Below are 112,414 nucleotides of genomic sequence, written 5' to 3' on the forward strand. Positions count from 1 at the left end.
TCCGAGCGTTCATCATTGCGCATTTCAAAATTGAAGGTGCCTCAATAGCTGACGTGGATGCGCTACTGGCCTCACTCTCGCTGCATCGCCTCCAGGCTTACCAAAATCTTAAGCTGCAAGATGTACATACACAGGTGCAGCATGCGACAGCGCAGTCAACTGTTGAGCCTGGGCAGCCCATTGAAAAGTTGACGAAGCCTCACGAAACTTTCAAGAATCGCCTTGATTGGAAAAAACAGATATTGACCGAGCAACAGCTTTCACAACTGGAAATCGTGGTCAAAACATCGGCGAATCTAAAAGAGAGATGCATGTATGAGCTGCTAGCTAAAGGCCTCCGAGCCCAAGAGGTTGTCACCGCGCAGGTAGGCTTCCCTATGAGCATTTACATGATGAAGGATAAGCATTCTAGGCTCCTTAATGTCCATTTGTCTCCAGCCCAGATCGACCTGTTCTATCAGTACTTTAAAGATGCGGGCCTCAAACGAGGAGACTATCTGTTCATCAAAACACTTGATGATCTGGGCTCAGGTATTAAGACACTTACTCGCATGTTTGAAGGGTGGATTCAGAGGGCAGGAATTGAAGGGAAGCACCGTGTGCGCGCCATGCGTCTGTCGGCAGTTTTGTTGTATAGCAGGTGAAGTGGCTGCATCAATCAGCGCGCCTTCTCTACTCAAGCTTCCTCCACATCCAAAAAACGCTTTTCCAAGTGAATCTCTATCGGCGCGGGGTGGCGTTCGCCACCTCGCCTCCTTGGCTCTTTGGCTCCCTCCCCTAGCATGAGTGAGTGGGTTCGGGTGATGAGAGCTGAGCTGCTGCGATCAGCCTACAACCCCGATGCGGTAGCTGACAGGCCAGTGATCTCACTGGGCGGGCGGGAAAATGTGCAGATCAATATTCCAGGAAAGAGGCAATCATTCAGTCCAGAGTGCTGCTTCCTCGTCAAAGAGTCGAACGCAGATTTAGGATTGGACAAAATTTCAGTCCCAGAAATACTCCTAAAAATAGTTCCTGTAGAACAACGAGTTAGATCGTGGCGGTGGAGTTGTGGGATGTCCTTGGGATCACTATGCACGACTCGGGCGACCCGCTGGCCTGGGCGGAAAAGGCTATTGCCCACTACCAGCGGCTTGGGATCGACCCGAAAAGCAAGACACTGATTTTTTCCGATGGGCTGGACTTTGCCAAGGCGCTGGGGCTGTATCGGGCGCTGCATGAGCGAGTCAATGTGAGCTTTGGTATCGGTACCCGGCTGACTTGCGATATCCCGGGGGTGGAGCCGATGAACATCGTGATCAAGATGACCGACTGCAATGGGGCGCCTGTAGCGAAAATTTCCGACAGCCCAGGCAAGACACAGTGCCGGGATGAGAATTTTGTGGCTTATTTGAAGCATGTTTTCAGGCTGGTGTGAGGGCGCCTGTGCTGGCCTATTCGCGGGTAAACCCGCTCCTACGGGGCCCGCTCCGCCCTATTAGAGCTGATCCGCGAAGAGGCCAGTACAGTCAACCTACCTCCTGCGTATCCACACACAACTCAAGAAACCGAGCCGCCGCCCGAGACGGCGTGGCCGCATGCGGCATCAGTATAGAAAATCGCCGCACCAATCTCGGCCCTAACGGCAACCGCTGCAGCGCCCCATCTTCATGACGAATGGACATCGCCGACACAAAGCCAACCCCCATCCCGGCCCGGACCGCCTCTTTTACCCCTTCAACGCCAGCGATCTCCAGCGCCACCCGCATTGCCACGCCATCGCGGGCAAACGCCCGCTCGACGATCTGCCGCACACCCGAGCCGCTTTCACGCAGTACCAAGGGGTAGGTGCCGAGCGCCGCCAGTGTCTGCTGGTCACTGCTTGCCAGGGGATGCCCGCGGGGCACAATCGCCACGATCTCGTCCTCGCGCCACGGCGTCACTTGCGTACCCAACGGCAACTCCTGCCCGGGCGGCCCCTCGATCAGGGCAATATCAACACTGTCCAGGGCGGCGACGATCTCCGCCGTGTTGCCATGCGAGGTGCTGACCAGCACATCCGGATGACGCCCGTGAAAATCGGCGATCAGGTAAGGCAGCAGGTAACTGGCGGGCGTGGTACTGGCGCCGATGCGCAAGGTGCCGCGCTCCAGCCCGCGCATGGCCTCGCGCAATGCTTGGGCCTGGCGGAAGGTTTCGCGCAGGCGCTCGGCATGCGCCAGCAACTGCTCACCGGCCGCTGTCAGCCGCACGCCGCGGCCGGCACGTTGGTAAAGGGGTTCGCCAAACGCCTCTTGCAAGAGCTTGAGCTGGCCGGACACCGCCGGCTGCGACAGGTGCAGGGCTTGAGCGGCATGGCTGATGTTGCCGTGCTCGGCAACCGTGGCAAATGTTATCAGCTGTTCTGGGGTCATGATTCAAAAATATCAGCTAAACGGATATTTGCCATCCTAAATTACGATTTTTTATAAGCTTATAACCAGATTAACGTAGGCCTTGTCGAAACACCTTTTCCGGAGGACTCACATGGCCACGGTTCCGTCCAACCCTGCCTTTGCCCCTACCCTCTCCACCCGAGGGCGGCTCAATGGCATACTTTTCGTCGCGCTGTTCGCGGTCGCAGTCACTCAACTGGCGGCCCTGCCCGATATTGCCAACCTGGGCATCAGCCCGCTGATCGTGGGTATCGTCGCAGGTACCTTGTATGGCAACGCGCTGCGTGACGGCGTACCGGCAAGCTGGGCGGCAGGCATCAATTTTTCCGCTCGCGGCCTGTTACGCATTGCTGTGGCATTTTTTGGCCTGCGCGTAAGCCTGCAGGAAATTGCCGAGGTCGGCTGGTCGGGGCTTATCGTGTCGGTGCTGGTCGTCACCAGTACCCTGCTGATCGGCCTGTGGTGTGGCATGAAAGTGTTCAAGCTCGACCGCGATACCGCCTTGCTCACCGCCGCCGGCAGCGCTATCTGCGGCGCTGCCGCCGTGCTGGCATTTGAATCGGCGCTGCGCAGCGCCCCCCATAAAAGCGCCATGGCAGTCGGAAGCGTGGTGCTGTTCGGTACCTTGTCGATGTTCCTTTACCCACTGGCGATCAATGCCGGCTGGCTGCATCTGGATACCATGGGCGCCGGGCTGTGGCTGGGCGGCACTGTCCACGAAGTGGCGCAGGTGGTAGGCGCGGCCAGCAATGTCAGCCCCGAAGCCACGCATGTCGCCACCATCGTCAAGATGACCCGGGTCATGCTGCTGGTGCCGGTACTGCTGGTGGTCGGCCTGTGGATCAGCCGTTCGCGCAAGGCTGGCCAGGCGCAGGGCAACGGGCGCATTGCCATGCCCTGGTTCGCTTTTGGCTTCCTGGCACTGGTACTGGTGAATTCGCTGCAAGTGCTGCCTGGCAGCGTGACCCAGGCCGTGAACAGCCTGGACACCTTTGCCTTGACCATGGCCATGACGGCGTTGGGCATGGAGACCCGCTTCAGCCAGATTCGCCAGGCCGGGCCACGGGCGCTGGCGACCGGCGCGATCCTCAACCTGTGGCTGGTTGGCGGGGGGCTGGCGATTACCCTGGGGGTGCAGAAGCTGTTGGGCTGATTCGAGACCGAGTCGGCTGCTTCGCGGGTAAACCCGCTCCTACAACAGGTCCGCACCGCCATCAAGGCTTGCGCTGTACCTGTATGGGAGCGGGTTTACTCGCGAAGCAGGCCGCCCGGTCTCAAGGTTTTTTACAGCCCCCCTCGTTGCCGTCCACATTTCTCGGTATGGTGGTGTCAAAGAAGGATGTTTTACCCGCACAGGAAAGACTTAGATGCCTCAACGCCATGTCATCAATGCATCCGTCAGCCCCAAAGGCAGCCTGGAGACGCTGTCACAACGTGAAGTGCAGCAACTGAGTGAAGTCGGTACCGGTAGCCTCTACACACTGTTCCGCCAGTGCGCCCTGGCAATCCTCAACACTGGCGCCCATGTCGACAATGCCAAGACTATCCTTGAGGCCTACAAAGACTTCGAGGTGCGTATCCACCAACAGGACCGCGGCGTGCGCCTGGAGCTGCTGAACGCCCCGGCCGACGCCTTCGTCGATGGTGAAATGATCGCCAGCACCCGTGAAATGCTGTTCAGCGCCTTGCGCGACATCGTCTACACCGAAAGCGAGCTGGCCAGCCAGCGCATCGACCTGGAAAGCTCCCAGGGCATCACCGACTACGTTTTCCACCTGCTGCGCAACGCGCGTACCTTGCGCCCGGGCGTGGAGCCGAAGATGGTGGTGTGTTGGGGCGGCCACTCGATCAGCACCGAGGAATACCAGTACACCAAGAAGGTCGGCCACGAACTGGGCCTGCGCAAGCTGGATGTCTGCACCGGCTGCGGCCCGGGCGTGATGAAAGGCCCGATGAAGGGCGCCACCATCGCCCACGCCAAGCAACGCATGCATGGCAGCCGCTACCTGGGCCTGACCGAGCCCGGCATCATCGCCGCCGAGGCGCCCAACCCGATCGTCAACGAACTGGTGATCCTGCCAGACATCGAGAAGCGCCTGGAGGCCTTCGTACGCGTCGGCCACGGCATCATCATCTTCCCGGGCGGTGCCGGCACGGCGGAGGAGTTCCTGTACCTGCTGGGCATCCTCATGCACCCGGACAACCACGACCTGCCGTTCCCGGTGGTGCTCACCGGCCCGCGCAGCGCCGAGCCTTATCTGCAACAGTTGCACGCTTTCGTCGGCGCCACGCTGGGTGAAGCGGCCCATCGCCTGTACGAAATCATCATTGATGACCCGGCGGAAGTCGCCCGGCACATGGTCGAAGGCCTCAAAGCGGTCAAGCAGTTCCGCCGCGAGCGCAACGATGCCTTCCACTTCAACTGGCTGCTGAAGATCGAGGAGAGCTTCCAGCGACCGTTCGACCCGACCCACCAGGCCATGGCCGACCTGGACTTGCGTCGTGAGCTGCCGCCCCATGAACTGGCGGCCAACCTGCGCCGGGCGTTTTCCGGGATTGTCGCAGGCAACGTCAAGGACAAAGGCATCCGCCTGATCGAGGAACACGGGCCGTATCAGATCCACGGTGACAGCGCCGTACTGGACCCGCTGGGCCGGCTGCTGCAGGCATTCGTCGACCAGCACCGGATGAAGCTGCCAGGCGGCGCGGAGTATGTACCGTGCTATCAGGTGGCAACCTGACTACGCTGTTTTGCTGATGACGGGCATGGATGCCCGTCAAACGCGGGTGCTGGGTGACGGGGAGCGTCTGTACGGACCACCCACATGGGTTACATGAAAGCTCACCCACCTGGGTGACTCGCTCACTGCCGGAGTTCAACCACCGCCCGCTCGAAAAACCGGATGCTGTCGCGCCCCCCACGTTTGGACTGGTACAACGCCACATCCCCCTGCTCGATCAACGCCGCCAGGCTCGCCGGCGGCTGATCGAACACGTTGACACCAATGCTCAAGGTAACCGCCTGGGGCGTAGGCACGGTCTTGTCGGCATACTGCTGGAACTGCTCACGCAGCCCACTACCCAGTTCCATGACCCGTTCACTGCTCGCGCCACTGAGCAGGATGACGAATTCATCCCCGCCCAACCGCGCCGCCAGCGAGCGCTCGGGCAACGCCGTACGAATCATCTCGCTCAAGGCAATCAGCAAACGGTCGCCGGCGATATGCCCGTGCAGGTCGTTGACCAGTTTGAAGTTGTCAATGTCGATCAACAGCAATGCCCCAGGTTGCGCCGGGCTCACGTCCTTGAAGAAATGCCCCGCCCGTACCTCCAGTGCACGCCGGTTGTACAGCGCAGTCAGCGGGTCACGGGCTGCCAGCCGGGCAATCCGCTCTTCACGCCGGTAACGTACGGTGCCGGTCATCGACAAGGCAATCAGCATGATCGCCATCGCGCCTTCCACCAGCGAAACCTGAATGATCAGCCCGCCAAAGGTCGCCAGGTCAATCAGCGTGCCTGGCGTGATCGCGATGGCCGCCTTGGCCACATAGAACAACCCATGGATCAGCAACACATAGCGCAGCTGCACGGCCCCGACACTCAGCGATTTGCCATGTGGCCGCAGCAGGAAACTGGCCTTGAGCGTCAGCGAGGCCACCAACAACGAGTTGACCATCAGCATCACCTTCGACCACTGCGGGCCCACGGGCAGCAGCAGCAAGGCGAACCAGACCAGCACAATCATCAACCACGCACGTGACAAACGTTCCTGGGTGAAGCGCAGCACGCCGATCAGGAAAAACACGTGGGCCACCACCAGCAAGCCATTGGCGAACCAGATTCCGATGAACAGAAAGCCGACCCCGCGCAACAATGCCAGGGTGCTACCAACCGTAATCGTGGCGAAACCCGCACTCCAGTACAGCAACGAGGGTTCGCGCACACTGCGCCATTCAATCGCCAGGTACAAGGCGGCCGCAGCGGCCAAAGCGACTGTAATAGTCAGCATCGTGGGTGGATCTAACGCCATATACACATTGGCCTGTCTGGTTAACGGGAAAAGGCCCGACTGTATGCGATCGTGATCACGTTCAGAGGGGCCTTGCACGGTTGCCTGCACATTGTAATCCAGCCCCTGACAAAGGGCCGTGGGCAGCAATATCATAATGACATCAATGCGCCGTGCGCACCACTCTGGCCCTGTCGCTGGCTTGCCGGCGACAGGGCCAGTACAGGCGATGTCAGAGCACCCGCTTGATCAACGGTTCCAACCGGCTATAGCGCAACCGACGCAGAAACTTGCGCACTTGCTTGGGATGTTCGGCCTTCTCCCCCAGCGCCTCTGCCGAACCGATTCTCGGCGCAAAGCGCCGTAGTTCGCTCAACTCCGCTTCCCGTGGCGCCAGCCATTGCCCCTGCGGGTCGTCGATCAGCAGGCCGTTCTCAAGGTCCAGGTTGAACCCGCGCGGGTTCAGGTTGTTGCCGGTCAGCAGCGAATAACGCTGGTCGATCCACACGCCCTTGGCATGGAAGGTATGCCCCGGATCGTTCCAGATGCGTATTTGCAGCTGGCCGCTGGCAATCGCGGCGTGGCGGCGGCGGGCGAAGGCGCGCAGGTTGTCCTCGTACAGATAGGGCAATGCACCACTGGCACTGAACGGTTCGCCAGGGGCGATGTAGAAGTCGTTGGCGGTGCGGTCACCAACAATCAGTTCCACCCCAACCCCCCGTGCCAGGGCATGGTCAAGTTCGCGCATCACGACCTGTGGCGGGTTGAAATACGGCGTACTGAGGATGATCTGCGTGCGCGCCACTGCCAGCAAGGCGCACAGTGCCCGATTCAGTGGATTGCCACGGCCCACACCCAGCAGCGGGATCACCTGCAAGCCCTGCCCCGTCATACTGGCAGGTACCTCGTAGGCCATGCGTCGCAGCCTTGCGCGCAAACGCCGAATGTCGCCGCGCAGGCTGCGGGTGGAAGGTGGCGCCGGCAGGTCGAGGCGCGGTGTGGCGGTGTGGTGCAGCAAACGCTGCACCAGGCCGACCATGGCATCAGCCAGTGCCGATGACTGGAACAGGTGGTAGCGATCCAGGCGATAGCGGTCGAAACGATGCAGGTAGACGTTGTTCAGACTGGCGCCGGTGTAGATCACGCAATCGTCGATGATGCTGCCTTTAAGGTGCAACACCCCGAACAGTTCGCGGGTCTGCACTGGCACGCCATGGATCGCGATGTCCAGCCCGCGCAACTGGCGCTGGGCCTGATACCAGGCGGCATTGCCCGGCTGACGCCCGGCCCCCAGCAGCCCGCGCCTGGCGCGGAACCAGTCGACCACGATGGTGATCTCCAGGTCTGGCCGCGCGGCCTTGGCCTGGTACAAGGCATCCAGCACTTCCTGGCCGGCCTCGTCCTCCTGCAAGTACAGCGCAACGATAACGATGCGCCGAGTCGCCGTACGGATGCGCTCGAACAGGCAGGCGCGGTAAGCCCTGGCATCGGGCAGCACCTGGATCGCTTCGGGGGCCATGGCATAGCCTGGCAAGCCCGCCAGCATGGTTTCGGGGTTCACTGACGCTCACCTTCTCTGTGCAATCACTACCGGCCCAGCCAGCCGGCGGGGCCATTCCTGGCCGCTGCATCCGGGGTGTATGATCGACCCGGCAACGACCCATAACAACAAGAACCACGCGAGGCTCTGCTTTCTCACTGCCCCTGCCCAACCAGGCCTCAGCTTGCACAGGAACAGCGCAATGGTCCACCCCGCTTCTGCAAACCTATCGCCGTCTAGTGTAAAGAATTGTTCGGCAAAGACCTTTGGCTTCCTGATTTTGCCCAATTTCACCACCATCGGCCTTGCGTCGGCGGTGGAGACCCTGCGCATGGCCAACCTGGCCGCGCGCAAGCCGCTGTATCGCAGTGTGCTGATCGCCGCAGACGACGCGCCGGTGGTGGCCAGCAACGGCATGCGCGTGCTGCCCGACTACAACATCGCCAACGCCCCCGCGCTGGATGCCTTGCTGGTGGTCGGCGCCAACCCGATCGACCGAAGCCGTAGCAACCGCCCATTGATCGACTGGTTGCGCCAACTGGCCCGCCAGCGCTTGCCGCTAGGCGGTATCTGCACCGGTAGCTACCTGCTGGCCAAGGCCGAATTGCTCAAGGGTTACCGCTGCACCATCCACTGGGAAGACCTGCCGACGTTGCAGGCGCACTTCCCCGGTATCGTGATCTCCAGCCAGCTGTTCGAACTGGACCGCGACCGTTACACCTGCTCAGGCGGCGTGGCGGCCATGGACATGATGCTGCAACTGGTGGCCCGGGACACGGGCGGCCAGGACATCGCGGCCAAGGCCGCCGAGCTGTTGCTGTGCGACCGCGTACGCGGTGAGCGTGAGCGCCAGCGTGTACCGCTGCGCACCCTGCTCGGCAGCGCCCAGCCCAAACTGAGCCAGGTGGTGGCGATCATGGAGGCCAATCTGGAGGAGCCGCTGGGGCTGGAGGAACTGGCCAGCCTCAACGACGTGACCGTGCGCCAATTGGAGCGGCTGTTCCACAAGTACCTGCAGCGCACGCCCAGCCAGTATTACCTGGAGCTGCGGCTGTCGCGGGCGCGGGAGTTACTGCTGCGCAGCGACGTGCAAGTGCGTGAGGTAGCGCTGGCCTGCGGCTTCAGTTCGCCTGCGCATTTTTCCAAGAGTTATAGCCGGTTCTTCGGGCTGTCGCCTTTAGGGGAGCGGCGCCAGGCCTCTCTCCATTGAATGGGGTCATGTATTGGCTTGGCTGGCCTCTTCGCGGGCAAGCCCCCTCCTACACGCACACCGGTGGTCCGCCACAGGCCGTTGTAGGAGCGGGCTTGCCCGCGAAGAGGCCAGTGCAGGTCAACTAATCTTCAAGGGCCGCGTGCGCCGTCTCCCGACACATCAGCATGGCCACCAGCGCCACCAGTGCTGCCGCCAGCAAGTATCCTGCCGGGGCCAGCTTGCTGCCCGTCGCCTGAATCAGCCAGGTGGCAATGAACGGCGCAGTCCCGCCAAACAGCGAATTGGCCACATTGAAGCTCAAGGCAAACCCGCTGAAGCGCACCCGGGTCGGAAAGATTTCGGCCAGCAGGCACGGCAAGGTCCCGTCGTTCATCGCCAGCATCGCGCCAAAAAGGATCTGGATGGCCAGAATCACCAGCAGCGGCTGGCCGTCCAGCAGGCGAAACAACGGCACGGTCAACCCCAGGAACAACAGCGAGGCCACCACCAGCATGGTCTTGCGACCAAACTGGTCGGACAGCCGCCCCATGAGGAAGATCAAGCCGATATAGGTGGCCAGCGACACCGTCGAAGCGATGAACGAATCCCGCTCGCTCATGCCCATTTCACTGGACAGGTAGGTCGGCATGTAACTGAGCAACAGGTAGAACGCAACCGCATTCAGGCAGGTGACACCCATGCCGATCGCCAGACTGCGCCGGTGCTGGCCCAGCAGCTCGCGCAGCGGCGTCGTGGCCATGCCGGCCTTGGTTTCCAGGCGCTGCTCCATCTCCAGGAACTTGGGCGTGTCCTGCAAGCTCATGCGGATATAGCGCCCTACCAGGCCGAACGGCGCCGCCAGCAGGAACGGCAGGCGCCAGCCCCATTCATGCAGGGCTTCACTGCTGAGCAGCTCATGCAGCACCGCAACGAACGCCGCACCGAACAACAACCCCGCCGCCGTGCTGGCCGGCACGATGCTGGTGTACAAGCCACGCCGCCCAGGCGGCGCGTACTCGGCCAGGAACGCAGCGGCTCCGGCGTACTCACCCGAGGCGGAAAACCCCTGTACCAGGCGGATCAGCAACAGCAAGGCCGGTGCCCACAGCCCGATCTGCGCATAGCCCGGTAACAAGCCGATGCAGAAGGTGGATACCGACATGATCAGGATCGACCACGAGAGCGCGTTTCGCCGACCGTGTCGATCGCCGAAATGGCCCCAGACGATGCCACCCAGCGGGCGCACCAGGAACGACAGGGCGAATACCGCGAAGGTGGCCAGCAAACCGGTGGTCTTGTCAGTTTGCGGGAAGAAGGTGGCGGCGATGATGGTGGCCAGATAGCCGTAGGCGGCGTAGTCGAACCACTCGACGAAGTTGCCCATGAAGCTGGCCCGGGCGGCCTTGCGCAGCGCCTGGCGTTCGGCGTTGTGTGCGGGGCCGGCGATGGCGGATGGGTCTAGGGTGGTGCTGGACATGACGGGTACCCTCTGGTTCTTTTAATTGGAGGCAGGGTCTGGTGGTCATACGGGGATCTTGTTGTTGTCTGGGCCGGCCTATTCGCGGGTGAACCCGCGCCTGCGAAAACGGTGAAATCCCCGCAGGAGCGGGCTTGCCCGCGAAGCAGCCGACGCCGATGCTTATTTGCGAATGATGTTGTGCTCCGGCCCATACGGGAACTTGGTGATGTTCTCGGCGCCGCTGTCGTTGACGATCAGGATGTCGTGCTCGCGATAACCGCCCGCCCCCGGTCGCCCTTCAGGCAGCATGATCATCGGCTCGATCGACACCACCATGCCCGGTTCCAGCACGGTATCGATGTCCTCGCGCAGCTCCAGCCCCGCCTCGCGGCCGTAGTAATGGCTGAGCGTGCCGAACGAATGGCCATACCCGAAGGTGCGGTACTGCAGCAGGTCGTGGCGCAGGAAGATCTCGTTCAGTTCGCGGGCGATATCGCTGCAGCGCATGCCCGGGCGCACCAGCTGCAGCCCGGCTTCGTGCACTTCGACGTTGGCCTGCCACAGGCGCAGGTACTCGTCCGGGCAGTGGTCAAGGAACAGGGTGCGCTCCAGCGCGGTGTAGTAGCCGGCGATCATGGGGAAACAGTTGAGGCTGAGGATTTCGCCCTTGCCCACACGGCGGCTGGTGACCGGGTTGTGTGCGCCATCGGTGTTTAGCCCGGACTGGAACCAGGTCCAGGTGTCCATCAGCTCGGCGTCCGGGAAGCGTTTGGCAATTTCGCGCACCATCGCCTGGGTGGCATGCAGTGCCACCTCGTACTCGGGCACCTGCTCACGCAGGGCCTCGACCACTGCCGCCCCGCCGATGTCGGCCACCTGTGCACCGTGACGGATAAGCGCCTGCTCCTCGGCCGACTTGATCATGCGCATGCGCATGCACGGCGCAGCGATGTCCACCAGCTCGGCCTTGGGGTAGCAGGCGGCGAGTTTGCCGTGGTTCTGCAGGTTCAGGTGGTCGTACTCCACGCCGATGCGCGAAGCCAGCGGCAATGCCTGCTGGATGGCGACGAAATAGTTGTCGCGCTGCCAGTCGGTGTAGACGATGTTGTCAGTGCCGACCGTGCGCCGCCAAGGTTGCCCACCGTCGATGTTGGCACTGATCGAGACCACCTTGTCCTGGGTGATCACCAGCGCATAGGGGCGGCCGAACGAGCAGTAGAGGAAATCGCTGTAGTAGTTGACGTTGTGGTACGAGGTGAAAATTGCCGCCTCGATGTCCTGCTCGGCCATATAGGCCCGCAGCCGGGCGTGGCGAGCAGCGTATTCCTGAGCGGAGAAGGTTGGTTGTACCTTGTCGCCATTGCGGATTTTCAGGGTCTTGGGCATTTGCATGGTCGGGGTTCCTTGTCGTTGTGAGCACGCTGTTCAGGCCGGCCGCCTGAGAAGCATTGCAACAGAACCGACGAGGACACTTTTGTATCTATCCGACCTGGAATTGGCGGGATGACCACTGGCCAAGGGGGCGCTGAGCGCGCCCCCCGCCAGGCAACGCTATTTCAAATCAAAGCGGTCAAGCTCCATGACCTTCTGCCAGGCGGCCACAAAGTCTCGGACAAACTTGTCACCGCCATCACTGCTGGCATACACCTCGCTCAACGCCCGCAACTGGGCATGCGAACCGAACACCAGATCTACCCGGCTACCGCTCCACTTCACCTGCCCGGTCTTGCGGTCGCGGCCTTCAAAGGTTTCGTTGTCCGCCGAGGTCGGTTTCCACTCCACGCTCATATCCAGCAAGTTGCGGAAGAAGTCGTTGCTCAGCGTCCCCGGCTTGTCGGTGAACACGCCGAGTTTGCTGCCACCATGGTTGGCACCGAGCACCCGCAGGCCACCGATCAGCACGGTCAGCTCCGGCGCGGTCAGGGTCAGCAACTGCGCCTTGTCCAGCAACAGTTTCTCGGCCTTGACGCTGTAGCGTGCCTTGGTGAAGTTGCGGAAGCCATCGGCCAGCGGTTCCAGCACGGCGAACGACTCGACGTCGGTCTGCTCCTGCGACGCATCGACTCGGCCCGGGCGGAACCCTACGCTGCCGCTGTAGCCCGCATCCTTGGCAGCTTTTTCGACTGCCGCGGTACCGGCCAGCACGATCAGGTCAGCCAGGGAAACCTTCTTGCCGCTGCTGTTGAACTCGCCCTGGATCTTCTCCAATGCCGCCAGCACCTTGTCCACGCCCTGGTTTGCAGCCCAGTCCTTCTGTGGCGCCAAGCGCAAACGTGCGCCGTTGGCACCACCGCGCTTGTCGGAGCCGCGGAAGGTCGACGCGGATGCCCAGGCGGTGGAGACCAGTTCGCCCACGCTCAAACCCGAGGCCAGGATCCTGGACTTAAGGGTCTCGATGTCTTGCTCGCTGATCGTGGATGGGTCAGCTTTGGGCAACGGGTCTTGCCACAGCAACTCTTCATTGGGCATTTCCGGGCCCAGATAGCGCGCCAGCGGGCCCATGTCGCGGTGGATCAGCTTGTACCATGCACGGGCAAAAGCATCCGCCAGCTGGTCAGGGTTTTCTTTGAAGTGGCGAGCGATTGGCTCGTAAATGGGGTCGAAACGCAATGCCAGGTCGGAGGTCAACATCGACGGTGCATGCCTTTTACCGGGATCATGTGCATCGGGCACCGTGCCTGCGCCTTTGCCGTCTTTCGGCCGCCACTGGTGCGCGCCGGCCGGGCTTTTGGTCAGCTCCCACTCAAAGTCGAACAGGTTATTCAGGTACTCGTTGCCCCACTGGGTCGGGGTGGAGGTCCAGGTCACTTCCAGGCCGCTGGTGATGGTATCCCCGCCTTTGCCGGAGCCAAACGTGTTGTGCCAGCCCAGGCCCTGCATCTCCAGGCCTGCCGCTTCCGGCTCGGGGCCGACGTTGTCGGCGGGGCCGGCACCATGGGTCTTGCCGAACGCGTGACCACCGGCGATCAAGGCCACGGTTTCTTCATCGTTCATGGCCATGCGGCCAAAGGTTTCACGGATGTCCTTGCCCGAGGCCACGGGGTCGGGATTACCTTCCGGGCCTTCCGGGTTCACGTAGATCAGGCCCATCTGCACGGCGGCCAGCGGGTTTTCCAGGTTACGCTCGGCCGACAGGTCGCGATTCTGCTCTTCACCATGCTTGGCCGGCTCGGCCACCAGGTCACCCTGCCCCGGCGGCTGCGCCTTGACCTGATCCTTGCCGTAACGGGTATCGCCGCCCAGCCAGACCTTTTCCGACCCCCAGTACACGTCTTCGTCCGGCTCCCACACGTCGGCACGCCCGCCGGAGAAGCCGAAGGTCTTGAAGCCCATGGACTCAAGGGCAACATTACCGGTGAGTACGATCAGGTCGGCCCAGGAAATCTTGTTGCCGTACTTCTGCTTGATCGGCCACAGCAGGCGCCGGGCCTTGTCCAGGCTGACGTTGTCCGGCCAGCTGTTGAGCGGGGCGAAGCGTTGCTGGCCAGAGCCCGCACCACCGCGGCCATCACCAATGCGGTAGGTGCCCGCGCTGTGCCAGGCCATGCGGATGAACAGCGGGCCGTAGTGGCCAAAGTCGGCCGGCCACCAATCCTGCGAGTCGGTCATCAGGGCAGTCAGGTCTTTCTTCAGGGCCTGGAAGTCGAGGCTCTTGAACGCCTTGGCATAGTCGAAGTCCGGGTCGGGGCTGGACTTGGAGGAATGCTGGTGAAGAATTCTCAGGTTGAGCTGGTCAGGCCACCAGTCACGGTTGGTGGTGCCGCCACCTGCGGTTTGATGGAACGGGCATTTCGATTCGTTCGACATCTGCGGGTACCTTTGGGTCGGTTATCCAGATTTCCGGTCTATGCCAGTGTTCTTTCAGCCGAGCGGGTGGGCTCGTACTACCCCTCATCAGGTGTACACGGGGCTTGCGAAGCTGTCACGGCGGGGGGACACGGTCTTGCACGCAGGTGCTGACGCGCTGCCCTGTCGCGGAATTCGCGGGGCCACGAGAAAGACTAGCCGAGCTTGGGCAGAGGTCTAATAGAGTGGCTGTTGGAGCCTGATAGGCTGGCTCTGTCAGGCGCAGGCCTGTATCGGCCTCATCGCGGTCAAGCCCGCGATGAGGCCGGCACATCCATACAAGGCACAAGGCCCCGCGCCATGCTTCAATACACAGCCATACCCTTTGCCCAGGACGCCGAGCCCTCATGAACCGCAACGACCTGCGCCGCGTCGACATGAACCTGCTGGTGCTGTTCGAAGCCCTGATGATCGAACGCAACCTGACCCGCGTGGGTGAAAAGCTGTTTATCACCCAATCCACCGTCAGCGCCGCCCTCGCCCGCCTGCGCGAGCTGTTCGACGACCCGCTGCTGATCCGCAGCGGCCGGGCCATGGAACCCACCCCACGGGCCATGCAGATCTTTGCTGAACTGGGCCCGGCCATGGACGTGATTTCCGCTGCCATCAGCCGCGCCCGCGAGTTCGACCCGGCCAACAGCTGCAACGTGTTCCGCCTGGGCCTTTCTGACGATGCCGAGTTCGGCCTGTTTCCGGCCCTGCTGCAGGCCCTGCGTGAAGAAGCCCCCGCCATCAGCGTGGTAGTGCGGCGGGCCAATTTCCTGCTGATGCCGGGCCTTCTGGCCAGCGGCGAGATCTCGGTAGGTGTGAGCTATACCACCGACCTGCCGGCCACCGCCAAACGCCGCAAGCTGCGCGACATAGGTGTACGGGTGCTGCGCGCCGACGACCGCCCGGGGCCTCTGACCCTCGACGAATACTGCGCCCGCCCGCATGTGATGGTGTCGTTTTCCGGTGACATGAGCGGCAACATCGACCTCGACCTGGCACGCATCGGGCGTTGCCGCAAGGTGGTGCTGGCGGTGCCGCAGTTCGGTAGCCTGCGCGCCCTGCTGCGCAACACCGAGCTGATCGCCACGGTACCGGACTATGCCGCTTGTGCCCTCGCCGACGACGGCAGCTTGCGCGCCGACCCGGCGCCGTTCGACATCACCGAGGCCGAGCTGTCGATGGTCTGGAGCGGCGCCCAGGACAACGACCCCGCCGAGCGCTGGCTGCGCGACCGCATCCTGCAGTTCATGGCCACGCAGTGATGCCCTCTTCGCAGCACAACGCTGCGCCTACCGGTCGCCCAGCCTGAAGCACGCGGCTGCTATTTGCCGCGCTGCATCCACGCTGCGCCAAGCCCACTGAGGCAGATCACCAAAATCCCCACCAGGCTCAGGGTATCCGGCACCTGGCTGTACACCACGAAGCCAAGCAACCCGGCAAAGACGATCTGGCAATAGCTGAACGGCGCCAGCAACGCCGGCGCTGCATGGCGGAAGGCCTGGGTCAACAGCAGGTGCGCAGTCATGCCGAAGCCGCCCAGTGCCAGCATCAACAGGGCATGGTCCCAGCGCGGCACCTCCCAGAAGAACGGCACCAGGGCACTCATTGCCAAGGTGTTGCACAAACCCGCATAGAAGTTGCTGGTGGTCGGGCTGTCATGCGCCGCCAGGATGCGCGTCAGCAACTGATAGAAGCAGAAGCCCAATGCCGAACCGAACGGATACAGAATGGCCGGGGTAAACATCGCCCCACCCGGGTGCACCACCACCAGCACGCCAATAAAGCCCATGACCACCGCCACCCACTGCCCCACTGTCACTCGCTCTTTGAGCAGCGGCGCCGACAGCGCGGTGACCAGCACCGGGGCAAGAAAGTTGACGGCCGTGGCCTCGGCCAGTGGCAGGTATTGCAAACCGGTCGTGAACAGCAGGCTGGTGCTCAGCAGGCTCAGGGCCCGCAAGGTCTGCAGTACCGGCCGACGTGTGCGCAATACATTGAGCCCAGACTTGGGCAGGAAGATACCGGCCATCAGCAGTGTGTGCACCACATAACGCGCCCATACCACCATGACTATCGGGTACAGGCCACCCAGGAATTTGGACAAGGCATCGTGGCTGGCAAACAGGAACGTCGCCACCACCACCAAAGCGATGCCACGCAGGGGTTGGTTGACGCCGGACAGCGGTGTGCTGGAACTCATGGCTCTCTCGATGACGGCGCGGCAACATGCCCCGCCCAAGGAAGACCGCGCAGGCATCGCCTGGCGGATGTAACAGCTGGGATTCTAGAAGAGATGCCGCAGCATAAGGAAGTTCATTTGCCGCTTGCCCCGGCCAAGTGCAATTTCTGTTCGGTGATCGACCACTTTTCACCTTGTAAGCATGGCCCGTGCACTGTCGATCGCCGACCATCGACCGACCCCTGCCCACCCTACAAGGAATTTACATGCAAAGGCTCAGCACACGCACCGGCCTGGACCTGCCCGCCATCGGCCTGGGCACCTGGCCAATGACCGGCAGTGAATGCACCCAGGCCGTGCGCCAGGCACTGGACGTGGGTTACCGGCATATCGACACTGCCACCGCCTACGAAAACGAAGCAGCCGTTGGCCAGGCGCTGCGCGACAGCGACGTGCCACGCGAGCAGATCCACCTGACCACGAAGGTCTGGTGGGACCGCCTGGAGCCCAACGCCATGCGTCAGTCGCTGGAAGACAGCCTGCGTGCGCTGGGTACCGAACAGGTCGACCTGTTCCACATCCACTGGCCAGGCAAAGACTGGGACCTGGCCCGCAGCATCGACACCTTGGTAGCCCTGCGTGACGAAGGCAAGGCGCGCCACATTGGCGTGGCCAACTTCCCGTTGGGGTTGCTGCGTCAGGTGGTGGAAACCCTGGACGCGCCGTTGTCGGCGATCCAGGTGGAATACCATGTTCTGCTCAGCCAGCAACCGCTACTCGACTTCGCTCGCAGCCATGACCTGTTGCTCACCGCCTACACCCCGCTGGCACGCGGCCAGGCAGCGGCGCAGCCGGTGATCCAGGCGATCGCCCGCAAGCATGGCGTGCTGCCCAGCCAGGTGGCGCTGAAATGGCTGCTGGACCAGGACGGCGTGACGGCGATCCCCAAAGCCAGCAGCCGCGAAAACCAGCTGGCCAACCTGGCCGCGTTGACCGTGCCGCTGGATGACGAAGACCGCGCAGCCATTGCCGGGCTGCCGAAAGACCAGCGCGTGGTCAGCCCGCCGTTTGCCCCGGACTGGAACAGCTGAGGCCGCCGCGCAAGTCATTGTTCTTGCGTGATGACCTGCTTCAACCGCTCGCTCGCCGGTGCCGGCCGCCCGTAAAAATAGCCCTGGAAGTGCGAACAGCCTTCCTCCGCGAGCCGGCGCATCTGCTCCTCCGACTCCACGCCTTCAGCCGTGATCTTGATCATCAGGCTGTTGGACAGCTCGGTAATGGCGCGAATGATCGACATGGCCTCGCGACTGTCGCACATGTCATGCACGAACGACTTGTCGATCTTGATCCGGTCGAACGGGAACGAACGCAGGTAGCCCAACGATGAGTAGCCGGTGCCAAAGTCATCCAGTGAAATGGACACGCCCAGGTCTTTCAGCGCGCGCAAGGTGCGCACGTTCTCCTCGCTGTTGCCCAGCAGTACCGACTCGGTAATTTCCAGCTCCAGCCGCTGCGGCGGCAGGCCCGAGTCGGCCAGCGCGAGGGCGACGGTATGCACCAGATCGCCGTTCTTGAACTGCACCGCCGACAGGTTGACCGACACCGTCTGCTCACTGTCCCAACTGGCCGCCTCCTGGCAGGCCAGGTTCAGCGCACGGTTGCCCAGCTCGTGGATCAACCCGGTTTCTTCAGCAATGGGGATGAAGTCCATCGGCATGACCATGCCACGGGTCGGGTGTTCCCAGCGCAGCAGCGCCTCATAACCGGTAACGCTGCTGGTCTGATGATCGACTACCGGCTGGTAGTGCAACTGCAACTGCCCCAGGTGCAGCGCTGTGCGCAGGTCGGTTTCCACCAGGCGGCGCTGGCGGGCGGCAACGTCCAGTTCGACATCGAAGCATTCATAACGATTACGGCCGTTACGCTTGGCCTGGTACAGCGCCATGTCAGCGTAGCCCAGCAGTTGCTCTGCCTGGTCATGGTCATCAGGCGCGATGGCGATGCCGATGCTCACCCCCACCGCGAACTGATGCCCTTCGATCCGGAACGGCGGGCTGATGGCCTTGATCAGGCGCTGCGCGGTATTGCACGCGGCATCCCGCCCCTCCAGGCCCGTCAGCACCACGGCAAACTCGTCGCCACCCAGGCGGGCCAAGGTGTCGTGCTCACGCAGTTCGCGGCGCAGACGCTTGCCCAACTCGCGTAGCAACTTGTCACCAAACGCATGGCCAAGGGAGTCGTTGATGTTCTTGAAGTTGTCCAGGTCCAGGCACAGGGCAGCCGTCAGCTTGGCGTTTTCGCTGCCGCGCAACAGGGCCTGGCGTAGCCGTTCGTGGAACAGCGTACGGTTGGGCAACCCGGTGAGCGCGTCATGGTGCGCCATGTGGTGGATCTGCGCATGGGCGGCCAGCTCTTCGGTGGCGTCTTCAGCCACGAACAACACGTAATCGGCCTGCCCTTCGCGGTTTTGACTAAGCAGGGTACGGCTACGCAGTGTGCGTGGGCCGCGGGCGGTGTCGACGCGGGTTTCGGCGGCGTGCCCCTTGGTGCTGCGGGCACCCCGCACGAATTGCTGCTCCAGATAGTCACCGGCAGCCGGCGCCAGGCATTCCCTGGGCAACTGGCCGATCATGCTGCGCTGCGGCCCGCCGAACAGGCGTTCGGCCTGCTGATTGGCCAACAGGATGCGCTGGCTTTCCAGGTCCTGGACGATGACGCTCGCGGGAATGTTGGCAATGACCGAATCGAGAAACTGCGAAAGCTTGGCCATTTCCTGGCTGTACTGCTCGGCCAGCTCTTTGGCCTGCAGCAGTTCGAGCTCCTGGCGGTGGCGTTCGGAAATGTCGCGGGTGACCTTGGCGAAACCCACCAGTTGCCCGGCATCGTCGTACACCGCTTCGATGACCACATGGGCGTGGAAGGCCGTGCCGTCCTTGCGCAGGCGTGCGCCCGTTTCTTCAAAGCGTCCGGTGCTGCGCGCCTGCTCCAGGTTGAATGCCGGCAACCCGGCTGCGCGCTCGGCATCGGTGTAGAACAACGAGTAGTGCTGGCCGACGATTTCCTCGGCACGGTACCCCTTGGCGCGCTGGGCGCCAGGGTTCCAGTTGGCGACGATACCTTCAGGGGTGAGCAGGTAGATGGCATAATCCACCACGCTCTGGATCAACAGCCGGTACATGATGTCGGGGTTTGCTGCGAGCGACATGAACTTTACCTGAACCTTCGAAGCGCATGAAAAGGGACCCCGGCAAGCGGCGGCCGGGTCTTGGAAAGCGATGGTGGCATTATGCCGCTCGCGAGCATTTTGTGAAGCACATCACAAAAATGGCGCTATCCCTTATCTGGACGAACGAAAGCACCCCGCTCTCAATGGCGGGTGCCGGTCACCAGGAAGTTGAGCAAGTCCGGCTCATCCCCCAGGGCGATAGCCTGCGCCGGCCGCGGCAGGCTCGCCAGCACGGCATTGCAGAAAGCCACGGCGGGCAGATCCTGTGCGTAGCAACGCAGCAGCCAGTCACCCTCGCCCCCCAGCAACTGCAACGCCACAGCTCGGCCGATGCCCTGGCGACGGTACTTCTTCAAGATGAACAGGTCGGCAAGCTCCTGCGCAACGATGCCAGGCAGCTCGCTGCGCTCGACCAGCACGAAGCCGGCGATGAAGCCGTCCACCAGCACCAGATACGCGCCCCAGCCGTCGTCCTGCCAGTAGCGTTGCAGGTGCTCCTCGTGGATGTAGAAACGGCCGTCCGCCTCGACGTCTTCCTGCTCCCAGTCGGAGGACTCGTAGCAATAGAACTGGTAGAGATTGCGGATCAGCGACGCCTGGTCGATGGTGGTTGGCAGCAGCGCGATGGGGAGCATGGTGTGGGGGCCTGAACAAAAAGACGATTCTAGATCACCCGCCCCTGGCGACAAAAAGCCCGAGGCCTCCCCGCACGGAAAGCCCCAGGCAAAATCACAGTGACATAACCTCGAACTCAGCCCTCCTGCAACGCCCGCGGCCGATGGCTTCGCGCCTCGGCGTCAGGCGACTTGGCACCCTGCAAGCGGAAGTCGAATGACAGCTCGGCAAAGCGCTCGCCTTGCACGCCGCGGTCGCGCGCCGCCGCCGCATCCTCGACAAAACGCAGTTCGCCGATCAGCCCGTCGCGGGTGGCATAGGCAAAGTCGTCCCACAGGTACTTGTCGCCAGCAAAGTTGATCTGCGTGGTCAGGTGGCGGTGCCCCGGTGCCGAGATGAAGAAGTGCACGTGCGCCGGGCGCTGGCCGTGGCGGCCGAGCAGGTCCAGGCATTCCTGGGTTGGGCCCTGCGGGTCGCAGCCATACCCGGACGGCACGATCGAGCGCGCGCGGTAGCGGCCCTCGGCATCGGTGATGATACGCCGACGCAGGTTGAACTCGGACTGGGTCGAATCGAAGTACGAATAGGTGCCCTGGGTATTGGCGTGCCACAGGTCGACGGTGGCACCGGCCAACGGCTTGCCGTCGGCATCGAACACCTGGCCCTGAAGGAACATCACCACGCCTGGGTCAGTGCCGTCGTCCATGCGCGCTTCGCCCTGGGCCAGCGGCGCCCCGGCAACGTACAACGGGCCTTCGATGGTGCGCGGGGTGCCGCCGCCAAGGCCGGCTTCGGCATCCTTGGCATCCTGCAGCAGGTCGAGGAAGTGCTCGATGCCCAGGCCGGCAGCCAGCAGGCCTGCCTCGTTACGGCCGCCCAGGCGGTTGAGGTAGTCGACGGCGTGCCAGAACTCGTCCTCGGTAATCTCCAGGTCTTCGATCAGGCGGGCGGTGTCTTGCAGCACGCGCAGAATGATCTGCTTGAAGCGCGGGTTTCCTTCGGCATGATCCAGGCCAGCTACCCGGTTGAAGAAGGCTTGAATGTCGGCAGTGTGGGAAATTTTCACGGTCATCGTGCTTACCTCGTATTGTTCTTGTCAGGCATACAGGTGCGAATCAGCGATCGTCGCTGTGAATAGACGAGGGATGCCGACACAGGCCGTCGACCTCGATATCCATGTACGGGAACAGCGGCAGCTGCATCAGCGTGTCATGCAATGCCTCGACGCTGGGCACATCGAACACGCTGTAGTTGGCGTAATGCCCGGCAATGCGCCACAGGTGACGCCAGATGCCTTCGCGCTGCAGGCGCTGGGCCAGTTCCTTTTCGTCGGCCTTGAGCTGGGCGGCCTTGGCCGGGTCCATGTCGACCGGCAGCTTCACGGTCATCTTCACGTGGAACAACATGGTTATCTCCTTGATTGCTGATCAGCGACGGGCGAAGCGCGCCAGGCGCTGTTCGTCCAACGTCAGGCCCAGGCCTGGGGTGTGGGGGATGTGCAGCTGGAAGTCGCGGTATTGCGGCGGCTCGTTGACGATCTCCTCGGTCAGCAGCAGCGGCCCGAACAGCTCTGTACCCCAGGTGAGCTGGCGCAGGGTGAGGAATGCATGAGCCGAAGCCAGGGTGCCGATCGAACCTTCGAGCATGGTGCCGCCGTACAAGGCGATGCCAGCGGCCTCGGCGATCTGTGCAGTGCGCAGAACCGCGCGCGGGCCACCATTCTTGGCGATTTTCAGGGCGAAGATGCTGGCGGCGCCGTCGGCGGCCAGGCTGAAGGCGTCCTCGACGCTTTCGATCGACTCATCGGCCATGATCGGAGCCGGACTGCGCTGGTTCAGGCGCACCTGGCCAGCGCGGTTGATGCGCGAAATCGGCTGCTCGATCAGGTCGATGCCGTTGTCGCCCAATACCTGGCAGGCGCGGATGGCCTGGGACTCGTCCCAGTACTGGTTGACGTCGACCCGCACGCTGGCGCTGTCACCCAGCTCGCGCTTGATCGCGACCACGTGCTTGAGGTCCTGCGCCACCGGGTTGGCGCCGATTTTCAGCTTGAACACGCGGTGCCGGCGAATGTCCAGCATGTGCTGTGCTTCGGCGATGTCGCGGGCGGTGTCGCCGCTGGCCAGGGTCCAGGCCACTTCCAGGCTGTCACGCACGCGGCCACCCAGCAGTTCGCTGACCGGCAGGCCCAGGCGTTTGCCCTGGGCGTCGAGCAAGGCGCTTTCGATGCCGGACTTGGCGAAGGTGTTGCCCTTGGCCAGCTTGTCCAGCTTGAGCATGGCGGCATTGATGTTGTCTGCCGGCAGGCCAATCAACGCTGGGGCGAGGTACGCGTCGATGTTGGCCTTGATCCCTTCGGGGCTTTCGTAGCCATACGCCAGGCCACCGATGGTGGTGGCTTCACCGATGCCTTCCACGCCATCGCTGCAGCGCAGTCGCAATACCACCAGGGTCTGCTGCTGCATGGTGTGCATCGCCAGCTTGTGCGGGCGAATGGTCGGGAGATCGACGATAATTGCATCTATGTGTTCAATCAGCACGCTTGTCATTGTTGCCAGGTCCCGTCAGGTCGGGCTTTCAGTTGCAGGCCCGAGTGATGCGTTTACTTGATTGCTGAAGGATTGCGCGAGACCCTGACGACCGTCCAATATCAAATGAATCTCCCACCATACCCTGGAGGTCTGATGGAGCTGCGCCACCTGCGTTACTTCAAAGTCTTGGCCGAGACCCTGAACTTCACCCGCGCCGCCGAGCTGCTGCACATCGCCCAGCCCCCCCTGAGCCGGCAGATCAGCCAGCTGGAGGACCAGCTCGGGACCCTGCTGGTGGTGCGCGAACGTCCGCTGCGGCTGACCGAAGCCGGCCGCTTCTTCTACGAACAGACCTGCACCGTGCTGCAGCAGTTGCAGAACATCAGCGACAACACCCGCCGCATCGGCCAGGGCCAGCGCCAGTGGCTGGGCATCGGCTTTGCACCCTCTACCCTGTACACCGTGCTGCCGGAGCTGATCCGCGAACTGCGCCAGGACAGCGAGCTGGAACTGGGCCTGAACGAAATGACCACCTTGCAACAGGTGGAGGCGCTGAAAAGCGGGCGTATCGACATTGGCTTCGGGCGCATTCGCATCGACGACCCGGTGATTCACCAGCAGGTGCTGTGCGAGGACCCGCTGGTGGCCGTGCTGCCCAAGGGCCACCCCCTGGCGGGCAGCCCGCTCAGTCTGGCCCAGTTGGCTGGCGAAGCGTTCATCCTCTACCCGGCCAATCCCCGGCCCAGCTATGCCGACCACGTGCTGGCGCTGTTCGCCCACCACGGCATGAGCATTCGTGTCAGCCAGTGGGCCAACGAACTGCAGACCGCCATCGGCCTGGTAGCGGTTGGCGTCGGTGTGACCCTGGTACCGGCATCGGTACAGCAGCAGCACCGTCCCGACATCGAGTATGTCGGCCTGCTTGATAGCGGCGCCGTCAGCCCGATCATCCTCAGCCGGCGCAAGGGTGATGTGAGCCCGATCGTGCAGCGGTGCCTGGCGTTGATCGAGCAACAGGCCATATGAACACACCATGCCCACAGGGGCTGTATAGCCCTGCCCTATTGGCTATGCCGGCCCCGTATACCCATCGGTATAGGGATGTTCCCATTGAGCTGTTTCATGCTGCGACACGCGAATCGCCAGGGCTCAAGACAGTCAATCTAAAATCATCGGCAAATGATCACCGCGTAACCAGTCGATAAACCGTGCAAACAACTCCGATTGCGAGTTGATCTCAAGCTTCATGTACAGGTTCTTACGGTGCATGCGCACGGTCTCCGGCGAAATACCCAACTCCAGCGCGGTAGATTTCACCGAGTGCCCGCGCAGGATCATGTGCGCCACTTCCCGTTCGCGGTCGGTCAGCACCTGGCAGCCGAAGCTGTCGAACGCTGCCTGCAGGCTGCCGCGCTCGGTTGATGCAGCGCCCGGTTCCAGGTTGTGCCGGGCATAACGCCCCAGCAGTTCGCGCACCATCGGCTCCAGCGCACGCAACAGGTCGACCTGCCCGGCGTTCAGGCGCGTGCCGCTGCAGCCCTGGAACAGGCTCAGCGACAGCTTGCGGCCTGCGCTGATGTCGACGATGTAGTAGCTGTCTTCACTGCAACCTGTACCCAGGTAATAGGCCTTGTAGTAGTCGCTGTCGAAGAAGTTGTCGGGGGCGATTTCCTGCAGGTGGTAGAAGCCTTCGGCCAGGCCGCTTTGCACGGCAAGGCAGAAAGGGTCCAGCAGGTAGCCGGCGCTGAAATAGCGCTCCAGCACCGCGGCCCGATGCCGTTCGGGGATGCCTTGCTGGTACAGCAACTGCGGCGCCCGCCCCTGGCACTCAAGGCTGATCATCATCGACTCCACCTGCACCAACTGGCCGATGGCAGCGGCCACATACTCCAGCGCCTCGGGGGTTTCACCATGGGCCAGGGCGCGCTGCAACGCCACGTGCCACTGCTGCAGCGCGCCCATTGTGAGGGTAAGCGGGGTATCGGGGGAGGCCTGGGTCATGCCCGGCAGTCTAGCCTGCCAGGCACGCCCGCGCACAGCCCTTTGCGCCAGGTTCATCGGCCTTGGTACAGGCCAAGCGCCGTGAGTTCACGCGCGGTTTCGAGGATGCACTGGCGCAGCGTCTCGACGATCTCGTCCACCTGCGCATGGGTGATGATCAACGGTGGCGACATCACGTTCAGGTGCATGATCGGGCGCACCAGCAACCCTTTTTCCTGCGCCTTGCTGTGGATGCGCTCGCCGATGTTCACCTCATCGGCGAACAGCGCCTTGCTGGCCTTGTTGGCGACGAACTCTACACAGGCCATCAGCTTCATGCAGCGCACATCCCCCACCAGCGGCAGGTCGCGCAGGCTCTGCAAGCGTTGCTCAAGGTAACCCCCCACGTCCTTGACATGATCGAGCAGTTGCTCGCGCTCGATGATCTCGATGTTCTTCAGCGCCGCCGTGCAGCACACCGGGTGGCCGCTGTAGGTAAAACCGTGGGTGAAGCAACGGCCCTTGCCTGGCTCGGCAATCACTTGCCAGATACGCTCGGAAAAAATACACGCACCCAGCGGCAGGTACGCCGAGGTCAGGCCTTTGGCGGTGGTGATGATGTCAGGGATGACGCCAAACAGTTCCTCGCTGGCGAAGAAGGTGCCCAGGCGCCCGAACGAGGTCACCACTTCGTCGGCGACGAACAGGATGTCGTAGGTCTGGCACAGCTGCCACATGCGCTGGAAGTAGCCCTTGGGCGGAATGATCACCCCGCCCGAGCCCATGATCGGCTCGGCGAAGAACGCCGCCACGTTGTCGGCACCCAGCGAGAGGATCTTGTCCTCGAACTCGGCCACCAGGAAGTCGAGGAACTCCGCCTCGTCCATGTCGTCTGGCGCGCGGTACGGGTTGGGGTTGGAGACGTGGTGGATCAGGTCGTGGTGGTAATCGAACTCCGGCACCCGGTCGGCGGCCTTGTTGCCAATCGACATGGTCAGGGTGGTGGAGCCATGGTAAGCGTTGTAACGGGCGATGATGTGCTTCTTGTGTGGCTTGCCGCGGCAGTTCTGGTAGTACTGGATCAGCCGGTAGGCGGTGTCGACAGCGGTCGAGCCGCCGGTGGTGAGGAACACATGGTTCAAGTCGCCCGGCGCCAGCTGCGCAAGCTTCTGGCACAGTTCGATGGCCACGTCGTTGGCCATGTCGGAGAACGGGTTGGAATACGCCAGCTGGCGCACCTGGTCTACGATGGCCAGGGCCATTTCCTCGCGGCCCAGGCCGATGTTGGTGCACCACATGCCGCCGACGGCATCGAGGAAGCGGTTGCCGTGGGTGTCACGAATGTAGGCGCCCTCACCGGCGACGATGTTCAACGCACCTTGCTCGCGGTGCTCGTCGAACACATGGTAGCCGTGCATGTAGTGGGCCTTGTCGGCCTCCACCAGCGGGTCGTGGGCGATAGCGAATGCTTTGCTTGGGGTGGCCATGGGCAGCTCCTTGGCGAGAATTTTTGGGCAGTGTTCAGAAACCGGTCTTGACCGTGCTCCAGACACGGGTGATGGCGCGCATGTCCTTGGGGCTCTGGGTTTTCTGCGCGAACAGGCGCTCACGGGTTTTTGCGTCGGGGTAGATGGCCGGGTCCTGGCGGATGTCGTCACGCACCAGCGCGGTGGCGGCGGCGTTGCTGTTGGCGTAGTGGATGTAGTCAGTGACCTTGGCCATGGTCTGCGGCTGCAGCAGAAACTCGATGAAACGGTGCGCGTTGGCCGCGTGCGGCGCATCCTTGGGGATGTACAGGTTGTCGAACCAGATCAGCGAACCTTCCCTGGGGATGAAGAACGACAGTTTGATGTCCTTCTTCGCTTCCACTGCGCGGGCCTGGGCGGTGGCATAGTCACCGGACCAGGTCAGCGCCAGGCAGACATCGCCGTTGGGCAGGCTGGTGAGGTAATTCACCGAATCGAACTTGCGTATGTAAGGGCGGATGCCCAGCAACAATTGTTCGGCCGCCTTGAGGTCGGCCGGCGACGCGCTGCGCGGGTCCTTGCCCAGGTACTGCAAGGCCAGTGGGATGACCTCAGTGGGCGCGTCCATCAGGGTGACACCGCAGTCGGCGAAGCGCGAGACGATCTTGGGGTCGAACAGCATGGCCAGCGAACCGATCGGCGCGTCGGGCATGCGTGCGGTGATCTTGTCGACGTTGTAGGTGACCCCAGAGCTGCCCCAGGTGTAGGGCGCCGAATACTTCAGGCCAGGGTCGTAGCCCTGCAGGTCGTTCACCACCTGCTGGTCGAGGTTGTGCCAACTGGGCAGTTGCTGCTTGTCCAGTGCCTGGAACACACCGGCGCTGATCAGCGGGGGGACCAGCGAGGCGTTGAGCATGACCAGGTCGTAGCCGGAACGGCCGGTGAGCAGCTTGGTCTGCACGGTTTCGTAGCCATCGAAGGTGTCGTAGATGACCTTGATGCCGGTGGCCTTCTCGAAGTCGGCCAGGGTGGTTTCACCGATGTAGTCGGTCCAGTTGTACAACCGTAACGTGTTACCGCTGCCCACCTCTGCCGCCTGGGCAAGGCTGGCGCCAGACGCCAGCAGCAGACCGCCAATCACCTTCAGTACCTTGCGCATGGCAACTCCATCGTGTGAGTGCTCCGGATCGAGCCGATGGGTTCACTATCGGTGGATTCGCCCAGGGGTGACATACCCCGAATGTGTGGGTGGTCGTTTTTTGGCAGGTGGCGCTGGAAGGTTTGCAGAACATCGTATGCCGACAAAATGTTGGGGCCGCGTTGCGGCCCCAGTGGTCAATACAGGAGAAAGGTCACGTCAGCGGGTACAACGCTTCATCGAACTGCGCCAGTCGCGGGAACACCAGTGGCTGGTCGTCCGAGAGCTGCTCCAGACGCTGCCGGTATTGCTGCAGAAAGTCCTGCCGCGCATCAGCACTGATGTATGGCACATGCCACGCCACGAACGGCGGCAGCACCTCGAACCCGACATAGGCCAGCGTGCCCCGCAGAATCGGCCGCAGCATGTCTTCCAGCGGCCCGTGAATCGCGCCGTCGCCAAACATGTGCTCGCGCCCGCCCAGGGTCACGGTCACCAGCGCCCTCTTGCCGGCCAACCCGCCCTGGTCGTAGAAGCGCTTGCCGCCATAGCACACCCCCGACACCAGCACCCGGTCGATCCAGCCCTTGAGCATGGCCGGGGCCGAGAACCAGAAGATCGGGAAGTTCAGCACCAGCAGATCGGCCCACAACAGCTTGTCCAGCTCCTGCTGGATATCTGCGGCAATGGCACCGCGCTTGACGCCCTGACGCTGCTCCAGCGCATACACGAGGTACTCGGGGTTCTCGCGCTGGGTAAAGTCATCGGCACTGGCCACCGGGTTCCAGCCCATGGCGTACAAGTCACTGACCTGCACCTGATGACCTTGGGCACGGAAGGTTTCCACAGCCTGGTCACGCAGGGCTGCCGTGAACGATTGCGGTTCGGGGTGAGCGTGGACGATCAGTACATTCACAAGCATTCTCCTCACACAAAACAGGTTATCTTGCCGCAGTGGTTCAGCAGCGCGCGCCTTCCTCCTGGCCCGGGCGGCGCATACGCTGGACGGTGTGCTCACGCATCCGTCTGCCCGCGCATCAGTTCGCCGGCGCAGCGGGCAATGCGCTGGCAGGCATCGACCAGCGCCTCGTTACCCAGCACCAGGCCCAGGCGGATATGCCCGGCAGCGCTAGGGCCGAATGCCTCGCCGGCAAGCACCGACACGCCCTGGCTGTCCAACAGGTAGTCGGCGAAGGCCTGGGCGCTAACGCCGGTTTCACGGATGTCGAGCATCACGAACATGCCACCATCGGGCTTCAACGCCTTCAGGCCCGGGCAGCCGGCCAGCTGTTCGCACACCAGATCGCGCCGCTGGCGGTAGGCTTCGCGCATGGCGTCCAGTTCGGGCAACGGGTGCTCCAGCGCCACCACGGCGGCATCCTGGACGAAGTCCGGCAAGCCGTAGAGCATGCACAGGGCGAGGTTTTCCAGATGCGTGGCCAGTGCTGTCGAGCCGACCACCCACCCCATGCGCCAGCCGGTCATGGCATGCGATTTGGACAGGCTGTTCAACGTTGCAGTGCGCTCGGCCATGCCCGGCAGGCTGCCGGGGCTGACATGCTCGCCTTCATACAGCAGCTCGCTGTAGACCTCGTCAGAGATCAGCCACAGATCATGGGCAACGCACAGTTCGGCCAGCGCCTCCCAGGTGGCGCGCGGCAGGCTCGCCCCTGAAGGGTTGTGCGGGCTGTTCAGGGCCAGCGCGCGGGTGCGCGGGGTAATGCGCTCGGCGACGTCACGCGGGCACACGCGAAAGCCATTCTCGGGCTTGACCGGTACCGGCACCACCTTGGCGCCACAGGCGCCGAACACGGCCTCGTAGGTGACATACATCGGTTCGGCAACGATCACCTCATCGCCTGGGTCGAGTATGCACTGGGCCACGCAGTACAACGCGCACTGGGCCCCCGCCAGCACCGTCACCTGGTCGGCGCTCACCGCCTGGCCGCTGCGCTGCCGGTGACGGTTGGCGATGGCCTGGCGCAGCGCCAGCTTGCCGCGTACATCGGCGTAATGGGTATGGCCAGCGCGCAGGCTATCGATGGCCGCCTCGACGATAGGCGCGGGAGTGTCGAAGTCCGGGTCACCCACCGACAGCAGCAGGATGTCCTTGCCCTCAGCCTGCAGCGCCAGGGCGCGGTAGTGGATGTCCCAGGCCGCAGCGCCGTCGCCGGCGATGCGTTGGGTGAGCTTGGCGTAGCGCATGGCAATCTCCTTTCAATGGCAATTTCAGTCGACGAGTATCTTCGGGTTGGAATTGCCCCATACGGTGTACAAATCGGCGAGCAACGCGCCGTTGATTTCTTCCATCTCGGCCTGGGTGATTTCGCCCCCGGCCTGCTTGCCGAACAGCACCACTTCGTTACCCCCCTTCACATCAGGGAAGTCGGTGACATCGACCATCAGCGTGTTCATCGACACCTTGCCCACGACCGGCACACGGTGGCCGTTGATCAGCACATGGCCCTTGTTGGTGAATACCCGGCGGTAGCCATCGGAGTACCCGACCGTAATGTTGGCCAGCCGCGAATCACGGGCCAGGGTGAAGGTGCGGTCATAGCCCACGGTGTTGCCGGCCGGATAGCTGTGCACCGCCGCCACGTGCGATTTGAACTGCATCGCACGTTTGTACTCGGTGCGCGCCGGCACGGTGTCGCCGAACAGCGCGCCACCCGTTCGTACCATGTCCAGGCGCGCTTCCGGCACTTCCAGCGTAGCGAACGAGTTGGCGGCGTGCAGGGTGAGCTTGCTGCGGTCCAGCCTGGCGTGCTTGATCAACCAGTCGGTCTGCTCGTTGAATGCCGCCAGGCCCTTGCGTACATCGTCCTTGTCTTCCACGGCGAAGTGGGTCATCAGCGCGACCAGCTTGAGGTGCTTCTGGTCGGTGATCTGCAGCGCTTCGCCACGGCCGGACCAGGTGGCCATCTCCACCCCGTTGCGGCTCATGCCGCTGGAGTTGAGCGCCATGTGAATGCGCAAGGTCTTGCCATGGCGCGCGGCGATGGCATCGGCCTGGCGGGCAAATTCCGCGCTGCCCACCAGCTCTTCCATGTCGTACTGCAAGCCATCTTCCAGCTCGCTGAGGCTGGCCAGGCGTACCCGCACCAGTTGCCCGGTGAAGCCACTGGCGCGGACCACGCGGGCCTCCTCGTTGCTGGCCACCGCCACGCAGGGCACGCCTTGGGCGATGATCGATGGCATTACCAGGCCGATACCGTGGCCATAGGCATCGGCCTTGAGCACGGCGCACAGCTTGGACTTGCCGGCCAGCTCGGCCTGCAGCGTGCGGATGTTGTGCTGCAGGGCGCTGGCGCTGACTTCGACCCAGGCATTGCTGTTTTGCACGGTCAGGGTGTTGGTGCCGTTGTCCATCGACAACGGTGGTGCCGCATACAGGGGGGCCTGTCCGGTGATCAGAAGTGCCAGGGATGCAGCCAGAAGGGTACGGCGAAAGGGCATGGTGATTACTCGTGTTCTTGTCGTAGTGCGCGCCTTAACAGACGCAGGTGTGTTTGAGTTCGATGAACGTCACGCCGGGTATGGCGAAACCGCTGGCCAGGTCAGCCTGCAGCGCGTCCAGGTCGCGTGGCTGGTGCACGGTGCAACCGAAGGCGCGGGCCAGGCCGATGAAATCCGGGTTGCGCGGCAGCACGCCGACCGGCTCGATATCCAGGCCGAGCATATCGTCGCGGATCTGGCCGAGGGCGTCATTGTTCCAAAGCAACACCACCAGCGGCCGGTGCAGCTCCTCGACGGCAGTGGCCAGTTCCTGCGCGGTGTACAGGAAGCCGCCATCACCCACCAGTACCAGGCCGGGGCGATGGTCGCTGGCGAACATGCCACCAATGCCGGCCGGCAGGCCGTAGCCGAGGGTGCCGTAACCGGTGGGGTGCAGCCAGCTACGTGGCGCCCGGCTGGCGAAGGCGTAGTTGCCGGTATAGGCCAGCTGGGTCATGTCGCTGCTGATGAAGGCATCGTCAGGCAGTACGGCGGCGATACGGTCCAGAATGGCCTGGTGCGTGGCCTGCAACGGGGCATGCCCATTGCGGATGGCCTGGCGCAGGGTGGCCACCGCCGCGCTGGCCTGGGCCGGGTCACGCTGAAGTGCGGGCAGGTGTTCGAGCAAACCGTCCAAGGTTTGCCGGGCATCACCCTGCAGGGCAATGGCACAGGGGTAGAAATCGTTGAACTTGCGCGGGTCGATGTCGACGCGCAGCAGCTCGCCGCGGATCGGCAGGCGCTCGCGCCAGAAGTCGGTGTCGGCCATTTCGGTGCCTACGGCAAGCACCACATCAGCCTGGCTGATCAACTGCCAGCCGGGTTCGACGCACAGGCTGGCGCCGGCATTGAGTGGCGCGTCTGGTGGCAGCAAGCCCTTGCCGGCCACGCTGGTGAACAGAGGCGCTGCCAGCCGTGTACTGAGTTGCTGCAACTGCTCAGCCGCGTGCAACGCGCCACCCCCGGCAATGATCATAGGCCGCTGGGCGGCGGCAAGCTTCAGGGCAGCCTGCTCGAGGGTTTCGCGGCACGGCTGGCCACGCCCGGGACGGCGTACCACCTCACCGCTCCAGTCCCGGCTGACCGATGCCGCCAGCACGTCCAGGGGCACCGAAATGTGCACCGGGCGCGGTCGTTCGCTGTCGAACACTGCCCAGGCGCGCGCGATCAGCTCGGGCAAGTCGTCGCCCTGCAGGGCCACCGCAGAAAACGCCGTGATGGGCGCAGTCATGGCGCGCTGGTCCTGGGTTTCATGCAGGCAGCCCCAGCCCTTGCCCAGGCTGGCGGTGTGGTTGACGCTGGAAATCACCAGCATCGGCACCGAGTCGGCATAGGCTTGGCCGATGGGGGTGGCGACGTTGGTCACGCCTGGGCCGGTGATGACGAAGCACACCCCCGGCTTGCCACTGACCCGCGCGTAGCCGTCGGCCATGAAGCCGGCGCCCTGCTCGTGGCGGGTCAATACATGGCGAATGCCGCTGCCCGGCAGGCCACGGTACAGCTCCAGGGTGTGCACGCCGGGGATGCCGAACACGGTCTCCACGCCGTAGTTGGCCAACAACCGCACCAGCGCTTGGCCGGCTGTCAGGGTAAGGTCATTCATGTCGTTCTCCTTGCGCCTGGCCAAGGCGGATCAGCGCGTCGACTGCGGTGGTACCGTTGGCACCGACCATCAATGGGTTCACATCCAGCTCCATCAACTGCCCGGCGTTTTCGCAGGCGTAATCGGCGACTGCGCGGATGGCCGAGACCAAGGCATCGAGGTTGGCGGCCGGACGGCCACGGAAGCCTTGCAGCAGGCTGGCACTGCGCAGGTTCAGCAGTGCGGCGCGGATGGCGCTGTCGGTAGTGGGCAGCAACAGGCTGACACTGTCCTTGAGCAGTTCGACCAGCACGCCGCCGGCACCGATCACCAAGGCCAGGGCAAAGTTGTTTTCACGCTTGATGCCCACTATGAGCTCGGCCAAGGGCGGCTCGGCCATGGGCTCGAGCAGCACCTGATCAAACGCAACCTGCGGGGCGTAGTCAGCGATGCACTGGCGCATCTGCACCAGTGCAGCTTCCAGGGCGCGAGCATCGCGCAGGTTCAACGCCACAGCACCAGCTTCGGTCTTGTGCGGCAGCTGCGCGCTGACCGCCTTCAGTACCAAGGGGTAACCGACGCGGGCGGCGTCTGCCACGGCGCGTTCGGGCGTACTCAGCACGCCCGCAGGCACCGGCAGACCGAAGGCGCGCAGGGCCTGCTTGGATTGCCATTCGTCCAACAGTCGGCTTTCGCCCGTGAGGGCCTGCGGGCACAGCGGTACCCGCACAGCCTCGCCCTGGTCCATCAACCGCTGGCGGTTCTTTTGGTAAGCGACGATGCGCCCCCAGGCCGCCAGGCCGTCTTCCACACCCTGCAGGGCAGCGATGCCCCGCGCATGCAGGCGCTCACGCGCACTGGCAGGCAACAGTTCCGGGAAAGCCGAGGTGACGAAGCCGATCTTGCCGTGGCGTTCAACGGCATCGCAGTACAGCCCCAGCAGCAGGTCGCATTCCTTGCGTTCGCCGGTAAACGCCGCCGGGTAGTCCAGCACCAGCATCGCCGCGCCCGCGGCGCCGCTCAGGGTGTTGTCGAGCATGCGTTGCAGGGCGGCTTCATCGCCCCAGATGGCAGTGGTGAAGTCCAGTGGGTTGACCAGGTTGGCATAGCCCGGCAACACCTCGGCCAGTGCCGCCACCTGCCCTTGCTCGAGCTTCGGCAGTTGCAACTGGTTGCGTTCGGCGTAGTCGGCAATCAGGCCGGCATCGCCGCCTGAGCAGGCCAGCGCAATCAGCTCGCCATCTGCCGGCAAGCGTCCGCAGGCTGCGGCCTTGAGCGTTTCGACAAAGCTCACCGGGCCGCTGACGCGGATCACGCCCAGGCGCTGGAACAGGCTGTCGTACAACGCATCGGAGCCGGACAACGAGCTGGTGTGGCTGAGCGCCAGTTCAGCGCCGATCTGCGAAACGCCCGTCTTCAATGCAATGATCGGCGTGCCCTGCTGCAGCGCCTTGCAAGCGGCGCGGGCAAAGCCCGGCACGTTCTTCAAGCCTTCCAGGTGCAGGCCGATGGCGGTTACCCGTGGGTCGTCGAGCAGCACATCCATCAGCTCGGCCACACCCAGTTGCGCCTGGTTGCCGACCGAGGCCATGTAGGCCACTGGCAGGGAGCGGTCGCTCATGGACAGGTTGTAGGCGAAGTTGCCACTTTGCGTGAGGATCGCCACCCCCTTCTCCACTTGCTGGCCACCATGCGCCACCGGCCACAGGGCGGCACCGTGCAGGTAGTCGAGCAAGCCATAGCAGTTGGGGCCGAGCAAGGCCATGTTGCCGGCGACGTCGAGCAGGCGTTGCTGCAACTGGCAGCCCTCCTCACCGCTTTCGGCAAAGCCCGAGGCATAGCAGATGGCGCCACCGGCACCACGTGCAGCCAGCTCGGCAACGCACTGCAGGGTCAGCTCACGGTTGGTGGCGATGAACACCGCGTCCGGGGCGTAGGGCAAGTCGGCCACCCGGGCCACGCAGGGGATGCCTTCGAGGCTTTCATGCTGCGGGTTGACCAGCCACAGCTCACCGGCAAAGCCGCCTTCGGCGCAGCGCTTGAGCGCCCGCGCCATGCTGCGCCCGCCAACGAAGGCCAGGTGCCGGGGCGCCAGCAGGCGCTTGAGGTTGTCACGAATCGATTGCGACATGAGTGTTCTCCTGGCGCTCAGCGCAGCAGCGGGCGCAGCAGTTCGCGGGCGATGATATGCCGCTGGATTTCCGAAGTGCCCTCCCAGATGCGCTCGATACGCGCGTTGCGCCAGATGCGCTCAACCGGCCCTTCATCCATCAGGCCCATGCCACCGAAGATCTGCACCGCTTCGTCGGCGACCTTGCCCAGCACCTCGCTGGCAAACAGCTTGGCCATGCCGGCCTCACCGTCGGTCATGTTGCCCTGGTCCATCTTCCAGGCGGTGTGCAGGGTGAGCATCTCGGCCGCGCGGATCTGCGTGGCCATATCGGCCAGCTTGAACGACACCCCCTGATAGCTGCCGATGGCCTGGCCGAACTGCTTGCGGTCGGCGGCCCATTGCAGCGACAGGTCGAGGGCGCGCTGGGCCTGGCCCACGCAGTTGGCGGCGACCATCACCCGGCCGGCGGTAAGCCAGGCGTTGGCCACTTCCCAGCCCTTGCCCACTTCGCCCAGCACCTTGCTGGCCGGCACCCGGCAGTCGTCGAAGAACAGCTCGTAGGTGTGATAACCACGGTTGCTCACGCACTTGGGACCACGGCGGATGGTCATGCCCGGCGTACCCCGGTCGACCAGCAAGGCGGTGACCGCATTGCGCTTGCGCCCGTTGTGCTCGTAGGTGTCGGTGACAGCGAAGACAATGGCGAAATCGGCGTGGCCGGCGTGGCTGATGAAGTGCTTGCTGCCGTTGATGACAAAGTCATCGCCCTGGCGCACGGCGCGGGTCTTGATGGCGTTGGCATCAGAGCCGGCGCCCGGTTCGGTGAGGGCGAAGCAGTCGACCTTCTCGCCCTGCACGCACGGCAGCAGGTAGTCGTTGATCTGTTCGTCCTTGCAGGCCATGAGGATTTTCGACGGCCGTGCAACGAAGACATGCAGCGCCCAGGACACCTTGGACAGCTCACGTTCGATCAGCGCCTGGGACAGGTAGTCCAGGCCGCCCCCTCCCACTTCCTCGGGCATGTTGAAGGCATAGAACCCGGCAGCGATGGCCTTGCCACGGATCTGCGCGGCCAGTTCGGGTGACACGGCGTCGGCGCGGTCCACCGCTTCCTCATGGGGCAGCAGCTCCTTGGCAACAAAGCTGCGTACCGCTTCCACCAACATTTCTTGTTCTTGGGTCAGTTGGAAATTCATCTGCGAAGGTCCTGATGAGGGTCGGGTATCGGATTACTGGCCGGTAAAACGGGGGGTGCGACGTTCCACCGAGGCTTGCAGGGCCTCGGCGCCATCCTGGCTGCGGCCACACAGCAGGCCGGCGTGGCGCTCGGCCTCCAGCTGCTCGGCCAGGGTGCGCCGGGCGCCGTCGCGTATCAGCCGCTTGGTCTGCGCATAGGCGAAGGTCGGGCCGTTGGCCAGGCGCCCGGCCAGTTCGGCGGCAACGGCAGGCAACTGCTCGTCGGCGCAGACTTCGCTGACCAACCCGGCGGCCAGGGCGCGATCGGCGCCCCACAACTCGTCGAGGAACAGCAGGCGCTTGGCCTGCTCGCTGCCGATCAGCCGTGGCAGGTGCCAGCTGGCGCCGGCATCGGGGCTGTAGCCCATGCTGGTGTAGCCGGCCTTGAAGCGCGCCGAGGCGGCGGCGATGCGCAGGTCGCAGCACAGGCTGAGGTCCATGCCACCGCCCACGGCGGTGCCGTTGATGGCGGCGATGGTGGGTTTGTCGAGGCTGTGCAGGCGCAGCATCAGGGCATGGGCAGTTTCGGTCCAGCCATAGCTTTCCAGGGTGCCGGCAGCTTCGGCGGCAGCCCATTCGGCCAGGTCGGCGCCAGCGCAGAAGCTGCGGCCGCTACCGGTCAGCACCACCACGCGTAGGGCGGGGTCGTCGGCATGGCTGTCGAGCAAGGCGTGCAGTTGCTTGAGGGTGGGAATGTCCAGCGCGTTGCGCTGCTCGGGGCGGTTGAGGGTGATCCAGGCAACGCCGGCTTCGACCTTGCTCAACAGTGACGACGACGGGGTGGTCATGGGGGGCCTCGGTGTTGTTGTGATGGTGTTGGAGGACTTGATGAGGGGGATACTAAACGAGTGTTCAGCAAGGCGGGATGGGCTGTTACAACTTCGCACAACTCGGTGTCTGGCGTTACACAAGGGCGTTCGTCATGACGGCTTTATGGCCTGTGAGATCGCGCACCGCGTAGGCGGCGCTCGACCTCACAGGCGCTGAAAATGCAGCGACCAACACCTGCCGACGACGAGCTGCGGCGTCAAACCCCTGGTGTGCTGGGTGCGAAGGCCCCCTGCCGACGGCGGTTGACGAAGAAGTACGCCGCATAGCACAGGGCAATGAAGCCAAAGCCCCAGTACAGCGACGGCCGTTGGGTTTCATCCAGCGCCAGGAACACGAACAGCGAACTGCACAGGGTGATGCACAGCAGCGGCACCAGTGGGTACAGCGGCGCCTTGTACTTCAGGTCCTGCAGTTGCCCGCCGTCACGCAGCCAGGCCTTGCGGAAACGGTACTGCGCCAGGGCGATGACGATCCAGGTCACGGTGCCGGACATGCCGCTCACCGCCATCAGCACCATGAACAGCGTGTCAGCCGCGACGAAGCTGGTCATCAGCGAGATCAGCGCAAAGCACAGGGTGATGCTCAGCGCCCGCAGCGGCACGCCACGCTTGCTCAGCGGCGACAGGCTTTTCGGTGCCATGCCAGTCTTGGACATGGCCCAGAGGATACGCGTGGAGGCATACAACCCGGAGTTGCCCACCGAGAGGATGGCCGTGAGGATGACGAAGTTCATCAAGTCGGCGGCGTAAGGGATGCCGACCATGTCGAACACCTGCACGAACGGGCTTTCCATCAGCCCGGCCTGCTCGTGCGGCACAATGGCCGACAGCACGGCAATCGCCAGCACATAGAAGATCAGCACGCGGAACACCACATTGCGCACCGCCCGCGAGATGCTCTTTTCCGGGTGCTCGGTCTCACCGGCAGCCACCCCCATGATTTCGCAGCCCTGGAAGGCATACACCACGGTCATCATCACCGCGAACACTGCCGACAGGCCATGGGGGAACAGCGACTCGCCCACCAGGTTGTTCAGCATCGGTGCGGGTGCCCCGCTGCTCAGGGGGATGGCACCGAAAATCACCAGCAGGCCAATGACGATGAAGCCGAGGATGGTTGCCACCTTGATGCCCGAGAACCAGTACTCGGCCTCGCCAAAGGCACGCGTGGCCAGGGCGTTGAGCCCGAACAGCACCACCACGAACAGCGCCGACCAGTACCAGATCGGCACCTCCGGGAACCAGCGGGTCATCAACATGCCGGCAGCGGTGAACTCCAGGCCTACGGTGGTGGCCCAGCTCATCCAGTACACCCAGCCGATCATGAACCCGGTGGCCGGGCCAATGTATTTGGTGGCGTGGGCCTGAAACGAACCGGACACCGGCATCTGCACCGACAGCTCGCCCAGGCAGACCATCACCAGGTACATCAGCAAGCCTGCGACCAGGTAAGCCAGGATCGCGCCCACCGGCCCGCCCTGATTGATGGTTACGCCCGAGCCCATGAACAGGCCGGTTCCAATAACCCCACCCAGCGACAGCATGAAGATGTGCCGGCTTTTCAGGGCGCGGGTGAGCTGGATTTTTTCAACGCTGTCAGTCATGGCACACCTCGCCATTGCGGCCGGTGCGTGGGAGGGTTCGAATGAGGGGCTGAGCGCTACGGCATGTCATTATTCTTGTCTCCAATAAGCCTCATGGACCGTGTGCAACACGGTTGCCATGGATTATTGGAAACGGATGTAAGGCGCCGTTATACGAACGGATCGAAGATGTAAAAAGTCGTAAGCTTTTTGTACGTCAGCTCTGAATCAGCTGTTCCAGCGTGGCACTGGCCTGACCTAGCTGGGTGGCCAACGGCTCGCCGAGGGCTTGCATGGCCTGTACGTCATGCTGCCGGGCCGCCTCCTCCAGACCACGCAACACCGTCGCCAGCCCGGTAAACCCCAGGGAATCGCAACTGCCAGCCAGGCGGTGGGCCAGGTGCAGCACTTCGGTGAAGTCCTGGGCTGGCAGCGCCTCGGCCAGCGCCGTGGCGTGCTGCTGCAGTGACTGGCGCAGGACCTTCAGCAGGCCTTGCAACTTCTGCTCCCCCAGCAGTGAACGGTGGGTGTCGAGCAATGACCAGTCCATGTCTGCGCCAGCGCTGGCCACTTCACCGGGCGCTACGTCAGCCAACGCCTTGCGCAGGCTGTCCAGCCGCAACGGCTTGGCCAGTACGCCCTGCATACCAGCGTCCAGATAACCCGCGACCTGGCCCGGTTGCACGCCGGCCGTCAGCGCCAGGATCCGACTGTGGCGGTTCGGCCCCCGCGAGCTACGCAGCTGTCGGCACAACGCCACCCCGCTCATGCCCGGCAAGTGCACGTCCAGCAGAACCAGGTCGAAGCGCCGCTGCGCGCATGCCTGCAGGGCTTGGCTGGCGTCTTCGGCAAAGCTTACCCGGTGACCGTCGCGCATCAGCAGGCCACCAGCAACCTCACGGTTCAGGGCAACGTCTTCGACCACCAGGATATCCAGGCTGGGCAAGGGCGAAGGAGCTGGTGACCCCGCTGAGACAGGCTGCCCGCGAGCCATGTCGAGCTCGAACCAAAAGCAGCTGCCCTGCCCTTGAACGCTCTCAAGGCCGATGCTACCGCCCAGTTTTTCCACCAGGTGCTTGCAGATCGCCAGGCCCAGGCCAGTGCCGCCATAGCGCTGGGTCACAGCTTCGCTGGCCTGGACGAAACGGTCGAAGATCTTCGCCTGAACGGCGGGCTCGATACCGATACCATTGTCACGGACCGACAGCCGCAAGCGCTGCGAGCACTCGTTATTGGCAAGCACCTGTACCGTCAGCTGTACCTGGCCGTGCTCAGTGAACTTGATGGCGTTGGCCAGCAGATTGCTCAGCACCTGTCGCAGGTACTGCTCTGCGCCGTACTGGTACGCGGCCAGTTGCTCATCGACCTGCAGTTGCAGGGTGTCGGCATTCTCCATGGCCATGGGTTCGAGCAACGCCAGCACTTCCTGGCACAACTGACGCAAGGAAAACACCACCCGTTCGGCGCGGCTCTCGCCTTCTTCGAGCCGGGCGAAATACAGCACTTCGTTGAGAATCGCCAACAGCCCCTCGCCGGCCTTGTACAAGGCCTCGACACGTTGGCGGTCGGCGACCTCCAGGCGCCCGCCGCGCAGCAGTTCGGCCATGCCCAGAATACCGTTGAGCGGCGTACGCAATTCATGGCTCATGGTCGCCAAAAAGCGCGACTTGGCCAGGTTGGCAGCCTCGGCCTCGTCCTTGGCCCGAGCCAGGCTGGCCGTACGCCGCTCGACCATGGCCTGCAATTCGTCGCGTTTGTCCTGTAGTTCCAGGCGGTCACGCTCACGGCGCTCGATATCGCTGAGGATGGCGCGACGCATATCGTCCAGGGCATTGGCCACCGTGTCGATTTCGTCGGGGCGCGATGATCGGCGGCGGCCAAGGCGCAACGGCTCCTGCCACTGGCCGGCGCCAATGCGGCGGGCGAACTCGGCCATCACTTGCAGATGGCGGGTGACCAGGCGATAGAACAGCCCCGACAGCGCCACTGCCAGCCCACACAGGAACACGCCCATCCACAGCAGGCTGGCAAGGCCGGTGGCATACAACCGATGGTGCACCGCACCCAAGTCGATACTCACTTCAAGCTCACCCAGGTGCCTGGCGGGGCCCGAGGGGGGCTGATAATCCAGGGGGAAGCGCTCGATGCGCAGCGGCCCCTTGGGTTCGGCCTCTCCTCGCAGCAGTTGAAAATCATCGCTAACCAAGCGCACCCGGGCCACGTCGGAAAAATCCACCAGGCCGCGCAATTGCGTATCCAGCTGCGCCTCGTCCAAGTCCCACAGGCTGCGCTCCAGGCTGGCGAGGTAGCCTGCACGGATCAACGCCATGCGCGCGTCGATGTCGCGCATCTCGCGGCGGTATTCGAAATACAGCTGCACGCTACTGGCCAGTACGGTAAAGCACAGGCTGAACAACAGGATGAACCGCAGCAGGCGGCGCAGCAGGCCATCGGTGTGCAGGCGAATCATCGGGCATCTGCCGGCAGGTTGATCATGTCGCGGTAAGTGACCTCACTTTGCTCAAGCCAACGCGCGATCTCGCCCGCCTGGTTCATCCGCTGCAACTGCGCGTCGATTTCAGCCATGTGCTGGCTCAAGGGTGACTGTCGCGATACCGCCACCCGCAGGTAGTCCACGCTCAGTGCCGTGGGCAATGCGCGAATATCCTGCGCCCCGGGCAGGTGTTCGATGAACAGCAGCCCGGTGCGCCGCTCCTGAATCACATAGTCGATGCGCCCGCGGATCAGCTTGCCGAAATTCTGCTGGCTGGACGATACCCGCTCGATGTTCTGGTGGCGGGCGACGAAGCGGTCGAACTCGGCGCCATAGCTTTCACCGTACAGCAGGCCGCCGCGGTAACCCGCCAGGTCCTCCAGCTGCTGGAACTGCACCGGTCGCTTGCGGTTGTAGAACACGGCCACTTCCTCGCGCATCACCGGCTCCGTGGAAAAACGCATACGCTGGTCACGTTGGTCGCTGTTGTAGGCCAGGACCACGTCCACCCGCCCGGCGGCGGCATCCATCAGGCAGCGCTTCCAGTTGCCCAGCACCACGGTTTGCACCTCGTAGCCCATGCGCGCGAACAGTTCGCGCACCACGGTGGGGGCCAGGCCGCGCACCTGATGGCCGTCGCTCCAGGAAATGGGCGGGTACACCGGGTAGTCGCAGTAGCGCACCGGCTCACTGGCACTGGCGTGCAGGGTGGGCAACGTCAAGGCCAGCGCCAACTGCCAGGCGCGAGGAATCATGCTGCCACGCTGGCGGTGAACAGGTAGCCGGTGCCGTGAATGGTGATGATCAACTGCGGTTCGGCCGGGTCGTCATGCAGCTTGCGCCGCAGGCGGCCGACCAGCACGTCGATGGAGCGGTCGTTGGGCACCCACTCGCGGTTGCGAATCTGGTCCATCAACTGGTCGCGGCTGAGGGTGTGGCCGCTGTTGCGCAGGAACACACTGAGCAACTGGAACTCGCCATGAGTCAGCAGGGTTTGCCCGCCACAGGCGTCGATCAGGCGCCGGCGGTCGGTATCCAGTGCCCAGTCGGCGAACTGCTTCAGCGATTGCGCGCAGGCTGGGGCGGGGTGCGCCTCGCGGGCATGGCGCACGCGGCGGATCAGGTTTTTCGCCCGGGACACCAGCTCGCGGGGGTTGAGCGGTTTGATCACGTAGTCATCTGCGCCGCATTCCAGGCCAACGATGCGGTCGATATCGTCATTGCGCCCGGTGATGAGGATGATGCCAACCTCCGAGCGCACCCGCAGTTCGCGGGTCAGGGTGAGGCCGTCCTTGCCGGGCAGGCGGATGTCCAGCAGCACGAGGTCGACGTCCTGGCTGCCAAGCAGGGCTTCGGCCCTTTCGGCGGTGTCGGCGCAGTGTACGTCGTAGCCTTCCCGGGACAGGTAGGCCTGCAGCAAGTCACGAACAAGCGGATCGTCATCGACGATCAATACCCGAGGCGTCATTGCGTGTTGTCTCTTTTTATTGGTGTTGTTCTACACACTCGCGACAGCAGCGTACTCGTTACTGAACAGGCGATCAACAGCCCTCGGACAGGCTGAAGCGCCTGCGGCCACCGGCCTGCAGGCCGTCGACCCAGGCCTCGCAGATGATCACGCCCTGCTCGGGGGTGAAGGTGCCGGGGTTCAGGCCCGACTCCAGCCACAGGCCGTCGAGCAAGGCGCTCAGGCTGATGGCCGCCAGGTCGGCATCGAAGCCCTGCCAGCCCTCCTCCTCGGCCAGCCTGGCCAGTAGCTGGCCAAGTTCGTTGCGGTACTCGCCGTAGGAGTGGTCGTGCACCTGGTTGATCGCGTCGGCGGTCTTCACCGCCCCCCAGAAAGCCAGCCAGGCATCGAGCAATTGCGGGTCGAGCAGCTCGGCGCAGAACGAGGCACGAAAGAACGCGGACAGCCGCTCGCGGGCATTGGGCGCGGCCTGGGCCATGGCCTCACGCAACAGGCCCATCACCCGACCGGTGACGGCCATGTAAGCCTCTGCCACCAGTTCGTCCTTGCCCGCGTAATGGTGGCTGATCAGCCCGACCGAGACCCCGGCCTCGGCCGAAATCTTGCGGATCGACGCCCCCTGGAAACCATGGCGTTTGAGGCACACCAGGGTCGCCTCGACCAGGTTGGCTTTGCGCAATTCCGGCAGCATGCGGTGGTAGCGGGCTTCCTGAGTCATCGGTGGGTCTCTGGTTAGGGGCTGGACTGAACGACTGTACAACAAGCCGGACTGCGTGATAAACCCTAAGCGCCACTGCCCGGCAGGGCCCTCTCACAACAACAAAAGCGGCTGCCATGAACGACCTGATCACACGCGAGCTGGACCAAGGCCTGCTGACCCTGGCCTTCAACCGCCCCGACAAGCTCAATGCCCTGAACACTGCCATGTACCAGCTGCTGGGTGACCTGTTGCTGGCGGCAGGTGAAGACCCCGCTGTCGATGCCATCATCATCACCGGTGGGCCGCACTGCTTCAGCGCTGGCAACGACCTTCGCGACTTCCTCGACAACCCGCCCAGCGACCTGGACAGCCCAGTGTTCCGCCTAATGCGGGTGGTCATGGGCCTGGACAAGCCGCTGATCGCAGCGGTCAGTGGTGCGGCGATCGGCATCGGGGCCACCCTGTTGCTGCACTGCGACCAGGTGCTGGTCAGCCGCTCGACCAAGCTGCGCATGCCTTTCGCGCCGCTGGGTGTGTGCCCGGAATTTGGTTCCAGCCTGCTGCTGCCGCGTGTGCTTGGCCAGGCCCGGGCGGCACGCTTGCTGCTGACCAATGCATTGCTGGATGGCGAACAGATGCTGGCCTGGGGGCTGGCCAATGAGCTGCATGAAAACGGCGAACAATGCCTGGAAGCTGCCCGCACGCTGGCGCGGCAGCTGCAAGGCTACCCGCAGGCGGCACTGCGTATCAGCAAGCGGCTGCTCAAGGACAGCCAGCGGGCAGAGCTGGAGGCCACGGTGGCGCGGGAAAGCCAGTTGTTCATCGAGTGCTTGCGTACTGAAGAAGCGCGGGCAGTGCTGCGAGGGCTGATCAAGGATTGAAGGGTCTGGCGCGACCTTTATGGGAACAACTGTCTTGCTCAAACGTTGTTGCACTAGTAGCCGGTCATCTCCAGATACCCGCGCCCGCCCGCACTCCCCTTCAAGCGTACCGGCCCTTCCCAGTACGGGAACCGTGTCTGCATCCACGCCTGCGGCTCAACGGCATCGACCTGCACATCCACCCCATGCTCCGGCACTTGCACCCGCCAGCGCGTCGGTACCTGCTTGCCGTTTTTCTGCGCAGACCAGGCCAGGGCCTGCAGCTGGATCTGTGCGGCGTCCAGTGCCACCACGTCACCTTGTGGCCCTACCCAGGTCCCGGCGCGATAGGGTTCCCCGTGGGCTTCCCGTACCTGGAACAGCATCAGCTTGGCGCCACTGTCCAGGTGCAGGGAAAACCAGTCCCAGCCGGTCTGCCCGGGGGCCAGCGGCTGGCTGCTCCATTCCCGGTCCAGCCAGGCCTGCCCGGTAACCGCGATGCACAAGCTGCCACGCTGGACCTGCCCCTGGACCTGGTAGAACGGCTGGCTGTAATAGTACGAAGCCTGGCCCTTGCCAGATTTTTCGCTGTAGCCCTGCTCACCATGCAGCACCAAGGGAAGATCGCTGTGCAACTGCAGGTCATAGCGAAAACCATCGCCACTTGCGACCATCTGTAGCTGTTCGATACCGCCCTGGCCCTGCAACACCCAGTCATTGATCCATGCGCGAAACGGCTGGGCCTGCACGCCGGCCTGGCCGATCCCCCCCCGCGCCAGGGTTTCAGCAGCCTGATGGCCACCCGGCGCGGTCAGTGCTGCATGCCCCATCCACAGGTTCGGGCTGTTCCAGCCGCTGGTCTCCGGACCGGGGCGCAAGGCCGAGCGGAACAGTGTCCACTGGGCGCCCCAGTCACGGCCCTGGGCGTCCTTGAGGTTGGCGGTGACATACCACCACTCGATACGAAAGCCATCGTGGGGACCGTGGTCATGCGGGAAGACCAGACGATGATCGCGGGTCACCTGGCTGAACTCGCCAGCCTGCTGCCCGAGCCCGGCATAGCTTTGCGGTGCAGGCTGATCACAGCCGCACAACAACAACCCGCTCAGCAACAGCCACGCACTAAGCTTCATCGGACAACGGTCTCAACAGTTCGCGCGGCGGGCGGCGCGCCAGCTGCCACAGCGGCCAGGCGCAGGCCAGCAGGCTGGTGAGCATGCCCAGCACGGTCAACTGCAGCAGTTGCATGGGGAACACATACAGCGGTAAACGCCAGCCGAAGGCCTGCACGTTCACCACCGCGACCAGGCACCAGGCCAGCAACAGCCCAAGCGGAATCGCCAGCAGTACGGTGAAGCCGCTGAGCATGAGTGTCTGCCCCAGGCTCAGCCAGACCAGTTGCATGCGCCGCACCCCCAGCGCCCACAGCGGTGCCAACTGGCCCAGCCGCGCCTGGCCCAGGGTCAGCAGGTTGATGAACAACGCCACACCGGCCACGCCAAGGGTAAGGCTGTTGAGAGCTGCGGTGGCGGCAAAGGTGCGGTTGAAGACGTCGGTCGACCAGCGTTTCAGGCGCGCCTGCTCGACCACCCGGCTGTCATCCAGGGCAAAGTGCTGTTGCAGCGCGGCCTTGAGCGATGCCACCCCTTCAGCGTTCAGGTCGACACTCAAGCCGGCCAGGGTTGCCTGTGGCCAGTGGGCGCGCAACCAGCCGGCATTGACCAGTACATGCCCCTTGGGGTTGCCGTAATCGGCATAGATCCCCACCACGGGCATGGCTGGCGTGCCTGCGGGCAGCTTCAGGCTGTCACCCAGTTGCAGGTTCAATCGCCTGGCCAACTGCTCACTGAGCATCACGGCTTGTCCGCTGGCCAGTTGCTGCCAGGCGCGCGAATGCTGTTCCAGCAATGGCCAGCGCGTACGATAGGCAGGGTGATCGACAATGCCCTGCACTTGCACCGGCCAACCTTGCAGCTGCATGTCTGCGCGCCAGCCGGGCATGACCACGCTGGCCCCGGGCTGCTGCTTGAGCCACTCGACTATCTGCAAGCCTTGGGCCGTGTCCCGCGGGGTGACATACAGGTCGGCGGAGAGGCGCAGGTCAAGCCAACCGACAAACGTCTTGCGAAAACCCTCGGTCATGCTGCCCACGCCAACACTGGCAGCCAGGGCCAGCAAAAGGGCGACCAACGCCAGGCTCAGGGCTGGCAGCTGCTGGCGGCTGTCAGCCACGAACCATTGCGCCAATGGCCGGTGGCAACGACGCGCCAGCCAGGCCAGTACCTGATCGAGCAAGGCCGGCAACAGCAGCGCCGCCGCCAGCAGCAACCCTGCCAGCATGGCGAACGCGCTAAGCAAGCCAGCCCCGAAGACACCACAGCCCAAGGCCAGCAACAGCAGCAGGCCCGCTAGCAAAGCCTGCCGTTGCAACCATGGCCCCTGCGCCAGTCGCCAGGCCTGGGGTTGCGCCAGCGCCAGCAAAGGCAACCGGGCAGCGCGCATTACACTCTCCAAGCCGGCCAGCAATGCACCGAGGACACTCACCAGCACACCCAGCAGCCACCAGCCCGCCGGCAGGCTCAACGTGCCGGCGACCTGGGCGCCATACAGGCCACGCAGGCTGGCGGCCACGTCGGGCAGCAGCCACGCGGCCAATGCGTAACCACTGGCCACCCCGGCCAGCCCACCCAGTGCCGCGAACAAGCCCAGCTCCAGCACCAGGGCGCACAGCAGGGTCTTCAGGCTGACGCCGCACGCGCGCAGGTTACGGATCAGCCCACGGCGCTGCTCCAGCGCCAGACCGATTGCGGCGTGGGCAATGAACAAGCCGACGACGAACGCCAGCAGGCCGAGCGCGGTCAGGTTGAGGTGGAAACTGTCGGTCAGGCGCTGCAAGCCACCATCGTCCTGCCGCGGCTGCAGTTCAAGATAGCGGGCGATATCCGCAGGCAACGGCCCGGGGGTATCGGCCAGCAGCAGACGAGACAACTGCCCCGGTGCGTTCAGCAACGTCTGCGCGTGGCCGATGTCCACCACGATGACCCCGGGTGCCAACGCAGGCTGCAAAACCATAGGCGGCAGCAACTGCCCTTCACTGTCGCGGGTCGGCGATCCGGGGCTTGTGTTCAGTTGACGCAAGGTGTCTGGTCCAACCCAGGCTTGCCCGGGCGAGCCGACGAACGCTTGCAGATCGAATGCCTGCACCTGCACCCCGGCAATGCTACTGGCAGGTGGCAGGCTCAACGGCTCGATGCCGATCAGTCGCACACTGCGTGCGGGCTCGCCCGGCAAGCGCAAGCGCCCTTCCAGCACCGGCGAAACAGCCCAGCCCAGCCTGCGCAGTTGCACGTACAACGCCTGATCGAAGCGCTCGCCATTGCGCGCGATCAGTTGCGCCTGCAGCGGCCCGGTCAATACCGCGCTGGCCCGGGCATAGTCGCTGCGTGCCTGGCTGTTCAACGCCTGCACGCCGGTCCACAACGCCGTGGCCAGCCACAGGCCAGTGAAGATGCTGAAGCACTGCACACGATGGCGCCGCCAGTGGCTGAGCAGCGCCAACAGGGCCAGCGACAAAAGCTTCATCAGCCCTGCTCGGGCCGCAAGCGGCCGGCCTGCAGGTAGCAACGGTGCTGCAAACGCGCCGCCAGCCGCGGGCTGTGGGTCACCATCAGTACCCCGCTGCCGGCTTCGGCGACCAACTGCAGCAACAAACTCAGCACCTCGTCACTGCTGGCTTCATCGAGGCTGCCGGTCGGTTCGTCAGCCAATAGCCAGGCCGGGCGCCCGGCAAGCGCACGGCCGATCGCGACGCGCTGCTGCTGGCCGCCAGACAGTTGTTCCGGGTAACGCCCGAGCAGGTCCGCCAGGCCCAGGCGCTGCGCCAGGTAAGCCGCCCAATGCGGGTCATGCCGCCCGGCGAGACGGGCCTGGAAGGTAAGGTTCAGGCCCACGTCCAGGCTGCTGATCAGGTTGTACTGCTGAAACACCAGGCCGATCCCCTCCCGTCGCCACTGCGCCAGCGACGCTTCCGAACGGCCATCGAGCGGAACGTCGTCGATCAGAATACGGCCACTGTCCGCTCGGTCCAGGCCAGCCACCAGGTGCAGCAAAGTACTCTTGCCGCTGCCCGACTCGCCCATCAGCGCCAGGCTGCTGCCCCGCGCCAGGCGCATGTCCACCCCCTGCAAAATTGGGAGCGGGCCTTGGGGGGTGGGGAATGATTTGTAGAGTTGTTCGATGGCTAGCATCGAGTGGCCTTGATGGGTTGGGTGTCCCTTTAGGCATAGCAGGTTCGGCCAGGCCTGCTCCCGCACCGGCCGCATTGATCGATCTCGCCGGTGCCTTCCTGTTCAGACGACGTGCCGCTGCAGCCGCCCCCTCGAATCGCAGAGGGGCCCCATCAATGGATCCACTAAAAACCGATAATCGCACAGAATCTGCACTTACCAAGCAAAATGCATTGACCTACCACGCCGACCGTAGCCTTAATGGATCCATTAAATAAAAACAAAACCCGGAGAGCCTCCCATGTACCCCAAAAACACCTGGTACGTCGCCTGCACCCCCGATGAGATCGCCACCAAACCCCTGGGCCGACAGATCTGCGGGGAAAAAATCGTGTTCTACCGCGCCCGCGAGAACCAAGTAGCCGCCGTCGAGGACTTCTGCCCGCACCGCGGCGCACCGTTGTCGTTGGGCTATGTCGAGGACGGCAACCTGGTGTGCGGCTACCACGGCCTGGTGATGGGTTGCGACGGCAAGACCGTGTCGATGCCGGGCCAACGGGTGCGTGGCTTCCCCTGCAACAAGACCTTTGCGGCCGTCGAGCGCTATGGCTTCATCTGGGTCTGGCCCGGTGACCAGGCGCAGGCCGACCCGGCGCTGATTCCGCATCTGGAATGGGCGGTGAGTGATGAGTGGGCCTACGGCGGCGGGCTGTTCCACATCGGTTGCGACTACCGCCTGATGATCGACAACCTCATGGACCTCACCCATGAAACCTATGTGCACGCCTCCAGCATCGGCCAGAAGGAGATCGACGAGGCACCGCCGGTCACCACCGTGACCGGCGACGAAGTGGTCACCGCCCGGCACATGGAAAACATCATGGCGCCACCGTTCTGGCGCATGGCCTTGCGTGGCAATGGCCTGGCCGACGATGTACCAGTGGACCGCTGGCAGATCTGCCGTTTCACCCCACCTAGCCATGTGCTGATCGAAGTGGGTGTAGCGCATGCCGGCAAGGGCGGCTACCACGCCGAGGCACAGCATAAGGCGTCGAGCATCGTGGTCGACTTCATCACCCCTGAGAGCGATACCTCTATCTGGTACTTCTGGGGCATGGCGCGCAACTTCGCTGCGCACGACCAGACCCTGACCGACAACATTCGTGAGGGCCAGGGCAAGATTTTCAGCGAAGACCTGGAAATGCTCGAACGCCAGCAGCAGAACCTGCTGGCCCACCCCGAGCGCAACTTGCTGAAGCTGAATATCGACGCCGGCGGCGTGCAGTCACGCAAAGTGCTGGAGCGGATCATCGCCCAAGAGCGTGCGCCGCAGCCGCAACTGATCGCCACCAGCGCCAACCCTGCCTGAGGAACAGCCGACATGATCGATGCCGTAGTGGTATCCCGTAACGATGAAGCGCAGGGTATCTGCAGCTTCGAGCTGGCCGCGGCAGATGGCAGCCTGCTGCCGGCGTTCAGCGCCGGCGCCCATATCGACGTGCACCTGCCCGACGGGCTGGTGCGCCAGTATTCGCTGTGCAACCATCCCGAAGAACGCCATCGCTATCTGATTGGCGTACTCAACGACCCGGCTTCGCGGGGCGGCTCACGTAGCCTGCACGAGCAGGTGCAGGCCGGCGCCCGGCTGCGTATCAGTGCGCCGCGCAACCTGTTCCCGCTGGCCGAGGGTGCGCAGCGCAGTTTGCTGTTTGCTGGCGGTATCGGCATTACCCCAATCCTGTGCATGGCCGAGCAGCTGTCCCACAGCGGCCAGGCCTTCGAGCTGCACTACTGTGCCCGCTCCAGCGAGCGTGCGGCGTTTGTCGAGCGGATCCGCAGCGCGCCGTTCGCTGATCGGCTGTTCGTGCATTTTGACGAGCAGCCGGAAACGGCGCTGGACATCGCCCAGGTGCTGGGCAACCCGCAAGATGATGTGCACCTGTATGTATGCGGGCCCGGCGGGTTCATGCAGCATGTGCTGGACAGCGCGAAGGGGCTGGGCTGGCAGGAGGCCAACCTGCACCGCGAGTACTTCGCCGCAGCACCGGTGGATGCCAGCAACGGTGGCAGTTTCTCGGTGCAGGTGGGCAGCACGGGACAAGTGTTCGAGGTGCCAGCTGACCGGACCGTGGTGCAGGTGCTTGAAGAGAACGGTATCGAGATCGCCATGTCGTGCGAGCAGGGTATTTGCGGCACCTGCCTGACACGCGTGCTGCAGGGCACACCGGACCATCGCGATCTGTTTCTCACCGAAGAGGAACAGGCCCTGAACGATCAGTTCACGCCCTGCTGCTCGCGCTCGAAGACGCCGCTGCTGGTGCTGGACATCTGACCCGGCTTACGACGAGGGCAGGATGACTTTCATGCCCGCGTCTGCCGCAGCCCCGCCAAAGGTTTCGGCATAGCGCAAGGTGGCATTGGCGTGCTCGCGCATGATCGCTTCGGCGCGGGCACCCTGGCGGTTGACCAGGGCGTCGAACACGGCGTGGTGCTGCATATGGGCGAAGTTGAAGCGCCGGTATTCGCGAGCCAGATCATGGCGGTCCACCGCCAGTGCGGTGACCGAGGCGAATGGCAGGTGATCGTTGCGCGCCAGGGCAACGGCAATGGCCGGGTTGTGGCTGGCGTCGATGATCACCTGATGAAAGCGCATGTTCAGGTCGTGATAGACCTGCAAGTCGTCTTCGCTCACAAAGCCCTTGTCGAACAGTTGATCGCCGTCGACCAGGCATTGTTGCAACGCAGCGCGTGCTTGCACCGACAAGCCACGTTCTGCAGCCTGACGCGCCGCCAACCCCTCCAGCACACCGCGCACCTCGACCGCACCCGCGATGTCATCGGCGCTGACCGAGCGCACCTGAAACCCCCGGCCACCAAAGCGCACCAGCAGGCCTTCCTGTTCGAGGGTGCGAAATGCCATGCGCACCGGCATGCGTGAAACGCCGAACAGTTCAGCGGTTGGGACTTCCATCAAGCGCTCGCCGGCCGCCAACTCGCCTGAAGCGATCATCTTGCGCAACGCAACCAGCACCATCTGACCGGGTTTGCTCATCCAGGCGACTTCCAAAGACATGAGCGGGCATCTTAGCGCAAGCCGAGGGGTTGCTGCAGGCCTGTTGTAGGAGCGGGTTCACCCGCGAAGCAGGCAACGCGGAACATGGCACCGGCTGCGCCGGTGTTCGCGGGTGAACCCGCCCCTACAAGGTCAGCGGATAGCTGACGATCAGGCGCGTCTGGTCGAGATCACTGTTGAAGCTGCGCCGGTTGGTCGCGTTGTTCAGCCGGATGTTGAGGTTCTTCAAAGCCCCGCTCTGGAAGGTGTAGTTCACCTCGGCATCGCGCTCCCACTCCTTGCCATTGCTGCCCGCCGCCGTGGTGGCGTTCTCGCCATGCCCGTACCGCACCATGGCCAGCAGCCCTGGCACACCGAGCGCGGCAAAGTTGTAGTCGTAACGCACTTGCCACGAACGCTCGTCAGCATTACTGAAGTTACCGTTGAACATGTCGTTGCCCAGGGTTCGCCCACTGCTGCCGTAAACCGACATCCACTGACTGTCGCCACTGACCTTCTGCAACCCCAGGTACAGCGTGTGGCCACTGTGCGAAGCTGACAGCAAAGCGTAACCGGTGCGGCTCTGGATGTCGCCGATGCGCGCCTGTCCGTCATCCCGGTCGATGAAGTAGCCAAGGTTGGCCCCCAACGTCCACTCCCCTACCCGCTGACTGTGCAGCAGGTTGAAGTAGCTTTGCTGGTAGATGTCCTCCAATTGCGAGTGCCAGGCGCCGATCAGTGTTCGCTGCTGGTTGAAGCGGTACTCGGCGCCGGCGTAGTTGAAGCCGTCCGAGGTGACCCCGGGCGCGGCCCAGGCAGATAGGTCCTGCATGTCCGAAGAGTGGCGCAGGCTCACCTCGCGGTACTGGCCGGCCTGCAGGCTCAGGCCTTCGATTTCCCGCGAGTCGAGCATGGCACCACGGAAGGTCTGCGGCAGCAGGCGGCCATCGTCGTAACGCAACAGCGGAATATCCGGCAACAACTCCCCCACCTTCAGCTCGGTCGCGGACATACGCAGCTTCGCCGCCAGCCCGGCCCGACCGTAGTCGTCGGCCGCTCGCCCGTCATCGTGCACCGGCAACAGTTCTGAGCCGCTTGTACCGCCGCCGCTGTCCAGCTTCACGCCGAACAGGGCGATACCATCCAGGCCAAAACCGATCAGCCCCGGGGTGTAGCCAGAGCTGAACTTGAAGATGAAACCCTGGGCCCACTCTTCAACCTTGCCCTTGGCGGCCCCCGGGTCGCGGAAATCGCGGTTGAAGTAGTAGTTGCGCAATGTCAGCCCACCCTTGGCATCCTCAAAGAAGCCACCCTCTTGCGCCCAGGCCGGCAAACCAAGGCCAAACGCCAGCGAAACAGCCAGGACCGAACGGGCCAGCGTGCAAGTTGTGTCCATCATTATTATTGTTCTCCACGTTCAATAGGCGCAGCAGACCGCCCCAGGCCAGCATGACCCGGAGCAGTAAGTTGCATTCAGATACCCGGCCAGGCCGGGTTACACTCAGTGGCTCAGTGCATCAGCAGGCAAGGCAGACGCAGGCTTGGCCGTTGGGCGCAACAGCAGCAGGCAACCTGCGGCAAGCACGAACACGCTGGCGAACACGCCATACAGATGCAGGGGTTGCCAGCCACCATCGAGCAGCACGCCAGCTACGGTCGGCGACAGGATCGCGCCCATGCGGCCGATGCCGATCCCCCAACCCACACCGGTGGCGCGTACCGATGCGTCATAGACCACCGGCGACAAGGCATACAGCCCAGCCACGCAGCCGTTGGAAAACAGCCCGATCAGCAGGCCCAACGCCAGCGCCGCAGTGACCGAGGCACCATTGGCCACGAACAGCACCAGCAGCGCGGCGGTGATGAGCATGAACAACGCCAGCACGCGAGTCAGTGGCCAGCGCGAAGCCAGGCCGCCGATCAGCGCCGCGCCAACGATGCCGCCCACGCTCAACAGCACGCCGCCGGTGATGCCTTGCTGGGCCGACAAGCCGGCGGCCACCAACAGTTTCGGCGTCCAGCTCATCACGAAGTAGAAGCCGAACATGACCAGGAAGAACAGCAACCAGATCACCAGCGTGGTGCGGCGCATGGCCGGCGCCAGCAGCTGCCTGAACCCGGTTTTGGCACCCTCTGCCCTTGCGGCAACAGCCGGTAGTTGCGCCAATGCCGGCTGGCCAAGGCGCACGGCCAGGCGGTTGACCCGGGCCAGAGCATTGGCCGGCCGGCGTGCCAGCAGAAAGTCCAGCGACTCTGGCAACCACAGCAGTACCAGCGGGATCACCAGTACGGTGACGACGCCGCCAAACAGAAATACCGAGCGCCAGCCCCAATGCCCCAGCAGCCATACCGCCAGCAAACCGCCAAGGGTCGCACCCAGCGCATAGCCAGTGGACTGCAGGCTCACCGCCAAGCCGCGCCAGCGTTTGCTGGCATATTCACTGGCAATCACATTGCTGCTGGCCAGGATGCCACCGATGCCCAGCCCGGTCAGGCCGCGCAGCAGCGCCAGTTGCAGCGGGCTCTGGCTCAGTGCCGAGAGCAGCATGCCGATACCGGACAGCGCCAGACACAGCAGGATCAGCGGACGTCGGCCAAAGCGGTCAGCCCACGGCGCGATGAACAATGACCCGGCCGCCATACCGAACAAGCCGGCACTGAGCAGAAGCCCAACCTGCGCCCCATTCAGGCCCCACTCGGCAGACACCGAGGCGGCGGTGAAGGCCATGACCAGCACGTCGAAGCCATCGATCATGTTGAGGATGATGCAAATACCAATGGCCAGGCACTGAAAGCGACCCATCGGGTCGTTGTCCAGACGTTGCTTGAGATCGGTATTCATGGGGTCACCTGCCGGCCAGGCTTGGCCAAAGGCGAGAGGAACGATGCGCACGCGCAGGCGCAACGGGAGGAACCCTGACGGTTCAGTGCCGCTGGATAGCCATTCATGACTGGACCCTTTTTGTAATTGTTATCGCATACGGCAGGAGGGCTCCGGCCGTTGTCAGGCGCTAATCAACCAGATAATGGATCCACAGACAACGTGACGAAACCACTGCCTAACTATCAGGCGCGACCAATTTCAGTTCATTGCCAGTAAAAATCATATTTTTTATAAATAAATTCAATAGTTTATAAATTCACAACCAACGAAAACTGATGTTCGGTTACCGAACAGAATCGATTTGTGGATCCACAAATCATAAAAAACCACCCCTGACTCGTCATCATGACTCCGCAATGAACAAATCTTCATATTCCCCCTCAGCGCCCTGATCATGGGGCACACAGCCGATGCCAGCCAGCGGGCAGCCGGGGCTCGTCTTGAGGGTGCGGTACGGGTTGCGTAGCATCCGCGGCCCGATCGCGCGCGTATTGCCACCCCTCAGGATCGATTCACAGATGCCGCAACCCATCCCGCTAAAGGACCACGAAAAGGAAAAGCACCTGGTCAACCGTCGGCTTCTGGCCTGCGCTGCCATGGTGTTCAGCCTGTGTGCCGTCTTGGTGGGCCGGCTCTATGTACTGCAAGTGATGCAGCACGACCAGCAAACGGCCGTGTCGGAAAGCAACCGCGTGCACGTGCTGCCCATCGCCCCCGAACGCGGGCTGATCTACGACCGCAACGGCGTGGTACTGGCCGACAACAAGCCCAGCTTCGACCTGACCATGACCCGGGAGCGGGCCGGCGGCGACTCGGCCAAGGTGCTCGACACCCTGACGCAGGTGCTGGGCCTGACCGAAGACGACCGTAAGCAGTTCGACAAGGACCTGCGCCGTGGCCGCAAACCGTTCGAGCCCGTAACCCTTATGGTGGGCCTGAGCGAGGAGCAGATCGCCCTGGTAGCGGTGAACCAGTTCCGCCTGCCGGGCCTGGAGGTGGAGCCGCAGTTCATCCGCGAGTACCCACTGGCCGGGCATTTCGCGCATTCAGTGGGCTATGTGGGGCGCATCAACGAGAAAGAAGCCAAAACGCTCGACAGCACTGAGTACCGCGGCACCCAATCGATTGGCAAGACCGGCATCGAGCGCTTCTACGAAAGCCAACTGCATGGCCACGTGGGCTACGAAGAGGTCGAGACCAACGCTCAGGGGCGGGTGATGCGCGTGCTCAACCACAAGGACCCGACCCCCGGGCAGGATATAGTCCTCACCCTCGACGCCCATTTGCAGATAGCCGCAGAAAAAGCGCTGGGTGACCGCCGTGGCTCGGTGGTGGTATTGGACCCGGCCAATGGTGACGTACTGGCGATGGTCAGCAACCCCAGCTTCGACCCCAACTTGTTCGTCAAGGGCATCAGCTTCAAGCAGTATGCCGCGCTGCGCGACTCCATCGACCGCCCACTGTTCAACCGCGTCCTGCGCGGCCTGTATGCGCCCGGCTCGACCGTGAAGCCTGAAGTGGCCATCGCTGGCCTCGACAGCGGGGTGATCACCCCTGGCAGCCGGGTGTTCGACCCGGGCTACTACGAACTGCCCAACTATGACCACAAGTACCGCAACTGGAACCGCAGCGGCGACGGCTGGGTGGACATGTACACCGCCATCATGCGTTCCAACGACACCTACTTCTACGACCTGGCGCACAAGTTGGGCATCGACCGGCTGCACGACTACATGGCCGAGTTCGGCCTGGGCCAGAAGGTGTCGCTGGACATGTTCGAGGAAGCCTCCGGGCTGATGCCCTCGGCCGAGTGGAAGCGCGCCACACGACGCCAGGCCTGGTTCCCCGGCGAGACGCTGATCCTTGGCATTGGCCAGGGTTACATGCAGGTCACCCCCCTGCAGTTGGCCCAGGCCACCAGCCTGCTGGCAAGCAAGGGCGTGTGGCACCGCCCGCACCTGGCCATGACCGTGGGCGGCGATACGCCGATCGACCCAAACCCCATGCCCGACATCGTGCTGCACGACAAGCATGCCTGGGACCAGGTCAGCCAGGGCATGCAGATGGTCATGCACGACCCGCGCGGCATTGCCCGCGCCGCGGCCGCCGGTGCCCAGTACCGAATTGCCGGCAAAAGCGGTACCGCGCAGGTGGTGGCGATCAAGCAGGGTGAGCGTTACAACCGCAACAAGACCCTTGAGCGCCACCGCGACAACGCCCTGTTTGTCGGCTTTGCTCCGGCTGAGCACCCCAGTGTGGTGGTGGCGGTAATGATCGAGAACGGTGAGGCTGGAGGCCGGGTCGCAGGGCCGGTGGTGCGGGAGGTGATGGATGCTTATCTGCTGGACGAGCAAGGGCACCTGAAGCCGGAGTATGCGGGCGGCGCACCCACTCGGGGTGTGCCACACACGTGATTTCGCCGGGCCGCCGTGGTGCCGGTTTTTGCCGCGAATGGGTCAGGATGCCGTGCGCGGCATCAGCTCATACGGGTGTTTCCACCCCGGCAGTGCCTGGATGCGGGCTTTCCACGCCTCGATGTGCGTGAACACTGCCAACGGGATACCGGTGTCTTCCGGCATGAACACATACCCGGCCAACGACAGGTCGGCGATGGTCAACCGGCCACCGACCATGAATGGCGTCTTCGCCAGGTGCGCGTCGACAATACGGTAAGCCGCCGTGGCACGCTCGCGCAGGAACCGCGTCACATCGGTTTCGCCGGTGTTCTTCAGGCAAAACAAAAAGCGCAGCGCAGCGTAATAGCTGGTGAACTTATGGTTGTCGAACAGCATCCAGCGCCAGATCTCGCGCTTTTCATCTTCATCGCGAGGCCCGAACTGGCCGGTCTGTTCGGCAAGGTATTCCAGAATCAGCGCAGACTGGGTGAAGCGCTTGCCAGCATGCTCCATCACCGGCACCTCGCCCTGCTCGTTCACCTCATCGCGCCAGGTTTGCTCACGCGTCTGGCCGTGGAAGAAGTCGACGAACACCGGCTGCCAGTTCTGGCCGGTGAGTTCAAGCATGAGCGCAGCCTTGTAGGCGTTGCCGGATTCGGCGAAGCAATGCAGCTTGTAGTCGGACATGGGCGAACCTTCAGTTTCCTTTGAATGATCGGCAGGGCCCTCTGCGGATTTGCCCGCGAAGCACCATCCACCCAAGCAAATCACGCGCGTCCCGACGCGGTCAATCCATCGTCAGGCCCGACACTCTCCAGCCAGAGAAAGGGAACTACCCGCACTCCCCACCCGTCTTACTCACTGAGTGGTTTATTTCCCTGTGCTTCACGCTTCTGGAGAACACGACATGCGCCACCTACTGCTCGCCCCTGCGCTGCTGCTTCTGATGCCTGCCGGAGCTGCCCTCGCCCGCGTCGATGCGGGCGACGTCGCTACCTCGGCCGGTGTTTCCGCTTCGCTGTATTCGACCTTCAAGGATGACAAACGCATCATCCCGGCCCGTGACGAACTTTCAGCATTCGTCGCCAGCGGCGGTGCCATCCGCGGCGCCTATGTGGAGTCGGCGCTTGAACAGGCCCGCAAGGACCATCCAGGGCTACAGGCCAATGATGAAGAACTGGCCCGGGCTATCTTGTCGCAAGATGACCCTGTGGCTGACCATTGAGTAAACCTGTACCGGCCCTTGCGCGGCGGTTCGACACGAGAGGGCCGGTACAGGGCCGCTTCACCCCCAGCCATCCATACGCATGGTCGCCCTGACCAGGCGCTGCTCTTCCTGCTCGATCTCCCGCAAACTGTCGCGTATGCCATTGATATGCTCGCGCGCGGCCCGCTGCGCCTGCTCGGGCAATTGCTCCATGACCGCGCGATACAAGCGCGCATGCTGCCGATCAATCTGGCGTTTCTGCGCTGGCCGGCAATACAGGTTGTTGACCGAAGCGAACACCGTGCTCAAGGTCAGGTCACTGAGCGATTGCAGGGTATGCACCAGCACCGGGTTATGCGACGCCTCACTGATCGCCCGGTGAAAGGCATGGTCACGGCGGGCATGCTCACGGGCATCGAGCGCCTGCGCAGCCTCGTGCGCCGCCAGCATTTCTTCGTAGCGCCGGCGGATCAGCAGGCGGTCGACGTCGGTAGCCCGCAACGCCGCCAGCCGCGCCGACTCAGCCTCCAGCAACGCCCGGACCTCCAGCAGGTCGAACAGCGTGCGCGGTTGCGAACTGAACAGGTGCATCAAAGGCGTAGCACCCGCCTGCCCGGTGAGATCGGCGACGAACGAACCCCGCCCCTGTTCGGTGTCGATGATGCCGCGCCCACGCAGAACGCGCAGGCCCTCGCGCAAGGCCGAACGTGAACAGCCAAGCTTTTCCACCAGCCGCCGCTCCGACGGCAGTGCCTGACCCACCTTGAGCACGCCTTCGACGATAAGCCGCTCGACCCGTTCGGCAACCTGGTCGGCGACCTTGGCCTTGCCTTCAGTACCCACTGCGCACACTCCTGCTGGTAGGACCACTTTGACTTATATCGCCAATCTAGCCAGACAGAACCGTGAATAGACAGTACTGCCCGAAGAAACTGGTAGGACCAGTCAACATCTCACTCGACCCCGAACGCTAGCACGCGCACGCTGCATCGGTGACCGCTTCGCCAACAACAACAAAAACCGTTGCGAGTGAGCCAATGAATATCCTGTATGACGAACGCGTCGATGGCGCGCTGCCCAACGTGGACCTGGCCGCCCTGTTGCAGGCGCTGCGCGATGCACTGCCGGACCTTGAAATCCTGCACCGCGATGAAGACCTCAAACCGTACGAATGCGACGGCCTGTCGGCCTACCGCACCGTGCCACTGCTGGTGGTACTGCCCGAGCGCCTGGAACAGGTGCAGACGCTGCTGAAGCTTTGCCACAAGCGCGGCGTACCGGTGGTTGCGCGTGGCGCCGGTACCGGCCTGTCTGGTGGTGCCCTGCCGCTGGCCAAGGGCATCCTGCTGGTGATGGCGCGCTTCAACCGTATCCTCGAGGTCAACCCGCAGGGGCGTTACGCCCGCGTGCAACCGGGCGTACGCAACCTGGCCATCTCCCAGGCCGCCGCACCCCATGGTATGTACTACGCACCCGACCCTTCCTCGCAAATTGCCTGCTCGATCGGTGGCAACGTCGCCGAAAACGCCGGTGGCGTGCACTGCCTCAAGTACGGCCTGACCGTACACAATGTGCTCAAGGTGGACATCCTTACGGTCGAGGGCGAACGCCTGAGCCTGGGCAGCGATGCCCTGGACAGCCCCGGCTTCGACCTGCTGGCATTGTTCATCGGCTCCGAAGGCATGCTCGGTATCGTCACCGAAGTCACCGTCAAGCTGCTGCCCAAGCCCCAGGTGGCGCGGGTGATACTGGCCAGTTTCGACAGCGTCGAGGACGCCGGCCGGGCAGTCGCCGACATCATCGCTGCCGGCATCATTCCCGGCGGCCTGGAGATGATGGACAACCTGGCGATCCGCGCCGCTGAAGACTTCATCCATGCCGGCTACCCGGTGGACGCGGCGGCGATCCTGCTGTGCGAACTGGATGGCGTGGAAGCCGATGTTCACGACGACTGCGAGCGCGTCGCCGCCGTGCTGACGCAAGCCGGGGCCCGCGAGGTGCGCCTGGCCTGCGACGAAGCCGAGCGCGCTCGTTTCTGGGCCGGGCGCAAGAACGCCTTCCCGGCCGTGGGACGCATCTCCCCGGACTACTACTGCATGGACGGCACCATCCCGCGCCGCGAGTTACCACGGGTGCTCAAGGGCATCAGCGACCTGTCCGCGGAGTACGGCCTGCGGGTGGCCAACGTGTTCCATGCCGGCGACGGCAACATGCACCCGTTGATCCTGTTCGATGCCAACCTGCCCGGCGAGCTGGCGCGTGCCGAAGCGATCGGCGGCAAGATTCTGGAGCTGTGTGTGAAAGTGGGCGGCAGCATCACCGGTGAACACGGCGTGGGGCGCGAGAAGATCAACCAGATGTGCGCGCAGTTCAACAGCGACGAAATTACCCTGTTCCACGCGGTGAAGGCCGCCTTCGACCCCCAGGGCCTGCTCAACCCCGGCAAGAACATTCCCACCCTGCACCGCTGCGCCGAATTCGGCGCCCTGCACGTGCACCAGGGGCAACTGCCCTTCCCCGAGCTGGAGCGCTTCTGATGAGCATGGATCGCGACATGAGCCAGACGCTGTTGGAGCAGGTCAACCAGGCGCTGAACGAAGATACGCCGCTACGTATCCAGGGCAGCAACAGCAAAGCGATGCTCGGCAACCCGGTGGCTGGCGAAGTACTCGACACCCGCAAGCACCGCGGCATCGTCAGCTACGACCCCACCGAGCTGGTACTCACGGCCCGCGCCGGTACCCCCCTGCGCGAGATCGAGGCAGCCCTGCACGAGGCCGGCCAGATGCTGCCCTGCGAACCACCTCACCTGGGCCCCGAGGCCACCTTGGGCGGCATGGTTGCGGCCGGGTTGTCTGGCCCGCGACGGCCGTGGGCCGGGTCGGTGCGCGACTTTGTACTGGGTACACGGGTAATCACCGGCCACGGCAAGCTGCTGCGCTTTGGTGGCGAGGTGATGAAGAACGTCGCCGGCTACGATGTGTCACGCCTGATGGCGGGCAGCTTCGGATGCCTGGGGCTGCTGACCGAGGTTTCGCTGAAAGTGCTGCCACGCCCGCGCCTGTGCCTGAGCCTGCGCCTGCCAATGGGCCGCAATGAAGCGCTGGCCGAGCTGGCCGAATGGGGTCAGCAACCGCTGCCGATCAGCGCCGCCTGCCATGAAGGCGAAACGCTGTACCTGCGCCTGGAAGGCGGCGAAGGGTCGGTGCAGTCGGCACGCCAGCGGCTGGGGGGCGACACGCTCGATAACCGCTTCTGGAGCGACCTGCGCGAACAGCGCCTGGCGTTCTTTGCCGACGCCGCCCCCCTGTGGCGCCTGTCCGTACCCACCGTCACCGGCGAGCTGGACCTGCCCGGCCAGCAACTGATCGACTGGGGGGGTGCCCAGCGCTGGCTCAAGACCTGCGCACCGGCGCAGGCCATTCGCGACCAGGTCGCCAGGGTGGGCGGCCACGCCACCTGCTACGCCCCCGGTGCAGCCAGCAGCCCGCCGCTGCCGGTTGCACTGATGCGCTATCACCGCGCCCTCAAGCAGCAGCTCGATCCCCAGGGGGTGTTCAACCCTGGTCGCCTGTACCCGGACCTGTGAGGCCAGCCCATGCAAACCAACCTTAGCGAAACCTCGCGCCGCCTGGCCCGCGCCGACGAAGCCGAGCGCATCCTGCGCACCTGCGTACATTGCGGCTTCTGCACCGCCACCTGCCCCACTTACCAGTTGCTGGGCGACGAACTCGACGGCCCTCGCGGGCGCATCTACCTGATCAAGCAGATGCTCGAAGGCGAGCCGGTCACCGCCAGCACCCAATTGCACCTGGACCGCTGCCTGACCTGCCGCAACTGCGAAACCACCTGCCCATCGGGGGTGAAGTACCACGACCTGCTGGACATCGGCCGCGCAGTGGTCGAGCAGCAGGTGCCACGCCCACTCGGCCAGCGCCTGTTGCGCCTGGGCCTGCGTGCGGTGGTGCCGCGCCCGGCACTGTTCAAGGCCCTGACCCGCAGCGGCCAGGTGCTGCGCCCGCTGCTACCGGCCTCAGTCAAACGCAAGTTGCCGGCGCAGGTCACCACACCGGGCCAGCGTCCGGCAGTTCGCCATGCACGCCGGGTACTGATGCTGGAAGGCTGCGTGCAGCCGGCCCTGTCACCCAATACCAATGCCGCTGCTGCGCGGCTGCTCGACCGCCTGGGTATCAGTGTGCAACCGGTCCGGCAGGCCGGATGCTGTGGCGCGGTGGACTATCACCTGAATGCCCAGGAGCAAGGCCTGCAGCGGGCACGGCGCAATATCGACGCCTGGTGGCCCGCCATCGAAGCGGGTGTCGAGGCTATCGTGCAGACCGCCAGCGGCTGCGGTGCGTTTGTCCGCGACTATGGCCACCTGCTGGAAAAAGACCCCCATTACGCTGCCAAGGCCGCCCGGGTCAGCGCCCTTTCCCGCGATCTGGTGGAAATCCTGCGCGATGAGCCGATCGAACAATTGGCCCTGTGCGCCGAACAGCGACTGGCCTTCCACTGCCCATGCACCCTGCAGCACGCCCTGAAACTGGGCGGCGCGGTGGAAGCGTTGCTGACGCGGCTTGGCTTTACCCTGACCTCGGTGCCCGATGGCCACCTGTGCTGTGGCTCGGCGGGGACCTATTCGCTGACCCAGCCAGAACTGTCACTGCAACTTCGCGACAATCGTCTGAATGCGCTGGAAAGCGGTAAACCGCACCTCATTGCCACAGCCAACATAGGCTGCCAGGCCCACCTCGACGGAGCTGGACGCACGCCCGTGCGCCACTGGGTCGAAATCGTCGAAGCAGCCTTGAACCCGGAGCCCGCCCATGCTTAGCAAGTTCGTTATCGGCCAGACCGAAATCGCCCGCGTACTGACCGCCGCCCGCCAGGAAGCCCAGGCCCGACAATGGAGCGTGACCATCGCCGTGGTCGACGACGGCGGCCACCCACTGGCCCTGGAACGCCTGGACGGCTGCGCGCCGGCCAGTGCCTACATCGCGATGGAAAAGGCCCGCACCGCCGCACTGGGGCGCAAAGAGACGCGGGATTATGAAGAGATGGTCAATGGTGGCCGTACGGCATTCGTGACCGCCCCCCTGCTGACCAGCCTTGAAGGTGGCGTGCCGCTGCGGGTGGAAGGCCAGGTGGTGGGCGCCATTGGTGTATCCGGCGTCAAATCCGAACAGGATGCCCAGGTGGCCAAGGCGGGGGCTGCTGCCTTGTAGACCCTGAGGTTAGACCACCGCCCAGCATCTTAAGACGTTTCCTACGCCGCCCTCAGAAGCGCCCTACTTGCTGCCTCTGCCCACAGAAAACATGATCGGCACTGGAGGACGCAAGGTCGCGATCCAGAGGAGGCTCCGCATGCACCCGTACGCCCGCCCCATCGCCGAACTGCGCAGCAGCCTGCGCGAAATGCTGGCCCATGACATGACCAACCCCGACAACGACCCGCACTTGTCGGGGGTCATGTTCTTCTGCGCCACCGATGAACATTCCCGGCAATTGATCGAACGCATCGAGTTGCTGGCCAGCGAGGTGTTCTTCGACGCGAACGGGCGGGCCATTTCAGAGCATATGAAAGCGTCGACGGTTGAAGGCGTGCGCATCAAGCGCAACCGCAACGCGCCGGAAGACGAAACCGTGATACGCATTGCCCTGGCAGAAAAAGGCTATATCACCGTCAGCACCGCTCGGCTCTGAGCGGTTGGCTCGGCCTCTTCGTAGCCTGTGACAAGCACCTGAGTCGCAGCCAATCCGCTATCCTGAGCAATCCTCCGCTCCGGACCCGCCCATGGAACTGCACATTCGCCTGGAGGGCCGCAAAGGCCTGGCCGATCAGCTTTACCAGCAATTGCGCGATGGTATCGACAGCGGCCACCTGGCCGCCGGCTCCCAACTGCCGCCTACCCGTCTGCTGGCTGAACAACTGGGCGTATCGCGCAAGACCGTGGCCGAGGCCTATTCGCGGCTGACCTACGATAACCTGCTCAGCGGCGTGGTCGGCCGTGGCACATTCGTCACCCCACGCCATCCGCTGCGCAGCAACGAATCAGCCACCCTCCCCCTGGCCGGCGCCGCCTCCCTCGAGCGCTGGCAGCAACGCGCCACCGTGCTCAGCCAACGCCAGTTGCAGGCGCCATCGCGCTATGACTTCGTCGGGGGTGCTTCGAGCAAGGCACAGTTCCCCTTCGACCAGTGGCGCAGTTGCCTGAACTACGCACTGCGCCGCAGCCAGCGCCACCCCGAGCGCCAATTCCCGGCCCAGGGCTTGCCGGAACTGCGCGAAGCCATTGCCCACCACATCGCCTACTCGCGCGGGGTGCACTGCAGCGCAGCCGACCTGCTGGTGTGCAACGGCGCCCAGCAGGCGCTGGACCTGATCGCCCGGGTGCTGGTCGAACCGGGCTGCCAGGTGGCCATGGAAGATCCTGGCTACCCGCCGGCACGGCAATTGTTCCTGGCCCTGGGTGCACGCCTGCAATCGGTGCCGGTGGATGATGAGGGCCTGTGCGTGGAACAGATCGCCGACGGCACCCGGCTGATCTACGTCACACCCTCGCACCAGTTCCCGCTGGGCATGCCGATGAGCGAGCCACGCCGGCAAGCCCTGCTTGCGCGGGCCGCCGAGCTGGGTGCACTGATCATCGAAGACGACTACGACTGTGAGTTCCGCTACCACGGGCCAGCCTCGGACGCGCTGCAGCGTCTGGACCGGCATGGGCTGGTCGCCTACGTCGGGACCTTCTCCAAGACCTTGCTGCCCGAGCTGCGCCTGGGCTATGCCGTATTACCGCCTGCCGTACTGCAGGCCGCTTGCGTGGCCAAGCACCTGAGCGATTGGCACAGCCCGACCCTGCTGCAGTGGGCGCTGGCGCGCTTCCTTGGCGAAGGCCACCTGAACAAGCACATCCGCCGCTGCCACGAGGTCTACAGTGCACGCCGCGAGCGCATCCTGGCGCGCCTTGGCGGCGATCTGGCACCGTGGTTCAGCGCCATCCCCGCCAGCGCAGGCTTCCACCTCAGTGCCTTGGCTACGCCCGCAGTGGATGTGGAACTGTTGGCCAACCTCGCGCGCAAGGTAGAGGTCGGCCTGTATTCACTGGCACCCTTCTTCAGCGAGGCGCCGGTCCGCCCGGGGTTATTGATGGGCTTCGGCGCCATCGAACTGCTGGATATCGACCCGGCGCTGGACCGGGTACGCGATACCCTGCAACGCCTCAGTTGACCGGTGCGGCCTTGCCGGTTGCGGCCGGCCGGGCGATAGCCGCCGCATAGCCGCGCGGGTTGAAGCACGCGGTCACCAGCAGCATTGCCATCACGGTCACGGTCAACAGCGTCCACGAAGCCTGGAAGTCGCCACTGACATCCCGCAGCCAACCCGTGATATACGGCACGATGCCGGTGATGATAAAGCCGATACCCTGTACGAACGCCGCCAGGCTGCCGGCTTCGGCAGGCGTTTTCAGGTGTTCCAGGGTCAACGTCAGGCACTGGCTGAAGCAGGCACCCAAGCCAAAGCCGATCATGGCGACCCAAAGCCCGGAAGCCGCCGCAGGTGCCAGCAAAAGCCCCAGGAAGCCCGCCAGCTGGATCGCCAGCGCCAGCCACAAACCCGGGCGCCTGTCTGCCCAACGTCGCAGCAGCAGCGGCAGGCCGAGCGCACCGAGCACCTGGAAGACGGTCATCAGGCCCACCAGGTCGGCACCGCCCTGAGCGCTGCCGCCATGCTCGATGTGGTAAGCCGGCAACCAGGCCACCATGCTGGTGTAGCCGCCGTTGATCAGGCCGAAGTACAGGGCCAGCAACCATGCCCGGCGGGTGCCGAACCAGTGCCCGCCTGCGGCCCCAGACAGCTTCGGCGCCTCCTGCCTTGGCCGCAGCACGGCCCAGGCCAGCACCGCCAGCACGGCCGGGACCGCCCATACGCCCAGGCCCGCCTGCCAGTAGCCGAAATGGCCGCTGATGTGTGGCCCGAGTACTGCAGCCAGGCCGCCGCCGCTCATCAGCGCCGCCGAGTACAGCCCCATCGCCCCGGCCAGACGCCCAGGGAACCAGCGGTTGACCAGCCCCGGCATCATGCCCTGAACCACCGCCACGCCCAGGCCAGCCACCAGCGCACTGGCGATCAGCGCCCAGGCACTGTCCAGCTGCAGGCGCCACAGGCAGGCCAGGGCAATCGCGGCCAGGCCCCCCAGCATGCCGCCATGCTCGCTGACCCAGCGTCGCAGCCACGGTTGCAACAGGGGCACCAGGCCCATGCACAGCACCGGTAGCGCCGTCAGCAAGGCCGCCTGCTGGTAACCCAGGCCGGTGCTGGCGCGCATGGGTTCGAGTAACGGGCCGATACTGGTCAGGATCGGCCGCAGGTTCAACGCCAGCAGGATCACCAGCAACAGGTTCAGTACAGCGCTCATTGTGAGTCGGTTCTCTTGTAACAGGAACTAGCCATTATCCCGGCTCGGCTGGCCTGGCAGAAATGAAGAGATTGGATGCAGGTCAGTGGCCACCTGAATGGACGATTGGCCTCCCGCTTATGCGCAAAATTGGCTATCGGGGTGGCCAATGAGCGGCGCTACAGTAGCGCCATGTCCACCCCACACTTCTGGAGACTGCCATGCACAACCGTATCGAATGGGCCAAACACGCGCCGCAAGCCTACAAAGCCATGGTCGGCCTGGAGCAGGCGCTGGCCAACAGCGGCCTTGAACACTCGCTGCTGGAGCTGATACGCCTGCGCGCTTCGCAGATCAACGGCTGCGCCTACTGCGTCAACCTGCATGCCAACGATGCGCGCAAGGCCGGTGAGACCGAAGCACGCCTGCAGACCTTGTGCGTGTGGCAGGACACCAGCTACTTCACGCCGCGTGAACGTGCTGCCCTGGCCTGGGTCGAGAGCCTGACCCGCTTGCCTGAACGGGGTGCGCCGCAAGAGCAATATGAAGCCCTGCAGGAACACTTCGAGCCGGGCGAGGTGGCCAACCTGACCTTGGCAATTGCCACCATCAATGCCTGGAACCGGTTCGGCGTCGGCTTTGCCATGGTGCCGGCCTGATCCTTTCGGGTGGCCTGTGCTGGCCTATTCGCGGGCAAGCCCGCTCCTACAATTCTGGGCGTGCCCTGTAGGAGCGGGTTTACCCGCGAACACCGGCAGAGCCGGTGCCATCCACCGCGGTGGTTTCTTCGCGGGCATGCCCGCTCCTACAGGTAGAACGCAGGCCGACCAGCCGCGCCCGGTAGCTCCCTGGGCTCTGCCCGGTCCACTTCTTGAACGCCCGGTGGAAGGCACTCGGTTCCTGAAACCCCGCCTGCTCGGCAATTTCGGCAATGCTCAACGCGCCTTCGCGCAGCCGCTCGAAGGCCATGGCCCGGCGCACTTCATCCTTGATCTGCTGGTACGAACGCCCCTCCCGCTCCAACTGCCGGCGAAAGGTACTGGCACTGATCCCCTGTTGCTGCGCCAGTGCGGCCAATGTCGGCCACTGTCCATAGCGCAATGCCCGCAGGTGCCGATACACCTCAGCCACCAGCCCGTTCTGATTGCGAAAGCGGATCACCAGCCCTTGAGGTGCACTGCGCAGAAAGGTCTTCAGGGCTGCCCGATCCTGCACCACCGGCAGGCGCAGGTAGGCGCTGTCGAACTCCACCTCGGTGCGTCCGCTGCCCAGCCGCAGGTCCGGCCCCCACAGCAGCAAGTCGTCCTCCTGGGCCGGGCGCGACACCGCGAGCTCCGTGCGGTCGATGGCAATCCGCCGCCCGGCCAGCCAGCACAGCATGCCGATCATCAGCACCAGGTAGGTTTCCTCGGCATAGACCCGGGTCAAGGGGTCGGCAATGTTCGACTGCACGCTGATCACCGCCCGCCCGCCACGTACCGTCAGGCTGCCACGCAGGTCACGCAGGAACAGGCCGAAGCCCCCCATGCACTGGCGCAAGGCCTTTTCCAGGTTCGGCTCGAGGATCAACCCCCGGCAGATCAGGGCAAAACTGCCCAGCGGCATGCCATGGCTGTCGAGGCCAAAGAACTCATCGTCCAGGCGCTGGATCAACGCCAGCCACAGCTGGGCGAACGCCTTGGCCGGCACCCGCGCCAGAGGCTGATCGAGCAGCTGCGGGGCGATGCCCACCGCAAGCAGCTGGGCATCACGCTCGGCGGGCGTGTCGCGCAGGGCGTGGAGCATGGCGTTGAGGAAGTACACGGCGACTGAATCGCTTTCGCGCATGGCGGTTTTCGCTGTCTATGCTGAGTGGCAAAAAGTGCCAGGTTGTTTGAACAGATTCGGCATAGGCTGCAACAGAGCCTTTGCCTAGACTCGATCCCACTTCGGGGCCGCCAACCATTCTCGCAGAGCCTGGCCCGGTCCCGCCACGCCTTCGCAATCGGAGCCCTTATGAGCAGCGCAGAAATCTACGTCGTCAGTGCCGTCCGTTCAGCCATTGGTGGCTTTGGCGGTTCCCTCAAGGACCTGCCGCTGGCCGACCTGGCCAGCGCCGTGACCCGCGCCGCCATCGAGCGTTCGGGCCTGGCCGCCGAGCAAGTCGGCCACATGGTGATGGGCACGGTAATCCCCACCGAACCGCGTGACGCCTACCTGGCACGGGTAGCGGCAATGAACGCTGGCATCCCCAAGGAAACGCCGGCATTCAACGTCAACCGCCTGTGCGGGTCTGGCCTGCAGGCTATTGTCTCTGCGGCCCAGGGCCTGTTGCTGGGCGACACCGATGTGGCCGTCGCGGCCGGCGCCGAGTCCATGAGCCGTGGCCCTTACCTGCTGCCACAGGCGCGCTGGGGTGCACGCATGGGTGACCTGCAAGGCATCGACTATACCGTCGGCGTGCTGCAGGACCCGTTCCAGCACTTCCACATGGGCATCACTGCCGAGAACGTTTCGGCCAAGTACGGCATTACCCGCGAAATGCAGGACGAACTGGCACTGACCAGCCAGCGCCGCGCCGCTCGTGCGATTGCCGAGGGCCGCTTCGCCAGCCAGATCGTTGCGCTGGAGCTGAAAACCCGCAAGGGCAGCGTGCAGTTCAGTGTCGACGAGCATGTGCGCGCTGATGTGACCGCCGAACAACTGGCCGGCATGAAGCCGGTGTTCAAGAAAGACGGCACCGTCACTGCCGGCAACGCCAGCGGTATCAACGATGGCGCCGCCGGCCTGGTGTTGGCCACCGGTGACGCGGTGCGCCGCCTGGGCCTGAAGCCACTGGCACGCCTGGTGGGCTATGCCCATGCCGGGGTGGAACCTGAGCTGATGGGCCTTGGGCCGATCCCGGCCACCCGCAAAGTGCTGGAAAAAACCGGCCTGAACCTGCAAGACCTGGATGTGATCGAGTCCAACGAAGCCTTCGCTGCCCAGGCCTGCGCCGTTGCCCGCGAGCTGGGCTTCGACCCGGAAAAGGTCAACCCCAACGGTTCGGGCATTTCCCTGGGCCACCCGGTGGGTGCCACCGGTGCGATCATCGCCACCAAGGCCATCCATGAGCTGCAGCGCATCCAGGGCCGCTACGCCCTGGCCACGATGTGTATCGGCGGTGGCCAAGGCATCGCCGTCGTGTTCGAGCGCGTCTGAGGGAGGCTGACACATGAGCATTGAAAAGATCGCCGTGATCGGCGCGGGCACCATGGGCAACGGCATTGCCCAGGTGTGCGCCATTGCCGGCTACCAGGTGCTGCTGGTGGATGTTTCCGACGCAGCGCTCGAGCGCGGTGTGGCCACCTTGAGCAAGAACCTCGAGCGCCAGGTCAGCAAGGGCACTCTCGACGCCGACAAGGCCGCAGCCGCCAAAGCCCGCATCCGTACCAGCACCGACTACACCCAGCTCAGCGCTGCACAGCTGGTGATCGAGGCGGCTACCGAGAACCTGCAGCTCAAGCAGCGCATCCTGCAGCAGGTGGCAGCCAACGTCGCCGCCGACTGCCTGATTGCCACCAATACTTCGTCGCTGTCGGTGACCCAACTGGCCGCCAGCATCGAGCACCCCGAGCGCTTCATTGGTGTGCACTTCTTCAACCCGGTACCGATGATGGCGCTGGTAGAAATCATTCGTGGCCTGCAGACCAGCGACACCACCTACGCCCAGGCGCTGATGGTGACCGAAAAAGTCGGCAAGACCCCGATCACCGCCGGCAACCGCCCGGGCTTCGTGGTCAACCGCATCCTGGTGCCAATGATCAACGAGGCGATCTTCGTGCGCCAGGAAGGCCTGGCCAGTGCCGAGGACATCGACACCGGCATGCGCCTGGGCTGCAACCAGCCGATCGGCCCGCTGGCCTTGGCCGACCTGATCGGCCTGGACACCCTGCTGGCAATCATGGAGGCCTTCCACGAAGGCTTCAACGACAGCAAATACCGCCCTGCTCCACTGCTCAAGGAAATGGTCGCGGCCGGCTGGCTGGGGCGCAAGAGCGGTCGCGGTTTCTTCACCTACTGAGGAGCAAGCGCCATGCCCCCGGTCAATGCCGCAATGCGCTGTGCCAACTTTGAGGAGCGACGTGACCGGGCCATGGCATTGTTTGCCGAAAAGGGCTTTGGCCAGGTCAGCATGCGCGAGCTGGCGGCCCATGTGGGGCTTACCGCCGGCTCGCTGTACCATCACTTTCCCAGCAAGCAGGACCTGCTGTACGACTTGATCGAAGAGTTGTACGAAGAGCTGCAGGCCACCCTGGACCAGGCCCGCCGGGCCATGGCCCGTGGGGCATCGGCGTTGAGCTGCCTGATTGCTGCGCACTGGCAGCTGCATGCCGAGCGGCCGCTGCAGTTCCGGCTGGCCGAACGGGATTTGTGTTGTTTGAGTGAGGCGCAACAGGCGCACCTGGCATCGTTGCGCAAGCGCTATGAGGCGGGTTTGCTGCGCCTGATCGCACCGCAAGCGAAACTGCCGGGGCAAGCGTTGGACGCCACAGCGCATGTACTGGCGACGCTTCTCAACCAGCTGCCGGGGCTGCTCAAAGCAATGCCTGAAGAGCAGGGCTTGGAGCTGATGGAAAACTTGCTGGTCGGGGGCATTGAGCGGACGCTGCGGTAGCCTGCCAGGGCCTCTGCGCGGGCTTGCCCCGCGAAGAGGCCGGATGCCTCAGCGCAACAGCGACTGGATCTGCTCGTGCAAGGTATCCAGGTCAAACGGCTTGGCCAGGATAGGGGCCTTGCGGGTGATCGGGCTGCCAGATTCGAGAATCTCCGCCGGGTAGCCGCTGATGAAAATCACCTTCAGGTCGGGCCGCAACTTCACCGCGGGCTCGGCAATATCCACTCCCGAGATCCCCCCCGGCAAACGGAAGTCCGTCACCATCAGGTCCAGGTGCGGTTTGCTGGCCAGGATGGCAAACGCCTGCTCGCCATCCTCAGCCACCAGGACGTGGTACCCCTCACCCGCCAGGTAATCGCGCAAAATCATGCGAATCGCCGGTTCATCCTCGACGACCAGAACCACATCTTGTGCATCTTCACTCATGTTAACGCCTTGAAATACTTACAGTTGGCCATCAGACCCCAGGCTTACACAGAGGTTGCCCGCGCCTGGTCGTTTTGTTCTTTGAATGTTGCCAGCGGCAATTGCAGGGTGAATGTGGCACCCTTGCCCTCCTCGCTTTCAACCTGTATCCGGCCACCGTGCGCCTGGACGATCTGCTCGGAGATGTACAGCCCCAAGCCCAGACCTCCGCTGGCCTGCTGGGCAGCGACCCGCTCGAACTGCTGGAAGATCCGCTGCTGGTTGGCGGCGCTGATACCGATACCGTGATCCTGCACCTGCACCCAGGCCATGCCGCCCTGCTCGAACACCCGCACCTGCACCGGATTGCGCTCGCCGTAACGCATTGCATTGGACAACAGGTTGGCCACTACTTGTTCAATCCGGAATTCGTCCCACTCCCCCTTCAGTGCTTCGCAACGCTGCAATTCGATGTGTGTTTCCAGGGCCATGGCCTGCGCCGTGAAGTTTTCCACCAGCCCACGCACCAGCTGGCCCAGGTCAAACAGTTTGGGCCGCAGCGAAAGTTTACCGGTCCGGATGCGCGAAACATCGAGCATGTCCTCGACCAACCGGATCAGGCTGTTGATCTGCCGTTCGTCGCGCTCGACCATGGCCTGCAGCTTGTCGACACTGAACGCGTCCAGGTTGCCCCGTGCCAGGTGCATCTTGCGCAACTGGGTTTCCAGAATCAGGCCATTGAGCGGCGTACGCACCTCGTGGGAGACGATCGACATGAAGTCGTCACGCATGCGCACGGCGTGCTCCAGCTCACACCGTGCCACCTGCAGCTGGCTGAGCAGCAGCTCCTGTTCCTGGCGGCTCTGCTCCAGGGCTTCCAGCTGCCGGCCAAGCACCTTGCGCTGGCGGAACAGGTCGACGAACACCGAGACCTTGCTTTTTACCGCCAGGGTGTCGAGCGGCTTGTGCAGAAAGTCCACGGCCCCGCTCTCGTAGCCCTTGAAGGCATAATTCATCTCGCGGCCCGCCGCGCTGACGAAGACGATCGGGATGTGCTTGGTCTTGTCGGTACCGCGCATCAGCTCGGCCAGTTCGAAACCGTTCATGCCCGGCATCTGCACATCGAGAATGGCCAGTGCGAACTCGTGCTCCAGCAGCAACGACAAGGCAGCCTCGGCAGACTGTGCCTGGTGCACCTCGCGGTCCTCGCCCTGGATCAGGGCATCGAGCGCCAGCAGGTTTTCCGGCAAGTCGTCGACAATCAGCAGTTTGGCGGTGGTGTGGCTTAGCATGCGCTGTATTCCAGGGTCGCGAGCAACTGCCCGATACCGCTCAGAGTAAGGATATGGTCGGGCTGGTGCAGGGCCAGGGCGGCCTCCGGCATCAGGGCAACCTGTGCGTCACGAGGGTCCTGGACGATCGTGCGCCCCCCATTGTTCTTGATGTAGGCAAGGCCCCTGGCGCCGTCTTCGTTGGCCCCGGTGAGCAGCACACCCAGCAGGCCATCGCCATAGGCATCGGCCGCCGAGATGAACAGGAAATCGATCGCCGGGCGCGAGAAGTGCACGGGTTCTTCCTGGCTCAGCGACAGCGTCAGGTCGCGCTCCACCGACAAGTGGTAACCCGGCCCCGCCACATAGATCTGCCCGCTGCTGATGCTCTCCTTGTCGCGTGCCTCGCATACCGGCCGATGCAGCCGCCGCTGCAGCACGCCAGCCAGTTGGCTGTGGCGGTCGTCCGGCAGGTGCAGCACGCAGAGCACCGGTATGGCGAACGCCGATGGCAGCGTGCCGAGCACCTGGAACAATGCCGCCACGCCACCGGCCGAGGCGCCGATCACCACTGCGCGTACGCCGCTCATGATTTACGGAAGATCCGTTGGGGCTTGACCAGCGGCTCGAAACGATCGCTGTAGGCCGAAAAGTCCACCGACTCCTTGCTACCCAACACCAGAAAACCGCGGTGGCAGAGCGACTCATGGAACAGGCCCAGCGCCCGATCCTGCAGGTCCTTGTTGAAGTAGATCAGCACATTGCGGCAGGACACCAGTTGGGTCTCGGAGAACACGCTGTCGGTGGCCAGGCTGTGGTCGGCGAAGGTCACGTTGTCGCGCAGGCTGCTGTCCATGATGGCGTTGCCATAGGCGGCGGTGTAGTACTCGGCGAAGTCACGGCGGCCACCGGCCAGGCGGTAGTTTTCCTCGTACTCGCGCATGCTCTGCATCGAGTAGATGCCCTGCTTGGCCCTGTCCAGCGAATGCGGGTTGATGTCGGTGGCGTAGATGATGGTGCGTTCAAGCAGCCCTTCCTCACGCAACAGGATGGCCATGGAATACACCTCCTCCCCCGTGCTGCAGCCCGCGATCCAGACTTTGATCGACGGCCAGGTGCGCAGCAGCGGCACCACTTCGTTGCGCACGGCAAGGAAGTGGTCAGGGTCACGGAACATCTCGCTGACCGGGATCGTCAGGTACTGCAGCAACTGCATGAACATGCCCGGGTCGTGCAGGACGCGCTCCTGCAACGCAGACACCGTCAGACAATCGAACTGACGCAGCGCGTGGAGAATCCGGCGCTTGATCGAAGCGCCGGAATAATTGCGGAAATCGTAGCTGTACTTGAGGTAGATCGCCTCGATCAGCAGTCGGATCTCGATGTCGGTGTTGCGTTCGCTAGTCAAATTCGCTCCAGTTGCGGCAGCCAGACACGGATCAACGAGAACAGGCGGTCCAGGTCGATCGGCTTGGCCAGGTAATCATTGGCACCGGCTTGCAGGCAACGCTGCTGGTCATCCTTCATGGCCTTGGCGGTCACGGCGATGATCGGCAGTTTGCGCCAGCGCGGTTGCTGGCGGATCAGGCGGGTGGCCTCGAAGCCGTCCATCTCCGGCATCATCACGTCCATCAGCACCAGGTCGATATCGTCGTGCTGCTCCAGGCGCTCGATGGCTTCGCGCCCGTTGCGGCCGATTTCGACAATGGCGCCCTTGTGCTCCAGGGCGCTGGTCAGGGCAAAGATATTACGCACATCGTCGTCCACCAGCAGCACCTTGCGGCCCTCGAACACCTTGTCGCGGCTGCGCGCGGTCTTGAGCATGCGTTGACGTTCGTTGGACAGCTGCGATTCGACCTTGTGCAGGAACAGCGTCACTTCGTCCAGCAGGCGCTCCGGCGAACGTGCGCCCTTGATGATGATCGAGCGTGAATACTTGAGCAGGTCGGCTTCTTCCTCGCGGGTGAGGTTGCGGCCGGTATACACGATCACCGGCGGGAAGGCGCGGATATCCTCGGCGGTCATGCGCTTGAGCAGCTCGTTGCCGAGCATGTCTGGCAGCTTGAGGTCGATGATCATGCAGTCGTAGATGTTCTGGCGCAACAGCGCCAGTGCATCCTGGGCCATGGCGACGGCCGTGATCTCGACATCGTCGTCACCGATCAGCCGGGCGATGCTCTCGCGCTGCAGGTCGTCGTCTTCCACCAGCAGGATGTGCTTGAGCTTTTGCGTGAGCTTGGCTTCCAGGCGAGCGAACACCTCCTTGAGCTCCTCGCGGCTGGTGGGTTTGACCGCATACCCCACCGCCCCCATGTGCATGGCCGCCTCGACGCGGTCTTCCACCGAAATGATGTGCACCGGGATATGGCGGGTGCTGGCCTGCTCCTTGAGGCGCTGCAGGACAGTCAGGCCCGAGTGGTCGGGCAGGCGCATGTCCAGCAGGATCGCATCCGGAATGTACTGGGCTGCCAGCTCGAAGCCTTCGTCGGCGCCATGGGCCACCAGGCAGCTATAGCCCAGCTCATGGGCCAGGTCGAAGAGGATGCGGGCAAAGTTGGGCTCGTCTTCGATTACCAGAATGCAGCGGGTATCGAAAGGGGCCCGCTCGCGGTCGTCGGCAAAGGCCGGCGCCGGGCGCGTGACAGCGGCGGCCAGCGGCGCTTGCGGTGCAGGCGGCAACGCATCGACGGCCGGGCGCAGGCTTTGCGGTTCGACGTCTTCGGCCTCGGCAGCATAGCGCTCCGGCAGAATCAGGCTGAACACGCTGCCTTGCCCGGGGCTGCTGTCGACATTGATCTGGCCTCCGAGCAAATGCGCCAGGTCACGGGAGATCGACAGACCCAGGCCAGTGCCACCATAACGGCGATTGCTGGTGCCATCGACCTGGTGGAAGGCGCCGAAGATCGCCTGCTGCTGATCGGCCGCAATGCCGATGCCGGTGTCACGGACTGCGAACACGATACCGCTGTCAGCCTGGAAGCTGACGTTCATGCTGACCTGGCCACGCTCGGTGAACTTGATGGCGTTGGACAACAGGTTCTTGAGGATCTGCTCCAGGCGCTGACGGTCGGTGAACAGCGTGACCGGTACCTGCGGCTCGACCTTGACCTCGAAGGCCAGCCCCTTGTGACCGGCAAGCGGCTGGAACATGCCGCGCAAGCCTTCGACCAGGCGCTCGACCTGGGTGGTTTCGGGCCGTACTTCAAGCTTGCCGGCCTCGACCTTGGCGATATCGAGAATGTCGTTGATCAGGTTGAGCAGATCGTTGCCGGCCGAGTAGATGGATTCGGCGAACTTGACCTGCTCCTCGCTGAGGTTGCCTTCAGCGTTTTCTGCCAACAGCTTGGCCAGGATCAGCGAGCTGTTGAGCGGCGTGCGCAGCTCATGGGACATGTTGGCGAGGAATTCGGACTTATACTTGCTCGATCGCTGCAGGTCGTCGGCACGGGCCTGCAGCTCCAGCTGCGCCTGGCTCAGCTCATCGTTCTTGCGGTCCAGCGCTTCGGTGCGTTCCGACAACTGCTCGTTGGTCTGCTCGAGTTCGGCCTGCTGGGTTTCCAGATGGGCCTGCGACTCCTTGAGCACCCGTGACTGCTCTTCGAGCTCTTCGTTGGCAGTCTTGAGCTCTTCCTGCTGCACCTGCAGCTCTTCATTGAGTTGCTGAGTTTCGGCCAGCACTTCCTGCAGGCGCTGGCGATAACGGGCACTCTCGATGGACATGCCCAGATTGCCGCCGACCCGCTCCAGCAGCTCTTCATCCCGTTCTTGCAAGGGGCGCAGGAAACCCAGCTCGATCACCCCGTTGATCTGCCCGTCTTCGGTCGCCGGCATCAGCAGTGCGCTGCGCGGCAAGCCGCTGCCCAGGCCGGAACTGAGGCGATAGAAATCCTCGGGCAGTTCCTCCAGGCGCAGCAAGCGGCCTTCGCGGACCGCCTGGGCCAACAGGCCATGGTGGTCCGACTCGATCTGCTCGCGGGCCTGCTCTTCGGTACTCAGGCCATAACAGGCCACACGCACCAGCCGGCCATGCTCGTCGCGCACGTACACGGCGCCCACCACGCTGCCCAGATAAGAGGCAAAGAAGCGCAGGATGTTCTCGCCAAGCATGGGCAAGGTCAGTTGCCCGAGTACCTGCTGCGCCAGTTGGGTCTGGCCGGTGCGCAACCAGGCCTGGTGCTCCAGGCGCTGCGCCGAGCGTTGCTGGGCTTGCAGGTTTTCAGCGTAGTTGGCCGAAAGTGCCAGCAGGTCACGACGGCCCAGGTAGGCCAGCAATGCACTGAGGCCGACAATGAACAGCACGAACGCCGAAATCGCCGTCACGGTGACGGTACTGACTTTTTCGTTACGGGCCATGCGCAATTGTTGTTCGGTAATGATCAGGTCATCGAACTCCTTGCGGATTTCATCGGTGATGCGCTTGCCCCGGCCATTGCCGATCGAGGCCTGGTAATCGCCCTGGCTGCGGCGCAGGCTGATCATCTCGTTACCGAAGTCGTTCCAGGCCTGCTGCAAGGCCATCAGCCGGTCAATACGGTCAACCTGCTGCGGGTTGTCCTCGACCATGCTGCGCAGGCTTTTCAGGCTGCCGAGAATGCGTGGCTTGGCCACCTCGTAAGGGTCAAGGAAGCGCTCGTCGCCCGTGATCAGGAAACCGCGCATGCCCGTTTCCATGTCGATCGACAGCTTGACCGTTTCGTTGGCATTGCCGATCACCCGGTCGGTGTGCTCGACCCACTGCATGGCCGAAAGCAGGTAGTTGATCACCGCGACGAAGGCCACGGCCCCGAGCAGGCCAACCCCCAGGGGGAGGCCGATGTTACGGCTCAACAGCTTGCGAAAGCTTCGCTGGTCCATCGAGGCTGCTTGAATCATGAGAAAACGCCCGAGCTAGAAAAGTCCATTGAAAAGAGTGGCCGATCCGTCGTTGTTGTTATCTGCCACTGCCTGTCCTGATATGCGAGTCTAACCAGCTTTGACGGGTCTGGCAGGGCATTGAGCCAGTATTTGAAGGTAGCGTTCGGCAATCGTTCCATCTATTTGCATGGAGCGGTATCCTCGGGAACTTCTGATGCCGCGCGGTACACAGATTAAAGACACTCATTTGTACAGGATTTGAACCATGCACCTTCTGGTAGTCGAAGACGACGACATCGTACGCATGCTGATGGTCGAAGTGCTCGACGACTTGGGCTACAAGGTCATCGAGGCAGAAGACGCCACAGCCGCCCTGCGCGTACTTGAAGACCCCAGCCAGGCACTGGCACTGATGATGACCGACGTGGGTCTACCGGACATGCGAGGTGAGGAGCTGGCGGGAAAAGCGCGCGAACTGCGGCCACTGTTACCGGTGCTGTTTGCCAGCGGCTACGCCGACAGTTTCAATGTGCCGGAGGGCATGCACTTGATCGGCAAGCCGTTCAGCATCGACCAGTTGCGGGACACGGTGGTGGGTATTCTGGGTACCCCTTGAGCACGGCCGCGCCTGTTTCGCTCGTAGGCGCGGGCGTGCCCGCGAAGAGGCCGACACAGGCAACCCACCTCACAGCTCTCTGCGCAGCAGATAGGTATCCATGATCCACCCCTTACGCGCCCGCTCCCGCTCGCGCACTTCCAGTATCTGCGCCTTCACCGCCTGCAACGGCCCGGCAATCAGCACTTCATCCTCGGTCCCCAGGTACGCGCCCCAGTAGATGGTCAACGCCGGGTCATCGAGCCCGGCAAAGGCGCACTGCCCGTCGAGCATCACCACCACATTATCGACAGCCCCCTGCTCGGCCAGGCGTCGCCCCGGCAACACGGTCAGGGGCTCGCCGATGCGGTTGAGCGGCACCTGGTGCCGCGCCGCCAGCGCCTGCACACTGCTGATGCCAGGGATGACCTGCAAGCGCAGCGTCACGCCCTGTTCGCGAACCAGGTCGAGTATGCGCAGGGTGCTGTCGTACAGGGTGGGCTCGCCCCACAGCAGGAAGGCCCCCGTTTCACCGTCGCCAATTTCCTCCTCGATCAGGCGCGCATACAGCGCAGCACGCTGCCGGTGCCAGTTCTGCACCGCGCCCAGGTAGTCTTGCGCCTGCGCATCGCGCAACGGGTCGACCACCGGCACCAGGCGATAACCACCCTCGGGGCGGTAGCGCTGCAGAATGGCCTTGCGCAGGCGCACCAGTTCATCTTTGTCGTCGCCCTTGTCGAGCACGAAGAACACGCTGGCACTGCGCAGCGCATCGACCGCTTCATAGGTGACCTGGCGCGGGTCACCCGCGCCGATACCGATCAACAACAGGTCTTTCATTGCCCTGCCCTTTGCGGGAACCCGCGACCATTGTCGGGCGGTTACCGGTATTTGGCAAAGCAGCTGCTTAGAAGATCGAGAAGTTGTAGCTGACAATGACCCGCGTCTCATCCATGTCACGCGCCCACCGTTCATAGTTGCTGCGGTAAGTGGAATTACGCAGGCGTACGCTGACATCCTTGAAGGTGCCACTTTGCACCTGGTATTTGAACTCGGTGTCGCGTTCCCACTCCTTGCCTTCGACACTGCTACCCGGCACCTTGATATTGTCGCCGTTGATATAACGGGTGAAGAAGGTCAGGCCGGGTACACCCAGCGCCTTGAAGTCGTAGTCATAGCGCACTTGCCAGGAGCGCTCCTGTGCAGCGGCAAAATCATTGACCTGGGCGTAGTTGACCAAGTACGGGTTGCTGCCATCCAGGTACGGCATGGCACTGTTGCCATACATGCGCTGCCAGCCGGCGCTGAGCTTGTGGCCACCGAGGCTGTAGCCAAGCATGCCGCTGAAGGCGCGATGGTCGATTTCGCCCGCACGGGCATTGCCGATGTCATCACTCTTGATCAGGCGCATGTCAGCCGACAGGCTGCCCACCGGCAGCGGCTGACTGGCCACCAGGCCGAGGAAGTGCTGGCGGTAGATATTCTCCAGCTTGGCCACTTGGTACTGGGCGCTGAAACGCTCGTTGAAACGGTAGTCGACACCGGCCAGGTCGAAGTGGTCGGCTTCGGTATCGCAGGCATAACGCTTGTTCTTGCAGTGCACGCGGATGTCCTGGCGGTCGGTGGAATCCCGAGCGGTGTATTTGTCCAGGCGAGCCAGGGTGAACTTCAGGTCGTGCAGTTCTTCAGAGGTGAGCATGGCCCCATGGAACAGGGTCGGCAGCAGACGGCCATCGTTGTACTTGAGCAACGGCACATCCGGCATCATCGAACCGTACTTGAGCACGGTATTGGACACCTTGACCTTGGCCGCCAGGCCCATCTTCGCATACTGGTCGGCCGAGCGCCGGGGGTCGTGGCCAGACGAGGGCAGCAATCCACTGTTGCTGTCGGCCGGGCTGGAATCCAGTTTGAAGCCGAACATGCCCAGCGCATCCACACCAACACCTACCGGGCCTTGCGTATAACCCGATTGCACATTGAGGATGAAGCCTTGTGCCCACTCTTCGCGCTTGGATGCGCCCTGGCTGGAACTGCTGTAACCGTCCCGGAAGTCGCGGTTGAAATAGACATTGCGTGCTTCGATCTTGGCACTGGCGTCTTCAAGAAACCCGGCAGCCTGGGCGTTGACACCGGCACACAATAGAAACAGGCCGGTAACACGGCGCCCGGGGGCGAGGGGGAAAGGGGAAAACATGCGAGGAAACATCCAGAATGAAGACGAGTTAACAACCTGTGGCACGTGTTGGCCACGGTACTGCGGCAGGTCCGAACATGAGTCGGCCATCATCTGAAATGATCGCGCAAAGGCTCTGGCGCGGGCCATTGGACCATGGTCTAGGCCCCCTGTCGTGCAACCGCAGAAAAAACGCAAAATACCGTGCGCAAAACTAGGAAAGTTCCCGCCTTACTTGCAAAAAGTTAGCAGTTTACCCAGTAGCCATGAATGACTACACTCGATATCAGCGAACAGTGAAACCCAACTGCGTGGCCGGCGTTTTTACGCGTCTTCAATGTTCCTCACGCCCTGCCACGACCGACGTACAGGAGTGATTACAGTGTCCAGACTTGCAGAGTTTCGTGCTGCCGAAAAAGCGCTCCAGGAACAGATGGCGCAACTGGAAGCGTTGAAAAAGGATGCCGGCCTCAAACGCGAAATCGAATTCGAGCAGAAACTAGTCGGCCTGATGAAAAGCTATGACAAGAGCCTGCGCGATATCATCGCCATCCTCGACCCGAAGGCTGTGGCCCGCGCTTCCAGCACGCCCCCCAAGCAACAACGCCGCCCGCGGGTGGTCAAGGTCTATCAGAACCCGCACACCGGCGAACGCATCGAGACCAAAGGCGGCAACCACCGTGGCCTCAAGGCCTGGAAAGAACAGTATGGGGCCGCCACGGTAGAAAGCTGGGTCCGCTGATGAAATGCCCACATAGGCTTCACACTTTTTTCACAAGGACTGGCTCAGTATCGAAACAGCTAAAGGACTAGCGACCCCATCACGCGCCCGCACATGCGGGCCTCTAATTTCAGCGCCCTGCCTTTGCAGGGCGCTTTCATTTGCGCAATCGGCGCACTGCCGTATCATGGCCAGCCTGTCTGTTTTGCCGGCGCCCTGCGCCCGGCCCCGTCTCAGGAGTTCCCATGAGCCTGCACGATCTGCAAACCCTGCCTGGCGTCACCGCGCAACCTGACGCCGCCACCGCCCAGTTCGTCTTCAACCACACCATGCTGCGGGTCAAGGACATCGAGAAGTCGCTGGACTTCTACACCCGCGTGCTGGGCTTCCGCCTGGTGGACAAGCGTGACTTCCCTGAAGCTGCTTTCAGCCTGTACTTCCTGGCCCTGGTCGACCCTGCCCAGATCCCCGCTGATGACACCGCCCGCCACCAGTGGATGAAGTCGATCCCTGGCGTGCTGGAGCTGACCCACAACCATGGCACCGAAAACGATGCCGATTTTGCCTACCACAATGGCAACACCGACCCACGCGGCTTTGGCCACATCTGCATTTCGGTACCCGACGTCCGCGCCGCTTGCGCGCGCTTCGAGGAACTGGAAGTGCCGTTCCAGAAACGCCTGCAGGACGGCCGCATGAACCACCTGGCCTTCGTCAAGGACCCGGACGGTTATTGGGTCGAAGTGATCCAGCCAACCGAGCTCGAAGGCTAAGCGTTCGTCGCGGCGCGCTCGTCAGGCCGGGAACTCCCGGCCTCTTGCTGTGGTATATGAAGGTAACTGCTTCACATACCACAGCGAGGTAAGGACGATGCAATCTCTTCACTGTGAATACCGCGAGCACACCATCACTGCCAGCGTGATGCCCCATCCCGACTCACCCCTGCCCTATGCCGCCGGCTGCCTGATCACGGCACCTGACGGGCACACGAGCAAGCGCATGTCGATGCCCATGCAGTTCTTCTCCGACCTTGAGAACGCACAGCGTGTGTCGCTGGCCCATGGCCGGGCACTGGTCGACAAACAGCTGGATAACGGGCACGACGTGTTCTGATCCGGGTTTCGCCTGTAACCCCTTCGCGGCTGATGCCGCGAAGGGAGTACGTGTCATCAGGGAGCCCGCGCGTATGCCACCGCCGCATCCACCTGCTCCTGCGTCGGCCTCACCCCGGTGTACAACACGAACTGTTCCAGCGCCTGCAGCGCAATGACCTCCAGCCCAGTGATCACCGGCTTGCCCAACGCCTGAGCCCGGCGAATCAACGGCGTCTGCGCCGGCATCGCCACCACATCGAACACCCGCTCCGCCGCCGCGATGGCGTGCTCGGGAAACGCCAGCTCTTCGGCCTCCAGCCCGCCTGCCATACCGATCGGCGTCACGTTCACCAGCATTGGCGGGCAAATGTCGCCTGGCTCAGGCACCCAGCGATAACCACAGACATCCGCCAACTGACGCCCGGCCTGCTCATTGCGTGCAACGATGATGCCTTCGGCAAACCCGGCATCGCGCAAGGCGCTGGCCACGGCCTTGGCCATGCCCCCGCTGCCTCGCAGGGCAAAGGCCGTGCCCGGATCGACCTGATGCTGAGCCAGCAATTGGCGCACGGCCAGGTAATCGGTGTTGTACGCCTTGAGGTGGCCATTGCAATTGACAAGGGTATTGACCGACTCGATGGCCGCCGCCGAGGGATCGATTTCGTCGACCAAGGCCATGCAGGCTTCCTTGTACGGCATCGACACCCCGCAGCCGCGAATACCCAGGGCGCGGATCCCTGCCACCGCCGCCGGCAGGTCATCGGTGCGCATGGCCTTGTAGTAGAAGTCCAGGCCCAACTGCTGGTACAGGTGGTTGTGAAAGCGCACGCCGAAGGTGCCGGGGCGACCGGCCAGAGAGATGCAAAGCACGGTGTCCCGGCTGGGAGTTGTCGGCATAACAGGCTCCTTGGTCATGACTGAAACGTTTATTCAGCGTAACAGAGTCAGCCACTGGTCGTCCCTTACACAACCTTTACCGTTCCCCTGTGCTCAGCTGACAGAGACCGGAGTCATAGTAACAGGGCCCCGGACGTGGGGTTTTCCTGCGAGGTTGTTTTATGAACCGTCTCATTCCCGGAATCGTCCTGCTGGTCGGTGCCCTGGCCATCAGCGGGCCTGCAGCAGCGCACGGCGGCTATGGCGGCCATGGGCATGGTGGTTGGTATGGGCCGGGACCACTTCTAGGTGCGGCAGTGGTCGGCGCCGTGGTGGGGGCGACGGTTTATGGCGGCCATGACCGTACGGTGTATGTCGAGCGCCAGCCGGTCTATTACGCGCCGCCGCCGGTGTACGTACAACCGCCTCCACAGCCGCTGTACTACCAGCCCTACTACGCGCCTCCCCCGCCGCCACCGGGCTACCGCACCTATTATGGGCCGCCGCCGGTGTATTACGGGCCACCGCGCTGGTAAAGGTTGACAGGACCAATGATCACTATCGAGGAAGTTGATTTCAAACAGATCCGGCTGCTGCGTATGGTAGAGCCATGTTTTAAAGGAGGTCCCCATGGCCACTATCCAGATCATGTCCGTTGTCGGTAGCGCCGTTCCCGCCTCACTGCGTGAGCAGGGCCTGCTGGCGTGCTGGTACCTGGTTCGCAACGGCGAAGCCGTGAGCGGCCCGATGCCGACCCGCGCCTCAGCCCAGGCACTGGCCGAACAGTTGCAACCAGGCACTTTGGTTGCCTGAACCGAATTTGTTGTGCGTTGCTCCCTACGCCCTTGTTGCCCGCCAATTTGGCGGGCTTTTTTTTCTTCACGAATTGCCCGGGCTGCCACCTCATGTCTGGCCGCTACTGCCCAGCTTACTGGTCAGCACCATGACCTTGCCTTGCAGCCGGCCTACGGTCATTACCAGCTCGTTTCGCTCCTTGGTGAGCAGATCAGCTTTTGCCTGCGCCTCCCTTCGAGCATCTCGTTCGATGTCCAGCAGCTCTGTCAGGTGGCGGATGACGGCAATTTCTGCGGTGTCCATCGCGCGGTCGACTGCATCCCTCGACAACCATTTACGCAACCACAGAAACGCACCCAGCAATATACTCCCCGTACCGCCCAGCCAAGTGGCGGTGCCCGGGCCGAGGTCGGTCGGATCCATGTGAACCTCATTACAGATGATGATGTGATCAGCCCTGGAGAAAAATGTCTCGTCGGCTTTCCTTGTTCGTGCGCTTAATTTAGCCTACGGCTAACAACACGACAAGAGCAGATTTAGCCATGCGCACATTTAGCAGCAAGCTAAACACTGGCATGCTTCACCCCATGGACATCTACCAAATTCGCAAGCACAACCTGGTGAAGCTGATCGGCAGCCAGAGAAAGGGCACCTGCGCAGAGCGCTGGGGGATGGCGCCTGCACACCTTAGCCAGATCCTTTCCGACAAGACCGTGAAAAACCTGGGCGATGACGTGGCCCGCCGCATCGAGGGCATCGAAGGCTTGCCACGGGGCTGGTTCGACGCGCTGTCGCCAGGCGAACACGCACAAGCGGCTGTCGAGCCAGGTGACAACAAGCTCTCTGCAGCCGACCTGGTCAAACAGATGCTGGCCCGAAGCGGCAAAGGTATCTCCGAAGAAACCCGGCAAAGGCTGCTGGCAGCGGCGCAAGAGCCTGCAGATGCCACGCTGCTGGAGGCCGAGCCGCTTCGCCCCGGCCTGGTCGGTGACGAAGTGTGGATCGCCCACTATGACGTGCGGGCAGCCATGGGTGGCGGCCAGATCCCCCACGACTACCCCGAGATGTTCAAGGACGTTCGCGTCAGCCCCAGCCACCTGCGCGAACTGGGCGTGACGTTCAGCGAGCACCATCACCTGAAGATGGTGACTGGCTGGGGCCAGTCGATGGAGCCGACCATCAGGCACCGCGACCCGCTGATCGTCGACGTCAGCATCCGCGAATTCGTCGGTGATGGTATCTACTTCTTTTCCTGGGGCGACCACATCTACATCAAGCGGCTACAGATCGCGGACGAGGACCACTTCGAGATGATCTCCGACAACTCGCGGCACAAAGACCGCATGATTCGTCGGGAAGAGACCTACATACAGGCCAGGGTCCTGCTGGTGTGGAATGCCCACCTTGTATAAACCGAAGCCCGCCCTGACCAGCGGGCTTTTGCTAAAGCTCAGAACGGTGCAGCCTCCTCGACCTGAGCCTCGCAGTCGCGCTCGACGATAAAATCATCACGCTCTTCCACGCTACTGCGCGCCCATCGCACTGTCACGCTAGCGTCATCATTGAACGTCAGCTGCAACTCGGGCATTTCCAGCAGCTGGCCCATCACCTCCTCCCATTCCGCTTCACCGTCGCTATCCAGACGGTGCACCACTACCCAGCGCTGCGTCTGTGCGAGCGGGTGGTTGATCATTGACGATACCCGCAGGCTAAGCCGCTCTATTCCGGTCATTTCCTGGCGCTGATGGGGTTCCGACTTCATGTGGCTTGCCATATTCTCATCCTGATAGCTGTATATTCGTACAGTACGCAACAAAAGCTTATCTCATCGCCAAATCCTGCGTAAAGCCCCCCGCTGGGGAAAATTTCGCCTGTAGGTAATTTCCCGTGAAGCGAAATTATTTTAGCCATAAGCTATTGACCTAGATTTAGCTTGAGGCTAAGTTTGCGTTCAGCCGTCGCTTGTACGGCGGCTATGCCACTCAAACCTTTTCGCCAGGAGTTCCCCATGGCCGTAGATATCAGCCACCTCACCATCGCCACGCCGGTAGCCGTCTCCTCAACCAACCCTGTTGCTCTGGAGCTGAACGGTGCTGAAGCGATTGCCCGCTTTCCCAGCATCGTGACGGTGCTCAGCGATGGCTCGATCCAGTTCTCAGCCCCAACCAAAGGGGCTTCGAGCAAAAGCACCCACAGGACACGCTGCGAATGGACGGAAACGCAAGACTGGACGCTGGCCAGCGCCCAGGATCACTGGAATCGCCAGACAATGACGCTGACCAAGGTCAACTCGGCGCAGAAGGTGGTCATCGCCCAGATGCACGTACGCGGGGACGACGGCCCGCCGGTAAAGGTGTTCTGGAACAAGGGCAACATCACCCTGGGGTTTCGGCGCACCTTCAACCAGACCGACCCGGTGAATTCCACAGTCCTGAAGGGGGTGCCACTGGGTGCGACGTTCAACATCAGCATTCACACCACGTCTGAAGGCGTGGTAACCGTGACGGCCGAATGCAACGGGGTATCCGCTTCGTCGGGCGATTTGCAGCTCGACAGTACCTGGGCTTCACGCCTGTTCGAGTTCCACGGCGGGGTCTACAACCAGGTCGACTACACCGACGCAACCCCCGCCGAGGACGGCTCGATCTGCATCATCAGCGAGCTCTCGCTCATCCATCGCTGAACGTCGATGCCCAGCCCTGCTATCAAAACCCCTCAGGGCGTCGCATGAATGCAAAAAGCCCAGCGCGGGGCTGGGCTTCTATCAGCTGGGCTGAACAGTACTTCCGCCAGCCTTTACACACTGTACTGGAAGTTACTCCAGTGGGCGCTTGTGATAACTATAACGCTCGGCATTGGATGCCCGCGATGGGTCCGGCGGGCCTGATCTCTGCCTGCCTCGAAAGGGCCGATTATGTGCGGAATCGTCGTGATCCTCGGGCTGCTCCCGTTTACCTTCCGAGTATTGACCGCCTGGCGGACCATTGTTTTCAGCCGGCCTGCTAACCTGCTGATCACAATCCATTCCATCCCTATCTATGGTCATACGCACCTCTCAATCCTCAGAAGCTCTGAGCTACATCAAGTGTGCGCTTACCCTGTCCAGAAAGGTTTTATATCAGATCACCGGACACGGGCGAGAACCTCAATACCGGGACCTTTCGCTGAACTGCATCCCACTATTGGTACTAAAATTGGTACGCGCCGGCTGTACGTCCATCCAGCACATCCCGGCAATGCAGCAGTAGCGTGGGAATCTAGCCTCAGATCGCACCGCAAGCGGCCTGAGCATCTGGCCTGTCTAATAGGGTTCAGCCAGTTTCAGCGACTTCAGCTCTTAGCTGGGCGCATTCAATCATGCTGGGGTAACCATTTGACTTCTGGCTGCCTACCCGCGAAAGAGCGTCTTCGGTGAACGCGCATGGCGACTATGACCGTTCTTAGGCCTCGGCAAATGGCCGCTCTGGGTCGATAGCAGCCCGTCGCGGCAGACCGCTTCTATCAAACAAAAGATAACCCACTGTTCTTTCTAGCGAAAAAACAGGCGCGCGGGGTCAATGGCGGCGAAGTGTTCACTCTTCTATACGTGGTCACAGCAAGCTGTGCCGACAGGGATTAACTCCGATGCCATTTGGACCACTCTCTCATTCGGGAGCAAAGCAGCACACCAGTGCGGTCTACGGCCTCTTTCCCGCGCATTGGGAACCATAGCAAAGTATTCGGCGGCTGACCTACCCGGATCAGTCGGCGAATGCTTTTCTAGATCTCGATGTCAGTGCAGATCTGACGTCATGCGCATCCTGTTTGCTGTGCGACAGCGCAGCCTGGAAGGGCTGGGTAATCTCTCATGTGGCATTGGGATTTGGGATAGGAAGCTTATTGGAGCCTCGGGGCGATAGCCTTCGTCTCCGAAATCAAACCGCCAATACCCCACATCATGCCAAGCATCGAGCTTGAATCCGACCTGCGGAAACGTACTGATGTGCTAGAAACCGAGTCGCTCGTGCAGCCCGATACTGCCTTCATTCGGCAAGGCAATGCCGGCATACGCCGAGCGATATCCGAGACGCTTCAGAACCGGCAGCAGCACATCATAGAGCTGCCGAGCAATCCCGTTGCGGCGCTGTCCCTTCCGACATACACCGTCACATCTACCGCCCACCGGTACGCCGCGCGCGCCCGGTGCTGACTGGCGTAGGTATAGCCGACTAGGTGTTTCACAAATAACGACCATAACTCGTGGCGCTTTTTGGTTGTATTTCCAAAACACCATACTAGCCAGCACCGATTCCTGTTTCAGGATAGGTAGACTGTGACCCGCGCACGCTAGTGGGAAAACCGCTCCCGGCTGAAGGCAGGAACCTGTAAGGCCAACGACTGGCCCGCTAAAGCGCGGGCCAGGCAACTACCCAATGCCGGCGCAAACTTGAAACCATGGCCGGAACAGGCCGAGACATAGAATACACTTGGGAGCTCCTTGCTTTCCCCTATGATGAACGCTTCGTCCGGGGTCATGGTGTATACGCACTTGCGTGAAGCATAGGGACGAGCGATCAAATCAGGAAACACGCGACTTACACAGGCTGATATTTCCTCGATCTGCGCGTCGCTGGCCGGCTCCAGTTGCGTGCGCGGATCCAGCGCCGATTGCTGGTGATTGTGGAAGCCAATCTTGATGCCAGGCTCGGCATTATCGATTTGCGGTGTGCCATACAACAGGCGGCCATCCTCGAGTTCGTAGAGAAACGCCGGAAAGTTCGCGAACAATTGCTCGGCACCCGATTTGAAGGCGCACCAGTAAATCGGCACGCTGCGAGGCCTCAGCAACCCGGACAGGTCGGGTATGAGAGAGCCAGCAAGTCCAGCGCCCGTCGCCAACACCACCTTTTGCGCGAGCACCGATTGACCATCGCTCAGGCGTAGCAGGAATTCGCTTTCGACACGGGTGATGTCCTGCACGTGGCTTCCAAAACGCATCTGCGCACCATGCGCCACCGCCTGGTTCAGCATCTGCAGCCGAGCATCGTCCGCAGCGATGGTAAACGCTCCTTGTTCAAATACCGCCTCCATGTTTTCATCTGCACGGAAGACCGAGAACCTGGCCTCGACCTCAGCAGCGGTCAGTCGTTGATGAGCAATACCGCCAGCCTTCGCGGATGCCGCACTGCCTGAAACAACTCCAGAGCGAATGGGCCCGATGAAAAGCCCCCCGCTGTAATGCAGCAATGGCCGGTGGCTAGTCGCTTGCAGCTCTCGCCAGCCCAGATCCGCTTCCGCCAGAAGTGATAAGTAATCCGAACCTTCCCAGTACGCCTGGCGAAATATCCGCGAGCCACCATAGGAACTTCCCTGCAGATTGATCGGCGCGCCGGCCTCGAGCCCCAGAACATCCTGCTGCTGCTGAGCCAAGCGCCACAGCGTGGCACTGCCCACCACCCCCAGGCCGACAACCACTGCCGTGTAGGACTTATGCATCTTCGACAACTCCTTTTGCCTTGAAGAAAATAGTAGTGAGCAACGGCTCGAGTATGACCAGCAGCATAGCCAGGGCGATCAGCGCAAATGCCAACATTGCGCCATGGGAAGGTATCTGGCCATAGAACATCAAAGCGACGAAAAATTGTGTCAGCGGCAGCACGAACTGCATCAGCCCCATGACACTCAGAGGCAGCCGCCGTGCAGCGAACGAAAAGAGCGCCAGCGGCAATAGGGAAACTGCGCCGCAAAGCAGCAGCAGCGCCGTGTCAGCGGAGCCCAGGGCGGCGATACCCGCCACAGGCGTGCTCACCCACAGGATCAGCGGCATCAGCAGCACGCCCAGCACGAGCGACTCCAGAAACAGGCCCGACCACGGAGGCAGTCGAGCCAGCTTCTTGAGCCAGGTGTAAGTGCCCCAGGTCACGCCAATGACCAGGAACACTCGGCTGTCCAGCCCGCCTTTTTCGAACAGCAGGTAGACGACGCTGCCGATTACCATTGTCAATGACAACCCGCGAGGCACGGACAAGCGCTCTTGATACAGCAGCAAGCCCAACGAGATCCCCAATACCGGCGCGATCAGATACCCCAACCCGCTTTCAAGAACGTGTCCATGAATCGAAGCCCATATGAACGTTCCCCAATTGCCGGCGACCAGCACCGCCGCCGCACCGTGAAGGGCAATGTCGCGTCGCTTCAGCACACACAACAAAGGGACTAACTCCTTGCGTGCAGCAAGCAGCAAGGTGACACAGAGCAATGACATCAACACCCTGCAGCCGAGCAACGCCAGCGCTGGCAATGCCGCCAGGGCCTTCCAGTACAGTGAAGACAGCCCCAGCAGGCAGTTCGATGCCAGCGCGGCAGATAATCCCGCTGCCGCGTCGAAGGTTTTTCCGGCCATGGTGGTCACTCGGCTAACGGCGTGAATGAGAACTCGATGATCTCGTAGGACCAGTGCAGCACGCCGGCGTCGTCAAAACGGCAGTGCGCGCGGCCCTGGCGGGTCCAACGTTCAATCTCCTCATGCAACAACCCCTGCAGAGCACGCCATTGCTCGGTATATAGCACCAAGGGGATCTCATGGCGCTCGAGCAATGACCAATCGATCTTGAAACGCGCCTCATGCATGTCATAGAGGTCACGCATGACACCGGCAATGCCGACCAACGAATTCAGCCCGATGATCAGCTTGCCTCCGGGCTTCAGGTAGCTCGGCACCCGTTCGAAAAACCTGCGCAAGGTCCGCTCGCCATAGAACATTGCTTCCAGCGACAGCCCTTGGGCAGCCTCGATGCGCTGTAGTGCATCGAGGAAGCCATCCGAGGGCGTCTGCCACCCTGGCGGATTGAATAGGATCACATCGTATCCGTCCTCTGCCGCAGGCATTGCGTCGAACAGATCTCCCTGTACGAATTCGATACAGGATTCGCCCAGGTTGACCAGCTCATTGGCACGGGCCGCTTGAACCGCGTCAACAGAAATGTCGCAGGCGGTGATATGCCGCATGCCTAACTGTCGCAGCAGTAAGGCGTGCACACCACTCCCCGTCCCCACGTCAAGAAAACGGGCATCTCTGTCACGCCCCCCGAAACGCCTAGCAATCAGTGACCCGAACGCTTCTCCGGCAGGGCTCACCCTGAACACCTTCGGGTTGTCGATCAACGTAATCCGCTGCCCCATGCCGAAGTACAGGTTATAGGCCGCCAGGTCAGTGTGAACACTTCCGGGCGCGGTCATAGTTGTCATGCCTCATCCTCCTGGAATCACTGACCCAACTCTGCAGAACGCCTGGCTGCCGCATCCAGTGCCGCATTTACCAGCCCTTTGAAGCCAGCTGCGTCCAAGGCACGGATAGCGCGTTCGGTAGTGCCTCCGGCCGTTTGCACCTCCTGGCAGATCTGGCTTGCCGGCTTACCGCTCGCCTGGATCAACGCTGCTGTGCCACTGAGTAGCTGCAGGGCGACGACCGCGGCCTGCTCGCTGTCCAGCCCCATGTGAAGCCCGTAGTCCTGAAGCGCATCGGCAAAGTGCGCGACCAATGCAGGCCCACCGCCGGCCAAAGCCGTTCCAGTGTCGATTTGCCTTTCGTCATTGACCCTCAGCGAGAGCCCGATCACGTCGAAAATCTGCCGAGCACTGTCGATCAGCGCCGCATCGGCATCCGAGGGTGCGTAATACATCGTGACGCCTTGGGCGACTTCCGAGGGCGTATTGGGTATGGCTCGCACGACGGCGTCATGCCCTAGCAGGCGAACCAGCGTGGCATGTGTGATGCCCGCCATCACCGAAACGACCGGCCCACGGTGGCGACAAAGCACCGGATTTGCCGCGAGCATGTTTTCGAACTGCTGCGGTGGCACGGCGAGCACCACACAATCCTGAGGTTGCAGTGTTTGAATCCGTGAAGACGTCTCAAATCCCTTCGCACGCCAATCGTTCGACCGCTGCGTATCAATTTCAATCACACGCAAGTCGGTGGCACTTTTGAAATACGCTTTCAACCCCAGCAGGATTGCCCCGCCCATGTGGCCCGCACCGACCATGTAGATGGTTTTCATATAATTCCCTTTTATGAATTGAAGCAGCAGCGATAAGACGCTGCTGCGGATGCCCGCAGACTGGATCAAGGCAGGACAGTTACAGAACATAATCCCTAGCAAAAAAAACTGTCAATGCATATCCGATTCGAATGAAACACGCATCATTTGATATCACCCCCGTGCACATAACACAGCGTCGCAAAAAAAGGTCGCCTTCACCTATACGGATTCAGCCAGACGTATATCCGAGCGGTATTGCATACATAGCGCGTGCGAGGTACTGCGTATGCATTCCACAAGATGGTCGACAACTAACGAGGCCCCACGCTGAAGCGGGCGAACCAGGCTGATACTGAAAGGCACCGAGACCGTGAGGCGCCGGATGGTGAGGCCCTGACTGGCATAGGTATTGGCCACGAGCGGATTAATGATCGATACGCCGATACCGCTCAGCACCATCTGACAGATAGTGGCAGCATTATCCACTTCAATGATACTGCTGCGCGAAACGCCTAACTGCGCGAATACACTGTCCAGCTGGTGTCGATAAGGGTCATTCGGTGCCAAGTGAATGAAGGGGTATTGGCTTAACTGCCGAGGGTCGATGTGGGTAAACGCTGACAGTGGATGGCCCGGTGGAAGAACACAGACTTCATCCACATCCGTCAAGTGTTCAGTGGTGGTCCCCATCGGGGCACTCACGCCCTCGATCAAACCGATGTCGTACGCTTGGCTGGATATCAGCGGTTCGATATCGGGCGAGTCGTGAGTCGAGAGGCTGAGGTTGATATCAGGGTAGATCTCCATGAACCGCGCCAGGCTGGCCGGCAAGATCGTTTGTGACAGGACAGGCAGGCTGAGGACGCTGACCTTCTCGCGCAGTCCAAGTTTTATGATTTTCGCGGCGGCACTCACTCGTGCCAGACCGTCATAGGCCTTGAGAATCTCGGAATGCAAAGCCATCCCTTGAGCCGTGGGCTTGAGGCGTCCCTTGTGGCGTTCGAACAGCATCATTCCGATACTGCTTTCAAAGTTGGAGAGCTCTCGGCTTATCGTTGGCTGGGACGTCTCAAGTAACTGCGCAGCGCCGGTGACCGTTCCAGTGATCATGATCGCCTTGAATATCTCTATGTGCCGAAATTTTAGTTGCATCTTCACTCCCTGAATAACGCAAATCACTATGACCCAATAACCCTGCCCCTTCCCACTGCGGGTCCATCGCCGCCTACCCACGACAGCTGACTCACAACTGCCCCATCGTACCCGGCTGATCGCACGTTGCGCCATGCCCGTGCAAGTGGTGAAGCAGCGGCCCACCCAGATGGGACCCTACGCTGCCAGCAATCCTGGCCCACGCCACGAACAACAGGCCGAGGAACACCTGCTCGTATATCAGCACTGAGCGTCAGGCTGCAGGATAATCATTCTATTGAGGTTTTCTTGCAAGTATCGCCCTGGCTCGCACCTTCAGCGTAGGCGCGACACTTATGCCCTTCAAATACTTACTGCAAGGAACATCAACCACGCCGCATATAAAACCGAACCAATCCACCTTTTAAAAATACGTAAAACCATTACCGCGCACCACTTATTAATATCAACTTTTTCACAGGCAATACATTTTTGATATAGATTGACAACTGCCTAAAAGATCATTGAGTATCCCCGCCGCCGGCACTCTTTGCCGAACAATGCCCAGGGACTTTGGGTTGAAATAATTCACAATGGAGGTCGCGTGCGCGCTATGGCTGACAACTCGAATTTCAATGATGTTCTGAATGCGGCCATGACGCGAATGAACCATCGTTATCAAGACGTACCCGCCCACTTCTGGGTTGATCGCACGGCCTTCACACATCGCTTCGATAACTTGCGTCACATGGCAAGCCGCAGCATCAGCGCGCCGTTGTCACCCCTACAGGCGCAGCAGGCCATCGTCCAGGAACTGGCCGTTGCCAAAAATACGGCGCTTTATCTTGGCGTGCCGTGGTGCATTCAAACCTGCTCATTCTGCGACCTTGCCTACTCGCGTAGCCCACGCGTGGAAGAGAAACGCGAATACATCGAGGTCATCCTCAAGGAACTGGATATCTACAACAATGCCGGGCTAGCTTCGGTACCCGCGGGAAGTCTCTACTTCGGAGGTGGAACGCCCTCCATTCTCGACAACGACCTGCTCGCGGCTTTCGTCGATGGCGCCTTGCAACGCAGTCGACTTGCCGACAATCCGGTGATCACGCTGGAGGCGAGCCCGGCAACGCTGACCACATCGAAACTGAAACTGCTCCGCGCTCGCGTCAATCGCATCAGCCTGGGCGTGCAATCCACCGATACGGCATTGCGGCAACGGGAAGGGCGGATCCTGCCGCGAGAAAAACTTCTGGAGCGGGTGGCCACCACACTGGAGCATTTCGATCTGGTTAATACCGACGTCTTATATGGGATGCCCGGGCAATCACTTGAGTCGGTGTTTCTGACTCTGAAAGACCTGGTGAATCTGGATGTGCCCTCCATCACCTTCTATCGCAACGAACTATTTGCCGGCACCAAGAGTTATCAACTGGCCCGCCAGCAACCTTGGGCAACGGTCTCCGAATACAAGGCCAGGGAAATGTACTTCCTTGGCAAAACCTACCTCGAAGCATGCGGCTACCAGGAAAGCCCCTTGGGGTGGTTCGTTAAAGCCAGGAAGACAGAAGCCATCACTTCATGGGAAACGATGATCGAACGCTGGAGTACAGTCGTTCCCTATTTCGGCCTGGGCATGGGGGCCTTTTCCACAGCCGCCAGCCATTGGGTGCAAAACCATGAATCACTCAATGGCTGGATGGAGCGTGTGCGAAGCGGCCGATTACCGTTGGCCAGTGGTTCGCTGTTCGATGACAAAGAACGATTCATGGTCAAGTTCATGCGCTACATCCGGGTATTCAGCCGTGTGAAGAGAGCCCACCTGCTGGCTGAGAGTGGAGTAACGCGTCCCGCCGTAGAACAACTGCTCGATACCTGGGTCGCCATGGGCCTGGCTATCGATGATGCAGAGTGGCTGGTGTTCACCGAGGCGGGTTGTTCACTCATCCATTGGCTGATCGATGATTTGGCCCGCGCGTTCGTCGAAGGCGCATTCAATACGGAAATTAAAATTGCTGCGGTAAACATCTGACAGCCTGACTGGGAGTCCTTTATCCAATGACGATCATCCATGCGATCGAGAAGATACTAGCTGATCTGGTCGACACCTCGGTATTCGACCCACATGCCGACTTGTTCGAGCAGGGCATCAACTCTTTGCAGATAGCGATTCTTATTGATGAACTCAATAAGCGCTTCAATCTCTCCGCCAGCCTCGACGTCCTCACCGAAGGGGCTTCGATAACGGCCTTGGCTGCAACATTGAGCCGGAAAATCACGCTTGAGAACATCGGTTAAGGAGCAACCGTAATGACGAATGATCTTCATCAGCCACTCACTGACGAACAAGTGGCGTTCTTTCAAAAAGAGGGCTATCTAGGGCCGTTTCCAGCCTACTCCCAGAGCGAGATCGAAGACATCTGGCGACGCGCGCGGCTGAAGACGTTCGATCACTCCCAGTCGGTGTTCGGTAAAGCCGAATCCACCAAGGATCCGATCTCCAGCTACGACCGCCACCTGGACATCGATGAGCTCGCAGATCATGTTTGCCATCCCGCCATCATCTCGAAGCTGCAACAACTGCTCGGGCGTGATGTGGCCTGTTGGCGCTCCGAGTTCTTCCCCAAGTACCCAGGCGATGAAGGGACTGACTGGCACCAGGGCGACACGTTCGCCGGCCTCAACGGGGGCAAGGACGCATTGCGCTGGCCCGAAGGGTCGTTGCAAGGGGGAACGGTCACGGTCTGGACGGCGCTCTCGGACGTAACGCTGGACATGGGGCCGATGGGCATCATCCCCGGCACTCAGCACGCGCGGTTCTACGACGAATCAAAGGCGGCCGCCTACTCCCAGGACAAGCACGGGCTGGTCAAGAATGGCGTGGCGCGCGGCTTCTATGGCTATGACTATCGCGATTTGCAGGTAGACCCGGACTGGGCGCCAGATGAATCGAAGGCCATCTACTTCACCATGAAGAAGGGTGAATTCATCATTTTCTGGTCCACCCTCCTCCATGGTTCGCTTCCTCATCTGGGAGAGACGACCACGCCGCGCCTGGGCTACGTTTCGCGCTACGTGCCCACCTCCGTGAGGGTCTACCCGGATGCAGACACCCTGACCGAGTTCGGCCGAACGGTGAGCCTTGAACAATACGGCACCGTCATCGTTGGCGGGGAAGACGCATTCGGACACAACCGCGTGCGCTCGCAAACCACTCGTGGCAAGGCGTTTAACCGAATTCCGTAACGCTCTGGCCCCCGAATCGATTGCGCGCCCTCCCGTCAGTGAAAGGAAGATCATCAATGGCTAACAGCATTCCCTCCGGGGGCAACGCATTTGCGTTGCCCTTCGCCGGCTCTCGTCATCAATTCATCAGTGCCACGTGTACGCCTGACACATTCAGCGACTGCCTGTCGCAATCATTGCCGCCATCCAGCAACGAACAGGCACCACTTAGCGTGCTGCGTCTTGTCGTGGCAGTGAGCAACCAGAAACAGATCGGCACCGTTCTGGAGCAACTGACGAAGGATTTCCAGGCACTGCTTTCACGGGCTGAGGTAGTCGTTCAGCCGCCTTTCTCGGGGCAAGTTCAAATCAGTGCCTGGCTGGTAGACACAGCTGCCATTGCCGATGCACCAGCCGTGATCGGCTCGCCCGCGGCGTTACAATGGCTGTTCTCGGCCAGCAACGCGCATGCGCTCGACGATACGCAAGTTTCCCCGGCATTCAGCCGACAATTCTACGACGGCCTGGAATCCGCTCATGCCCAGGGGCACATGCCGGATGACCTGCTCCGCACCTGGATCTACATTGGCGGCATCACTCAAGGTCCTCACGATGAAACCCGCTATCAACGGGTCAATGCGGCCCGACAGGATGCTTTCCGAGAAGTCTCGATCGGTATGGGGGCACTGTGCTCGCCATTTCCGGCAAGTACCGGGATAGGTACGCACGGCTCTTCACTCACGCTCGGGATGCTCTCGTGCAAGATTCGCTCGGGCATGCGAGTGGTCGCACTGGAGAACCGACGCCAGACGAGCGCGTTCCAGTACCCTAAAGAGGAGAGCCTGATCGCGCCCTTGTTCTCCCGGGCGGTAGCAATCCTCGGCGACGCACAGGCGATGGTGTTCGTGTCTGGAACGGCCAGTATCATCGGTGCAAAGAGCGTCCATGTCGGGAATATCGAGCAGCAAACCAGACAGACACTTGAAAACATAAACAACTTGCTCAGCGCCAGGCTGCTCTCGGATTACGACTGCTATCCCGCGACATCAGGGCTTGAAAGCATTGTCAGCTACACGGTGTACATCAAACGCCGTGAAGACATCACGGTGGTGCGCGCGGTATGCGCAGCGCTTCTCCCGGAACGAGCGGTGGCGACGTTCGTCCAAGCCGATGTCTGCCGAACCGAGTTGCTGGTGGAAATCGAAGCTGTTGCCGTTATGCCGGAGTAAGCATCATGCCGATCACTGACAGCGCTCAATTCGACGAAAAACCCTTTCCCTCCCACTGGCATCTGCCGGAGGACTTGACCGGCCGCATCTTCATCGGTGGCCTCTGGGAAAATCGAGAGTGCTACTACCTCATCGACTTTGCCCAAAAGTTGATCAAGAGCTGCGCCGTACAGGTCGATAGCTATGTTTCGGCATTGTCCGGATACATAGAAAAGCACCTCGCCCCGGACCAGTACCCTTACGCCTGTGGCTCCAGCAAGGCTGTCGCCTATTGTTTCGTACAACCGCATGAAGCACTCGAACTGAGTGACGGCCGCGTTGTAGTTGGCATGCACAACTGTAGCTATGCGCGAGAAATCGATTTTTCCCAGCACCACGTCGGCCATGTATCGGAACACAATGATTTCATACCGCGCATGATGTCCGCACAAAACTCACTTGATCGCGACACAGGCGAATACCTGTACACGATGACGGATATGCAGCAGCGCTTGCGGGCCTATGGCAAGGGGCCGCAGGAGTTGGATAGCGAGCTGTACGCGCTGGATACAGGCTGGAAAAGCCCACGCAAGCTGGCTTCGCTGCGTACCCTTGAAGCACTGCACGAAGTCAAGCAGAGCCCGGACCCACGTTATCTGGTACTGACTGAATTCTGCCTGGCCGCCAATGTCCGTCCGCCTTCTCCAGAAGGGGACCCTTTTGCCAACCCAGCGCAGTGGCAGGCCTATCAGGCGGGAGGCCTGCAGGCTAACCGAATCTACCTAGTGGACAAGTCGACCGGGCAGTCCTGCGCACAGATCGTTCCTGCGGGCACTCCCGGGCATATCGAGTTCTCACGCAGCGACCCTGCGCGGTTCTACCTGTCCTGTCACAACCTATCCAAAGCCCACGGCAAATTGATATTGCACGGTGAGGCGACGTTGCAAGCAGGCACTGTTCGGGAGGGCGTGCTCAGCCTGGGAGACCACTATCAACCTGAGGCGTTGTATCGCCTGACATCCCATAAGTTGTTCAGTTATCAGGGCGAACACTACATCGTGCTCAGCGCCTACCCCAACCGGTTCCACATCGTCAGGGAGTCTTCGCTGCAGTGCATCAGGGACGAGCAACTCTTCGCACATGAGTCCATCGCGACTCAGGGGCTGCACTTCTGCACCCTGTTGGGTCACATGCCTCTCTGGATAGAGACTTCCGATAACGGCCGCTACGTGTTGCTGGTATCCAATGAACTCATCTACGTCTACGACATGCAGCATCGCAGCCTGCGCCATGTGCGCGGTTACAGCCATCACGGGGGGTTCTCAGGCACTGCACACCTGACCAACTTCAACGATGAGCACTATTGACCCTTCGAGCGAGCGCGACCATGCAAGCGACTGTCTTCAACACTTTCTTTCGCGAGACCAGTCTGGCCCCGGACAGCGATGACTTTTTCAAGTGGGTCCGCACGCTGAAGTCCTCCACAGCGGGACAACCACTGCTGGACTTCGGCGTGGCAGATGCCTTCATCCCCCCGGCCGACGAACTGTCCCAGGCGCTGAGCTCACTGGCCACGCGGCGTGAGCTGCATGGCTATGTCTATCATCATTCGGCGTACGAGGCCGCCTGCCTGCGCCATGCCACCCAAGGCATGGACGCGCCGCCTGCACTGGCTGTTCTACCCACCAGCGGCGCCAAGTCGGCGCTCAACCTGTTATGCCTGGCCCTGATAGATACAGGGGATGTCATTCTCGCCACGACGCCGGCCTACCCGATCTTTTCTACCATTGCCCGGCGCATGGGTGCGACCGTGGTACATCTGCCATTGCTGGAGGAAAACGATTTCCTTCCGGATCTGCATCAGTTATCACCCGAGGTCCTCGCCCGTGCCAAGTTGCTGATCGTCAACTACCCCAACAACCCGACGGGCAAAGTGGCTTCTCAACAGGAATGCGATCGGCTGCTGGCAATCTGCAGGGACCACGACATTCTGCTGATCAACGATGCCGCCTATTCTGATCTGCTACCGGCCGAGCGCCCCCGTGGACGGTTCCTCTACTCCGAGGGCGCCTCGAGCCATTGCATTGAAGTGCACTCGTTTTCCAAGTCATTGCAGATTCCCGGCTGGCGCCTTGGCTTTATCCTTGCCGCACCCGCAATCATCGAAGCGCTTGGCAAGCTCAGCCTGCTGCATGAAAGTGGGCAGCCGCGTATTTTACTCGATGCCGTGACCTGCATTCTCGACGACCGGGGCTTCGCCGAACGCCTTTGCCAGTGCATAGCTCAGCGACGTGCGGTAATGGTCGATATTCTCCAGGCACATGGCCTGGAGGTGTTAAACGCTGACGGCACATTCTTTGTTTACGTGCGATGTCCTGCGGCTGTGAGCAACGGCAGGACATTCGCCACTGCCAGGGACTTTTCGCAATACCTGGCCACTGAGCTGGGTATCCTGACGATTCCCTATCAGGTGGCCGGGCGTCATCAGGTACGCTTTTCCGTGGCGTTCTGCGGCGAAGCCGAAACCGTGTTCAACCGTTTGCGTCAGCAACTGTCCAATGTACAGTTCAGCCTTGCCGAGAGGGTATCGGCATGACTGTCTCTCTTCGCAATGTCGACAGTGTACTCGGCGAGCAGCAGTTTCCCTATTTCGAGGTGGAGGACTTCGAGCGCAAGCGACGCGAATATGGCCTTCCTGATGCACCGCAGCTGATGGGTTGGCACCGACTCGGCCGGACGCAGGGTGATGCCTTCCAGCTGGCCGAGCACTTGATCAGGCGGATATTGGCCAACTCGGGGTCAGCACAATGTATTGATCACCTGATGGTTTGCAGCAGTCGATTCTCCATGGGTTTCCTGCAAGGCAACGACCGCCTCGACACCCTGATGCATAACTGCGGCCTCGGGTCCGTGCCGGTCACGGGGCTGACGCTCAGTGGCTGCAACAGCCTGTTCAACGGACTGCACCTGGCCGATGCCTTGATAGGCTCAGGCAAGTGCAAAAACGTACTGCTGGTCACCGCCGACACGTCCGTCAGTGAGGCGCATCGTTTCGATCGCAACTGCATGTTCAGCGATGCGGCAGGCGGGATGATCCTGAGCAGCGGCGAAAGCTCATCGCTAACCCTGGTCGATACCGCCTGCAGCTTCGGCAGAGCATCCGACCCAGGCGCATTCTTCCGCGGCGATCTCGCGTCCCTGGACACTCAGGTCACGCGCTTGCTCGGCCGCTACGGGCTGCAGCGATCAGACATCGCCAAAGTCGTACTGCCCAACTTCTACCTGCCGGTTGTCAACATGCTGATGAACCGCCTCGGCCTTTCAGCCCCGCAACGGTTCGCGGGCGCTGCGACGCAAATGGCTCACTGCTTCGCCAGCGATTACCTGATGGCGCTCGCCGAGCTTTCGCAGCGGCAAATAGCGGCCGACGAGCACTACCTTCTGATCGGCTATGCGGATCTTCATCAGGGAATCAGTCTCGTACGCCACACAGCAAGGAGCGCAGCATGAACCAGGCATTACTGACGATCACGGGAGGGCCTGCCTACCCCGTGCACTTCTCGCTGGTCGAATACATCGAGCGTATCATCCACCGCTACCCATCGAATGCAGCGGCATTCGACGAGGACCAGCGCTTGACCTACAGCGAACTAAGGATCGAACTGCTCACACTGCACGCTCGGCTGCATGAACTCGGCGTGCGCAGCGGGGATGTGGTTGCGGTGAATGCGACAGTGCAACTGCGCTATCCCGTCGTTGTCCTGGGGTTACTGCTCGCTGGCCTGGTCTACTTGCCAATCGCCGCAGCTCTGCCGCCTGAGCGCAAGCGGGCGATCTGCGAACAGGCCCGGCCGGCCCTCATGATCACGGACGAGCAAAAGCCTGATGACGCAATACCAACCTGTACGCTCTCGTCTCTGTTTTCGGGCAAGCCCGTCGGTGCTGCCTTCGACCTGTTCCCGGAGCCTTCACCCGAAGCGACTGCCTACCTGATCTTCACCTCAGGCTCGACCGGCGTGCCCAAGGGCGTGAGCATTACCCGCAAAGGCTTTTTCAACCGATTGCAGTGGGCGCAAGACTATTACGCGCTCGGCAGCGAAGATGTCACGGCCCTGAAAACCCAGGCCTCGTTCGACCCCTCGATCCAGGAGGCCGTGCTGCCTTTTTTTTCCGCCGGCGCCGTGTTCGTGCCTGACCACAACCGAGTCAACTTTCCCAATTACCTGTCGGCCTGCATCGCTGAGCACGGTGTCACCATGCTCATCATGGTACCCAGCCACCTGCAGCATCTTCTCGCCAGCCCGGCAATCAATGCCTGCCAGCACCTCAGGCATATCGTTTGCTGCGGAGAACCTTGGGGAGTTGAGTTGATCAGTGCGCTTCATCAGCGCTTGCCGAACTGCCGTATCTACAACGGTTATGGACCGACCGAGGCCACCATTGGCACCTTGGTCTTCAATCCGCCACGCGGTTACGCCAGCGATGTCATCCCCATAGGCAAACCCATTGCAGGAACACATGTGTGCATCGTCGACGAAGACCTGCAACCCGTCCCGACGGGGGAAGCAGGCGAGCTGATCATCGGCGGTATATGTGTGGGCGATGGTTATCTGAACAATGCGCCGCTGACCGAGCAGCGCTTTCGCAGGTTGCAGGTCGAGGGTGCCGGCGAGGTGAGATTCTATCTCAGCGGTGACGTGGCGCGTGCCCTGCCGACCGGCGATATCGTGTTCCTCGGACGCAGAGATAACCAGGTGAAGATCAATGGCGTTCGCATCGAGCTCGAAGAAATCGAACTCGCCTTGCGCAACTGCCCAGGGGTGCGCGATGCCATCGTGGTCAAGCGCAAGGGTAAGGTGAGTGATGAGCTGCACGCGTTCCTGATCGCTCATATGCCCTTGGACATCCAGGCAATTACAACGTCATGTGCCAGACGGATCGGTCAGGCGACAACTCCCTCGCGTTTCTCTCAGGTCGAAGCGTTTCCGTTGAATCAGAGCGGTAAGGTTGACCGCCGGGCCTTGGCGGCAACATTGATGAATCAGAGGAGCCTGCCGTGAGCACCAGCCTGATTAGCCGTGCCGAACTTACCGAGCTGTTGAGCAGGTTGTTTCCTGATCTGCCCGCCCCTTTGGACCCAGAAGCCACGCTTCTCGCGCAGGGAATCAACTCGATGGGGATAATTGTATTGATTACACATCTTCAGAATGAGTTCGGCATCGTCTTCGACCCGGCCAACTTTGCCAATCTTCACGCACTCACACTGGCCTCGCTCCAGCCACTGTGCGCCGATCGCCGGCAGGCGAGGCCAACGTCCACAGGAGCTTGATGCAGCCCATGTCCATTCTTTCGTGGTCACGGCCACACTCGCCCTTGCACTCGCTCCTGCTGGGTTCCCTGCTGCACGATGCAAGCAAGGGAATAGCCAGCCCGCTGATGGTTCTTCTGCTGACCACCCGCTTTGGCCTGAACAGCTGGCAGACAGGGGCGCTGCTGGGCATTTCAATGCTGCTGGCAACGCTGATGTCATTGCCGGCAGGGCTGCTATTCGACCGTTTCGCGCGATTGCACCTTGCCACTATCACATTGTTGCTCATGACGCTGGCTGTAGGCCTGCTGCCCTTTGCCCAGATCATTCTGCTCGTCAGCCTGCTACTGGTGTTCATGGAGTTCGCCGCCGCACTCTTCGGCATTGGTCTTAAAGCGCTGCTGGCCGATTTCGTGAGCGTGAAGCAACGCGTCTCGGCGTTCTCCTACCGCTACATCCTGACCAACGTGGCATTCGCGATCGGCCCTGTGCTCGGGGTCCGGTTGGCGGAAGTCTCACTTACCCTGGCGCTTTTGGTGGCAGCGGGTGCCTGCGGGGCAGCGATGGTGGTGATGATGTGCCTGGGCGCAAGTCAGGGCCAACCTCGCACCTCGCTGAAGACAGGGGCGCCCTCATTGGCGGACGCCCTGAAAGTCTTGGGCAACGATCGAAATCTGGTTCTCTATACCTTGGGGTCATTCTTTAACACCGTCGTTCACGGTCGCTTCACGTTCTTCCTGTCCCTGTGGTTGCTGTATCAGTACCCTGCCAACCAAGGTATGGAGATGCTGTCCTGGTTGTTGCTGACCAACGCCATCACGGTCATTGCATTGCAACGCCTCGTCAGCCGTTACATCACGCTCGAAACTTTGAACAGTCGGGTCATGATGGGCGCCCTGTTGTTTTCTATCGGATTGCTCGGTTTTTCGGTTTCCGAGCAACTTACTGCCTGGTGTCTGTCCATGCTAGTTTTCACCCTTGGCGAGCTGCTGATTCAGCCAGCGGAGTATCTCTACATTGACTCGATCAGCCCGCCGCCCCTCAAAGGCAGTTATTTCGCCGCACACAATCTGGCGAGCTTGGGGGCGGCAGTCAGCCCGGCGTGGTGTGGATTCATACTATCGCTCGCGGGCCCCCAGGGTTTGTGCTTCTCACTGATCGCCTGCGTGCTGGCGGGTAGCAGCCTTTGTGCCATGCGCCCTCGACTGACCCCGGGCAACTTTGCGCGGGGAGATCTTTAATGCTTCAGTACGCGCATTGGTCGTCAATGTCTCACCCTCACTTCTCTGATCATTCTGGTGCCTTAGCTAATGCAGTTTTATAAATACCATGCGGCTGGAAATGACTACCTTGTATACCGGGACTGCGTACCGTTTGATTGCTCCAAACCGATGATTTCACGTATTTGCGACCGACACCGCGGGTTGGGCAGCGACGGCATACTGGTGCCGGTGATCAAAGAAGGTGAACGGTTGTCGGTACGGATCTACAACACAGACGGTTCCCAGGCAGAGAAAAGTGGTAATGGCCTGCGTATTCTCTGCCGCTACTTGTGGGATCAGAATATCGTGGCCGGTTCACCCTTTGAAATATCGACCAAAGGGGGGATCGTCACCTGCCAGGTACTCGACAACGGGCAGCGGATTTCGATCGCCATGGGCCAGGCTGCTTTTGCCAATACTGCGGCGTTCACCGTTGACGTGGACGGCACACCTTTGCAGTTGCATCCGGTTTCGATGGGCAACCCCCATTGCGTGGTGTTCGTGGATCAACCGACTGAAACGCTGGCACGACAGTTGGGACCGCTCATCGAGCGATTGTCGATCTTCCCCGACCGCACAAATGTTCAGTTCGTGCGGGTAATCGATCGTCAGACGCTCGAGGTGCAGATCTGGGAACGGGGGGTCGGCTACACCCTTTCCTCCGGCACCAGCAGTTGCGCTGCTGCGGCAGTCTCGCGTCGACTTGGACTGGTAGGTCCTCGGGTAGCGGTCAACATGGCCGGCGGCGTCATCATGATCGAACTGGACGACGACTATCACGTGTTGATGCAAGGGCCGGTATGCAGGGTCGGCCTCTACTCGCTGGACAGTGAATGCTTGGCTCAGGCGGACTGAGTACCGGTCATGAAGGCGGGGAGCGAACTGTACTGACTGACGTCTGGATCTGAGGCGACATCGTAAATAGTGGCTAGCCTCATCAGAGCGTGAAGCGGACAGCTATCCGAGAAGGTGGCCGTTTCACGCCTCATGATCTGCAAGCGCAGCCCCCACCGGGCTGGCATAGTCCAGGAAGCAGGCGTAACTCTGTTCGTAGCCGGCTATCGGACGATGAGGCCGGAACAGGCTAAAGTGCCTTGATCAATGCCCGTTTTAGGTCGAATCGCGACGGTCATACCTCGACCGTCGCTGGACGCTGTCAGACCTCCGTCTGCTCTGCCATCTCCAATGCGTCATCGACTTCAATGCCCAGGTATCGCACCGTGCTTTCAAGCTTTGTATGGCCGAGCAGGAGCTGAACTGCTCTCAAGTTCTTTGTCCTGCGATAGATCAGCGATGCCTTTGTACGTCTCATCGTGTGGGTGCCGTACATAGCAGGATCTAGCCCAATAGACTTTATCCACGCTTTGACCATTCGGGCGTACTGCCGGGTGGAGAGATGCACTGAGGCGTGTAGCCGGCTTGGGAAAAGACAATCCTCGCTGTGGAGTTGGGCTTGATGTATCCAGGCCTGTAGGGCCAGTCGCGTTTGCTCTGTAATTTCAAACTGTACGGGACGTTGGGTTTTCTGCTGCATCACTATCGCCCGCGATGACACGTGCTCCCCATGAGCAACGTCGCGTACGCGAAGCTTGGTCAGATCGCAGGCTCGTAGCTTGAGCTTGCTATCGATGGCCAGATCGAAAAGGGCTAAATCACGAGTTTCCTCCGCGATTTGGAGCCTTACCCGAATGGCCCAGATATCTTTCAGTCGGAGCGGAGCTTTCTGCCCGACCAATTTTCCTTTGTTCAAAGGCTGATGGCTGCTGGTCGTAATGGCGTTCATGGCTTGTCCTCCATGTGAGGTAGGACAAGGATGATCAACCCAATCCAGAGGCGCTAACCGACCCATTGTTGTCCTTAGTGGAGAACAGTTATCGGCCAAACGCGGTCACTTACTGAAGACAAAGTCTGAGGAGCTCACTAAATGCCCCCGGCGGTCTGGAGTCAATTGCGTGTTATCTAAGATGCGTCAGCTTCGCTTTCGCCCTCATAATCGTAGTCAATCAAGCTTGCCGACACTTGACAAATTTCAAATTACCCTAAGGCCCTGGTGCCAGCAGCACAGTATTCTTAATTTCGATATTGAATCCAATATCGCGACCGGGAACATCATCCTCCCTTCTATGAGCACCGCTAGCTGAACCTTGATGTCTGTTTGAAGCCGCCGTACGCTATCGGCATTCATGGAGGAATCTGGCTGATGGCACGCGTGGGTTTGATACTGACACCGGGTTTTGCTGACTGGGAATACGCATTCATTGCTGGAACTGCGTCTCCATTTTACGGGATCGACGTCAGGTTTTTCGCACCTACTACAGGGCCGCTCCACTCGCAGGGCGGATTGGCTGTAACTGTCGATAGTGGCTTGCAACAATGCCTGGACTGGAAACCGGACGTTGTTGTCGTGATTGGAGGAATGGTCTGGGAGCGTACAGAAGCTCCGGATATTCGAGACTTTCTTCATGCTAGTCGTTCAAGTGGAGCGACAATTGCTGGCATCTGTGGTGGAACGCTGGCACTTGCGAGAGCCGGGCTACTCGACACGGTTCCTCATACCTCGAACAGCGCTGACTTTCTGCAAAAAAATGCCGTAGGTTATGACGGGCGCACGCGCTATCGAAGCAGTGCAGTAGCTGTGGTTGCAGACCGCATCATAACTGCTCCAGGCCCTGCACCCGTTAGCTTCACCTGCGCAGTGTTCGAAGGTGCCGGATTATATTCAGCGCTCATTTCTCAGTTCAGATCAATGCTAGCAGCGGAACATGGATGACCGCCTCGTTCCACAAATCAGCCCATCAGGTAATGTCTTCGACGGTCCTCTTCTGGCCGTTAGCTGTCCTTTTTTAAAGGCAGATGTAGATCGAATGCAGCCACTCATTGCTTGAGCGCAAACAAGTCCTCTGCCAACTCACCGGGTTGCCGCAAGTCCATCAGCAGCACCTCTGCCTTGCTGTACCGAAAACCGGGCCTGAAGATACGGTCGACCGCCTTTGAGGCAAATCGGGTCATCCGCAGCGTGTCGCAGGTTGGGTATGCGCACGGGCGAGATTATGTCGCTGCGCCGGGATGAGGTCGACGTCGAGAAAAAGACGGCTCACATCTGCCGGATCGTGGTTGAAAAGCAGGCAGTCGAGCGGACCAAGACGAAATACACCCGCACCGTAATGTTGAACAGCCGGGCTCTTGGCGCACTGGCAAGGGCCAGAGAGATCGCGCAATACCGCTCGAAGCAGAAGCGCCGCGTCTCGACGGAGTCGCCATTCATCTTCCAGCCTTCTGGCTCGTCACCACGAATCCAGCGTTCATTGCTGGGCAGCTTAGGGAATCTCCGAACAAGTCCCGGGTATGCGAAAATCGCCTGACCACCTGATCCGAGCCTCCCATGAGCCAGATGAGCTTTTCCGACTTCGAGTACGCCGGCAAGCGCAAGCAAACCCGCCGCGAACGCTTCCTTGCCGAGATGGATCAGGTCGTACCCTGGGCAGGTCTGCTCGGCCTGATCGAGCCGTTCTACCCCAAGGCCGGTGGCGGTCGAAAACCTTACCCCCTGGAAACCATGCTGCGCATTCACCTGCTGCAGAACTGGTTCTCCCTCAGCGATCCGGCCATGGAAGAAGCGCTCTACGAAATCACGCCCATGCGTCAGTTCGCGCATCTGACACTGAGCGCGCCGATCCCTGAAGACACCACGATCATGAACTTCCGGCACTTGCTGGAGAAGCATCAATTGGCACCTGCCATCCTCGCGGTCATCAACGGTTATTTGCAGGAAAAAGGCCTGTCGTTGCGTCAGGGCACGATCGTCGACGCAACCATTATTCATGTCCCAAGCTCGACCAAGAACAAAGATGGCGAGCGCGATCCCGAGATGCATCAGACCAAGAAGGGTAACCAGTATTTCTTCGGTATGAAGGCCCACATCAGCGCTGACGTTGAGTCGGGACTGGTTCATCACGTCCATGGCACCGCTGCCAATGTGGCCGATGTCACCCAAGTCGCTGAACTGCTCCACGGGGAAGAAAACGCAGTCTATGCGGACGCAGGTTACACCGGTGTCGAGAAGCGTGAAGAGCACGAAAATCGTGACGTGATCTGGCAAATCGCGGCTCGGCGCAGCACGTATTCCAAGCTGAACAAACGCAGCCTGCTGTACAAAGCCAAGCGCAAGATCGAGTACTGCAAAGCGCAGACACGTGCCAAGGTTGAGCACCCGTTTCGGGTCATCAAGCGCCAGTTTGGTTATGTGAAAGTACGCTTTCGTGGGCTGATGAAAAACACGGCCCAACTGACCACGCTGTTCGCCCTGTCGAACCTGTGGATGGCTCGAAAACGACTGATGGGTTTGGGTGAGTTGCGCATTTAACACGAAGAACCGGGCAGAAAACGCTCTGCCGCACACTGCGTCATGCCGTTTTCAGGGAATAGCGCTGATTGCTTGGTGAATTACGGCCTGCCATCGCTGCGCGGCAAGTTGATCGGAGCATCCTTAGGCGCTCGGTGCAGGTACTTCTCTCGACCTACGCCAAGTGGTTGAATTCTGCCAACGATTGGACGGAACTGGCGAAGCTGGAAAAGAACGTAATGGGTACAGGATTAAATATCGTTCACTTTGCGCCCTTTAGGCATAAGGCATTCGACAGCAATTCAGCCATACTCCAAAATGCATCGGTTTTAGGGGGAAAACCCTTGCACAGCCAACGACATACCAACTTTTAGTGAGCCTCAACGTGAAAACATCCCTGTCCATCCTCAGCCTGCTGCTGTTGCTCACAGGTACCGCGACCCTTCCGTCGACTGCTGCTGCACAACCCCCGGCCCAGGTTCAACGTGACCCCTCCAAACTGCATCTGGCTTCAGGCAGCGCTCTGCTGATCGACCTGAACAGCAACCAAGAGCTGTATTCAAGCCATGCCGACCGCGTGGTGCCGATCGCTTCGGTGACCAAACTGATGACGGCGATGGTGGTGCTGGATGCCAAGTTGCCCATGGATGAAATGCTCACCATGACCATTGCCAACAACCCGGAGATGAAAGGTGTGTACTCGCGCGTGCGCCTGGGCAGCCAGCTGGACCGCCGCGAAACCCTGCTGATTACCCTGATGTCGTCGGAAAACCGTGCGGCCAATAGCCTGGCCAACGCCTACCCCGGCGGCTATCCGGCGTTCATCAAGGCAATGAATGCCAAAGCCCGCAGCCTGGGAATGGCCCATACCCGCTATGTTGAGCCGACCGGCCTGTCGACGCAGAACGTATCCACTGCCCGCGACCTGGCCAAGCTGCTGATGGCCTCGCGCAAGTACCCCATGCTGAGCGAGCTGTCGACCACGCGCGAAAAGACCGTCGCCTTCCGCAAGCCCAACTACACCCTGGGCTTCCGTAACACCGACCACCTGGTGAACAAAAGCAACTGGGATATCAAGCTGACCAAGACCGGCTTCACCAACGAGGCCGGGCACTGCCTGGTACTGCTGACCCGCATGGACAACCGCCCGGTGGCCATGGTCATTCTCGATGCCTTTGGCAAATACACCCACTTCGCCGATGCCAGCCGCATGCGTCAATGGCTGGAAACCGGTAGCGCCAAGCCGGCACCGGCGGTGGCCATGCAATACAAGGCCGACCGGCAGAACAAAGGACGGTTGGCGGCCGAATGACCGCCATATCCTGGAACGTGCGGGCTTGTCCGCGAAGCAGACAACGCGGCGGATAGCACGGGCTTCGTCCGTGTTCGCGAGGAAACCCGCGCCTACGACGGCCTGCGCCCAATCACCAATGTGTATCCACCCCCAATCAGGTGTAGGAGCGGGTTTACCCGCGAATACGGTCGCGGCGGCAACGGTGAACGGCGGGTGGAAATTGGCCAGCAGAGCCGGCCCATTCGCGGGTAAACCCGCGCCTACAGCGGCCTGTGCATGTCCAGTCAGGCCGTAGCGCTGACCATACCTCCCGCACTGCTGCCGCCCTCTTGCTGCAACAGCTCCAGCAACTGCGCCGTGGCCGCCATGATCTGCCCGTTGAGGGTGGCAATGCTCGCCTGCTTGGCACCTATCGCTGCCGCCTTGGCAGCCTCGTCCATCTTGCTGTTCTGCAATGCCGCCAACTGTTTCTGCTCTTCTGCCAGTTGCTTCTGCAGATCCTTGATCAACTGACGCAGCTCGCTCACAGCCCCCGATTCGCCACTGCCTTCAGCGTCGGTGGATTGCGCCTGGCTACCCCCCGACACCTTCATGCTGTCACTGCTGACGCTCAACGGCCCCACCGCCTCACCGGCCTGTTTCGCCTGTTCACGCTCGTTTGCTGCATTCGCGCTCAGCGTCTGTGCTGAAACACCATTGATCATCAGGTTGCTTGCCGTGATGCCGCTCATGTCGATTCCCTGCCTGAAAGATGGGTCCTTGCCGTAACCAACACATCGGCCGCCTCACGCTGTTCTTTAGCCCGCTTAAATTCCCCCTCGGCTGGCTCGTTCCAACTCATGTACTTGCGCAGGAGCCGGAGCCCCGGCGGGCGTCCATATTCGACCATTCAGGGAATCGCAGCCATGAGCCAGTCCTCACAGCAGGAAACCATCAAAGACATGATCGGCGTGGGCTTCGGCCCCTCCAACCTGGCCTTGGCCATCGCCCTGGAAGAGCTCGCCGAATCCCGGGGCCATGCGCTCGACGCACTGTTCATCGACAAGCAGCAAGACTACCACTGGCACGGTGAGACCTTGGCTACCCAGAGCGAGTTGCAGATCTCGTTCCTCAAGGACCTGGTGTCGCTGCGCACCCCGACCAGCCCGTACAGCTTCGTCAACTACCTGCACCAGAAGCAGCGCCTGGCCGACTTCATCAACCTCGGCACCTTCTACCCCTGCCGCCTGGAGTACAACGACTACCTGCGCTGGGCCGCCGAGCATTTCACCTCCCAGGCGGTGTATGGGCAGGAAGTGTTGCGCATCGAACCGCACGTGCATGCAGGCCGGGTCCAACACCTGTGCGTGATCACGCGTGACAGACAAGGCCGCGAATACAGCCGCCCCACCCGCTCGGTGGTGGTGGGCAGCGGTGGCACACCGAAAATTCCGGAAAACTTCGGCGCCTTCAAGGACGACCCGCGAGTGTTCCACCACTCTCAGTACCTGAGCAGCCTGACCAAACTGCCGTGCACGGCTGGCAAGCCCATGCGCATTGCCGTGATCGGCTCAGGCCAGAGCGCCGCCGAGGCGTTCATCGACCTCAACGACAGCTATCCGTCAGTCAAGGTCGACATGATTCTGCGCGGCTCGGCCCTCAAGCCCGCCGACGACAGCCCCTTCGTCAATGAGATCTTCTCGCCCGACTATACCGACCTGGTCTACAACGAACCGGCCGACCAGCGCAGCAAACTGCTGGGCGAATACCACAACACCAACTACTCGGTGGTCGACCTCAACCTGATCGAGCGTATCTACGGCATCCTCTACCGGCAGAAGGTTGCCCATCAGCACCGCCACAATGTGCTGTGCCGGCGCCAGGTGGAAGCGGTGGTGGCCACCCGCGAAGGCCTGGAACTGACCCTGCGCGACCTCGCCACCGGCCAGCAGCAAACCCACCGCTACGATGCCGTTATCCTCGCCACCGGTTACGAGCGCCGTTCGCACCGTGAATTGCTGGCGCCGCTGGCCGATTACCTGGAGGACTTCAGCGTCGACCGCAACTACCGCGTACTGGCCAGCCCGGATCTGCAAGCCTCGGTGTACCTGCAGGGCTTCTGCGAAAGCAGCCACGGCCTGAGTGACACCCTGCTTTCGGTCCTGCCAACCCGCGCTGCGGAAATTGGCCGAGCGCTGTACCAGGATCTGGAGCAGCTGCACGAAAAACCCCAAGCAGCAGTGGCGCTGACCCGCGCCTGACCCCTCTGCAACCCGCCATCAAGACCGGACTGATGCCTCGTGCGCAGTCCGGTTTTTGTGCTTTGAAACATTTAGTTTCATTTTAACCTGCAGGTTTTCAATTCTCATTCGTCCTTATCAGTACAGCACTCTTTGGTTGGCACACGCTCGACCACCAATAGCAGAAGACCGTCTGATGGCCAAATCACCGAAAAAATCCAAATCCAGGCTGTGGTTCCTGGTTCACAGCTGGCTCGCCTTGCCGATCTGGTTCTTTGTCCTGATCGTCTGTTTCACCGGCATGCTCGCCGTGGTCAGTCAGGAAATCGTCTGGCTCGCCGATCCGGCCGCACGCGCCAACAAGCCAGACGCGGACACCGAGCGCATGAGCTTTCAGCAGGTACTGGAGGCCTTGAACAAGGCCGAGCCGGACATGGTGGTGGAGCGCCTGAGCCAGCCGGATGGTTCGCACTTCGCGGTAAAAGCCAATGTCACCCTGCCTGACGGCACCAGCCCGACGCTGTATGTAAACCCCTACACCGGAACCATTCAGGGCAGGACCCCAGACTTCAACTTCGAAGCCTTCACCCGCGCCCTGCACGGCTGGTGGCTGGTGCCGTTCACCAACGGTTTCAGCTGGGGCTGGTACCTGGTATCGCTGCTCGGCCTGCCGATGCTGGCCTCGCTCGTCACCGGCCTGGTGGTTTACAAGAAGTTCTGGAAAGGCTTTTTCAAACCCGTGCGTACCGGCCATGGTTCGCGAATTTTCTGGGGTGACCTGCACCGTCTGTCCGGGGTGTGGTCAATCTGGTTCATTGCGGTCATTTCCATCACCGGCACCTGGTTCCTGATCCAGGCGATCCTGTCTGACAA

The 112,414-nt window shown here is 62.0% G+C and carries 101 protein-coding genes and 3 pseudogenes (1 of these 104 cut by a window edge); 48 read left to right on the forward strand and 56 right to left on the reverse strand.

The features are described from left to right. Both ACF8FB_RS25250 and ACF8FB_RS25255 read left to right on the forward strand, forming a co-directional pair. A partial coding sequence (locus ACF8FB_RS25250) for a hypothetical protein (RefSeq protein WP_392512323.1) occupies nt 1-644 on the forward strand: 644 nt, incomplete at its 5' end. A gap of 431 nt (nt 645-1,075) precedes the next feature. Beyond that, nucleotides 1,076-1,417, forward strand: a pseudogene (locus tag ACF8FB_RS25255) (nicotinate phosphoribosyltransferase); the annotation flags it as partial. Nucleotides 1,418-1,508: 91 nt separating this feature from the next. On the opposite strand, the gene ACF8FB_RS25260 reads toward ACF8FB_RS25255, so the two are convergent. Further along, on the reverse strand, nt 1,509-2,393 hold the full coding sequence (locus ACF8FB_RS25260; protein WP_392512325.1) for a LysR family transcriptional regulator: 885 nt from the start codon (nt 2,391-2,393) through the stop codon (nt 1,509-1,511). Nucleotides 2,394-2,505: 112 nt separating this feature from the next. On the opposite strand from ACF8FB_RS25260, the gene ACF8FB_RS25265 reads away from it, so the two are divergent. Together ACF8FB_RS25265 and ppnN are read left to right on the forward strand one after the other, a co-directional pair. Continuing rightward, entirely contained in the window at nt 2,506-3,567 is a 1,062-nt protein-coding gene (locus tag ACF8FB_RS25265; RefSeq protein WP_392512327.1) for a YeiH family protein, read from the forward strand. Nucleotides 3,568-3,781: 214 nt separating this feature from the next. Further along, nucleotides 3,782-5,155: a nucleotide 5'-monophosphate nucleosidase PpnN gene (gene ppnN, locus ACF8FB_RS25270; protein ID WP_014590577.1), complete on the forward strand. Its 1,374-nt coding sequence runs from the start codon at nt 3,782-3,784 to the stop codon at nt 5,153-5,155. A gap of 122 nt (nt 5,156-5,277) precedes the next feature. On the opposite strand, the gene ACF8FB_RS25275 is transcribed toward ppnN, so the two are convergent. Both ACF8FB_RS25275 and pssA read right to left on the reverse strand, forming a co-directional pair. Further along, a complete protein-coding gene (locus ACF8FB_RS25275; protein WP_392512329.1) occupies nt 5,278-6,423 on the reverse strand; it encodes a GGDEF domain-containing protein in 1,146 nt (381 codons plus the stop codon). A 232-nt stretch (nt 6,424-6,655) separates the two neighbouring features. Further along, complete coding sequence (gene pssA, locus ACF8FB_RS25280) at nt 6,656-7,984, reverse strand: CDP-diacylglycerol--serine O-phosphatidyltransferase (RefSeq protein WP_392512331.1); 1,329 nt, start codon at nt 7,982-7,984, stop codon at nt 6,656-6,658. Between the two features lie 181 nt (nt 7,985-8,165). Between pssA and ACF8FB_RS25285 the strand changes: the two genes are divergently transcribed. Then, the gene (locus ACF8FB_RS25285; RefSeq protein ID WP_014860028.1) at nt 8,166-9,173 is read left to right on the forward strand and encodes a GlxA family transcriptional regulator; all 1,008 of its coding nucleotides are present in this window, start codon (nt 8,166-8,168) and stop codon (nt 9,171-9,173) included. Nucleotides 9,174-9,297: 124 nt separating this feature from the next. On the opposite strand, the gene ACF8FB_RS25290 is transcribed toward ACF8FB_RS25285, so the two are convergent. From ACF8FB_RS25290 to katG, 3 genes are all read right to left on the reverse strand, one after another. Continuing rightward, entirely contained in the window at nt 9,298-10,632 is a 1,335-nt protein-coding gene (locus ACF8FB_RS25290) for an MFS transporter (protein WP_392512333.1), read from the reverse strand. Between the two features lie 162 nt (nt 10,633-10,794). Next, nucleotides 10,795-12,006: a M24 family metallopeptidase gene (locus ACF8FB_RS25295; RefSeq protein ID WP_010954506.1), complete on the reverse strand. Its 1,212-nt coding sequence runs from the start codon at nt 12,004-12,006 to the stop codon at nt 10,795-10,797. 159 nt (nt 12,007-12,165) lie between these two features. Then, nucleotides 12,166-14,421, reverse strand: coding sequence for a catalase/peroxidase HPI (gene katG, locus ACF8FB_RS25300; protein WP_392509485.1), 2,256 nt, complete (start codon nt 14,419-14,421; stop codon nt 12,166-12,168). A 386-nt stretch (nt 14,422-14,807) separates the two neighbouring features. Between katG and ACF8FB_RS25305 the strand changes: the two genes are divergently transcribed. After that, nucleotides 14,808-15,713 (forward strand): LysR family transcriptional regulator, encoded by a 906-nt coding sequence (locus tag ACF8FB_RS25305; RefSeq protein ID WP_020192324.1) that lies wholly within the window; start codon nt 14,808-14,810, stop codon nt 15,711-15,713. A gap of 59 nt (nt 15,714-15,772) precedes the next feature. Here ACF8FB_RS25305 and ACF8FB_RS25310 read toward each other — a convergent pair whose 3' ends face one another. Continuing rightward, a complete protein-coding gene (locus ACF8FB_RS25310; RefSeq protein WP_010954509.1) occupies nt 15,773-16,651 on the reverse strand; it encodes a DMT family transporter in 879 nt (292 codons plus the stop codon). A gap of 245 nt (nt 16,652-16,896) precedes the next feature. Here ACF8FB_RS25310 and ACF8FB_RS25315 point away from each other — a divergent pair, with 245 nt between their 5' ends. After that, complete coding sequence (locus tag ACF8FB_RS25315) at nt 16,897-17,721, forward strand: aldo/keto reductase (protein ID WP_392512336.1); 825 nt, start codon at nt 16,897-16,899, stop codon at nt 17,719-17,721. Nucleotides 17,722-17,735: 14 nt separating this feature from the next. Here the strand turns inward: ACF8FB_RS25315 and ACF8FB_RS25320 are convergent, their stop codons facing one another. The 5 genes from ACF8FB_RS25320 to ACF8FB_RS25340 form a co-directional block, all read right to left on the reverse strand. Beyond that, complete coding sequence (locus ACF8FB_RS25320) at nt 17,736-19,835, reverse strand: putative bifunctional diguanylate cyclase/phosphodiesterase (protein ID WP_392512337.1); 2,100 nt, start codon at nt 19,833-19,835, stop codon at nt 17,736-17,738. A 161-nt stretch (nt 19,836-19,996) separates the two neighbouring features. After that, a complete protein-coding gene (locus ACF8FB_RS25325; protein WP_010954548.1) occupies nt 19,997-20,491 on the reverse strand; it encodes a GNAT family N-acetyltransferase in 495 nt (164 codons plus the stop codon). Nucleotides 20,492-20,607: 116 nt separating this feature from the next. Continuing rightward, on the reverse strand, nt 20,608-21,543 hold the full coding sequence (gene catA / locus ACF8FB_RS25330) for a catechol 1,2-dioxygenase (protein WP_010954549.1): 936 nt from the start codon (nt 21,541-21,543) through the stop codon (nt 20,608-20,610). Between the two features lie 43 nt (nt 21,544-21,586). Then, nucleotides 21,587-21,877 (reverse strand): muconolactone Delta-isomerase, encoded by a 291-nt coding sequence (gene catC / locus ACF8FB_RS25335; protein ID WP_010954550.1) that lies wholly within the window; start codon nt 21,875-21,877, stop codon nt 21,587-21,589. A gap of 21 nt (nt 21,878-21,898) precedes the next feature. Continuing rightward, the gene (locus ACF8FB_RS25340) at nt 21,899-23,020 is read right to left on the reverse strand and encodes a muconate cycloisomerase family protein (protein ID WP_010954551.1); all 1,122 of its coding nucleotides are present in this window, start codon (nt 23,018-23,020) and stop codon (nt 21,899-21,901) included. Nucleotides 23,021-23,155: 135 nt separating this feature from the next. Between ACF8FB_RS25340 and catR the strand changes: the two genes are divergently transcribed. Further along, complete coding sequence (gene catR, locus ACF8FB_RS25345) at nt 23,156-24,028, forward strand: HTH-type transcriptional regulator CatR (RefSeq protein ID WP_010954552.1); 873 nt, start codon at nt 23,156-23,158, stop codon at nt 24,026-24,028. Nucleotides 24,029-24,160: 132 nt separating this feature from the next. Here the strand turns inward: catR and ACF8FB_RS25350 are convergent, their stop codons facing one another. The 15 genes from ACF8FB_RS25350 to ACF8FB_RS25420 form a co-directional block, all read right to left on the reverse strand. After that, complete coding sequence (locus tag ACF8FB_RS25350) at nt 24,161-25,003, reverse strand: helix-turn-helix transcriptional regulator (RefSeq protein WP_049586547.1); 843 nt, start codon at nt 25,001-25,003, stop codon at nt 24,161-24,163. Between the two features lie 53 nt (nt 25,004-25,056). Then, complete coding sequence (locus ACF8FB_RS25355) at nt 25,057-26,469, reverse strand: aminotransferase (protein ID WP_350298025.1); 1,413 nt, start codon at nt 26,467-26,469, stop codon at nt 25,057-25,059. Nucleotides 26,470-26,503: 34 nt separating this feature from the next. Continuing rightward, on the reverse strand, nt 26,504-27,607 hold the full coding sequence (locus ACF8FB_RS25360) for a polyamine ABC transporter substrate-binding protein (RefSeq protein ID WP_350298026.1): 1,104 nt from the start codon (nt 27,605-27,607) through the stop codon (nt 26,504-26,506). Nucleotides 27,608-27,800: 193 nt separating this feature from the next. Then, on the reverse strand, nt 27,801-28,502 hold the full coding sequence (locus ACF8FB_RS25365) for an NAD(P)H-dependent oxidoreductase (protein ID WP_014590556.1): 702 nt from the start codon (nt 28,500-28,502) through the stop codon (nt 27,801-27,803). A gap of 98 nt (nt 28,503-28,600) precedes the next feature. Further along, the gene (locus tag ACF8FB_RS25370) at nt 28,601-29,791 is read right to left on the reverse strand and encodes a pyridoxal phosphate-dependent aminotransferase (RefSeq protein WP_350298028.1); all 1,191 of its coding nucleotides are present in this window, start codon (nt 29,789-29,791) and stop codon (nt 28,601-28,603) included. Between the two features lie 24 nt (nt 29,792-29,815). Next, on the reverse strand, nt 29,816-31,045 hold the full coding sequence (alr, locus tag ACF8FB_RS25375; protein WP_010954558.1) for an alanine racemase: 1,230 nt from the start codon (nt 31,043-31,045) through the stop codon (nt 29,816-29,818). Between the two features lie 34 nt (nt 31,046-31,079). Then, a complete protein-coding gene (locus ACF8FB_RS25380) occupies nt 31,080-32,687 on the reverse strand; it encodes a 5-guanidino-2-oxopentanoate decarboxylase (RefSeq protein WP_392509490.1) in 1,608 nt (535 codons plus the stop codon). Then, nucleotides 32,680-34,797, reverse strand: coding sequence for an acetate--CoA ligase family protein (locus ACF8FB_RS25385; protein WP_010954559.1), 2,118 nt, complete (start codon nt 34,795-34,797; stop codon nt 32,680-32,682). Before ACF8FB_RS25385 ends, ACF8FB_RS25380 begins: the two co-directional genes overlap by 8 nt. 17 nt (nt 34,798-34,814) lie before the next feature. After that, nucleotides 34,815-35,975, reverse strand: a complete 1,161-nt coding sequence (locus ACF8FB_RS25390; protein WP_010954560.1) for an acyl-CoA dehydrogenase family protein — start codon at nt 35,973-35,975, stop codon at nt 34,815-34,817. Between the two features lie 33 nt (nt 35,976-36,008). Next, a complete protein-coding gene (locus ACF8FB_RS25395) occupies nt 36,009-36,803 on the reverse strand; it encodes an enoyl-CoA hydratase/isomerase family protein (RefSeq protein WP_392509491.1) in 795 nt (264 codons plus the stop codon). 239 nt (nt 36,804-37,042) lie between these two features. After that, nucleotides 37,043-38,449: an amino acid permease gene (locus ACF8FB_RS25400; RefSeq protein WP_392512343.1), complete on the reverse strand. Its 1,407-nt coding sequence runs from the start codon at nt 38,447-38,449 to the stop codon at nt 37,043-37,045. 196 nt (nt 38,450-38,645) lie between these two features. Continuing rightward, a complete protein-coding gene (locus tag ACF8FB_RS25405; RefSeq protein ID WP_392512345.1) occupies nt 38,646-40,898 on the reverse strand; it encodes an ATP-binding protein in 2,253 nt (750 codons plus the stop codon). Beyond that, nucleotides 40,895-41,677, reverse strand: a complete 783-nt coding sequence (locus ACF8FB_RS25410; protein ID WP_010954564.1) for an ABC transporter substrate-binding protein — start codon at nt 41,675-41,677, stop codon at nt 40,895-40,897. Before ACF8FB_RS25410 ends, ACF8FB_RS25405 begins: the two co-directional genes overlap by 4 nt. Further along, nucleotides 41,674-42,390, reverse strand: coding sequence for a response regulator (locus tag ACF8FB_RS25415; RefSeq protein ID WP_010954565.1), 717 nt, complete (start codon nt 42,388-42,390; stop codon nt 41,674-41,676). The genes ACF8FB_RS25410 and ACF8FB_RS25415 overlap by 4 nt, the downstream gene beginning before the upstream one ends. 73 nt (nt 42,391-42,463) lie before the next feature. Beyond that, nucleotides 42,464-43,108 (reverse strand): TetR family transcriptional regulator C-terminal domain-containing protein, encoded by a 645-nt coding sequence (locus ACF8FB_RS25420; RefSeq protein WP_010954566.1) that lies wholly within the window; start codon nt 43,106-43,108, stop codon nt 42,464-42,466. A 116-nt stretch (nt 43,109-43,224) separates the two neighbouring features. Between ACF8FB_RS25420 and ACF8FB_RS25425 the strand changes: the two genes are divergently transcribed. Continuing rightward, on the forward strand, nt 43,225-43,971 hold the full coding sequence (locus tag ACF8FB_RS25425; protein ID WP_010954567.1) for an enoyl-CoA hydratase-related protein: 747 nt from the start codon (nt 43,225-43,227) through the stop codon (nt 43,969-43,971). Nucleotides 43,972-44,024: 53 nt separating this feature from the next. Here ACF8FB_RS25425 and ACF8FB_RS25430 read toward each other — a convergent pair whose 3' ends face one another. Genes ACF8FB_RS25430 through ACF8FB_RS25440 form a run of 3 tightly spaced genes read right to left on the reverse strand, consistent with a single transcriptional unit; the run spans nt 44,025 to nt 48,197 of the window. After that, a complete protein-coding gene (locus tag ACF8FB_RS25430) occupies nt 44,025-45,083 on the reverse strand; it encodes a lipocalin-like domain-containing protein (RefSeq protein ID WP_392509493.1) in 1,059 nt (352 codons plus the stop codon). Next, complete coding sequence (locus tag ACF8FB_RS25435; RefSeq protein ID WP_392512349.1) at nt 45,073-47,532, reverse strand: ABC transporter permease; 2,460 nt, start codon at nt 47,530-47,532, stop codon at nt 45,073-45,075. Before ACF8FB_RS25435 ends, ACF8FB_RS25430 begins: the two co-directional genes overlap by 11 nt. After that, entirely contained in the window at nt 47,532-48,197 is a 666-nt protein-coding gene (locus tag ACF8FB_RS25440; RefSeq protein ID WP_392509495.1) for an ABC transporter ATP-binding protein, read from the reverse strand. The genes ACF8FB_RS25435 and ACF8FB_RS25440 overlap by 1 nt, the downstream gene beginning before the upstream one ends. Before the next feature lie 280 nt (nt 48,198-48,477). Between ACF8FB_RS25440 and ACF8FB_RS25445 the strand changes: the two genes are divergently transcribed. Further along, complete coding sequence (locus ACF8FB_RS25445; RefSeq protein ID WP_010954571.1) at nt 48,478-49,545, forward strand: aromatic ring-hydroxylating dioxygenase subunit alpha; 1,068 nt, start codon at nt 48,478-48,480, stop codon at nt 49,543-49,545. Between the two features lie 12 nt (nt 49,546-49,557). Continuing rightward, the gene (locus ACF8FB_RS25450; RefSeq protein ID WP_392509496.1) at nt 49,558-50,508 is read left to right on the forward strand and encodes a PDR/VanB family oxidoreductase; all 951 of its coding nucleotides are present in this window, start codon (nt 49,558-49,560) and stop codon (nt 50,506-50,508) included. Between the two features lie 6 nt (nt 50,509-50,514). Here ACF8FB_RS25450 and ACF8FB_RS25455 read toward each other — a convergent pair whose 3' ends face one another. From ACF8FB_RS25455 to ACF8FB_RS25465, 3 genes are all read right to left on the reverse strand, one after another. Continuing rightward, nucleotides 50,515-51,228, reverse strand: coding sequence for a GntR family transcriptional regulator (locus tag ACF8FB_RS25455; RefSeq protein ID WP_003256147.1), 714 nt, complete (start codon nt 51,226-51,228; stop codon nt 50,515-50,517). Between the two features lie 145 nt (nt 51,229-51,373). After that, the gene (locus ACF8FB_RS25460; protein WP_020192871.1) at nt 51,374-52,627 is read right to left on the reverse strand and encodes an OprD family porin; all 1,254 of its coding nucleotides are present in this window, start codon (nt 52,625-52,627) and stop codon (nt 51,374-51,376) included. A 102-nt stretch (nt 52,628-52,729) separates the two neighbouring features. Then, nucleotides 52,730-54,070: an MFS transporter gene (locus ACF8FB_RS25465; RefSeq protein ID WP_060489344.1), complete on the reverse strand. Its 1,341-nt coding sequence runs from the start codon at nt 54,068-54,070 to the stop codon at nt 52,730-52,732. Between the two features lie 560 nt (nt 54,071-54,630). Here ACF8FB_RS25465 and mrdA point away from each other — a divergent pair. Continuing rightward, the gene (gene mrdA, locus ACF8FB_RS25470; protein ID WP_392512352.1) at nt 54,631-56,526 is read left to right on the forward strand and encodes a penicillin-binding protein 2; all 1,896 of its coding nucleotides are present in this window, start codon (nt 54,631-54,633) and stop codon (nt 56,524-56,526) included. 42 nt (nt 56,527-56,568) lie between these two features. Here mrdA and ACF8FB_RS25475 read toward each other — a convergent pair whose 3' ends face one another. Then, entirely contained in the window at nt 56,569-57,195 is a 627-nt protein-coding gene (locus tag ACF8FB_RS25475) for a glutathione S-transferase family protein (RefSeq protein ID WP_392509498.1), read from the reverse strand. Nucleotides 57,196-57,415: 220 nt separating this feature from the next. On the opposite strand from ACF8FB_RS25475, the gene ACF8FB_RS25480 reads away from it, so the two are divergent. Then, a complete protein-coding gene (locus tag ACF8FB_RS25480; RefSeq protein WP_014590534.1) occupies nt 57,416-57,733 on the forward strand; it encodes a DUF2388 domain-containing protein in 318 nt (105 codons plus the stop codon). Nucleotides 57,734-57,793: 60 nt separating this feature from the next. Here the strand turns inward: ACF8FB_RS25480 and glcC are convergent, their stop codons facing one another. After that, nucleotides 57,794-58,558, reverse strand: a complete 765-nt coding sequence (gene glcC / locus ACF8FB_RS25485) for a transcriptional regulator GlcC (protein WP_049586553.1) — start codon at nt 58,556-58,558, stop codon at nt 57,794-57,796. A gap of 194 nt (nt 58,559-58,752) precedes the next feature. Between glcC and glcD the strand changes: the two genes are divergently transcribed. The 6 genes from glcD to ACF8FB_RS25515 all read left to right on the forward strand — a co-directional run bounded on the left by glcD (nt 58,753) and on the right by ACF8FB_RS25515 (nt 64,943). Next, nucleotides 58,753-60,252 (forward strand): glycolate oxidase subunit GlcD, encoded by a 1,500-nt coding sequence (glcD, locus tag ACF8FB_RS25490; RefSeq protein ID WP_392512355.1) that lies wholly within the window; start codon nt 58,753-58,755, stop codon nt 60,250-60,252. After that, nucleotides 60,252-61,304 (forward strand): glycolate oxidase subunit GlcE, encoded by a 1,053-nt coding sequence (gene glcE, locus ACF8FB_RS25495; RefSeq protein WP_392512357.1) that lies wholly within the window; start codon nt 60,252-60,254, stop codon nt 61,302-61,304. Before glcD ends, glcE begins: the two co-directional genes overlap by 1 nt. 9 nt (nt 61,305-61,313) lie before the next feature. Continuing rightward, the gene (gene glcF / locus ACF8FB_RS25500) at nt 61,314-62,549 is read left to right on the forward strand and encodes a glycolate oxidase subunit GlcF (RefSeq protein ID WP_274144663.1); all 1,236 of its coding nucleotides are present in this window, start codon (nt 61,314-61,316) and stop codon (nt 62,547-62,549) included. Further along, a complete protein-coding gene (locus ACF8FB_RS25505; protein ID WP_020192880.1) occupies nt 62,542-62,940 on the forward strand; it encodes a heme-binding protein in 399 nt (132 codons plus the stop codon). The genes glcF and ACF8FB_RS25505 overlap by 8 nt, the downstream gene beginning before the upstream one ends. 139 nt (nt 62,941-63,079) lie before the next feature. Continuing rightward, entirely contained in the window at nt 63,080-63,418 is a 339-nt protein-coding gene (locus ACF8FB_RS25510) for a hypothetical protein (RefSeq protein WP_012051955.1), read from the forward strand. 91 nt (nt 63,419-63,509) lie between these two features. After that, nucleotides 63,510-64,943: a PLP-dependent aminotransferase family protein gene (locus ACF8FB_RS25515; RefSeq protein ID WP_392512360.1), complete on the forward strand. Its 1,434-nt coding sequence runs from the start codon at nt 63,510-63,512 to the stop codon at nt 64,941-64,943. Here ACF8FB_RS25515 and ACF8FB_RS25520 read toward each other — a convergent pair. After that, nucleotides 64,936-66,132 (reverse strand): CynX/NimT family MFS transporter, encoded by a 1,197-nt coding sequence (locus ACF8FB_RS25520; RefSeq protein ID WP_392512362.1) that lies wholly within the window; start codon nt 66,130-66,132, stop codon nt 64,936-64,938. The genes ACF8FB_RS25515 and ACF8FB_RS25520 overlap by 8 nt on opposite strands. A 200-nt stretch (nt 66,133-66,332) precedes the next feature. On the opposite strand from ACF8FB_RS25520, the gene ACF8FB_RS25525 reads away from it, so the two are divergent. Beyond that, nucleotides 66,333-66,770, forward strand: a complete 438-nt coding sequence (locus tag ACF8FB_RS25525) for a carboxymuconolactone decarboxylase family protein (protein ID WP_064493037.1) — start codon at nt 66,333-66,335, stop codon at nt 66,768-66,770. Nucleotides 66,771-66,849: 79 nt separating this feature from the next. Here ACF8FB_RS25525 and ACF8FB_RS25530 read toward each other — a convergent pair whose 3' ends face one another. Further along, complete coding sequence (locus tag ACF8FB_RS25530) at nt 66,850-67,938, reverse strand: AraC family transcriptional regulator (protein WP_010954585.1); 1,089 nt, start codon at nt 67,936-67,938, stop codon at nt 66,850-66,852. 168 nt (nt 67,939-68,106) lie between these two features. Here ACF8FB_RS25530 and ACF8FB_RS25535 point away from each other — a divergent pair, with 168 nt between their 5' ends. The 3 genes from ACF8FB_RS25535 to ACF8FB_RS25545 are packed head-to-tail and all read left to right on the forward strand — an operon-like array spanning nt 68,107 to nt 70,747. Further along, nucleotides 68,107-69,291, forward strand: a complete 1,185-nt coding sequence (locus ACF8FB_RS25535) for an acetyl-CoA C-acyltransferase family protein (RefSeq protein WP_010954586.1) — start codon at nt 68,107-68,109, stop codon at nt 69,289-69,291. 13 nt (nt 69,292-69,304) lie between these two features. Continuing rightward, nucleotides 69,305-70,153 (forward strand): 3-hydroxybutyryl-CoA dehydrogenase, encoded by an 849-nt coding sequence (locus tag ACF8FB_RS25540; RefSeq protein WP_010954587.1) that lies wholly within the window; start codon nt 69,305-69,307, stop codon nt 70,151-70,153. Nucleotides 70,154-70,165: 12 nt separating this feature from the next. Beyond that, on the forward strand, nt 70,166-70,747 hold the full coding sequence (locus ACF8FB_RS25545; protein ID WP_010954588.1) for a TetR/AcrR family transcriptional regulator: 582 nt from the start codon (nt 70,166-70,168) through the stop codon (nt 70,745-70,747). 48 nt (nt 70,748-70,795) lie between these two features. Here the strand turns inward: ACF8FB_RS25545 and ACF8FB_RS25550 are convergent, their stop codons facing one another. The 5 genes from ACF8FB_RS25550 to ACF8FB_RS25570 are packed head-to-tail and all read right to left on the reverse strand — an operon-like array spanning nt 70,796 to nt 77,295. Then, the gene (locus ACF8FB_RS25550) at nt 70,796-71,173 is read right to left on the reverse strand and encodes a response regulator (protein WP_003256176.1); all 378 of its coding nucleotides are present in this window, start codon (nt 71,171-71,173) and stop codon (nt 70,796-70,798) included. Between the two features lie 44 nt (nt 71,174-71,217). Beyond that, entirely contained in the window at nt 71,218-72,444 is a 1,227-nt protein-coding gene (locus tag ACF8FB_RS25555; RefSeq protein WP_010954589.1) for a hybrid sensor histidine kinase/response regulator, read from the reverse strand. Continuing rightward, the gene (locus ACF8FB_RS25560) at nt 72,438-73,013 is read right to left on the reverse strand and encodes a chemotaxis protein CheB (protein WP_010954590.1); all 576 of its coding nucleotides are present in this window, start codon (nt 73,011-73,013) and stop codon (nt 72,438-72,440) included. Before ACF8FB_RS25560 ends, ACF8FB_RS25555 begins: the two co-directional genes overlap by 7 nt. Then, on the reverse strand, nt 73,010-73,831 hold the full coding sequence (locus ACF8FB_RS25565; protein WP_010954591.1) for a protein-glutamate O-methyltransferase CheR: 822 nt from the start codon (nt 73,829-73,831) through the stop codon (nt 73,010-73,012). Before ACF8FB_RS25565 ends, ACF8FB_RS25560 begins: the two co-directional genes overlap by 4 nt. Then, on the reverse strand, nt 73,828-77,295 hold the full coding sequence (locus ACF8FB_RS25570; protein WP_010954592.1) for a response regulator: 3,468 nt from the start codon (nt 77,293-77,295) through the stop codon (nt 73,828-73,830). Before ACF8FB_RS25570 ends, ACF8FB_RS25565 begins: the two co-directional genes overlap by 4 nt. 247 nt (nt 77,296-77,542) lie before the next feature. Between ACF8FB_RS25570 and ACF8FB_RS25575 the strand changes: the two genes are divergently transcribed. Next, nucleotides 77,543-77,893, forward strand: coding sequence for a response regulator (locus tag ACF8FB_RS25575; protein ID WP_010954593.1), 351 nt, complete (start codon nt 77,543-77,545; stop codon nt 77,891-77,893). Nucleotides 77,894-77,962: 69 nt separating this feature from the next. Here the strand turns inward: ACF8FB_RS25575 and cobF are convergent, their stop codons facing one another. Together cobF and ACF8FB_RS25585 are read right to left on the reverse strand one after the other, a co-directional pair. Then, on the reverse strand, nt 77,963-78,712 hold the full coding sequence (gene cobF, locus ACF8FB_RS25580; RefSeq protein WP_010954594.1) for a precorrin-6A synthase (deacetylating): 750 nt from the start codon (nt 78,710-78,712) through the stop codon (nt 77,963-77,965). A gap of 67 nt (nt 78,713-78,779) precedes the next feature. Next, nucleotides 78,780-80,069 (reverse strand): OprD family porin, encoded by a 1,290-nt coding sequence (locus ACF8FB_RS25585; protein WP_049586560.1) that lies wholly within the window; start codon nt 80,067-80,069, stop codon nt 78,780-78,782. Nucleotides 80,070-80,430: 361 nt separating this feature from the next. Between ACF8FB_RS25585 and ACF8FB_RS25590 the strand changes: the two genes are divergently transcribed. From ACF8FB_RS25590 to ACF8FB_RS25600, 3 genes are all read left to right on the forward strand, one after another. Continuing rightward, nucleotides 80,431-80,790 (forward strand): histone-like nucleoid-structuring protein, MvaT/MvaU family, encoded by a 360-nt coding sequence (locus ACF8FB_RS25590; protein ID WP_010954596.1) that lies wholly within the window; start codon nt 80,431-80,433, stop codon nt 80,788-80,790. 224 nt (nt 80,791-81,014) lie between these two features. Beyond that, entirely contained in the window at nt 81,015-81,542 is a 528-nt protein-coding gene (gene gloA, locus ACF8FB_RS25595) for a lactoylglutathione lyase (RefSeq protein WP_010954597.1), read from the forward strand. A gap of 97 nt (nt 81,543-81,639) precedes the next feature. Further along, nucleotides 81,640-81,882 (forward strand): hypothetical protein, encoded by a 243-nt coding sequence (locus ACF8FB_RS25600; RefSeq protein WP_019438356.1) that lies wholly within the window; start codon nt 81,640-81,642, stop codon nt 81,880-81,882. A 56-nt stretch (nt 81,883-81,938) separates the two neighbouring features. On the opposite strand, the gene ACF8FB_RS25605 is transcribed toward ACF8FB_RS25600, so the two are convergent. Continuing rightward, nucleotides 81,939-82,760 (reverse strand): shikimate 5-dehydrogenase, encoded by an 822-nt coding sequence (locus ACF8FB_RS25605; protein WP_350298042.1) that lies wholly within the window; start codon nt 82,758-82,760, stop codon nt 81,939-81,941. Nucleotides 82,761-82,921: 161 nt separating this feature from the next. Between ACF8FB_RS25605 and ACF8FB_RS25610 the strand changes: the two genes are divergently transcribed. Together ACF8FB_RS25610 and ACF8FB_RS25615 are read left to right on the forward strand one after the other, a co-directional pair. Continuing rightward, a complete protein-coding gene (locus ACF8FB_RS25610) occupies nt 82,922-83,275 on the forward strand; it encodes a hypothetical protein (RefSeq protein WP_010954599.1) in 354 nt (117 codons plus the stop codon). A gap of 94 nt (nt 83,276-83,369) precedes the next feature. Then, nucleotides 83,370-83,552 carry a hypothetical protein gene (locus ACF8FB_RS25615; RefSeq protein WP_010954600.1) on the forward strand — a complete coding sequence of 61 codons (183 nt, stop codon included), beginning with the start codon at nt 83,370-83,372 and terminating at the stop codon, nt 83,550-83,552. A 90-nt stretch (nt 83,553-83,642) separates the two neighbouring features. Here the strand turns inward: ACF8FB_RS25615 and ACF8FB_RS25620 are convergent, their stop codons facing one another. Further along, nucleotides 83,643-83,957 carry a chemotaxis protein gene (locus ACF8FB_RS25620; protein ID WP_392509507.1) on the reverse strand — a complete coding sequence of 105 codons (315 nt, stop codon included), beginning with the start codon at nt 83,955-83,957 and terminating at the stop codon, nt 83,643-83,645. A 164-nt stretch (nt 83,958-84,121) separates the two neighbouring features. Between ACF8FB_RS25620 and ACF8FB_RS25625 the strand changes: the two genes are divergently transcribed. Next, entirely contained in the window at nt 84,122-84,946 is an 825-nt protein-coding gene (locus tag ACF8FB_RS25625) for a S24 family peptidase (RefSeq protein ID WP_049586564.1), read from the forward strand. Nucleotides 84,947-84,984: 38 nt separating this feature from the next. On the opposite strand, the gene ACF8FB_RS25630 is transcribed toward ACF8FB_RS25625, so the two are convergent. Further along, on the reverse strand, nt 84,985-85,308 hold the full coding sequence (locus ACF8FB_RS25630) for a DUF1654 domain-containing protein (RefSeq protein WP_049586565.1): 324 nt from the start codon (nt 85,306-85,308) through the stop codon (nt 84,985-84,987). 234 nt (nt 85,309-85,542) lie between these two features. Between ACF8FB_RS25630 and ACF8FB_RS25635 the strand changes: the two genes are divergently transcribed. Then, nucleotides 85,543-86,217 carry a polysaccharide lyase family 7 protein gene (locus ACF8FB_RS25635; RefSeq protein ID WP_010954604.1) on the forward strand — a complete coding sequence of 225 codons (675 nt, stop codon included), beginning with the start codon at nt 85,543-85,545 and terminating at the stop codon, nt 86,215-86,217. A 1,236-nt stretch (nt 86,218-87,453) separates the two neighbouring features. Here ACF8FB_RS25635 and ACF8FB_RS25640 read toward each other — a convergent pair. From ACF8FB_RS25640 to ACF8FB_RS25665, 6 genes and pseudogenes are all read right to left on the reverse strand, one after another. Beyond that, nucleotides 87,454-87,746 (reverse strand): annotated as a pseudogene (locus tag ACF8FB_RS25640) (GNAT family N-acetyltransferase); the annotation flags it as partial. A 114-nt stretch (nt 87,747-87,860) separates the two neighbouring features. Further along, nucleotides 87,861-89,009 (reverse strand): N-methyl-L-tryptophan oxidase, encoded by a 1,149-nt coding sequence (gene solA / locus ACF8FB_RS25645; protein WP_010954605.1) that lies wholly within the window; start codon nt 89,007-89,009, stop codon nt 87,861-87,863. Continuing rightward, nucleotides 89,002-89,916 (reverse strand): EamA family transporter, encoded by a 915-nt coding sequence (locus ACF8FB_RS25650; protein ID WP_010954606.1) that lies wholly within the window; start codon nt 89,914-89,916, stop codon nt 89,002-89,004. Before ACF8FB_RS25650 ends, solA begins: the two co-directional genes overlap by 8 nt. 5 nt (nt 89,917-89,921) lie before the next feature. Next, nucleotides 89,922-90,761, reverse strand: a complete 840-nt coding sequence (locus ACF8FB_RS25655) for a methyltransferase (protein ID WP_010954607.1) — start codon at nt 90,759-90,761, stop codon at nt 89,922-89,924. Nucleotides 90,762-90,778: 17 nt separating this feature from the next. Beyond that, nucleotides 90,779-91,573, reverse strand: a complete 795-nt coding sequence (locus ACF8FB_RS25660; RefSeq protein ID WP_010954608.1) for a pyrroline-5-carboxylate reductase — start codon at nt 91,571-91,573, stop codon at nt 90,779-90,781. 201 nt (nt 91,574-91,774) lie between these two features. After that, nucleotides 91,775-92,707, reverse strand: coding sequence for a LysR family transcriptional regulator (locus ACF8FB_RS25665; RefSeq protein WP_010954609.1), 933 nt, complete (start codon nt 92,705-92,707; stop codon nt 91,775-91,777). A gap of 592 nt (nt 92,708-93,299) precedes the next feature. Between ACF8FB_RS25665 and ACF8FB_RS25670 the strand changes: the two genes are divergently transcribed. The 11 genes from ACF8FB_RS25670 to dapF all read left to right on the forward strand — a co-directional run bounded on the left by ACF8FB_RS25670 (nt 93,300) and on the right by dapF (nt 104,541). Next, nucleotides 93,300-94,715 (forward strand): coproporphyrinogen-III oxidase family protein, encoded by a 1,416-nt coding sequence (locus ACF8FB_RS25670; RefSeq protein WP_392512371.1) that lies wholly within the window; start codon nt 93,300-93,302, stop codon nt 94,713-94,715. 26 nt (nt 94,716-94,741) lie between these two features. Next, nucleotides 94,742-94,981 (forward strand): acyl carrier protein, encoded by a 240-nt coding sequence (locus ACF8FB_RS25675; RefSeq protein ID WP_010954612.1) that lies wholly within the window; start codon nt 94,742-94,744, stop codon nt 94,979-94,981. 12 nt (nt 94,982-94,993) lie between these two features. Next, nucleotides 94,994-95,929: a chlorinating enzyme gene (locus ACF8FB_RS25680; RefSeq protein ID WP_010954613.1), complete on the forward strand. Its 936-nt coding sequence runs from the start codon at nt 94,994-94,996 to the stop codon at nt 95,927-95,929. Between the two features lie 56 nt (nt 95,930-95,985). After that, nucleotides 95,986-97,137 (forward strand): Rid family hydrolase, encoded by a 1,152-nt coding sequence (locus ACF8FB_RS25685; RefSeq protein WP_392509509.1) that lies wholly within the window; start codon nt 95,986-95,988, stop codon nt 97,135-97,137. Between the two features lie 5 nt (nt 97,138-97,142). Further along, nucleotides 97,143-98,483 (forward strand): hypothetical protein, encoded by a 1,341-nt coding sequence (locus ACF8FB_RS25690; protein WP_010954615.1) that lies wholly within the window; start codon nt 97,143-97,145, stop codon nt 98,481-98,483. A gap of 20 nt (nt 98,484-98,503) precedes the next feature. Continuing rightward, nucleotides 98,504-99,712 (forward strand): aminotransferase class I/II-fold pyridoxal phosphate-dependent enzyme, encoded by a 1,209-nt coding sequence (locus ACF8FB_RS25695; protein ID WP_010954616.1) that lies wholly within the window; start codon nt 98,504-98,506, stop codon nt 99,710-99,712. After that, nucleotides 99,709-100,626, forward strand: a complete 918-nt coding sequence (locus ACF8FB_RS25700; protein ID WP_010954617.1) for a hypothetical protein — start codon at nt 99,709-99,711, stop codon at nt 100,624-100,626. The genes ACF8FB_RS25695 and ACF8FB_RS25700 overlap by 4 nt, the downstream gene beginning before the upstream one ends. Further along, nucleotides 100,623-102,176, forward strand: a complete 1,554-nt coding sequence (locus tag ACF8FB_RS25705) for an amino acid adenylation domain-containing protein (protein ID WP_010954618.1) — start codon at nt 100,623-100,625, stop codon at nt 102,174-102,176. Before ACF8FB_RS25700 ends, ACF8FB_RS25705 begins: the two co-directional genes overlap by 4 nt. Continuing rightward, a complete protein-coding gene (locus ACF8FB_RS25710; RefSeq protein ID WP_350298045.1) occupies nt 102,173-102,445 on the forward strand; it encodes an acyl carrier protein in 273 nt (90 codons plus the stop codon). The genes ACF8FB_RS25705 and ACF8FB_RS25710 overlap by 4 nt, the downstream gene beginning before the upstream one ends. An 8-nt stretch (nt 102,446-102,453) precedes the next feature. Next, nucleotides 102,454-103,665: an MFS transporter gene (locus ACF8FB_RS25715; RefSeq protein WP_158286185.1), complete on the forward strand. Its 1,212-nt coding sequence runs from the start codon at nt 102,454-102,456 to the stop codon at nt 103,663-103,665. A gap of 69 nt (nt 103,666-103,734) precedes the next feature. Beyond that, complete coding sequence (gene dapF / locus ACF8FB_RS25720) at nt 103,735-104,541, forward strand: diaminopimelate epimerase (RefSeq protein ID WP_010954620.1); 807 nt, start codon at nt 103,735-103,737, stop codon at nt 104,539-104,541. Between the two features lie 301 nt (nt 104,542-104,842). Here the strand turns inward: dapF and ACF8FB_RS25725 are convergent, their stop codons facing one another. Further along, nucleotides 104,843-105,469 carry a tyrosine-type recombinase/integrase gene (locus tag ACF8FB_RS25725; protein ID WP_010954621.1) on the reverse strand — a complete coding sequence of 209 codons (627 nt, stop codon included), beginning with the start codon at nt 105,467-105,469 and terminating at the stop codon, nt 104,843-104,845. 417 nt (nt 105,470-105,886) lie between these two features. On the opposite strand from ACF8FB_RS25725, the gene ACF8FB_RS25730 reads away from it, so the two are divergent. Then, a complete protein-coding gene (locus ACF8FB_RS25730) occupies nt 105,887-106,456 on the forward strand; it encodes a DJ-1/PfpI family protein (RefSeq protein WP_061405672.1) in 570 nt (189 codons plus the stop codon). Nucleotides 106,457-106,563: 107 nt separating this feature from the next. On the opposite strand, the pseudogene ACF8FB_RS25735 reads toward ACF8FB_RS25730, so the two are convergent. Further along, a pseudogene (locus ACF8FB_RS25735) lies at nt 106,564-106,719 on the reverse strand (DNA polymerase V subunit UmuC); the annotation flags it as partial. On the opposite strand from ACF8FB_RS25735, the gene ACF8FB_RS25740 reads away from it, so the two are divergent. From ACF8FB_RS25740 to pbpG, 3 genes are all read left to right on the forward strand, one after another. After that, nucleotides 106,719-107,048, forward strand: coding sequence for a tyrosine-type recombinase/integrase (locus ACF8FB_RS25740; protein ID WP_232014127.1), 330 nt, complete (start codon nt 106,719-106,721; stop codon nt 107,046-107,048). The pseudogene ACF8FB_RS25735 and the gene ACF8FB_RS25740 sit on opposite strands and share 1 nt — an antisense overlap. Before the next feature lie 20 nt (nt 107,049-107,068). Then, entirely contained in the window at nt 107,069-108,049 is a 981-nt protein-coding gene (locus ACF8FB_RS25745; protein WP_010954623.1) for an IS5 family transposase, read from the forward strand. 364 nt (nt 108,050-108,413) lie between these two features. After that, nucleotides 108,414-109,340: a D-alanyl-D-alanine endopeptidase gene (pbpG, locus tag ACF8FB_RS25750; RefSeq protein WP_010954624.1), complete on the forward strand. Its 927-nt coding sequence runs from the start codon at nt 108,414-108,416 to the stop codon at nt 109,338-109,340. A gap of 266 nt (nt 109,341-109,606) precedes the next feature. Here pbpG and ACF8FB_RS25755 read toward each other — a convergent pair whose 3' ends face one another. After that, a complete protein-coding gene (locus ACF8FB_RS25755; protein WP_392512378.1) occupies nt 109,607-110,053 on the reverse strand; it encodes a hypothetical protein in 447 nt (148 codons plus the stop codon). Nucleotides 110,054-110,227: 174 nt separating this feature from the next. Between ACF8FB_RS25755 and ACF8FB_RS25760 the strand changes: the two genes are divergently transcribed. Together ACF8FB_RS25760 and ACF8FB_RS25765 are read left to right on the forward strand one after the other, a co-directional pair. Further along, nucleotides 110,228-111,562, forward strand: coding sequence for a lysine N(6)-hydroxylase/L-ornithine N(5)-oxygenase family protein (locus ACF8FB_RS25760; protein WP_010954626.1), 1,335 nt, complete (start codon nt 110,228-110,230; stop codon nt 111,560-111,562). A 175-nt stretch (nt 111,563-111,737) separates the two neighbouring features. After that, a protein-coding gene (locus ACF8FB_RS25765) for a PepSY domain-containing protein (RefSeq protein ID WP_010954627.1) crosses the window boundary here: on the forward strand, nt 111,738-112,414 show its 5' portion. Its footprint extends 517 nt past the window's final position; only the first 677 of its 1,194 coding nucleotides appear in the window; its start codon is at nt 111,738-111,740; its stop codon lies beyond the right edge, outside the window.

The sequence above is a fragment of the Pseudomonas sp. yb_2 genome (genome assembly GCF_043103905.1).
Lineage (GTDB): Bacteria > Pseudomonadota > Gammaproteobacteria > Pseudomonadales > Pseudomonadaceae > Aquipseudomonas > Aquipseudomonas alloputida.

What these genes read in the sequence shown, in the direction of transcription:
- ACF8FB_RS25260 (WP_392512325.1), bottom strand. Translation starts at nt 2,393, where the DNA reads ATGACCCCAGAACAGCTGATAACATTTGCCACGGTTGCCGAGCACGGC.
- ACF8FB_RS25265 (WP_392512327.1), top strand. Translation starts at nt 2,506, where the DNA reads ATGGCCACGGTTCCGTCCAACCCTGCCTTTGCCCCTACCCTCTCCACC.
- ppnN (WP_014590577.1), top strand. Translation starts at nt 3,782, where the DNA reads ATGCCTCAACGCCATGTCATCAATGCATCCGTCAGCCCCAAAGGCAGC.
- ACF8FB_RS25275 (WP_392512329.1), bottom strand. Translation starts at nt 6,423, where the DNA reads ATGCTGACTATTACAGTCGCTTTGGCCGCTGCGGCCGCCTTGTACCTG.
- ACF8FB_RS25285 (WP_014860028.1), top strand. Translation starts at nt 8,166, where the DNA reads ATGGTCCACCCCGCTTCTGCAAACCTATCGCCGTCTAGTGTAAAGAAT.
- ACF8FB_RS25290 (WP_392512333.1), bottom strand. Translation starts at nt 10,632, where the DNA reads ATGTCCAGCACCACCCTAGACCCATCCGCCATCGCCGGCCCCGCACAC.
- ACF8FB_RS25295 (WP_010954506.1), bottom strand. Translation starts at nt 12,006, where the DNA reads ATGCAAATGCCCAAGACCCTGAAAATCCGCAATGGCGACAAGGTACAA.
- katG (WP_392509485.1), bottom strand. Translation starts at nt 14,421, where the DNA reads ATGTCGAACGAATCGAAATGCCCGTTCCATCAAACCGCAGGTGGCGGC.
- ACF8FB_RS25305 (WP_020192324.1), top strand. Translation starts at nt 14,808, where the DNA reads ATGAACCGCAACGACCTGCGCCGCGTCGACATGAACCTGCTGGTGCTG.
- ACF8FB_RS25310 (WP_010954509.1), bottom strand. Translation starts at nt 16,651, where the DNA reads ATGAGTTCCAGCACACCGCTGTCCGGCGTCAACCAACCCCTGCGTGGC.
- ACF8FB_RS25315 (WP_392512336.1), top strand. Translation starts at nt 16,897, where the DNA reads ATGCAAAGGCTCAGCACACGCACCGGCCTGGACCTGCCCGCCATCGGC.
- ACF8FB_RS25320 (WP_392512337.1), bottom strand. Translation starts at nt 19,835, where the DNA reads ATGTCGCTCGCAGCAAACCCCGACATCATGTACCGGCTGTTGATCCAG.
- ACF8FB_RS25325 (WP_010954548.1), bottom strand. Translation starts at nt 20,491, where the DNA reads ATGCTCCCCATCGCGCTGCTGCCAACCACCATCGACCAGGCGTCGCTG.
- catA (WP_010954549.1), bottom strand. Translation starts at nt 21,543, where the DNA reads ATGACCGTGAAAATTTCCCACACTGCCGACATTCAAGCCTTCTTCAAC.
- catC (WP_010954550.1), bottom strand. Translation starts at nt 21,877, where the DNA reads ATGTTGTTCCACGTGAAGATGACCGTGAAGCTGCCGGTCGACATGGAC.
- ACF8FB_RS25340 (WP_010954551.1), bottom strand. Translation starts at nt 23,020, where the DNA reads ATGACAAGCGTGCTGATTGAACACATAGATGCAATTATCGTCGATCTC.
- catR (WP_010954552.1), top strand. Translation starts at nt 23,156, where the DNA reads ATGGAGCTGCGCCACCTGCGTTACTTCAAAGTCTTGGCCGAGACCCTG.
- ACF8FB_RS25350 (WP_049586547.1), bottom strand. Translation starts at nt 25,003, where the DNA reads ATGACCCAGGCCTCCCCCGATACCCCGCTTACCCTCACAATGGGCGCG.
- ACF8FB_RS25355 (WP_350298025.1), bottom strand. Translation starts at nt 26,469, where the DNA reads ATGGCCACCCCAAGCAAAGCATTCGCTATCGCCCACGACCCGCTGGTG.
- ACF8FB_RS25360 (WP_350298026.1), bottom strand. Translation starts at nt 27,607, where the DNA reads ATGCGCAAGGTACTGAAGGTGATTGGCGGTCTGCTGCTGGCGTCTGGC.
- ACF8FB_RS25370 (WP_350298028.1), bottom strand. Translation starts at nt 29,791, where the DNA reads ATGCGCTACGCCAAGCTCACCCAACGCATCGCCGGCGACGGCGCTGCG.
- alr (WP_010954558.1), bottom strand. Translation starts at nt 31,045, where the DNA reads ATGCCCTTTCGCCGTACCCTTCTGGCTGCATCCCTGGCACTTCTGATC.
- ACF8FB_RS25380 (WP_392509490.1), bottom strand. Translation starts at nt 32,687, where the DNA reads ATGAATGACCTTACCCTGACAGCCGGCCAAGCGCTGGTGCGGTTGTTG.
- ACF8FB_RS25385 (WP_010954559.1), bottom strand. Translation starts at nt 34,797, where the DNA reads ATGTCGCAATCGATTCGTGACAACCTCAAGCGCCTGCTGGCGCCCCGG.
- ACF8FB_RS25390 (WP_010954560.1), bottom strand. Translation starts at nt 35,975, where the DNA reads ATGAATTTCCAACTGACCCAAGAACAAGAAATGTTGGTGGAAGCGGTA.
- ACF8FB_RS25395 (WP_392509491.1), bottom strand. Translation starts at nt 36,803, where the DNA reads ATGACCACCCCGTCGTCGTCACTGTTGAGCAAGGTCGAAGCCGGCGTT.
- ACF8FB_RS25400 (WP_392512343.1), bottom strand. Translation starts at nt 38,449, where the DNA reads ATGACTGACAGCGTTGAAAAAATCCAGCTCACCCGCGCCCTGAAAAGC.
- ACF8FB_RS25405 (WP_392512345.1), bottom strand. Translation starts at nt 40,898, where the DNA reads ATGATTCGCCTGCACACCGATGGCCTGCTGCGCCGCCTGCTGCGGTTC.
- ACF8FB_RS25410 (WP_010954564.1), bottom strand. Translation starts at nt 41,677, where the DNA reads ATGATTCCTCGCGCCTGGCAGTTGGCGCTGGCCTTGACGTTGCCCACC.
- ACF8FB_RS25415 (WP_010954565.1), bottom strand. Translation starts at nt 42,390, where the DNA reads ATGACGCCTCGGGTATTGATCGTCGATGACGATCCGCTTGTTCGTGAC.
- ACF8FB_RS25420 (WP_010954566.1), bottom strand. Translation starts at nt 43,108, where the DNA reads ATGACTCAGGAAGCCCGCTACCACCGCATGCTGCCGGAATTGCGCAAA.
- ACF8FB_RS25425 (WP_010954567.1), top strand. Translation starts at nt 43,225, where the DNA reads ATGAACGACCTGATCACACGCGAGCTGGACCAAGGCCTGCTGACCCTG.
- ACF8FB_RS25430 (WP_392509493.1), bottom strand. Translation starts at nt 45,083, where the DNA reads ATGAAGCTTAGTGCGTGGCTGTTGCTGAGCGGGTTGTTGTTGTGCGGC.
- ACF8FB_RS25435 (WP_392512349.1), bottom strand. Translation starts at nt 47,532, where the DNA reads ATGAAGCTTTTGTCGCTGGCCCTGTTGGCGCTGCTCAGCCACTGGCGG.
- ACF8FB_RS25440 (WP_392509495.1), bottom strand. Translation starts at nt 48,197, where the DNA reads ATGCTAGCCATCGAACAACTCTACAAATCATTCCCCACCCCCCAAGGC.
- ACF8FB_RS25445 (WP_010954571.1), top strand. Translation starts at nt 48,478, where the DNA reads ATGTACCCCAAAAACACCTGGTACGTCGCCTGCACCCCCGATGAGATC.
- ACF8FB_RS25450 (WP_392509496.1), top strand. Translation starts at nt 49,558, where the DNA reads ATGATCGATGCCGTAGTGGTATCCCGTAACGATGAAGCGCAGGGTATC.
- ACF8FB_RS25455 (WP_003256147.1), bottom strand. Translation starts at nt 51,228, where the DNA reads ATGAGCAAACCCGGTCAGATGGTGCTGGTTGCGTTGCGCAAGATGATC.
- ACF8FB_RS25460 (WP_020192871.1), bottom strand. Translation starts at nt 52,627, where the DNA reads ATGATGGACACAACTTGCACGCTGGCCCGTTCGGTCCTGGCTGTTTCG.
- ACF8FB_RS25465 (WP_060489344.1), bottom strand. Translation starts at nt 54,070, where the DNA reads ATGAATACCGATCTCAAGCAACGTCTGGACAACGACCCGATGGGTCGC.
- mrdA (WP_392512352.1), top strand. Translation starts at nt 54,631, where the DNA reads ATGCCGCAACCCATCCCGCTAAAGGACCACGAAAAGGAAAAGCACCTG.
- ACF8FB_RS25475 (WP_392509498.1), bottom strand. Translation starts at nt 57,195, where the DNA reads ATGTCCGACTACAAGCTGCATTGCTTCGCCGAATCCGGCAACGCCTAC.
- ACF8FB_RS25480 (WP_014590534.1), top strand. Translation starts at nt 57,416, where the DNA reads ATGCGCCACCTACTGCTCGCCCCTGCGCTGCTGCTTCTGATGCCTGCC.
- glcD (WP_392512355.1), top strand. Translation starts at nt 58,753, where the DNA reads ATGAATATCCTGTATGACGAACGCGTCGATGGCGCGCTGCCCAACGTG.
- glcE (WP_392512357.1), top strand. Translation starts at nt 60,252, where the DNA reads ATGAGCATGGATCGCGACATGAGCCAGACGCTGTTGGAGCAGGTCAAC.
- glcF (WP_274144663.1), top strand. Translation starts at nt 61,314, where the DNA reads ATGCAAACCAACCTTAGCGAAACCTCGCGCCGCCTGGCCCGCGCCGAC.
- ACF8FB_RS25505 (WP_020192880.1), top strand. Translation starts at nt 62,542, where the DNA reads ATGCTTAGCAAGTTCGTTATCGGCCAGACCGAAATCGCCCGCGTACTG.
- ACF8FB_RS25510 (WP_012051955.1), top strand. Translation starts at nt 63,080, where the DNA reads ATGCACCCGTACGCCCGCCCCATCGCCGAACTGCGCAGCAGCCTGCGC.
- ACF8FB_RS25515 (WP_392512360.1), top strand. Translation starts at nt 63,510, where the DNA reads ATGGAACTGCACATTCGCCTGGAGGGCCGCAAAGGCCTGGCCGATCAG.
- ACF8FB_RS25520 (WP_392512362.1), bottom strand. Translation starts at nt 66,132, where the DNA reads ATGAGCGCTGTACTGAACCTGTTGCTGGTGATCCTGCTGGCGTTGAAC.
- ACF8FB_RS25525 (WP_064493037.1), top strand. Translation starts at nt 66,333, where the DNA reads ATGCACAACCGTATCGAATGGGCCAAACACGCGCCGCAAGCCTACAAA.
- ACF8FB_RS25530 (WP_010954585.1), bottom strand. Translation starts at nt 67,938, where the DNA reads ATGCGCGAAAGCGATTCAGTCGCCGTGTACTTCCTCAACGCCATGCTC.
- ACF8FB_RS25535 (WP_010954586.1), top strand. Translation starts at nt 68,107, where the DNA reads ATGAGCAGCGCAGAAATCTACGTCGTCAGTGCCGTCCGTTCAGCCATT.
- ACF8FB_RS25540 (WP_010954587.1), top strand. Translation starts at nt 69,305, where the DNA reads ATGAGCATTGAAAAGATCGCCGTGATCGGCGCGGGCACCATGGGCAAC.
- ACF8FB_RS25545 (WP_010954588.1), top strand. Translation starts at nt 70,166, where the DNA reads ATGCCCCCGGTCAATGCCGCAATGCGCTGTGCCAACTTTGAGGAGCGA.
- ACF8FB_RS25550 (WP_003256176.1), bottom strand. Translation starts at nt 71,173, where the DNA reads ATGAGTGAAGATGCACAAGATGTGGTTCTGGTCGTCGAGGATGAACCG.
- ACF8FB_RS25555 (WP_010954589.1), bottom strand. Translation starts at nt 72,444, where the DNA reads ATGCTAAGCCACACCACCGCCAAACTGCTGATTGTCGACGACTTGCCG.
- ACF8FB_RS25560 (WP_010954590.1), bottom strand. Translation starts at nt 73,013, where the DNA reads ATGAGCGGCGTACGCGCAGTGGTGATCGGCGCCTCGGCCGGTGGCGTG.
- ACF8FB_RS25570 (WP_010954592.1), bottom strand. Translation starts at nt 77,295, where the DNA reads ATGATTCAAGCAGCCTCGATGGACCAGCGAAGCTTTCGCAAGCTGTTG.
- ACF8FB_RS25575 (WP_010954593.1), top strand. Translation starts at nt 77,543, where the DNA reads ATGCACCTTCTGGTAGTCGAAGACGACGACATCGTACGCATGCTGATG.
- cobF (WP_010954594.1), bottom strand. Translation starts at nt 78,712, where the DNA reads ATGAAAGACCTGTTGTTGATCGGTATCGGCGCGGGTGACCCGCGCCAG.
- ACF8FB_RS25585 (WP_049586560.1), bottom strand. Translation starts at nt 80,069, where the DNA reads ATGTTTTCCCCTTTCCCCCTCGCCCCCGGGCGCCGTGTTACCGGCCTG.
- gloA (WP_010954597.1), top strand. Translation starts at nt 81,015, where the DNA reads ATGAGCCTGCACGATCTGCAAACCCTGCCTGGCGTCACCGCGCAACCT.
- ACF8FB_RS25600 (WP_019438356.1), top strand. Translation starts at nt 81,640, where the DNA reads ATGCAATCTCTTCACTGTGAATACCGCGAGCACACCATCACTGCCAGC.
- ACF8FB_RS25605 (WP_350298042.1), bottom strand. Translation starts at nt 82,760, where the DNA reads ATGCCGACAACTCCCAGCCGGGACACCGTGCTTTGCATCTCTCTGGCC.
- ACF8FB_RS25610 (WP_010954599.1), top strand. Translation starts at nt 82,922, where the DNA reads ATGAACCGTCTCATTCCCGGAATCGTCCTGCTGGTCGGTGCCCTGGCC.
- ACF8FB_RS25615 (WP_010954600.1), top strand. Translation starts at nt 83,370, where the DNA reads ATGGCCACTATCCAGATCATGTCCGTTGTCGGTAGCGCCGTTCCCGCC.
- ACF8FB_RS25620 (WP_392509507.1), bottom strand. Translation starts at nt 83,957, where the DNA reads ATGGATCCGACCGACCTCGGCCCGGGCACCGCCACTTGGCTGGGCGGT.
- ACF8FB_RS25625 (WP_049586564.1), top strand. Translation starts at nt 84,122, where the DNA reads ATGGACATCTACCAAATTCGCAAGCACAACCTGGTGAAGCTGATCGGC.
- ACF8FB_RS25630 (WP_049586565.1), bottom strand. Translation starts at nt 85,308, where the DNA reads ATGGCAAGCCACATGAAGTCGGAACCCCATCAGCGCCAGGAAATGACC.
- ACF8FB_RS25635 (WP_010954604.1), top strand. Translation starts at nt 85,543, where the DNA reads ATGGCCGTAGATATCAGCCACCTCACCATCGCCACGCCGGTAGCCGTC.
- solA (WP_010954605.1), bottom strand. Translation starts at nt 89,009, where the DNA reads ATGCATAAGTCCTACACGGCAGTGGTTGTCGGCCTGGGGGTGGTGGGC.
- ACF8FB_RS25650 (WP_010954606.1), bottom strand. Translation starts at nt 89,916, where the DNA reads ATGGCCGGAAAAACCTTCGACGCGGCAGCGGGATTATCTGCCGCGCTG.
- ACF8FB_RS25655 (WP_010954607.1), bottom strand. Translation starts at nt 90,761, where the DNA reads ATGACAACTATGACCGCGCCCGGAAGTGTTCACACTGACCTGGCGGCC.
- ACF8FB_RS25660 (WP_010954608.1), bottom strand. Translation starts at nt 91,573, where the DNA reads ATGAAAACCATCTACATGGTCGGTGCGGGCCACATGGGCGGGGCAATC.
- ACF8FB_RS25665 (WP_010954609.1), bottom strand. Translation starts at nt 92,707, where the DNA reads ATGCAACTAAAATTTCGGCACATAGAGATATTCAAGGCGATCATGATC.
- ACF8FB_RS25670 (WP_392512371.1), top strand. Translation starts at nt 93,300, where the DNA reads ATGGCTGACAACTCGAATTTCAATGATGTTCTGAATGCGGCCATGACG.
- ACF8FB_RS25675 (WP_010954612.1), top strand. Translation starts at nt 94,742, where the DNA reads ATGACGATCATCCATGCGATCGAGAAGATACTAGCTGATCTGGTCGAC.
- ACF8FB_RS25680 (WP_010954613.1), top strand. Translation starts at nt 94,994, where the DNA reads ATGACGAATGATCTTCATCAGCCACTCACTGACGAACAAGTGGCGTTC.
- ACF8FB_RS25685 (WP_392509509.1), top strand. Translation starts at nt 95,986, where the DNA reads ATGGCTAACAGCATTCCCTCCGGGGGCAACGCATTTGCGTTGCCCTTC.
- ACF8FB_RS25690 (WP_010954615.1), top strand. Translation starts at nt 97,143, where the DNA reads ATGCCGATCACTGACAGCGCTCAATTCGACGAAAAACCCTTTCCCTCC.
- ACF8FB_RS25695 (WP_010954616.1), top strand. Translation starts at nt 98,504, where the DNA reads ATGCAAGCGACTGTCTTCAACACTTTCTTTCGCGAGACCAGTCTGGCC.
- ACF8FB_RS25700 (WP_010954617.1), top strand. Translation starts at nt 99,709, where the DNA reads ATGACTGTCTCTCTTCGCAATGTCGACAGTGTACTCGGCGAGCAGCAG.
- ACF8FB_RS25705 (WP_010954618.1), top strand. Translation starts at nt 100,623, where the DNA reads ATGAACCAGGCATTACTGACGATCACGGGAGGGCCTGCCTACCCCGTG.
- ACF8FB_RS25715 (WP_158286185.1), top strand. Translation starts at nt 102,454, where the DNA reads ATGTCCATTCTTTCGTGGTCACGGCCACACTCGCCCTTGCACTCGCTC.
- dapF (WP_010954620.1), top strand. Translation starts at nt 103,735, where the DNA reads ATGCAGTTTTATAAATACCATGCGGCTGGAAATGACTACCTTGTATAC.
- ACF8FB_RS25725 (WP_010954621.1), bottom strand. Translation starts at nt 105,469, where the DNA reads ATGAACGCCATTACGACCAGCAGCCATCAGCCTTTGAACAAAGGAAAA.
- ACF8FB_RS25730 (WP_061405672.1), top strand. Translation starts at nt 105,887, where the DNA reads ATGGCACGCGTGGGTTTGATACTGACACCGGGTTTTGCTGACTGGGAA.
- ACF8FB_RS25740 (WP_232014127.1), top strand. Translation starts at nt 106,719, where the DNA reads ATGCGCACGGGCGAGATTATGTCGCTGCGCCGGGATGAGGTCGACGTC.
- ACF8FB_RS25745 (WP_010954623.1), top strand. Translation starts at nt 107,069, where the DNA reads ATGAGCCAGATGAGCTTTTCCGACTTCGAGTACGCCGGCAAGCGCAAG.
- ACF8FB_RS25755 (WP_392512378.1), bottom strand. Translation starts at nt 110,053, where the DNA reads ATGAGCGGCATCACGGCAAGCAACCTGATGATCAATGGTGTTTCAGCA.
- ACF8FB_RS25760 (WP_010954626.1), top strand. Translation starts at nt 110,228, where the DNA reads ATGAGCCAGTCCTCACAGCAGGAAACCATCAAAGACATGATCGGCGTG.